The following is a 115,343-nucleotide window of genomic DNA, read 5'->3' as shown; positions in this document are numbered from 1 at the left end:
CTATACCCACTAAATAGGTTGGATTTATTTTTTTCTATTATATATGGAGGTGACCATACAGCATGTCCGCATATCATCCGCTTACCGAGGAAGAAGCCATCGATTTGGCGAGAACGATTCCCGGCCACTTTACGGAGCAAGCCCGATTGTCCTGCCGGGAGATCGGCGACGGCAATCTAAATCTCGTGTTTCAAGTAACCGACGAAAGCTCTGCTCAAAGTATTATCATCAAACAGGCTGTTCCTTATGCAAAAGTCGTCGGCGAGTCTTGGCCCCTGTCCTTGAACCGTGCCCGCATCGAACGCCAGGCTTTGGAAATTCAGCATCGACTGTGCCCTGATCTCGTTCCGAAGGTTTATGCTTATTCCGACGAGCTTGCCTATACGATCATGGAGGATCTCAGCGAGTACACCATCATGAGAAAAGGATTAATCGATGGAATGTCTTATCCGCGCTTTGCCGAGCACATTGGGCGGTTTCTCGCCAGAACGCTCTTCTATACTTCCGATCTCGGTATGAACCAGCAGGAAAAGAAAGAACTGGCCGGCCGCTTCGTAAACCCGGATCTGTGCAAAATTACGGAGGACCTGATCTTTGAAGATCCGTACCGTCATTCGGCAAACAACAATTTCCCGGATCGTATTGCGGACGAAGCCGAAGCGCTCCGGAACGATCTCCCCCTTCAATTCGAAGTAGCCCTTCTCCGGGAGAAGTTTCTCACGCACGGCCAGGCGCTGCTTCACGGTGACCTCCATACGGGAAGCGTCTTTGTTACGCCGGAATCCACCAAGGTCATCGACCCGGAATTCGCCTATTTCGGACCCATGGGATTTGATATCGGCGCGGTAATCGGCAATCTGCTGCTGAACTATGCGGCACAACCGGGCTGGAATGGGAACGGTGAGGAACTTTCAACAAGACAAGCCCGACTGCTGGACATGGCCGCCGAGGTTTGGAACCGCTTCGAGGCCGAGTTCCGCGAACTGTGGGACAAGGATCTGGTGGATGAAATGGCCAAAACCCCAGGTTACCAGGATTACTATCTGCGACAGGTTCTGCGTGACGCCGTCGGATATGCCGGCTGTAAAATGATCCGAAGGATCGTGGGCCTGGCCCATGTGGCCGATATCGACCAGATTCAAGACGAGCGCATTCGCGAGACGGCCCAACGCCAAGCGCTCGCGATCGGAAAACGTCTCGTCCGCCATCACCGCAATGTAAACAGCGCGGAGGATTTGCTGCAGCTTGTTTATCAGACTACCCCGGAGAAAGAGGTATCCCTATGAGTCATGACAATATCCACACGCTATCTTCCGTAAGCGAGCTCCGATCCCTTGCCTGGGGCGGCGATCATCTCCTGATGCTTGACCAGCGGCTGCTTCCCGAAGAAATCATTCATTTAAAGCTGTTTACACCGGAGGAAGTATGGGAAGGCATCCACAGCATGAAGGTACGCGGAGCGCCGGCCATCGGGATCGCTGCGGCGTACGGCGTTGTTCTCGGGACGCTCGGCTTCACCGGAACTTCTGTGGACGACTGGCTTGAAAACGTAAAGCAGACCAGCGCTTATCTCGCCACTTCCCGGCCGACAGCGGTCAACTTGTTCTGGGCGCTTGACCGAATGAAACGGGCGGCCGAGAGCCTGGCCCCTTCAAATGCCGGCATAACCGAATTAAACCGTAAGCTGCTTGCGGAAGCCGATGCGATCCGTGCCGAAGACGAAGAGGTATGCCGCCGGATCGGGGAGAACGCGCTCCCGTTGATTCAAGACGGGATGGGGATCCTTACCCACTGCAATGCAGGCGGATTGGCTACGGCGCGTTACGGAACGGCCCTAGCCCCGATGTACCTGGCTCATGAGAGGGGCATCTCCTTCAAGGTATTCGCGGATGAGACCCGCCCCGTGCTCCAGGGTGCCCGCCTTACCGCTTTCGAGCTTCAGCAGGCCGGCATCGACGTAACCCTTCTTGCCGACAATATGGCGGCGATGGTCATGTCCAAAGGCTGGGTACAAGCCGTCATTGTGGGGACGGACCGGATCGCCGCAAATGGCGACGTTGCCAACAAAATCGGCACCTACGGCGTGGCCGTGCTGGCCAAGGCCCACGGCATCCCGTTCTATGTAGCCTCCCCATTGTCCACAATCGATTTAAATACGCCGACCGGTGCGGACATCCCGATTGAGGAGCGGCCTGCGGAAGAAATTACGGAAGGCTTCGGCAAACGAACGGCGCCTCCCGGCGTAAAAGTATTCAACCCTGCGTTCGACATTACGCCGAATGAATATGTAACGGCGATCATTACCGAAAAAGGGGTCATAAAAGCGCCTTATGACAGGAATCTTAAAGCCTTGTTTTCCGGCAAAGAATAATGATAAACCAAAAGGACGGTCCGCCAGGATCGTCCTTTTTTTCTGTACGTCATAGCATCCGGAGAACCGCTTCCTTCCCCTTTAACCCCGGATGAATCCCCCATTTTTCTGCTTCTATAGTAACAGATTCCAACGGCGCCTCAAGGAGATCCTCCAAGGTTCGGACACCGACGGCTCTTCCGGCTATGATTTGCCGGTCGGCAAGTTTTTGGTTAAGAAGTCCTATATCCAGAGCACCACACATAATATACCCCCTATCCGTATAGACAGCCAGCAGAGTTGTCTTAGGGAGCTTGACTTCTACGCCCATCACGGTATGTCCTTCGATCTCGATCGGAAGCAAAGTGACCACGCAACCCACCTCCCCTCACATAGCTAAGATCATGTGTATTCAGTCTCATATCATATGGTGCGAACGACTCTGGATAAATAAAGATTTTTATGAATAACATCACGACATTAGGACTATGAAAATTTGAAAGGTGTGATATAGTATTTTTAGGAAACATTTTGAAAGCTGGTGAACCGTAAACGTATGAACAAAAACACTGACCGCGATGATAACGGTTTTTTATTTAACGTGGATATTCTCATAAAGAGCCCTTCCAACGCACTGGCTTTGCAAAAATTGTTCGAAATCTTGAATTCGAATGAGCAGGTGATCGATTTCCGGGTAAAATCCGGCATGGAACTCGGTGAAATTATCGACAACCTGATTCAAGCCAAGAAACAATCCGTTATTTCGAAAGCCTCTAAGCCTAAAGCAGCCGGCGACCCTTCTCCGGCCAAAAAAGAAACCGCCCCAAAGTCTTTGCCTGATGCTGTTCCGCAGCCGGAAGCCGCAAAAAAGCCCGAAGCCGACTGCGCCGCACCATCTTCCGAAAGCGACCCTTATGAATGGATTAAAGTTTATTCCAAAGATAACCGGTTAGTCCGCCTGACCACGAACCGCCAAGGCAAGAAAATAAGCTTGCCCTGCCGTATCTTAAACTATGACGACAGCAATCAACTGGTCAATGTCTACCATGTGGATGAAAAGCAAGTCTATACGTTTAATATCAATGAAATCGACGAATTCAGCGCTCGATGACGGGCGAAATACATTGAACGATGACAGACTGGGTCTTGCATATGGTTTTCTCGATTCAACGATCGTTCTGTTTCCCTGAAAACTTATGAGGCTGTAATCTAAACCAAGGGCTGACCTTCCTTTTAAGAAGATCAGCCCTTGTCGGTTCCCTCTATGCTCTTGTTCCCGATTTCCCGGACAAAGCCGCCGCCGCCAGCGCAAGCCAACCGGCTATAAACGAAACCCCGCCGATCGGAGTGATGGCTCCCAGCCACTTGATTCCGCTCAATGACAAAACATACAAACTGCCGGAAAAAATAAAAACCCCAAAAATAAATAAAAGCCCCGCCCAAAACAGCTTCCGGGATTCGCCGAGCAGCCCTGCCGCCAGTCCGGTCAAAAGAACCGCAAGCCCATGAATCATATGGTAGTGGACACCGGTTTCATAAACGGCCATTTCATGCGCGCTGATTTTGTCTTCCAGCATATGGGCGCCAAACGCGCCGAGGGCCACCGAAAGAGCCATGATTACGGCTCCCCATGCAATAAACGTCCTCTGCATTCCTTTAGATCAACTCCTTTTGGTATTTCGTTTCGCTATTCGCCGCGAAGCTTGCCTATTCCCCAGTTTAACGGATCGGGCTAACCTTTGCCACCGGACCCGGATGGACAAGACTTGATTTCAAGTCCGTTTTATGAAAAAGTAATACAGATGTCATCATTCCTTAAACGATCTATTAACGCGTGTTCGAAAAAGCCTTCACAAAGGAGAGATCATTGTTATGGAGCAACACCCCCCTTCACCATCCAAAGAGTCAAAAAAACGGGAGGCCCCATCTGAGGTTGCCTTTATTCCGCCAGAAGACAAAAAACATTCCCGGCTTGGCATAACTTCCTTCGTACTGGCTATCGTCACCTTGCTCGGCTATATCATCATGGCTTCCCTGGGCACGGCGATGATCGAACCGTACATGACGCCGAATGGCCCGGTCGAGCCGCCGAAGGAAGCCCTTGAAGCGATGACTTCCCTTGCGGCCGTATTCGTGATCATCGTGGCGGTTAATTTTATCGGTTTGCTGCTCGGCCTCGCAGGCAGCTTCAACCCTAAAAACAAACGTTCCTTCTCCGTCGTCGGCTCCATTCTGAACGGCGTGGTTCTGGTAACCATTCTCGCTTTGTTTATTTTCGTATTGAACGGATAGACCATTCGGGGCTGTCCATAAAGGTCCATTGACCAAGGACAGCCCCTTAATATGTTGTTAAGACGCTGGGAGTACGAATCATTCCTCCAATCGCTGATGCCCCCAAATTCCAATAATTGTTTTATAGCAAAAAAATTCGGGGACAAAGGCGACCGCTGCCGCTTTTCCGGAATCGCTTCGTCCTCTCCGCCCCATTAAACTTCTGGGACAGCCCCTGTTTTTGTCGTTCCCTCCTGTAAAATTCCTAAAAAACACGCAGGAAACCGCGCTTTGACCTGGCGAATACCGCTTTCGAATCCCAGGCCTTTTTTCATGCTCCATTCCCTTCCCAAAAATCCTGAATCTTTTATAGCAGAACCGCGTATATCCCGTATATAATAGCCAAGTGAGCCATAATCAGGGAGATATTCAAGGCGGGTGATAATCATGTATCTTCTGCTCAGGCGGTTATCCAACCGGCTATTCCGGCTACCGGCCGTTTTTCTTATGTTGTTTTCAGCGCTATTTATTCTCATTGCCGCCGGAATCATGTTTTTTCTTGAACCGGATACCTTCGAACATCCTTTCAATGCCCTCTGGTATGTCATGACGACATTGACAACGGTTGGTTACGGTGACTTTTATCCCGTCACGACCGGAGGCAAAACGTTCGCCATCTTTCTGTACCTTTTCGGTATCGGACTGCTCAGCTTGGTCATCGGCAAAATCATTGATTGGTTCGTAAACGCCAAAGAAAGGAGAATGAGCGGAAAAATGGACTATTACGGCTCGGACCATATGATCGTCATTCATTGGAACAAAAAAGCGCAGGCGGCGGTGGATGAGCTGTTGGCCGCTGAAAGCCTAATCCATGTCGTCATCATCGATGACTTGGGGCGAATGCCCATCGACCATCCAAGAGTCCATTTCATCAGCGGCGATCCCGCTTCGGAAGAGATCCTGACCAAGGCAGGAATCGAACGGGCGCGTTCGGCGATCATTTTCGGCGACGGCCGGATTGACGATCCATCGCTAACCGACGGCAAATCCCTGCTGATCGCATCCAGCATCGAGAGACTCGCTCCCGAGGTACATACCACCGTGGAAATCATGATGGAAAAGCATGTCCACAACTTCCGTCACGTCAAAATCAACGACTTTATTTTGTCCCATGACGCCGTTTCCAGACTGGCCGCCCGTTCGGCACTGCATGAAGGCAGTACGGAAATCTATACCCAGCTTCTCAGTAAACGGTTCGGCGACGATTTGTACCAGGTACCTCACGACCCGTCCTGGGTGACTTACCGCGATGCTTTTAACGCTCTGCTAGCGAAGGGCGCGACCCTGATCGCCGATCACGGCGATCTCGGGATCAACCGAAGACTGGACGATGCCATCGGTCCGGACCCGAAGCTGTATGTCATTTGCGACCCCGGCACTTACGGGAATATCATCAAAGAGAAAGGCAGGTAATTTCTATTTATTATTTACTAAAATACGTGCTCTGGCCGGAAGATCGTAAACATCAAAAGCCGGCCGACGAATGCTCCGTATCGCAGGATGAGCTTTTTGTCCGCAAGCTGGTGGATGCGACGCTGCTGTCGGGGCAATTATTCACGCATCTTTCCCATGAAAGCGATGACAGGGAGGGAGAATTTATTTATATCGCCCCTTTCCAAGAACAGGAGCCGGAGATCTACGGGGCTGCGATACAGGCTGCAGTCAACAGCAGCTCGGGTGTTTCGGCGCGTCTGGATTATCTCCTCTGGGATGGCGCCGCTTTTCAGCCCCCCTCCCGGCTCTTTCCCGCGCCAACCTTCAAAAGAGACCTCGCCGCTTGCTTGTTGAACCATTATTTGGTATTCGGCGGTCTAACCTATGAAATGCTGTTCAGCATTTATGATCCGGCAATGGACCGGGTCGTACTCTTCCTTAAGGAGGCGGATAGCGATGAACAATAGCAACCCGGAAATCCTGCCGTCTGAGAACAACAACCTTGCCGGACAGCAAACTTCCTCCGCTCCGGGATCCAAACTAAAGCTCGCCGCCTTTGCCATGCTTCTGGCGGTGCCGGCCACCTTAACCGGATGTGGACAAGACGAGTATGAAGATTGCGACCCATACGTCGAATACTGCGAGTATGATTCTTCCGGCGGCTATTACTACTATAACGGCGGATCCGGCGTTTATTACGGTTCGGGCAAACCGCTGTCCAAATCCCAAAGCGAAGCCATCCGATCCTCGGGAAGCCACAAAGGCTTCGGGAGCGGCGGGTCGAGCGGTGTCCGAGCGGGCGGGTGATCTTTCATGACAAAAACACAGCGGCAGATCGTTTCGCTTGGCTTGTCCCAAGAGGAGGTTTACGGGGGAAAAACCTCTTCCGTCGTGCCTTACCATCGCATGTACGGCAAAGCCTACTGCCTTCCTTCCGTGGCCATCTACAGTCCGGAGGAGCTGAAGGAGCTCGCTTCGGCCTCTGAAGCGATGGACCGCTTATTCCGGAAAACGCTCCGGTTTATACAGAGGTATTTGCCGGACAGTTACCTGATTCGGCAGCTGGATATCTCCCCTTCCCTTCTTCCGCTGGTCCGTAAGGAGATTCCGCTCGGCGGCATTACGCGGCAGGATTGGATTATGGGAGAAGAAGGCTTAAAAATCATTGAAAACAATGCCGACACGCCAACCGGCATTCCGGAGGCCGCCTACCTTGAAGATCAGGTGCTGAAGAACCATACCTCATGGAAAGGCCCCTCGGGAAAACTTGAAGGGCTTCTTGGGGAAGAGCTTGCGGCCTTTGCCGCCTATTACGCCGAAGCCGGCTTGGAGCCATCCGTTACGTTCAGCTGCTACGACTGGCATGCCGAGGACCGCTTCAACACGCTGTACCTGATGGAACAGCTGCGGCGGAAGAACATCTCCGTTCATTACGCCCCGCTGGAGGAGCTGGATATCGTACCCGGCCAAGGCCTGTTTCACAACGGACGGAAAATCGGGATATGGTACCGCCTTTACCCTTTGGAATACCTGATTGAGGACCGGGAGGAAGGCAGCGGCTTTCAAGTGGGAGAAGCGCTTCTGGACCTGGCGGCGGAGGGTAAGCTCGGGATCATCAATCCGCCTCAGAACTTCATCATGCAGAGCAAAGGATTTCTTGCCACCCTTTGGTCCCTGCATGAACGCAATCATCAGACCCCGGAATTTTGCGGATTTACGCTGTTTGACCGGAAAGAGCAGGAGCTTATCGAAAAATACTGCCTGCCCGCTTATTTCAGTTCCGAGCCCTTTGAAACCGAAAATATCCCGTTCGCGGCTAAAAGCTACTGGGGACGCGAAGGCAAGGGAACGGAAATCATCAAAGGTCCGGACGAGGACGGAACAGCGGATGCCGTACCGGCCCGTGAGGACGGAGAAGACGAAGATATTCTTGCCTATTACAACCAACAACCCAAAATATATCAAAAGTTTTGGCCGATGCCGGAGGTTCAGGTCGATACGGAGCAAGGCTTATACGCCGGCTGCCTGCTGACGGGAGCCTTTGTCGTGGGCGGACGGTTCGGAGGAATCCTGTCCCGGATCGGCGGCCGGATAACGGGGGACGGCGCTTATTACTGCCCTGCGGCCATTCTTTCGTCCATATGACGGGACAGAACCCATTTATAAAGGAGGAGCTTTTTTTTGCAAAATTTCGGTTGGGATTTGCTTAACGTTTTGATAGGTTTGGTCATTATTCTCGGCGTGCTGTCCGTGGGGTATTTCGTGTTCAGCAAGCTGACCCGTTTCGACGACCGCAAGGAGATTGCAAGCGGCAACCTGGCGGCGGGGATGTATATGGGAAGCAAACTGATGGGACTGAGCATTATCGTGGCCATGGTGTCGTACAGCTCTCACTCGTGGGTGCAGATGCTTATCTGGTCGCTCATCGGCATGGCTATATTGTGTTTGGTTTATCTGATCTTTGACTGGGTTACGCCGCGGATGAAAGTATGCGAGGAAATCGCCAAAGGCAATGTGGCGGTGGCCCAGGTGCTCCGCTCGATTATTATAGGGATCTCGATCGTAGTCGGCACCTTTTTGATGTAACGCTTTATACGGGCTTAAACACTGCCGGCCTTCCGTTCACGATCAAGTGGGCGCGGAGGCCGGTTTTTTAATGAATGAAAGCCTTGGGTGGCATGATTTGCCACGGAATTCAGGCCTCCCGCTGCCTCCCGGATCATAAGTAAAAATAGACCAAGCCAAGAGCTTGGCATGACGCCATGCCTATCACATAACGGACGAAGGCGGGAATATAATGGATTACTACAGACGTTAATGACCGTATTTTCGAGAAAAGGCCGACAGTAGGAGGTGCCTGCCCGTGCATAATCAAGATGCCCTGTCGTTTGTCGTATCCCGTGAAGATTGGTCGCTGCACCGCAAGGGTTACCAGGATCAGGTGCGGCATCAGCGCAGGATCAAGGAGGTCATCAGGCAGAATCTGCCTGATCTCATCACGGAGGAAAACATCATTCTTTCGGATGGGAAGCAAATTATCAAGGTACCGATCCGAAGCCTTGACGAGTACCGGTTTATTTACAACTACCAGAAGCAAAAGCATGTAGGCCAGGGGGACGGAGACAGTCAGGTTGGCGACGTTCTTGGACGCGACCCATCCCAGAAGCAGCCGGGGCAAGGGGAAAAAGCCGGGGATCAACCCGGTCAAGACGTTGTCGAAACCGAAGTTAATATCGAAGAGCTGGAAAACATGCTGTTCGAAGAACTGGAACTGCCTCTGCTCCAACCCAAGGAAAAGGAACAAATCGAAACGCAATCCATCGTGTTTAACGATATCCGCAAAAAAGGCATCATGTCCAATATCGACAAAAAAAGAACGATCCTTGAAAACTTAAGGCGAAACGCTACGACGGGAAATCCGGGAATCCACCATATCAGTCCGGACGACCTGCGTTACAAGACCTGGGATGATACCGTCATCCCCGATTCCAATGCCCTCATCATCGCCATGATGGACACGTCGGGATCGATGGGCTCCTTCGAAAAATACTGCGCCCGGAGCTTTTTCTTCTGGATGACGCGCTTCCTCCGGCGGCAGTATGAAAAAGTCGAAATCGTATTTATAGCCCACCATACGGAGGCGAAAGAAGTTACGGAGGAGGAATTTTTCACCCGCGGCGAAAGTGGAGGCACGATTTGTTCCTCGGCTTACATCAAAGCGTTGGAAATTATTAACCGGCGATACCCCCCTTCCAAATACAATATCTACCCTTTCCACTTCTCGGACGGCGACAACCTGACCTCGGATAATGAACGGTGCGTCAAGCTCATCGGGGATCTGCTAAAGGTCAGCAATATTTTCGGTTACGGGGAGGTAAATCAGTATAACCGCAGCAGTACCTTGATGTCGGCTTACAAGAACATCAAGCTGGAGCAGTTTTTATACCATGTGATCAAGGACAAAGGGGAAGTCTATGAAGCGCTGAAGACGTTCTTCCGGAAAAAAGAAGGTGCTGCCGGTTAACTGATCCGATTTCCGAAAACGAAGCTATAAAGTGGTAATATATGGGGAGGTTTCGGAACCTCCTCTTCTTTTATGAATCCCTTAAAGGTGTATAACAACGTTTTGACGCCATTCGTTAAGATTCTTTTTCATGCGACAGCGGATTCATTAAAATTCTGTCTTTTTATTGACATCAGGTTGTTTCCTTCACTTTACTATTTTGTCACCTACGACATCCCCGACGGTGTTAGTATTAACATACGACATCTTGTTTTTGGAAAGGGAAGGGTTTTAACATGTTCCAAATGACTTTCATGAACGACGGCATCCAGACGTTTGTGAATATGAACTTCACTGCGACGAACCGGTACGATTTCGACAAAAAAACACGGAAGCCTAGCAAGGCAGAGGTGGTCCCTCATGCCTGAACCGATAAAAAAAGGATCCCGCTATATGCCGGGATTGGACGGACTTCGAGCTTTGGCGCTGATCGGCGTCATGAGCTATCATTGGGGCCTTTCTTTTGCCCCCGGGGGATTTTTGGGAGTCAGCGTTTTTTTCGTTTTGTCAGGCTACTTGATCACCGACATCCTTGCTTCGCAATGGCGTGACCACGGCCGCCTGGATTTGAAAGATTTCTGGTACAGGAGATTCCGCCGCCTTCTGCCCGCGATGTTCGCCATGCTCCTCATTACGGTCGTATGGGTGACCCTATTTGACCGTTCCAGGCTTGCGGCGCTTCGCGAAGACGTTATCGCGGCAGTTACATACATAAGCAACTGGCAGTTTATTTTCCAACAGGTTTCCTATTTCGAATCGTTCGGCCCTCCCTCCCCGCTTGGCCATATGTGGTCATTGGCGGTGGAAGAGCAGTTCTATCTGTTATGGCCGCTCATCATGCTGATCGGGCTGCGTTTTTTCCCGCGGCGGGGTCAAATGTTTTATTTTATCGCCGCCATGGCCGGTTTTTCCGCCTTGCTGATGGCGTTAATGTATGAGCCTGGAAGCGATCCGAGCCGCGTCTATTTCGGTACGGATACCCGCGCTTTCGGACTTCTGATCGGGGCGGCGCTCGCCATTGTCTGGCCTAGTTACAAGCGGCCGCGGAAGGCATCCCCGCTTGTCCGGCTGGCTCTGGATTCGGCGGGAACGGCCGCCCTGCTGCTCGTTCTCTACATGATGTGGAGCACGGATCGTTATGAAGCTTCCCTCTACCAGGGAGGGATGGTTGCGTTATCGCTTGCCGCAGCCGTCGTTGTTGCCGTGCTGGCTCATCCGGCCTCCCTTCTGGGGAGACTGCTGGGGATCAAACCGCTTCGCTGGATCGGCGTTCGGTCCTATGGGATTTATTTGTGGCACTACCCTGTGCTGATCTTGACCAGTCCGGACGGCAATCCTTACGGAATCAGCGGATTTCACGCTGCCCTGCAGGTGGCTGCAAGCATTGTTCTGGCCGCCCTGTCCTGGAAGTATATCGAAGAGCCGATACGGCGGGGAGCGGTAAAGGAATGGTGGATTCGTTTACGTCATCCGCAGCGCCGGCATCGGCGTTTCACCGTTAAAAGCATGACCGTATGGTGCACGACGCTGCTGCTGATCGGCATATTTTGCGCCGGCATGACCACCAGCGTCTCGGGCGCGAGAACACCGGAAGCCGAAAGCGCCCTTGCAGAGGTCAGCCTCCCGCCAGCCGAACCGGAACCCGCGCCGGCACCTTCGGAAACCAGCCCTCCCGGCAAGCCCGCCGGGAACGAACAGGTACCGCCTCCTGAAACCGGCGCTTCGGACGATAAAAACGGCATCGCCGAAAATCATGCGAAAGCGCCGGATCGTCCGAAGAAAGAAACGCCTTCTGCTGAACCGGGGAAGAACGACAGCGTTAAGAACCCTTCCCGGGCATCGATGACTGGCAAAGCCAAGCCCGATGAGCCTGCCGAACAACAAACGGCTGGGAAACCGTCAAATCAAGCCCGCGGAACGGAAGGCGGCGTACCCGAGCCCTTTAAAGGCAAAGCGATGAAACCGACATCCGGATCATCGATTACCGCCATCGGCGATTCCGTCATGGTCGGGGTAGCCCCGTATCTGGAGAAGCAGTTTCCCGGCATTACGATCGATGCGGAAATCGGCCGTCAGATGCATCAAACGAAGGATCTCCTTCCTGGACTGAAAGCCAAGGGGCGCCTGAACGGAGTCGTAGTGATCGGTCTCGGCACAAACGGTGCTTTTGCCAAAAAAGACCTTGAATTCCTGCTTGACTCCCTCTCCTCCGCCAAACAGGTCGTTCTGGTCAACACCAAGGTACCCAGGGACTGGGAACGGAACGTGAACTCGACGTTATCTGAAATCGGCGCGAAATACCCGAACACGACGCTGGTCGATTGGCACGGTGCCAGCCAAGACCATCCCGAATACTTTCGGTCGGACCGCGTTCATCTTGAGCCGGCCGGGGCCGAAGCTTACACCAGGCTGTTGGCAGGAGTTCTGAAAAAATAATCCGTTTTTGCACTTATTCTTTTTATAACGACAAAAATCGGCTTATTTCTTCCGTTTTCCCGGGAGAAATAAGCTTTTCCATTGTCTATCCTTCAAGAATTTGGTCGAAAATTCCCTCTTATCCCTAGGGAATGGTGGTCAAACCGCGTTTTATCTTTTATGATATGATATAGATATTTAATTACTACCCGTACAACCTACAATCTGAGGAGTGAGTTTTTTGAACAAGATAGGTAGAAATGATGCCTGTCACTGCGGAAGCGGTAAGAAATATAAAAAATGCTGCATGGAAAAGGACCGCCTGGCAGAGAGACAACCTCATCATATCGAACCTTCCCTGGAAGAGAAGGAGGCCCTGCTGCAAGCTCCGTCGAACATGACGGAATTTATGGCAGTGCTGGGGGAAATGAAATGGGACAACGATTCTTACCGCGAGCTGGCGGAAGAGCTGTTCCCGCAGATTTACAACGATTACGAGCACAAGGAAGAAGAGAAATTATTCGTGCTTTATAATGCGCTCATCATCTGGAACGGCTTCTGTCTGAAGGAATCCCCGCGTTTCCGCAAACCGGGCGGCTTTAAAGCGGCTTTGGATCAGCTGTTCGCCAAAGCGCTTGAGATTCCCGTCACGCAAAATGAGCTTGCTGCCAAATATGAAGTGGCCGCAACCACGCTATCCAAATGCACCGGTCAATTGAACGAGTTCATGGAGCAGCTGGCCGTAACCAAATAAACATGTCGGGTCCTTTACATATACAAGCGAAGGCGGTGTCATTCTGAATGAATAACATAGTATCCATCAAGTGGCTGCTTGCAAGATTGTATGAACCGGATCTCGTGATCATCGACAGCCGTTTTGCCCTTGCGGAGCCGGAAGCCGGCAGGCTTGCCTATGAAGAAGGGCATATCCCCCGCGCGGTATATCTGGATCTGGACAAGGACCTCTCCTCCCCGGTTTCGGCCCATGGAGGACGGCACCCGCTGCCGGATTCCCAAAGGATGGCCGAAGTCTTCGGAAAAGCCGGAATCGGCAGAGACCGGCGCGTCGTTATTTATGACGACCAAGGGGGAATCTTTGCGAGCCGGGTCTGGTGGATGCTGAAATATACCGGCCATCCGCATGTTTATGTTATGGATGAAGGCTTTTCAGCCTGGACAAAGGCAGGTTATCCGGTGGCGGCCGAAAAGCCCGTTGTCGTCCCGACCACCTATGAACCGGAACTTCAACCGGACATGCTTGCCGATGTGGAGGCGGTCCGTGAAGCTTCCGTCACCGGCTCTTCCGTCATTATCGATTCCCGGGACGCCCGTCGTTATGCCGGCTTCGAAGAAACGATGGACCCCGTCGCGGGACATATTCCCGGGGCAGTCAATTACTTCTGGAAGGAGCTTATGGACGAACAGGGTCGATGGAGAAGCGCCGAAGAGATCGAAAAGCGCTTCGCTTCGCTCCCGAAGGATGCCGAGATTATCGTATACTGCGGTTCCGGCGTGTCCGCCTGTCCGAACGCCCTCGCGCTTCATGACGCGGGGTACGGCAAGGTGAAACTGTACGCCGGCAGCTGGAGCGATTGGATTAGTTATGAGGAGAATCCGGTGGCAACTGGAGAGGAGTAAGAGCCGAACGACCGCGTCCGACGCGGGGTGGAGGGCTGTGACAGGTTATGAGTAAGTGACCTGTTGCGGCCCTCTTTGGCGTTCTCGCTCAACAGCTTACAAAAAGAGAAGTCGCAAGCGGCCCTGAGCCAACCACAGTCTGGCAGGATAGCATGCCCAACTGGAAACTTTCTATGCGAGCAAGGAGGGTTCGTCTATGATATTTCGCAAAGAATTGAGCTGTCTTCTCAATTGTGAAACAAACACCCCCGGCCGATGGCAGGAATCAGCGCATAACATGCCGTTTTCTGCGTCATCGTCGCGCAACCTTACAAGAGTGTAAGGCAATTGTCATCTAGATCAATGGTATCAACCTAGTTGCCCCTGTAAGCTAATTCATGGATAGGATTATTTTTTAGGGGGAGTTGGCGTGAGACTTTTTGAAATGCTGCTATTCTTTTCAAGTACTTGTTTGTTGGCAATCCTGTTCATTTTCAATCAACGTATCCGAAGATCAGCTTTGCTCCTGACAAGCGGAGCCGGCTCCATTTTTTTAGTGATACATTTGCTTGTCGAAGGATACAGGGTTCAGCTTTTATTTTTATACGGATTTACGATCCTGATGCTTATGCTTTCGCTTATAAACGTTTTCATAACGCCGAAAGCCGTTCGGACTGCCTCGAGAATCCGTAGGGTGCTGGGCCGCCTTTTTATCGTGATTGGGCTAATTGTAACGGCGTGCTTCCTCTATGTGTTTCCCGTATTCGACCTTCCGGCGCCAGTCGGCGAGTTGAAGGTAGGCACGCAAGTCTTTCATTTCGTCGATCCGAGCCGGGAGGAGACATTTGGCAAAACCGCGACAGGCAAGAGGGAATTGATGGTTCAGGTATGGTATCCGGCTCAAGCTGGCACCGGCAAGTACGCTCCCTTTATCCCCGATACCCGGATTTTACGTCATATGGCGGCGAACTATGGCCTTCCCGGGTTTACTTTTCAACACCTGAAGTACGTATCCAGTCATGCTTATTCGGGGGCCGAAGTCTCTTCGGCACAGACTTCATACCCGCTGATCCTTGCGAATCCCGGCTTCGATTCCTCCAGGTTCCTCCTCACGTCGCAAGCCGAAAATCTCGCGAGTCACGGATATATCGTGGCAGTGATCGACCACACCTACAATACATTTGCAACCGAGTTTCCGGACGGTCGAATCGCGACCAGCACAACCAAGGACTTATTTTCGCCCGACCATGATTACCGGACGGAAAGCGGAAACCGCGACAAGTTGGGAAAAGTTTTAACCGGCGATGTGGCGTTTGCGCTGGACCAATTCGAGCTCATCCAATCGGGGCAGATTCCAAGTCATCTAAAAGGGAGGATTGATCTCGGCCATGTCGGGGTGTTCGGTCATTCCATCGGCGGAGCGACGGCCTATGACGCTTCTTACGATCCGCGAATCGCGGTTGGAATAGACTTAGATGGAGGGCTTTATCGACTGCGTGACAGAGAGGGTCTGCGAAAGCCGTTTTTGTTCATGAACTCGGAAAGCGAATTCGAAAGATTAAAAATGGTGATGGATAACCGGGTCTACACGGATGCAGAGCTTAATCGTATGGGCAACACAAGAGAGTGGATGGATCAAGTAACGGAAGACAAAAAGTTAGAGCTTGAACGGATGGGCGAAACGGTTGCCGCAGGGGGACAATTCCTCTATATCGACAATACGGAACATTTGAATTTTACCGACGTACAGTTCATTTCTCCGATTTTCAAAATGATGGGCATTACAGGAAAGATTGCGCCCGAAAGAGTGAACTCTGTTATCAATGCCTATATGCTGGATTTCTTCGATATGTATCTGAAAAATCAAGGCGGAATCTTAATGAAAGGACCGGATAGCCGCTTTCCGGAAGTGAAGTTCGTAACCTCGCTATTATAATTACGGAACAGGCTGCCGATTTTGCGGCAGCCTGTTCTCTATAAGCTATCGCCCGTTTCCTTAAGCGTGGCTGCCCAATATGCCGGCAACCTTCGTATGTTGAGCTCTCATACCCATTATCTTTAAATTACTTCTAAAGTATCTGAATAAGGTTGCCGCAAGTATGTAAACTTTTTGGAGTTGGAACTATTCAAGCATGGGGGTTCGTGGGTGAGTAAGAAGCTGGAGCGATTGGATCAGCTATCCGGTGAATCCGACGGCCACAAGCGCTGAAGCTTCATCCCCTTGCCGAAGAGAGTCAAGCTCCTTCCGCCTCTCGCCCTTGATTATCGGGAGGACTTGACAGCCAAGCAATAGTTAACGTTGTCGAATGCCGTTATTTTGTGATCGGGCTGACTGTCATTATAGGCCTGAAACAGCTGACGCGTTATCTCGGAAGGAGTTAGATGTTGGTAGATCAATAGATTGGCCTCTTCCAGCAATTGCTCCAGCTCCGCGTAGGAATAGCCTGCCTGCATGGGTTCGCCCGCGCGCATGGCCATCATGACCTTCTTTTGCGCCCGTTCGCCCGCCTCCGGGGTAAGCGTAAGCTCATCGGGATAATCAAAGACAAAGCTGCTGCCGCTTGGGACCCGCCGGGCAATGGACGACAACAGCTGCTTGAATGCCTGTTTTGGCAAATAATAACTGATTCCGAGCAAGCTGCTGAAGCTGATTCGTTCCGGGTCAAAAGCCGGGCAGGCTGCTAAACGGCTTGTCCAGTCCGCTTCTAAAAAATCGGCGGCAATGCAATGCAGATTCGCCGGCTTGGCCAATGGGAGAGCGGATACGCGCCTTTCTTTATCCGCTGCCGTAACGGGATGATCGATCTCGAAAATGCGCAGCCTCTCAGCCCACTCCGGCTGTCGGTAGGCGAAGGTGTCGTAGCCGGCGGCAAAGATCAGATACTGTTCGGCTCCCAAGCTGGCGGCAACGGCGAGCGATTGCTCGGCAAATGCTGCTCTCCCGAGTGGGGAAGGAGACAGCTGATCATCGACGACCTCGCGCAGCGCCTGTTCCTGCGAGCCGACAAACGACGGCCGGAAGAAAGATACGGCCTGGGACATGTTGAAGGCTATCTGCTCGTATTCCTGATCGGTTAACAGCTGGATGGCGACGGGATCGTCAAAAATTTTCACTTGATTATGCTTGGCGTGATACGCCCGCGAGAACGCGCTGACAAGAGCGGTCAGGCTTTTCTTTTCCATGATGGATCACCTCCTATCCGTTGTAGCATGGCAAGGCCCGGCAGGATAAGCCTTGATTTTTATGTAAATTTATAGTATAATAAATATGCTAAAAAAATAAAACTCACATTATCGCCATATTTTAAAGGGCGATTTTTTTGTTTACCGCCCAAAATATTGGATCTGCTATCTGGTAGAATGCCGGCGAGTGAAATGGAAAAAACGCCATCTTCCTCCACAAGGGACGACGGCGTTGCCAAAAGAATGGTTTTGCCCTAACGATGGGTATCCGCGAGCATATCCATAATTTCTCGGGAGCAAACACAAAGAACCCGCGTGAGGCGCGGGTTCTTTGTGTTGGAGCTGCCTTTTGATGGGCAGCCCTGCATATATATCGTTTAATCTTGAACACGATGACGCTCTTGATTAACTAGCGTTATAAGCTCCTCAATCACCTGATCCGGGGAACGGTCGATCATCCAGTTTTGGCCGAACAATTGGAAGATTTTGATCGTCGGGAAGTCTCCCCAGAAACCGACGAATTCCTCGTCAAGTCGAACCTTGTCCGTTACGTGCTCATTCATTTCCTCCAGGCATTTCTCCAATATGGCTTTTGCCGTCGGATCCTCAAGCCAGTCGCTCAGCAGGCTGAACTTATGGAAAGCAATCTCTTCTTCCCCAAAATCGCAATACAGCCGCTCCGAAATACGGATATCACGCGAAGAGCTGCCCACGGCAAGCTTGAAAAATCCGCTATCCGCCGTCCAACGGTTATACTTCGTATTATAATAAGCGAAGTCCCGCTCCTGAAGCTCGAAGACCACTTCCTTCTTCTCGCCCGGCTTCAATTCAATCTTCGCAAAGGCCTTTAGTTCTTTCTCCGGACGCGTCCACTTGCACTCCTCGTCATGAACATACAATTGGACAACCTCTTTGCCCGTGATTGTACCTGTGTTTTCAATATGAAGAGATACCTTGACGCCGCGGTCATGCTGACTTACCTTCATATCCGAATAGCTGAATGTCGTATAGGACAACCCGTGGCCAAACGGGAATTGGGGCGCAAGCTCTTTGCGGTCATAGTACCGATAGCCGACGAACAATCCCTCACGATAATACAGCTTGCCATTCTCGCCGCGGATGCGCATATGCGACGGATTGTCCGAAAGCTTCACAGGGAAGGTTTCCGACAACTTGCCGGAAGGATTGGTCAGGCCGAACAAGATCTCTGCTATGGCTCTGCCAGAGCCTTGCCCCGTCAACCAGGAATGAAGGACGCCCGGCACATGCTGTACCCAAGGACGCATCGCCATGGCTGATCCGCTGCTCGTAACGACGATACATTTCGGCTGGACCGCGATAACGGCCTGAATAAGCTTCACTTGGTGCTCCGGCAAGTCGATTCCTTTAAGATCATGCATCTCCGATTCGGCATATTCAGGCTGCCCGACGAACAGAACCGCCAGATCGGACTTTGCAGCCAAAGCGGCACTCTGTTCAATCAATGCTTCATCGATATGGTCCTCCAGCGGGTACCCTTCTGCATAGCTAAAGGCAATATGGTCGCCTGCTGCCTGCTTCATCTCTTCCCAAGGGATATCCATCCGCGTAGGCGTCACCTTCGCGCTGCCTGCGCCTTGAATTCTTGGCTGCTTGGCGAACCGTCCAATGACGGCGATCGAGCTCACCTGATTGGTGCGGATCGGCAGGATGCCGTTGTCATTTTTGAGCAGCACGATACTTTCCGCCGCGGCTTTTCTTGCCAGAGCATGGTAGTCAATGGCCGCGGTTTCCTGCTTGTCCTGTTTTGCCGTTACTTGTTCAACAAGCGTAAGAATACGACGCACGCTCTTATCAAGCTGCTCCTCGGAAAGAATTCCTTTCCGTACAGCTTCCACAATGGCTGTTGTGTTGTAATGCGCGGGGCCCGGCATTTCAAGATCCAGCCCTGCCTTAAGGCCGCGAATGCGGTCGTTGACGGCCGTCCAGTCCGACAGGACCACGCCTCATAACCCCACTCTTCCCGCAGGATATCATTTAGCAAATGCTCGTTTTCGCTCGTATAGGAACCGTTTAAGAGATTATAAGAGCACATGATCGTCCAAGGGTTTGCCTTTTTGATGATCCGTTCGAAAGCACTGAGGTAAATCTCCCGCAGCGTACGCTCATCCACCTCCGAGCTCGTTACCATCTTTTCGAACTCCTGATTATTGCAGGCAAAGTGCTTCAGGGACGCGCCGACCCCCTGGCTTTGCAGACCGTTGACGAAGGCCGCGCCCAGCTCTCCGGATAAGCACGGGTCTTCTGAATAGTACTCAAAGTTCCGGCCTCCAAGCGGGGTGCGCTTCATGTTAATGCCGGGGCCGAGCAGAAGCTCCACCCCCATTTCCCTACCCTCTACCCCGAGAGCGACTCCGATTTCATGAAGGAGCTCCGTATTCCAAGAAGAGCGATCGCCGATCCGGTCGGGTAACACGTCGCTGGCATATTTTCCGTCGTAATTCCCATTTCCTCGTCGCTGTTTGTTTTGCGGATGCCGTTTGTCCCGTCATACATATGGATCGGCGGAATATTCAAACGGTCGATGCCTTTGGTCATCCACATATTCAGACCGGCGCATAGCGACGCCTTCTCCTCCAAGGTCATGTCTTGCACGAGTTGATGAATTGGTTGTTTCATGAGTATCCCCGCTTTCTTTCTAGCTTTCTTGTAATTTTACTTCTCCCTGCTCCTTCTTCAGCTCTTGCGCATCGTACAGCTTGAAGAACGGAAACCATACCGCAAAAATAATGGCTAAAACGAGCGCCAACAAGATCAATCCGTTAAAACCGGACATAATGTACGTAGATATCCCGATGGGCGTGTACCACAATTGAAATACCTTGCTCGGAATCTGGGCAAACCCGAGATCGAGCGCAAAATACACGATAATCGGCGTAATGAGTCCGTTAATCCACATCGGAACCATCAGAATCGGGTTAAAAGCAATAGGCGCCCCATAAATGACAGGTTCATTGATGTTAAACAACGACGGAATAATCGTGGCTCGTCCAATCGATTTCAGCTTCTTCGACTTGGCCGTGAGGAACCAGATGATAAGCGGCAGCGTAGCTCCAAGACCGCCGACTCCCAACCAGCCGGAGAAAAAGGTTTCAAACGTATTGATATTAACGGGATCGAGCCCTTGCGCTACCAAAGAGGCATTTTGCTCAATCGCAGGAATCCAGATCGCATACCAGATGGGCATCATGACCCACGGACTAACTCCGAAGGAATAGAGCAGCACGCCGATAAAGTTGAACAGTACAAAGCCGAGCAGACTTTGGCCGACTGCGTTTATCGGCTCGAACACGCTGACGATGAATGCGAAAATATCGAAATGAAGCTGGTATACCAACACCCAGCCCACCGTTAAAATGATCGCGATCGGAACAAGGAAGTCGAACCAATCAATGATGAATTCAGGCAGAGTCGTATCTTTTTTGAATAAGGAAAAATTGTTGAAAACATTCATGATGACGGCGACCGCAACCCCTACGAGCAGAGCCGTAACCATGCCGGACGGACCGAAGCGTTCCAATACGAATTGAACCGTCCCATCCTCGTGAATCGTCGGATTAAGCAGCATCAGGAACAAGGATAGTCCCGTCATTCCGGCAATCAGCTTAATTTTATGGCGTTCCTTTTTTTCCATGACGGTGTAAGGAGTCAAGAATGCAATGAACATGCCCAGCAGACCGAAGCTAAACGTGGTTATTGGCGATAAATCCGGCATTCCCGGAATAAAATCCTGCAAGATTGCTATTAAAGTAATGATCGATCCGATGAAAATCATCGGCAAGGTAACCATAATCGCTTCTTGAATGGAAGAAACCCATACATTATTTGTAAATTTCTCCAATCGAGGCGCAAATGATTCCGTCATCCATTTCATGAGACGTTTCATATCTTCAATCCCCCCTGTGTATTACTCTCTCGGCCGTGAGTTTAGTATAAATCAAGTTTGATAACGCTTTCTTGTTGTTATTTGTTGCTCCTAGGGGCGTTTTTTGTTCTATTCATTTTCGCCGCTTTAGCATATGTATTGACGCGCAGGATTACACAACAAAAAACACCCTCTCGCTCAGGGAGGGGTGTTCCATTCATGAACATAGAACCTGCTAGTATTGTTTGTCGAAAGTAAGCATGACTACGCTATGCGGCGGTATGACGATCTCTTGATGCCAGCTTGACTGATCCCGGATGATCTCTGTTCTCATCGCCGGTCCGCTCCTGCTGCGAAGGTAATCCAGTTCCTCCTCGGTCAGACTCTCAGGCGCTCCCAGCCGGACCCATTCATCGAATACCGAGCCATGATCACGGTCAAGCAGGTAGCTTGTGCATTTATAACTGCCCGCAAGCCCTTTAATGGACAAATGATACACCACGCTCCCTTTTTCCTCAAACACGGCATATCGGTTCATATCCGACAACTCGGACCAATCCCCGCTCGCAAACAAATGATCGACGTGAACGTAATGATACAGCAGGAATTGAAGACTGCCGTCGCTTCGTCTTGTCCCTATATAGCCGTCCCCTTTGGTTACGACCTCATCCCCGAGTTTGTAAAGCAGCTGAAAAGCGTAATAGCTTGGCTTCTTAAGCCCGTCTCTATTGACCAATCCAAAGCCGCCGTAAAAAGGCGGAGGCGGGACCAGGCTCTCCTCGAATACGTCCGTAAAGGACCAAAAGGCTATGGAATTCAAAAAACCAATTGAATTTACCGCATGATAGATCACAAATGGGGCCATAAACATCGTATCATGCACCAAATTGCGATCGTAAAGCGAGAAATTCCATTCCGTCATATGCAGCTCGACATCATCGTACGACGCAGCCTTCATTTTCTCTTTCAATCGTTCGATGCTCTCTATATAAAAGGATGGCGGCATAAGGGTCGTCAACCGGTCCCCCTCTTCTTTGAGAAAAGGATACTCGGAATACACATGGAACGAGAAAAAATCGAGCGGTACCTGATGCTTGCCGCAATACGCCAAAAATTCCTCCGTCCATGTATCGTTCCATAGCGAACCGTAGCCAAGGGCCGGTCCTCCAACCCTCAACTCCGGTGAGATGGACTTTATCGCATGCGCCGTCGATTCATAAAATGCGAAGTATTCCTCCTTGCTGCCCGCCCAGCATACGCCGGACAGATCCGGCTCGTTCCACACCTCAAAGTACCAGTGCTTCACTTCTTCCCTTCCGTAGCGATTCAAGCAGTGGCGCACGAATTCACGGACAAGCTCATCCCACTTCGCCTGCTCCTTGGGCGGCGAGATGCCTCCTTTCCACCAGAATACGGTCTCATTTGTCCGCCGGAGGAGGCTTGGCATGAATCCAAGCTCTACGAAAGGCCTGATGCCTTGCTGAAGCAAATAATCATACAGCTTATCAACGTATGACCAATTGTAGACGGGCGTACCGTCGGCCGTTTCGTGATATACCATCATTTCATCATTAAAAATGCCATGGAATCGAATATATCCAAAAGGGAAGCGGCCTTGCATGTCTGAAAGCTGTTTACGCCAATCCTCCCTCAGCCCTTCAGCCGCTCTGCCGGCTGTTGCGATCCGGTTCCAGTGCTTCTCGTAAGGCATGCCTTCCGCATCCGCTTGCAGGGTTACTTCCACTCTGGCTGAAGCCGCTGTTACAGAACGATCAGACGCTTCGTTATCGCGATCCGTCTTGATGCGAAGATAGCGGTATAACGACGTCATCGCTTGAATCGTATCGGTCTCGTAATAATCGCCGCTGGAGGATTCTTCGTAAGTAAGCGGCTTGCGGTCAGGATTCGATGGGTCCGAAGCTTCCGCGGCTTCCCGGTATGCGCTCGGCGTGCAATCATATTTTTCTTTGAAATACTTATTGAACAGCTTTACATTGGCAAAGCCGCAATCGAGGGCAATCTCCGTAATGTTTTTCGTGCTATTGGCAAGCTGCACCTGGGCTTTCTCCAATCGAACCAGCGTTAAATATTTTTGAAAGGGAATACCGATCTTATCCGTGAAAAAATGAGAAAAATAATGCAAACTCAAATGTTCCTGATCCGCCATGGTTTGCAATGTGATCTTCTGGTTGTAATGCTCATCGACGTATTGGAGGACACGGTTCAGCCGTTTGTAATCATAGGTCTTGTTATCCTCTTCCGCCGCTTTGTTCGTCCCCAAAGAAAAGCGGCGAAGCAAATATCCGCACAGCGTTTGCAGGCATCCCATCGCGTAGCTTCGATAGCCGACCGCTTTTTTATTGATTTCCCATACCATCTTCGCAAGATCGCGTCGAATAGCATCATAGCTGCCGCGGTTTTCATCGGTTTGCGTACTTGAATTGCAGTGGATAAAAGCGTTGGCATCCAGCCATTCCGGACCGAACTGCAGGGTCAACAGCACATTATCCTGGCTTGTCCGTTCGATCTTATGTACCGACATACTATTCACCACGATGATATCGTCCTGATGAAGCGTATATTGATGCTGGTCAAGATACATAATCACCGAGCCTTGAAGGACGTATATGATCTCAATCTCTTTATGCCAATGGAATTGGATATGCTTCACGCTGTTAACAAACAGCTTGAACGGCAGATCATCCTGATGTTGAATAAATTCGTAAAGGTAGCGGATATTCAGCTCCTCCTTTCCGTCACTTATTATGTAACCAACAGCCTGAAAAATTCAATGCATCCTGTACTCCATCCCAAAATAAACAGCCGAAGCCTTCCCGTCAGCCAATTCGAAAAACGGGTGTCACAGTCAGGGGAATACAGTAAAGAGCCCGCGTCCGGCGCGGGCTCTCTGTCGTTTCTTTTAGCCGCCAAGTTTCCCGTTTCTGGGTGCTTCAGCAGATTATTTTCCTGGATAGATCTAAATTCCATGAGGTTCTATTTATCAGATCATAGAATCCGTCTTCTTTTTACAGGTGCTGGCTGGCAGCCCTATTTTAAGCCTACGGCTCCCCGGCACCTAATATTCGATAAATTTTATCCATATTCAAATGACGGCGGGCCTGATCCGCCAGTCGGTCAAAGGCAGCCTCCCGCCGGGCGGCAAAATTCAGTTCGCAAGGCAGAGGTGCAAGCCCCTTGGCTACGCGAAGCCCGTTCAACCAGCCTCTGCGGAAAGCATCGTTATGAAACAGGCCGTGCAAATAAGTCCCCATGATGCGCCCGTTCGGATGCAGCAGGCCGTCAAATCCGGCAGAATCCGTTTCATTCTCGTCCGACGCTTGCAGCTTCATCAGCGGTTCGGCCGCGATATCCGCCGCGGTCGGCAGCGAACGGCCCATATGAATCTCATACCCTTCCACGGAACAATCATATAACTCCGTGCCGCGCAGCCCGGATGCGATCACGGTCCCCCGTGCCCGTTCCGTCCGCTTGTCAGCCGCGAACACCGTCTCCATCGGAAGCAGGCCGAGACCGTCGATAACCGCTCCTTCCTCGGCTTCCGCTCCGTAGGGATCGCGCAGACGTTCGCCCAACATTTGATAGCCTCCGCAAATGCCTGCCACGGTCCCCTCCTTCGCATATGACACCAAAGCGTCGGATAGCCCCGTTTCCTTCAACCAGATCAAATCGGCCATCGTGCTCTTGGTCCCCGGAATAATGACCGCATCCGGCGTTCCAAGCTCTTGCGGCCGCCGTACATAGCGAATGCGGACATCACTCTCGGCAATCAGCGGATCTATGTCGGTAAAGTTCGAGATTCGGGGCAAAGCTACGACCGCAATATCTAGGTCGTTCTCCGGTAGCACCTTTCCCTTCCACTGCTCCAGCGTAACCGAATCCTCCGCTTCGATATCCAGGTCATCGGCATACGGCAGCACGCCGAGCACCGGAATGCCCGTACGCTCTTCAAGCCAATCCAATCCGGGCTGCAGCAGCGCGACGTCTCCGCGGAACTTGTTGATGATGAATCCCTGAACCCGTTCCCGTTCATGCGGCTCCAGCAGTTCCAGGGTACCGACGATCGAAGCGAACACCCCGCCGCGGTCGATGTCGGCCACCAACAGGACGGGAGCCTCCGCCCAGGCCGCCATGTTCATGTTAACGATATCGTTCTGCTTGAGATTGATTTCGGCAGGACTGCCCGCTCCCTCCATGACGACGATGTTGTAGGCGTTGCGCAGGCGGTTCACCGCTTCAACCACGATGCGCTTCGCTTCAGGCAGGAAGCCGGAACGGTAATCGCGGGCGCTCAGGTTCTTATAAGGCTTGCCATGCACAACGACCTGGGCGTTCATGTCCTGCATCGGCTTAAGCAGCACCGGATTCATATCCGTCGTCGCCGGAATGCCGCAAGCTTCGGCCTGAACGCCCTGTGCGCGCCCAATCTCCTTGCCGTCCGGCGTCACATACGAATTAAGCGCCATATTTTGCGACTTGAAAGGGGCTACCCGATATCCGTCTTGCTTAAAAATCCGGCACAGCGCCGTCGTTACGACGCTCTTGCCGACATCCGAGGCGGTTCCCTGAAGCATGATCGTCCGCCCTTGGGGAAACCCTCGCGTCTCCTTCACTTGTTCCGCGCCGGACCCGGCGCAGGATTTCTCGTTCATATTCTTCACCCTTTCCGGTTGCCGCCTGCCGAAGATGCAGCAAGCCGGCGGTCTTTGCCGTTCGTTAATGGCGCCATATGTCTTTTTCATCACTGCATCGAGCACCCGTCACGCTGGTTCGTTCCCTTCGGGATCCCGGTCCGGAATGACAAAGGACACCGTAGTCCCTTCGCCGGGCTCGCTTCGGATGGTCAGGCCTTTTCCGTACAGCTGTGTCAGCCTTCGGTTGGTATTAAACAATCCGATTCCTCCCTTGCTCTTTAGCGGCTGCTTCAGCAGCTGCCGGACCGTCTCCTGCTCGATTCCCCTGCCGGTATCCCTGATTTCAAATAGAGTGGCCCCGTTCTTGCGGCTGATCCGTATATAAACGATGCCGCCTTTGGCCTGCTTAAGCACGCCGTGCTTTACGGCATTCTCGACCAGCGGCTGAATCGTTAGCGGCGGGATCCGGAGTTCAAGACTCCGGTCGACCTCCCATACAATGGTCAATCGCTCCTCGAACCGTTCCTTTTCGATATACAGATAAGCTTCGACAAGTTCCAACTCATGAGAGAGCATGACCAGCTTTCCCGCATTCAGGAAATCAAAGCTGATTCTTAAATATGAGGTAAAGGCTTCAACCAATCCGCGCATTTTCTCCGCATCAATGTCGCTGAGCGCCCAAATCGAGTTTAACGTGTTGAACAGGAAATGAGGATGGATTTGGGCCTGCAAATAGGCGGCCTCCATGCGTAACCGTTCATTTACGGATTGCTTCAGCGCGGTTAACGACCAGATCCGGTACTGCAGCTCCAACGCGTCCACCGGCTTGGTGACATAGTCATTGGCACCGGACAGGAAACCGCTGTAAATATCCTCAAGCTGGCTGCGTGCGGTCAGCAGCAGGATCGGCAGCTCGAACATCGAGAAATTTTCCCGCACTCTCCGGGTCAGTTCGTAACCGGACATATGCGGCATCATGACATCCGCGATCAGCAGGTCCCATGAATCCGTACCGAGCAGGTCCAGCGCTTCAAGGGCGGATGAAGCCGTTCTGACGTTATAATGCTCCGCCGATAGAATGCCTTTTAGCACGCTAAGGTTAACGGGGTCGTCATCGACGGCGAGAATGTTTGTTTTTCTGTCCTCGAAAAAGGATGGCACAAGCTGCAGCTCGGACCAAGTTCCGCTCAGGGTTTCGCGGAACTCCAGTCCGGCGGCGTTTTCTTCCTTTCCGCTCCATTCGACGTCTTCGTTGGTTTGCCGGTACAGTCGGCTTTGTGCATCCGGGAGGTTGGAAACATCAGCCAACGGAAGGGCAAAGCTGAAGACGGAGCCCCGACCGGGCTCGGAATGGACGGTCAATTCTCCGCCATGCAGTTCCACCAACTGTTTGCATATGCTTAAACCAAGCCCGATCCCTCTGCCGTCTCTTATTCCCCCGGGTCCCTGCTCGTACGGCGAAAATATGCGCTTTCTTGTTTCCGCATCCATGCCCGACCCGGTATCGGATACATGGATATGGGCTTGACCGTTTTGAACAGTGACGGAAAGCGTAACCGATCCCTGGTCCGTGTACTTAAGGGCGTTATGCAGCAAATTATATAAAATTTGTACCAGCCTTTTCTCATCGGCCCATACCGGCGGAGTTGATTCCGGAATGTCCGTGATGAGACGTACGGGTTTGCCTTCAATCATGAAGTTGAACATGTCGATGACGCCCATGGCAATGGATTGAATATGCAGCGGCTCTCTTCGCAGCACAATGCTCTTTTCCTGGAGCCGTACGACATCGAGCAGATCGTCAAGCAAGTGCGACATCCGGCGGCTGATCGTGATAAGCAGCTCCATGTCTTTAAAGCTTTTGTTATCCATCCTCTCTTTCTCCCTGGCCGCAACGGTGCGGGCGATATTCATGATGCCGTGAAGCGGCGTTCTCAGCTCATGCGAGGTGTTGGCAAGGAACTGGTCCTTCATGCTGTCGGACTTTCTCAGCTGCTCGTTAAGCGCCAGGTTTTCTTCCGAATTGCGGAAGTACCGTTTAAACCAGTAAGCCGAAAAGCCGACGATGGGGGCGATGATATCGATCGGATAATATCCGCTTCCGGTATCGCCATGATACTTAATCCCGCCCCAGATCGCACCGGATATGATGCTTGTCGCCGCGAAAAGCAGAAACACGGCATCATTTCGATTATGGAAAACCATTCGGCCCGTCAGATAGAGAAACCAAACCAAAGGGAAAAAATACAGAATGCCGAACACATGGGCTTCCATCGTATAATAAACGAGCGTCGAGGGAGCAGCGAGCAGAAAAGCCGAATAACCAACAAGCATGGCTGCATATACCAGAAACAGCTTGGCCCCTTTCTTATAACCGGAGAAATTTCTTGCCAGTACCAGGATAAAGAACGAAAGCCACAGGTAAGAAAGTATCCTGATTTTAATGGCCCAGGTATAATTCAAAGGCACCCACAGCAAAAGCAGGCTGTCATTATCGGATACGACCGTAATCCCAGCGGTCAGCAGAAGCAGGAAAAACACGAAAAAAGATTTGTTCTTCGTATTGAACATATACAAGATGAAAGCGTACAACGCATGCAGAATTAAAACAATGAACGTAACGAGTTGAAAGCCGATGGAATACCACCGCTCCGTGTCTACCGCAGCCTGGGAGCCGAAGCGGACAGACTTGACGATCCCGCCGTCCGCAGGGTGGTCATAGTTGGATATACGGATAATCAGCTCGATTTCCTTTATATTGTCTGCCGTGTAAGAGGCGGTATAAGTGACCACCTTGGGTTTATAGTTTTCCGCCTGTTCAGACGGAATGCCGAAAGGCGGTTCTGTCTGACCGTTAATCTCAACGATCGAGGCGGCTTGTATTTTCTGAATCCAGAATGTGTACGGCTGGTTTAGCGGCCGGTCGACAAGAATCCGAAGCCTGTAGGTCCCGTAACCGAACGATGATCCGTTTTGCCCGGTCGACGGACTTCCCCAGTTACCCGGTACTTCGATATACTGCGGCTTTTCAGCTTCATTCCGCAACATATCCTTATGGGTAAGGAATTTGCCGGGGTAAAACTCCCACTCGCCATCCAGCGTAATCGTCCGGGAGTTCTCGAAGTCCCAGCCGCGCAGGTCGATCAAGCCTTGAACCGCACCCGGATGCTCGGGCGTGGGATAAAGCCCGTACCAAATCCATCGCAGCCCGATAAGTACGGAGAGAAACAACAGGATGATTGCGATATGCTTGAATATCGATTTGATATGTATATTTTTCATAATTGTCTAAATTCGACGCTTTGCCTTACTTTCCTTTTCTCATGACCGTCAGAATTCATTTCCAAATATCACATGAATTTTCTCCAACAAGGACTTTTACGACGTCAGCGTAAAGATCGACGCGATAACGGGAAACGTGTTGAAAGTGTACGGTCCGAGCCGCTGAAACGGCTTCGGTACCTCGTTAAGCCTCGCCGCCAGACCATAGCTTTAAAAAAACCTCTACTATCCCTCAAAAATTCGATTCACATATAAGACCGGATCAGCCATGAATTCCGAGTATTTCGCCAAGGGAGCATATTCCTGATGTTCTAGGTCGTAATAACCAATCTTCTTGGAGCCCGGATGCCATACGATCAGGATATGGCTGTAATTATCCACCTCCGCGGACAAACGCAGCATTTTTTTGCGGCTGACCTTCATTTCTACGGTATCGGTCAGGCTGAAGAAATCGATAAACTTCACGTCAACATCGTTTCCGGGAAGATTCACACGCAGATCATCCCCGCTTAAGAATGCGGTCAGTTCTGCGGGCAGATTATAGCTTTTAAGCTGGTACAGTTTATTGCTCCGATCGTGAAATTCCGGTGGTTCCAGGGATTTGAGATATTCGGCCAGTTCTTTATTTTTGCCGGCCACGGCGATGGTATAGGGACGCTCGCCGTCTTTTTCGGCAATCGTTACGTCGGCTCCCCGTTCGATCAAATATCGGACCATCTTCATGTCGTTGTTTCGGGCAGCTACCGTCAGCGGCGTTGCCTTGTACGGGTATACCATGTCGGGTTCGTTATAGTTGATATCTACTCCGTGTTCCAGCATATACTCAACGATTTTCAGGTTACGATCGGAAACGGCGGTGCGAAGCGTATCGCCGCCGTATTTCCGGATATCCAGCCCCAGCTCATGGATAAGCGGAATGTTGCTTCCGTTGCCGTAGTAAGCTTCCTGGTAAGCGCTGGACTTGACGTTGTTAAGCAGGTCCATCCGCGCTCCCTGCTCCTTTACGTACCGAACCGTTTTTTCGCTGCAGTACCGCACGGCGAGCAGGAATGCCGGGTTGTCCGGCTCGTTCAGTTCGGCGCCATGCTGCACAAGCAGCTTGACGATTTGCGTTTTATCCAGGACCAACGCGATATCAAGCAGAGACAGCTCGGTGTATTTTCCAAGCTTGATCTTATCGTGAATGTTCCATCCGCTCGCTAGCGCCGCTTGAATCGCGTTTATGTTTCCTTCATAAATATGGAGGGCGATTTCCGGCAGCGTCTCAAAATTGCCTATGTTCTTCAGCTTATACATCCTAATTCACTTCCTTAAAGGGATAGGGTTATTTGTTAAGTAGTTAATCGGGCCGCAAAATCCAGCAAAGCTGGCAGCCGCAAAAGAAACGCGCAGTCATTCCATAATTTTCAATTTCCAGTGTTAATCCAGACTTGCTGCCGTGAACACCAGTACCCGGCCGTCGGCATTTAACACCTGCGTACCGTTCTCAAGTTCAGCCAGGGACTGTTCCCAGTGAACATGACCGCAGCAGACCAGAAGCGGAGGCGCCGCTTCTAGCGCTTCACGGGTGCCTGCATGGCCGGGAAGCCCTGCTGCCGGAACGTCCGGTCCCTGATGCAGCATCAGCACATGAGGACCTTTTCGCAGCAGTTTTTGCAGGAAACCCAAATAATCCGCTTCCGCCATCCGGTTTGGCTTTCCCGCTCTTCCCGTCACACCCCCAAGTCCCGCAACGATCATGCCGCCATGCACGGCGATTTTGGGCTCGGAGTAAAAATCAATGCCTTGAGCGGCCTCGAGTTCGGCTATCCCTTCCCCGGTAAACAAATCGTGATTCCCCGCCACGCCGACAACGGTTCCGAAATGCCGATGGAACGCTTTCCACACCGGCAGCGGATCGCCGCTTGACCCCCTCTTGAACGGATCGGCATACAGGTCTCCGCAAAGGAGTACGATCACCCTGGCCGGATTAACATCCGGCAGGCTGCACCGCAACAGCAGATCCAGCGTTTCCGGCAGTTCTTCGCCAACAAGTTTGTTGTCACGGCCGCCATAAAACTCATGCCCGGCAATCCCTTGAAGGTCTGAGGTTACGATCAGGGCCTCCACCCCGTCCGGCAATCCAAGCATTTCTCCCCAGTAAATAGGCAGCCATTCATAAAAGATTCCCTTACTGCCGGGTGCAGCCGCAATATAAGGCACCTGCTCTATCGGTTCCTCGGCAATGCAGACTACCCTAAGGGCTGTCCCTTCCGGTTTGCCTGATTTCATGACCATCTCTCCGCGACCGATCGCCAAGCTTCCTCGACGGCTACAGGCGCTTTGCGGCTGGTTTCCCCGCCGCCTTCCTGCGACCATAGCGGCGGATAGTAAGCAAACACCTGTCCGGGCTGAAGCTTCCGTATCTCTTCCTGCCAGCCTTCCCAGCGAAAGGTTTGGTAGAACAGTTCCAAGTCCCCTTCGGCCAGCCATCCCAAAAAACCGGAATAAGCCAGCTCCGTAGACTCCCACTCGAGCGTATCCGGCGCAAAGTAGTAAACATGCCCATCGCGTCCAAACCTTCCCGTATTCAGCGCAAAAAAACCGCCTGCGGCATCATAGGCCACAACCAGCATCCCTTGAAGCGCCGGAACAGCCGTGTTCTCCCGAAGTCCGTTCCAGGAAGCCAAGCTGCCGTGAATGCTGGTTCCACCCGCTCCAAGCAGGGTAATCCAGCCATGATCGAACAGGATTCCCTCCGTTTCGTAGGCCACCGTCCCCAAATACGATTTCGTGCTCACTTGCAGACGGTACAGCGTATCGGCAGCCGCTTCCGGCTCCGCAGCCACGATGGCATACGAATTCTTGCCTTTGTTCAGTATATCCTTGACTTCCATCCAAGCATGATTTTTCGAATCCACGAGTTCCTTTACCGATAAAACATGCATCATCCATCTCTCTCCTATTTCTGCAGTCTGCGGCTTGAAGCCCAACCGTTGTTTCATCCTGTATGTCCCTTTTTTCAAATCCGATAACCGGTTTACCAAGAATAAATAGCGATCCGCCCGTCATGAAAGCACGGTGTTCCCTTGTTTAATGCATCGTCGGAAACGCGCGGATAAACCTTCCAGGGAAACAAAAAAATCAGGGGATTGGAGCCCCTATGGTTCGAATGGAAACCAAATGGGAAGGAGAGGATTCCATAGCCTGATTACCAAAACAGTATATAGCGATATCGGTTATATAATCAAACGTTGGCATGGGCATCCATGATAATCGTTTCTTAAGACCTACCGCCAATAGTCTGAAAAACCTACTCGATGTCTGCTATCCAAGGATTCGCTAAGACGAGTAGCGGCAAATTATACCTAAGAAACCTTGCAATCCAAAATCCTGCATCGGGCTTTCATCAAGATATAGATCCACGGATGAAAAGAGACTGCGCCGCGGCCACAGTCTCCTTGCTTTGCAGTTTTATGATATCAGCGGATGCCGCTTGGACATTCATTAAACTGTTTCAAGATACGAATTTAGCTATGCTGCATGTTATTCGGGACTTTTCGGTCACGGATTCATCATCTTAAGCCCGACCAGCGCCATGTCGGCGATATCGTTCTTGCCGTCCCCGTTCAAATCCATATGACGGTTTTGATCGGCAAGAGGAAGTCCCACCTCCTTGGAGATCAGCATCAAATCGAGCACGTCCACCTTGTTGTCGCCGTTGAAATCTTCCGGGATTTTCGGCAATCCGATCGAAATTTGTACGGGTTTGTCTTGTCCCAACACATCGATATGTCCCGTTTGATCGCCATCTTTCCGTATCGTTTCCGCGCCCTTTACCAGCGTCACGGCCGTCTGGCCTTCGGTACCGATGGCCTTCAGCGTCACTTCCGCGAGATCGGCATCCCCTTGAATGCTGCGTTCCTTCAGTTGGGTTCCTACCAGCGTAAGGATGCCGCCTTCATTAGCCCATGTCAGGTACCCCTGCTCTTTCCAGGCAGGCGATGCAATGACATCAACCGCTTCCCACTTCTTCGCGTCATATTGAACCTTCGCCTTGAATCCGTATAAGTCGGAAGCCTGCGAAATTTGCAGGGTCAAGGGAATCGTCTGTCCGGGCTTGACAGAGGCGGGCGCAGTCAGCTTCAACTGACCTGCCTGTTCATACTCGGTATCGGAAACCGGAATCATCATCAGATTTCCCATGCTTGACGCATCCGCGTAATAAATATTTTCGTTGCCGCTCGCGTCTATCGCGGTGCTCATGAATTTCACTTCCATGCTGTCGGGAACCAAACGAACATGATCCATCGTTCTGGGATCGATGATCGTAATCCGGTCGGCAAGGTCCATGTACAGCAGCCCGTCTTTGCTCCAGTAGGAATGATAAGGACGCCACATGCCGTAATTGCTAATGTCCGAATAAACGTTTTTATAATCGATCAACTCGTAGGTTTTCGGATCGAGCTTAAACAAAATCCCGTTCACGCCGCCCCAAATATTTCCGTCCGGGCCCACCGTCAGCCCGCTGATCATCGGAGGATTGCTTAACCCTGGAATATTCAGCGTAAATTCGGTCACCTTCTTCTTGTTCGCCACATCCCAAACGAACATTTTGGCGGATCTTTCCGTCGGCGAAATGCCCAAACCGCCGTGCACCGTCGTGGAACCGTAAATATATCCGTCCTTGTACGCAAGTCCGACAATGCTCTGGTTTTTGACGATATCCCGGAATACCTCATGCTGTCCTGCGGCAGGATCATAAATCGTAAGCGCTCCGCCAAGCTGTCCGTAGTCCGGAATGGTCCCGATCATGATTTTGTCTTCCATCGTCTTCATGATGTAAGGCCGGTCCTGATGGTCCCCAATGGTAAATACCTTTTCGGCTTTGGGCACAGGCTGCGTCGTATCCGCTTTATAAACATGCCCTCCCGGATATACGCCAAAATACATATCGTTGCCATGGGCAATCATGCCCTCGGCTTGTTCCAGGACAAAGGTTGTGTATTTTAGGGTGGCCGGATCGAATTGGGCTCCCATGCCTCCCGGATAACCGGACATATACAACTTTCCGTCAGGCCCCTGTTCGATATTATGAATCGGATTCGGCTGCCCCTGGAGAACGGACGGGTAGTTTTCGCTCGTCTCGTCCACGACATTAAAAATGCTGTAATCGCCGTTGGCCTTCATCGTCGCAAAGGACTGCTCTTTGCCGTTTGCGTCGAATCCCACCCATCCCGCGCCCCGGAACGACGTTCCATACTTGATGGCGGTCAGGCGCGTTTCGAACGTATCCAGATTGACTTTCGTCACATGACCGTTGGCGGGTATATACAACTTGTTGTCTTTTGCAACCAACTGGTTGAATGAAAAGACGCCTGCGCCCGTAATGCCCCCCGCATCCTTCCCGACTTTGTGAGGCAGCCACTCTTTTGCTTTCAAATCGTAGAACAGCAGCGTCATCGACGGATCGCCAAACTTGACGGCGAGTAATCCATTCACGATGGTCATGTCATAAGCAAAAGGAACAGCGGCAGCTTCTACGCCAAGCAAGGCGGCCACTCCATCCGAAATGACCTGCTTCTCGCCGGTCTCCACGTTCAGGCGAACAACATCGCCTTTTGTTCCTATCCCGGCATAGACAAAGCCTTCATGATAAGCAATAGACCGGACATATTCTTGTCCTTGAATCATGCTTCCATAATCATGGAACTTTTGGGTCGCCGGATCATATTTGAAAACTTTGCCGCTTTGGAACGTCCCCCCGTACACATTCCCGTGCTCATCCGTGATCAACGTCCAGATCGATTTCTCGCCTGGAATCGGTTGTCCCAGATTTTGTATGGTTTTCGTGGCGGGCGAGTAAGCCCATAAGTCGCCTTTGGTTTGCCCGGATGTCGTAATCCCGCCGATATATACGGTTCCGTCCGGGGCAATCGTCTGCCTCCAGCTTTGCTGGGTTCCGGTCAGCGGAAAGGAGCGAATTAACTTATGATTTTTAATGTCCACCACATTGAAAATGGCCGTATCCCCGTTCACCGTCGTGTAGAATACGTCTTTTCCATCCTCTTTGCCGACGACGGCATCGCTGATGGAAGCCCGCGATATGGGCACGCCGAGGTCCACCGGCTGTCCGAAGGTTTTGCCCTTGAACGAAACCGGGTCGCCTCCCGCCGCGCCGGCTGTCATTCCGCCCGATAACGCTGCGGTAAAAACCATCAAAGCAGCGATCGGCAGCATCATCCACTTCTTCAGCTTCTTATACATCGTATACCTCCTCGAAATTTGAGTAGCAGCTTGGTTGTTGTTAGCGGGACGCGCCTAGTTCTTCAACACCTTGAGGGCAACCAGTCCGACGTCCGTGACGTCAATGCTTCCATCGCCGTTCAGATCATAGTGCTTTATCGCTCCATCCGGCTTTTGATCCACGCTTTTCCCGATCAGCAGCAGATCCACCAGATTGACGGTTCCGTCACGATTCAGGTCTTCTCCGCTTTCCATGATCGTTAATCTGGCTTTAACGTCATCCGGCAGCGAATAGAGATCCTGATCCGTCTGCGCGCCGACCGGGGCAAGAAGCGATCCGCGCTGAATCGCAAGCGTCGTATTTCCGGATTGCTGCAGCACATCAAACGTGATATTCAGCATGTTCTTGTTGCCGCTTATCGAATGATTTTGGAGCTGGGAAGCGACAATTCGAAGCTTTCCGTCTTGATCCTTCCAGGTCAGGAAAGCCTCCCGGCCATCTTTAAACTCGGAATCCAGTTCAACCGAACTCACCTTGAGCGCATTCGGATCATAGGACAGATTCAGATCCGCGGCATAAAGGTCCTGTGCATCATAAACCGAAACTTTTACCGTGACCGGCTTGCCCTTTACCGCCGTTTCGGGCGCAAGCAGCGACAGATTCATGTCCTTCTGCTCATAGGTCAACTTAAAATCATCGTAATAGGCCACCGCGGTAAAAAAGTTGCTAAGCGAAGCGTAAACGTAAGCATGCTTGGCGTTTGCCGGCGCGACTCCCTTCACTTCCCCCTTAAACCACTCGTTCTTGGGCGAACGATAATGGAATAATGAATCCGTCCCTACCTGCTTGTTATTTTCGTCGAAAAAACGGAGGAGCAATGTGGCCGCTACCGTCGGGTCCTCCAAATACATCATGGCCGAAGCGGTGTATTCCGTTCCCGGCTTGACCGGCAGGGGAGGACTCTGCAGAATGGCTCCTTTGGTCGTTGTCGTATCTTTAAATCTCACGCTTTGCTTTCCCGAATAAGCGCGATCCGTCGTAACCTCATAGTAAGCATCGGGGTAAGGCGCCCATAAGGGCGTCCACCCGGGGATAACGGAATCGACGACCTCTTCCTCGAATCCCGCATTCGGAATTTCAATCTCTTTCGTTTGGAATCCGTCCGCTGCGCTGGCCGTTGAAACATCGGTGGCGGTAAGCACCGTCGCCATCACGAGGATTAAGGCCGTACATATCATCAAACCCTGCCGCAAAAGTTTCAATAGACTCCCTCCTTATCGTTGATCAAGCCAGCGGAGCAGAATGATTGCCGCTTCCGCGCGGGAAGTATAAGCTTTTGGAGAATAAAGCTGCTGTGCTTTCCCTTTGATTAACCCTTTTTCCCTCGCGGAATAAATGGCCTCCTTGGCCCAACCGCTCATCTGATCATCGTCCCGGAATTTCGAACCGTCTGCCGGGGCCGCACCTTTCACTTCGCTGCCGGTTGCGTTCATCAGCATCACGGCCATTTGCTCCCTCGTCAGCTTCTCATCGGGCCGGAAGCTCCGTCCATCGCCTTGAACGATTCCCGCTTTCCAGGCTGCTTGCACTTCCTTGGAATACCACGCGTCCGGTTTAACATCCGAAAATACGTTTGCCGCCCCTTCCGAAACCTCAAGATTCATCGCTCTGGCCAGCAAAGAGGTAAATTCGGCCCGGGTGATTTCCTGGTTAGGCGAAAATGTTCCCTGACCCGTCCCGAACATGATCTGCTTGGCCGCCAAGGCTTCAATTGCATGTTTTGCCTCACTGTATAATTTTTCGATATCCCGATAATCCGCAGCGTATTCCATGACGGCATACGTCCCCGGCTTACTGACAACCAGTTCATAGGTTCCATCCTTCTGCTTGGCATCCCGCATGTACTTCCAGGAGCCGGAGCTTTCGTCCCACCGATACACGCCCAATCGATGAAGCCCTTCTCCTTTTGCTTTAAACGGAAGCACAAGGTCCAGGTTGCCCGGCAGTTGAGTAACAGGAACGCTCCTGCCCCCTGTTACCTCCGACACGAACAGATTGTAGGAAGCGAGCGGTTTCAGCTTATCGCCGAGTTCCTTTATGGATGATGGCTCCAGGGAAGCAAGACTGATCCTTACCGCGTTCTTCTTCGGAAGGGAATCCGGATGAACCTTTACTGTCCCCTGTGCCCATTCCAGCACCAAAGACATCTCGCTTTTCTCCATTAGCGCCAATTGTTCTGCGGTCATATGAAGCGCAGCTGCCTGTTGGGCTTTGGAAGCAAGCGATAAGCGGATAAGCGCTCCAGTTTCCGTCTGCAAGCCATGTTTTTTGGACTGCGACAGCAAATCCGTTACCGACTTCACGGCAAACTGCAGCGAGCTTTCGTGAATGGTCGCGGCTCCGTCCGCTGAATCCGTTCCAAGGGTTACGCTCCCTTGCAGCTCTTCGATCAATTTTTTCAATAGGGCTTCCCACTGCTTCTTCTTCTCGCCCGTGAGAGAAGGGTCCTCTTTGGACAACAAGCCGCTTGCCGCGGATACCGCTTCTTTTAACCGGCCTTGGTGAAGCATTTGTTCAATATCCTTCAGTGATTTGGCTAAGTCGCCTTCGTTGCCCTTAGGTCCGCCCGGGTCTGCCGGGGTGCCTGGAGAAGAAGGAGTGCCGGGATTCGAAGGCACGTCCGGATTCGCGGAGTCCCTGATGGTTATGTTCAGCGGCCCTCCGTCTTTTACGGGAATGGCCTTCAAATCTTTCAAGCCTGCTTCATTGATGAAAGACTCCGTTGAAACCGCCTTGATCTCCAGGAATTCAACATCCGCCTTTCCGGCCTCGCGAGCGGTAAAGCTTAATTCGGCTACATCCAAAGCAGCCGCTTGCGACACGTTTGACGCTTGTTCGCGCAGCAGAGGCAATAGCACCGTTCCCTGATGGGCGTCTGTCTTTATGCCGCCGAAATCGTTATATCCTCCCGTCGGTGCAGCTTCCTTCAGCGTTAATTTCGCGGCGTCATATTTCACTCCAAACTGAATGCCGTATAAATCCGCAGCATGGCGAACGGATACCTTGATTTTTACTGCGTCCCCCTTGGAAACCGACGGCATTTCAGCCTTTAACGAGATAACGCTTTCATTATTAGGAACGGCTACCGCCGTCACCGGAGCGAAACCTGCCATGAAGAGGCACAGTATCGCAGCAGGTACAACGGTTCGCATCCATTTCATCATTTTCGACCCTCTCCTTATTCGTTATTTCAATGCTCCAGCATCGATAAGCCTATGATCCCGACATCGGCCACATCGATTACGCCGTCCCCATTCAGATCCAAGCGGGCGTTTGTATCCGAAACCGGGATACCCGTATGTTTAGCGACCAACATTAGATCGAGCAGGTTCACGCTTCCATCGCCGTTTACATCTGCAGAAGGCGCCGTGCCGGGATTGCCGGGTTCGCTGTCATTCACCGGAATCATTTTTAGCCGCGTTCCTTCTGCATAGTAGATATGTCCGTCGTCGCCAAGGGCCATATAGCCGGTTTCAGGTCCGGTATAAACAGCCTTCATCGTGCCAACGTCCAATACCGTTATCCTTCCGTATAAATCCGTATATAGCAGTCCGTCCTGTCCCCAACGCAGGTGAATGGGGTTCCACATGCCGTAATCCTTAACCCCGGGGTAAATGGCGGCTTCTTTCACGACTTCAAGCGTATCAGGGTCTACGGCAAAAATAATTCCGTCCGCCGCTGCCCAGAGCAAGCCGTCAGGACCGAAGGTTAAACCGCTGATCATCAACGGATTTTTTATGGCCGTGGACAAGGCCGGGGTGAACTCCGCCAACTTGCTGCCCCTTTCCGTATCCCAGACAAACATTTTAGCTTCGCTTGCCGTCGGCTGCGTTCCCAGACCTCCGTGAATGCTGGTGGAGCCGTAAAGCTTTCCGTCTTTATAGGCAAGACCGACGATGCTTTGATCCTGCACGACGTTTCTGTAAACCGAATATGTAACCGACGTAACGGAGGCCGGTTCGTAGGTCACCAGCGATCCGCCAAGCTTTCCGTACAGAGGAACCGTTCCGAAGAACACCTTGTCATCCCCTGCCGCAAACACATACGGCCGGTCCTGCTCTTCGCCGACGCTGAATTTGTAAAGCGGGTTTTCATTGAGCTTGAAAGGAAGATCAGGCGAGAGCTCATGGATCTGGGCGCCGGGGTATATGCCGATATACAGCTTGCCGCCGTAGGCCCCCATGCTTTCCGCCTGATTCATGGTAAACATCTCCCTGGACTTGGTAGCGGGATTATAACGGGCGGCGTTAGCGCTTGGGTAGGCGCTCATGTACAGGCTGCCGTCCGGGCCTTTTTCCAGAACGTGAAGCGGCGCGCTTTGCCCTTCCACGATCGGATGAAGCTCCTCGCGAACCCCTTTCTCAGGCTGCATTAGCGTGACGATTCCGTTGAATTGGATGCTGACCAGCTTTTCTTGAGCGTTCGTTCCTATCCAGCCGGAATTCTTCATGGACATCGTCTGCGCTATGCCCGTATCCCGAACTTCATGAGAGGCCAGATCAAAGGACACCAGTTTCTTGTTCTGCAAAAAGTAAACCTTTCCGTTCCGTTCGGGAGATACTTTCACCCCGTCGTACCCTTCGATTGCCGTGTCCAGCCATTGCTTGTTGACCAGATCATAGACGATTAACTGCTTTACGGAACCGCCTGACAAATGGGCAAACAAATAGTCTCCCGCCACATCGAGATTGTACACGAACGGATAGGCGTCAACCCCCGGGATCGGCTTTAGCGGTATTTCGTCTTTGGCGCCGGTTGCCGGATCGATTCGGATCAAATGTCCGGTAGAGCCTGTACCCGCATATACGTAGCCGCCGTGATAAGCCATGGACCGGACATACTGCTGCCCCTCCACCGCGCTGCCGAAATCGGTGAATTGTTTGCGGGCAGCGTCATATCTAAAAACCTTCCCTCCCGGAAACGTTCCTCCATAAACGTTCCCGTCATCATCAAGCGTCATCGACCAGATGCCGCCCTCGCCCGGGATCGGGACGCCCAACCGTTCGATCTTTCCGGAAGATGCGTCATAACGATACAATATGTTGGATGTCGAGCCGACGTAAACGCTTCCATTTTTATCCGCTTGATGCACCCAGGCCTGCTCGCTGCCTTCCAGAGGCACGGTATTGACGATTTTGTAGGTATTCAGGTTGATGACGTTTAATACCGCGGGTGTTCCGCTTACGGTCGTATACATGTAATCGCTGCCGTCAACTTGGTTATAAGCGCTGTCAAAAATGCTGATTTGCTGGATCGGAGACCCCAGGTCCACCGGCTGCCCGAACGTGGCAGCGGGGCTGTTCGCCTCCGCTCCATCGGCATTGGCCGCAAGCGGAGAGATTAACATAAGCACCGACAGACACAAAATCATCGATTTGCGAAAAAATGAATTTGACATTTATCTTCCCTCTCCCAGTCTTGAATTTATTTTATGCTTCATCCGCTTCTCCCGAATGTTCCTCCTTTCCTGATGTTAGACGATGTGGGTTCGCATTACGCTTATCATTGGTTCTTATCTGGATCTTATTCTTAATACTAGTAGAGTCAAATTACATCTGTCAACGGTTTCACATTTACAGACTTTTTAAGGACACGCAAGCCGCAGACAATTATGACCTTCCTCGCTCTGGTAGGCAGTGGGGCCGCCCTTGTCCGGCAGTTTACTCGAATTCAACTTAGATTCTTTAGGCAAGTGTTCAGGGATTCCGGATGGTTTCAACAAAAAAAGAGGCTGCGCCAGTGGCACAGCCCCTATCTTTTTGTAAAGACATCGACAAATTAATATAGCTGGATCGAACGCTCTATTTCAGCGGAAGCTGCTTGGACAACCGCTCGAACTGCTCAAGGTGCGGATTTATCCTTGGCTGAATGCTCTGCAAATATTTAAGGGCCGCCGCATTTTTGCGCTCTTCCGCTTTGGTGTCGCCCGGGAAAAAGGTATATGTTTTGCTGACGGAACCTTTTTGGTATTTGGCCATGAAGATTTTGCCGGTTTTCCAGGATGCCTTCATGTCCTTGTTATGGCCCATGATATACAGCGTTTCGTTTCCGTTTTTGTAGGTGAAGCTGTAGTCGGGATCCGCGACGGCATGAATGACGTCGTATCCGCTTTTGAACAGATGGTTTTTAAAGATGCCGGTTTGGATCTGATGGGATACCACTCTTCCTTCCTCATCGGTCACCTTGTGGGTCAAGGTGCCTTTGCCCTCCATCTTGTCGTTCTTCCAGGCACCGCTGTATACGACTTTAATCTTATGCCCCTCCGACACGTATTCGTTCATGTATTTACCCGTGCCGGTCCGTTTACCGTCGGAAAAATCGCCCGAATATTGCTTTCCGTCTCCCCATTTGATCGTACCGTGCCCGTGCGGCACACCGTTTTTAACCTCGCCGTAATACGTCGCATGTCCTGCGAGCTGAACCCGTTCCTTGGAAGCGGAAGCGTGCACGGCCGTCGATCCGGTCGCAAGCGAAGCGGCGGTCAATGATGCCGAGAGTGCAAGCGACAGAGCAATTGCTGTTATTTTTTTCATCGAAGACTCATTCCTTTCAAACACATTGTATGATGTAAAATAACCATTATTCCATGATAATCCATTTTCTTTCTGAAATACAAGGTAAGATCATCGTGAACCAACGGCTGCTTGCAAGGACTTAAGCATCAATTTCAGAATTTTTTTAAGATAAGGCACATTTTTGCGAGCTTGATTGTTATAAGAGTAAAAAGCTAAGGAGGTGCTGACATCGCGGCAAGATGAAATGGATCCACAAGAGTTGGAAGCATTAGTCGGCTCAATCCAAAAGGGAGATGCGAACCAATACACCCGGATTGTGAAGGCATTTCAGCAGCCCATTTTCCGTTACTGCTATCGATTGCTCGCCAACCGGCAGGATGCGGAAGATGCAGTGCAGGATATATTGGTCAAGGCCTATCAGTCCCTTTACCAATACAAGAGATCGGATCATTTTTCGGCATGGCTGTACCGGATTGCCTACAATCACTGCATGAATTTGCTGCGTAAACGGCGAATGCACAACCAGGTGATGCGCATCTTTCGCCCGGAGACCGTGTCGGCAAGCCCTGAGCATGAGCTCGACAGCCGGCTGTACAAGCCTTCATTGGCAACAGCCCTATCGCAGTTAACTTTGGAAGAGAGAAACCTGCTCATTCTTCGGGTATTTGAAGAGAAAACCTATGCCGAGATCGGCGAAATTTTAAAGACCAGCCCCAATGCACTAGTGAAGAGAATGATCCGAATTAAAAAGAAAGTACGGAAGTCCATGAAAACAAAGGAGGAATCTCTTTGGAACGAACCCAACATCACGATGAATACCAAGATATAATGCTCGCTGTGGAGAATGAAAGTTTACCGGAAGTCGACGTCTCGGAACAAGTGAGAAAACGCATAACCGAACTTGACCACCGCCGCCGTTCGTTTTTGAAGGTAACCATGAGAGGCGCCACGGCCCTAGGAAGCTTGTTGGCACTGGTTCTGCTCGTCACCGTGACTGCATATGCCGCTTCCGAATACATCCAGATTCGAAATAAATCCGGAGAAGTCAGAGTACAGCATGTAGCACCAAGCGAAACATTCGGCGAGCCAGCGGCTTACGACAAGTATGCTAAGCAGGCTAGCGATTTTGCCAAGCCGGGGGATTTGGTAGCTTATTATGTAAAAAAGGGAGACCGTACGGATTCCTCCGAGCCGGAGCTGCGGTTTGAATACAAAGAGCGGCGTATTCATTCCTATGAAGACTTCCTGAAGGAGGCAAAGCGCACACAGGCACCCGTTCTTCCGAAGGCCGCATTGGACTATGCGTTTGATTACGGCAATGTGAGCCCCCGATTTCCGAACTCCAAGGCAGATAAGGAAGAGGCTTTATACCTGAAAACATTGGGCGAGCTTGTTGATCAGGCGTCGAAGGCAGCCTCGGGAGACCATGTGTTTATGAAGTCCCTTCCCTGGTCCCAGCCGTCCGGCATCAGCGGGATATATTCAAAAGGCAAGGCACATATCGGCATTTATGCTACTCTCATGCGCGGGGGAGACATGTACGTGACGCAGGAAAAAGAGCATGCCGCCGAAATAGTCACGGTTGCAGGTACCGAAGTTGTGTATAACCTCGTAAAAAAGGGCGACATCAGCTATGACTACATAAACTGGTACAACGAAGAGCAGGATGCCTATTATACGCTAACCAGCTTTGGGGATAAAACCTTGACCAAAAAGCAATTTTTGCAATTGGCCGAGGAACTGTTGAAGTAGAAGCTAAATCCCTGTAAACCTATTATTGAGAATATTACAAGCAAATCTCCATTGGGCCGACTTCAGGACCTGGTTCGAACATGGCCCACGGACGGGGCAAGGCGCCTCATACCATAAGAAAAACGTCTATCGACGTACTTTCTTAGAAGACAGACCGCTTTTAGCGGAAGTTTTTCTTGCGATATAGAATTCCATCAGCTCCGCTTATAACTTTATAAATTCTATATCTAAAGAAAAACGTCTATCGACGTACTTTCTCAGAAGACAGACCGCATTTAGCGGAAGTTTTTCTTGCGATATAAGGATGGCAAACCTCTGATGTTTATACTTTCTTATCTCTTAAAAAGCCGGTAAACACGCCTAAACTCAGGCTGTTTACCGGCTTTCCTTCTGCCACGGATTTCGCGCTTCCTTAATTCTGCTCAGCTACCGCTTGATAAGCCTTCAAATCCGTATACACTTCCACCTTGAACGGATTGCGTTTATGCTTGAAGATTTTGTAGAAGTGGTAAATGAATACCGCGATATTGGCGGCCAGCGACAAGGCGCTTACGACCCACAATGCCGTTTCGCTGTGGGAGGACTGTACCGCGAATTTGGACTCTCCGACAAATGCCGGGAACGACATCGTGAACATCATCCAGATCGCCAGCGTTTGGGCACGGTGCTGCAGCCACGCTCCTTTTTTAAAGAAGAAAGCAGGAATCGTACAGGAAATCAGCAGTGCAGCGCCTGCATAAAACGAGTGGTCGGACACGCAGTTGTAAACATAAGCGAAATTCCAGATATCGTAAGCAATGATCCAGAACCAGAGCTGATCCGGCCAGACCATATCCCTTGACCGGCTTTTGCTGACCACGATGCCCATCCAGCCGGAAATGGTAATGATGTTCAGCAAACCGGCGATTCCGTTCATGATATTCCACGGACCGCCGATCATCATCACGCCGTCGACGATTCCGTTGAGGCTGTATACCTGAAAATCCCGGATCACCGCTTCGAGAATATTCAGAGCCAGAATGAAAGCCGGGAACATCAAAACATATTTGTTCTTGTCCCACCCTTTGATGTACCTCAAAGCCATAAAACCAAGGCAGCCCGCCAGTGCGGAATAAACTTTGACCCAGTGGAACCAGGTTCCGACGCTTGAGCCTTCCCCCGCCGTTTTCGGCCATACCGCGACCGTCAGTATGATCGGCAGCACCAGGAAGAGGAACAGGGATACCCATTTGCTCATCCGCGCCAATTCGTTCACGAGCATCAGGCCTCCGAGCACCACAAACCACATCAATACAGAGTACCAAGGCATCGCTTCGAATAAAAACATATATAGCCCTCCCTTTACCAATGATGCAATCCTTTTATGCATTGAATATAGCGCTTCGCCGATCAGGCATCAAATCCCGAAAAGCCTTGCGGGACAAGGATTCGCAGACTTTGCTTTAGGGATGGGTTTACACATTTTCCGCCTTCTGCCCTTCAAGTCCATTCGCTTGCCTGATATGGACTTCCGTTCCTGCCGAGTGTAAACAAAACTCCAAAGTAAAAAATTGCGGGACAACCGGGCAATCGGGTCAGAAAAACCGTTGAACCAAAGCCCTGGCATAGATAATGCAGTTCTCCAGCGTAGGAAAATTCATGATCTCCCCGGCAAAGTAGATTCCGTATTTCCCCTGCAAACGTTCAAGCCGCGCATAAAAGCCGCTTTGGAGAGCGGCCGTATCCACATGGGGAAAATGGCTCCAGCGCTTCATCATGTACAGCCGGATATTCTCTCCTCCCAAGCCGGCAAGGGTAGCCTCAATGCTCTCCCGCATCTCTTGATCGCTCATGCTATCGCTTTCGGCGACATAAACGGTGATCAGATCCGTCTCCGCCAGATCCGCCCACCTGTAATACCAAGCCATCATCCGGCCCTTGCGCCCCGGTCCCATATTGCCGGGAATATACCCCGACAGTTTCGGCATGTTGTCAACCCTGTAGGCGTAAACCCGGAACCGCTCATCGATGATGCTCTCGAACAGCTTGCGGTCTGCGGGAGCCAGATCGGTCTTTTCCGGCAAATCCCGCAGCGAGGCCGTATAAATGACTTTGTCGAAGTATAGCGTTCCTTGATCGGTTTCCACCCTGACTCTTCCCGTCTCTTCCCTGGCAATGCGATTCACCCCGCACGTCAGCCGAAGATCCGAAGCCTGATCGCCCATCCGCTTGACAAGCTCCGTCACCCCTTTGGGCCAGGAAATCATATGGGTGATTTCGATGAATGACATGAGATTGTCGTAATTAAGCAGCTTCATGACATAGGCCGCGGGGACTTCGTCAATGCTGCCAAAGCCGAATGCGCTGAAATAATGCATAAACACCTGTTTAAGCACCAACAATCCGTTCTCGTCGCACCAAGCGGCAAAAGGCTTGTACAGCTCCGAAGGGATATGGGCAAGCCCCGGGTCTTTGATGGCTTCAAACCGGCCCAGCAGTTCCGGGAGGCGTTTGAATTCCCTGGCAAAGTCCGACAGCTGCTCTACGGGAATTTGGGAGATTTTATGGCCGTCACGGTCAAAAAATCCGCGTTCCAGCAAAGGCCCCTTATCCCGCAGACCAAACTCCTCCATCAATTCCATCGTCATTTTGTACGACGGCAGGCCGATCAAAGCGCCCATTTCGTATGTTTTCCCCTTATATTCGATCGAATGGCATTTGCCGCCCACCCGGTCCCCTTTTTCCAAAATCGTCACGTTGCGGTAGCCTTTCTTCCCCAATTCATATGCCAGGGTTACGCCGGAGATCCCTGCGCCGACGATCCCGATTTTTTCGCCGTCCTTGATCATGTCCCTTACCTCCTCGTAAACAGCCAGAGCGGCAGCGGCTCCTGAACCCCTCTGAAATTAAGAACAATGTCGGAGGGGATCTTGCCCGCGTTTTTCCCCTTTTCCAGCGGACGAATGTAGTTATAGTAATTCATGTATTCGTTCAACCGCTGCTCCAGCGTCTCAAGACAATCGATCCTTCCCTCGTGCCAGGCGGGTTTATAAAATTCTTTCGCCAAAATCGCATTGAATTCGTGCAAGGGCTGAAATACTTCGGGATGACCGGCATTGAACGTAACGGAATGGATATTGTGCTTCAGCAGATATTCCGTATAAGCATGCTTTCCCCGTTCCCAAGCTGTCGTGAACTCCTGGCTCTTGTTCGTGACCAGGTGTTCGATCTCCAGATGAAAGGTTCGCAGCAGCGGCATGATTTTAAAACGCATAAAATCGATAAGCTGTTTCGTCGACTTCTGGTTGCACAGCTTCACCAGCGCCAGCCGCGAGTAAGAGTCCAAAACGATGTACTGGTATACTTTCCCTGCCTTAGGCAAATTCCCGATGTATTGAATCGTCAAAAAACAAATATAGCCGGGCCGCGCATGCTCCGGATCCCTCATGCGGTAGTCCAATGGCGCTTGCGGTGCCGCCTGGTTACCCTCGGAATTCGATTTCCTGCGTTCCGCCTTCTTCTTGGCTTTGATCTCTCCGGCGTATCGCTCCCGGTCCTCCCTCCGGCTCAGTCCATTCCTGCGCAGCACGTTATAAATGCCGGATTCCCCGATCTGCACGCCTTCGTCCTGCAATTCATAATAAATTCGTTTGGGGCCATCCTGGGGAAAACGCGCCGCATATTCCAAAATGATTCGTTCCGTTTTTCTGTCCACCTGATTGGGCATAACCGGCCTGCGGGCCTTTTTGCCAAGTCCAGCCATTCCGAACTTCATGTAATCGTTATACCAACGGTAATACAGCGTTCTGGAAATGCCGAATTCTTTGCAGGTCTTGGCCACGTTGTTACCGGTCATTCCGTGGAGGATCACCTGGTACTTCTGATTCTCGTTCAATCGCTTCGCCCCTTTTCCCGAACAACCGTACTTCTTCCATTTTAATGATGAAAGGTATTTTAAGCCATGAAATGAATTACAAATCGGCCATTCCCTGCAGCTTTTCAGAGCATGGGCCAAAGCCTAACAAACCGGATGGGGACAGCCGATAAAATAACTAGAATTGTTTGTGAAAAGTGTTGCAATATCGGGCGAAGACGATGATGCATATATGAAAAATGGCGATCACTGCCTGAATGAAGGCGTATTCGTGTTCCTGCCCGTTATATGAAGAGAGGATGTGACTGCATGCAATTGCAGGGCCGGTTCAGCTTTCATCAAGTCACAAAAATCAATTATTTTATTCTGCTTGCCTGCTCATTTACATTCGCGGTGGAAGCGCCGTTTATGCACGGCAGAGAAATAGGATTGCGCATCTCAGGCGTTATGATGCTTACCTGTCTTATCGGAACCTCGGTTTATCTCGCTCACCTGAAGCGGCTGCTTCCAACGATGGTTATCGGGTCTCTCATCCCTCTTGCCCCTACGGTAATCGCCCTCACCCTGTTGTTTTACGAACATGGCGCCTTCCGTTTCTTTCTCGTCTTTCCCGTCACGATCGTGTCATCTGCCATGTATTTCCGCAAAGATATCCTGATTGCTTATTCCGCGATTCTGAACCTGCTTCTGATTTCTTTTTTCCTGGCTGACCCGGCTGCACTCATGGGCCCAGGGTGGAACATATCGGATTTTATCCTTCGTCTTGCGTTTCTTGACAGTACTGTCGTTTATTTGTTTTTCCTCACGAAATGGGGAAAGGATCTCATCGAAGAAAGCGTGGAAAAAGAGCGGGAAGCTTCCCGCCTCAACTCAGCCCTGGAAAAAACGGTGGGGGACATCGGCGATTATGCCCGCCGGCTGAACGAAAGTGTCGCCAGCAGCAATTCACATATCGCCGGCACCCGCGAAATTAGCGGCAACGTCGTTCTCTCGGTGCAGGATATTGCCCGCGGCATCGATCAGGAAGCAGCCAACCTGAGCGACATCAACGCTTCGATCGCCGAAGTTGATCAACTCGTCCGGCACCTTCATCAGAACTCCGACAGGATTCTGGGCGATTCCGGCGATGTGGGCAACCTCATCGGCAAAGGCTCGGAAAGTGTCGGGGAATTGGTCAAGCAAATCGATATCGTGCAGGGGGCCATTCAATCGGCGCTGGATGCGGTGATTCAAATGAATGATCGGATGGAGCAAATCAGCGATATACTGTTGTCCATTACGCAGATTTCAACCCAGACGCACCTGCTTTCCCTCAATGCGGCCATCGAGTCGGCACGCGCCGGTGAAGCCGGACGAGGCTTCGCCGTCGTGGCATCGGAAATCCGCAAGCTTGCTTCCATAACCGGAGAAATGACCGGCCGGATTCAAACCATCGTTCAGGGAATGACTCAGATCAGCCGAGAGGCTCTTACGAATGTGCGGGACGGTTCCATCGCTTCTGAGCAAGGAACGCACATAGCGGCCACCTTTCTGCAGGGATTCAAAACGATCGAAAGCCGTTTTAACGGTATCAATCACAGCATTAGGGAAGAAGCGGCCCATATGGACTCCATGATGCGGCAGTTTACCGTAATTCGCGACAGGGTCGGAGAAACCGCCGCCATCACGCAAGCGCATTCGGCAACGACCGAGGAGATGCTTTCCTCCATTGAGGAACAGAACAGCCGCATCATTACCGTTCATCATGAAATGGAAGAAGTCCGCTCGGTCGCCGAACAGCTTGGGGTGATGACGACCTATGCCGCCAAGGATAAACCGGGATGCCCAAAAACCGGATAGACCGCTCTAAACGAAACAGAAAACGGCTGCCTTAAGGTCGCTTGACCTCCGGCAGCGTTTTGGCATGTCATTCCATGCCATGCACGAGCTCAGCGAGCGAACGAAGCACATCTTCGTCTAATCGTCCAAGGCCGGAACGGCCTTCGCGGACGGAGGAACCGAAATGAACCTCCCGCACCCCCGTCGCTTCGATAAAAGACTTGATTCCCTCCGGCGTCAAGCCATACCCTGCCAGAATGGCAGGCCCTCCCGCTTGCGAGCGTTCCACCAGACTCCGGATTCCGGATACCGATTCCGGTGCCGGCCGCGGTCCTCCCGAAGTCAGGATCCGGGATATTTGCGGATACCGGCTGAGATCCCATACGCTGCCGGCTGATCCGTTATCTCGTCGAATGCCCGGTGGTACGTAATATCAAGCGAACCTGCGGCCGACAGCAGGCGGCGCAGCGCCTCTTCATCCACGGTACCGTTTGAGGATAGCGGACCAAGGACGACTCCTGCGGCTCCCGTGCTCCTGCGTATGGCTTCGATATCGGCCAGCATCGTCTCCATGTCTTCTCCGTCGGCGACAAAAGAACGGCTGTGCGGCCGAATCATGACATTCACGGGTATGCCCACTCTGCTTGTCACCCGGTCGACCAAACCGATGCTGGGGGTGAGCCCTCCCTCGGTTATGGCTGTAATGAGCTCAATGCGGTCGGCCCCGCACGCTTCTGCCGTCAAGGCATCCTGCAGGGTCGTAGCGATCACTTCAAGTATCAAGATTGTCCCTCCTCCTTAGAATCGGCCTTATCTCTTCCGAGCTGCCGGTATTCCACATAATCGGCCAACAGGCGTGCTCCGTAGCCGGTTGCCCCGGATGCCGAAAAGGCGGTCTCGCCTTTATACTGCACCGTACCCGCCATATCGATATGGACCCATTTCATCGGTTTCGTGACGAAGCGCCGGATAAAAAGCGCTGCGGTGATCGCTCCGGCCAGCGACGAGGAGCCGATGTTGCTGAGATCGGCATAATCGCTGTGCAGTTCGGCCTCGTATTCATCCATCAGCGGCATCGGCCACAAGCGTTCGCCGTTCCGTTCCCCGATATCGACAAGCTCCCTTGTCATCTCCGGGTCACCCCAGATGCCCGCAATGCCCAGTCCGAGGGCTTGGCCGACATTGCCCGTCAAGGTGGCGATATCCACAGCCTCCGCTGCTCCGAGCCTTGCCGCATGAAGCAAAGCATCCGCCAAAACAAGCCGCCCCTCGGCATCCGTATTCGCAGCCTGAACCGTGAGCCCGTTAGGGAACGAAACCACGGAGGACGGAAGCATCGCGTGAGCGTCAGGGACGTTCTCGGCAACGGCTATAAGCGCCGCCACATTCGCTTTGGACTGCCGCGCAGCCAAAATATCCATAGCGCCGGCAACCGCCGCCGCGCCGCCCATATCCATCCGGGCGTCGCTGATATCCTTGCCGCTTTTCACGTTCATGCCGCCCATATCAAAAGTTATCCCTTTTCCGACAAGGCTGATCAACGGCTGGGATGGATCCCCCTCGTAACGCAGCTCAATGAGCGCCGGCGGGTATACGCTTCCGGCCCCCACTTTGAGAAGACCGTTCATTTGGTAATCCGTCAAGTCTTTTCCTTGGTATACGGTCACTTTAACCGGCGTTCCGCGAAAATGCTCCTCGATCCACTCCACCATCCGGTCCGGATGAAGCTGATCCGGCGGCTCGTTGACCATGTCCCTGGCCAAATACGTGCCTCTTGCCCGGATTTCGGCCGTCCGGATCACGTTTTCGATCTCTGCTTCCGTCATTTCCGTCCAGTCGTCCGGATGAATGGACAGGCTTACCTTCCCCGGCTTCCGGACGGATGTGCGGTACTTATGGAATCCATACAAACCAAGCAGCCATCCTTCGAGCCAAGCCTGCAGCCAGTCGGCAGCGGCTGTATTGCCGGAATGACCGGCAACGATTGGAGCTTTACGGACAAGGCATGCGCTGAGGAAACCCTCCTTCTGCATGTTCCTTGCCGCCAAGCCTCCCCCTCGTCGAACCGCTTCGAGTCCGGTTGAGGTCCGTTCTCCGAGCAAGACGGCCAAAACCTCCCGTTCCTCATCGCCGCGGCGGCGAAACCAGACGGACTTGGCTGCATTCCGTTTGTTCTCGCTGATCGGATACATGAATTCTTCTTCCCGGTACAACGGATATACATGAACTTCGGCATCTCTGCCCGCTTTCAATGATATATGCATTCATATTCCTTCTTTTCTGTCAGGATGGATAGATCTAATGTCCGTTATGGTTTGGTCCCGCCATCTAACCATATAGATGGCATGCTACCTGATGCCCTGGCCCGATTTCCTTGAACTCTGGAGCGACCTGCCGACAAACCTCCATGCAGGCCGGACAACGCGTATGGAACCTGCAGCCGGATGGCGGGTCCACCGGACTCGGCAGATCCCCTTTCAAAATAATTCGTTCGGATTTTTGCTTCGGATCGGGAACCGGCACCGAGGACAGCAGCGCCTGCGTATATGGATGCAGCGGACTTTCATATAGCTCATCCTTGTCTGCGGTTTCCACCAGCGAACCGAGATACATGACCCCGATGCGGTCGCTGATATGCTCGACGACACTCAGGTCATGGGAAATGAACAGATAGGTGAGGCCGTACTGCTCCTGCAAATCCTGAAGCAGATTGAGCACCTGCGATTGAATCGACACATCCAGCGCCGAAACCGGCTCATCCGCCACGATCAGGCTCGGTCGAACGGAGAGCGCCCTGGCAATGCCGATGCGCTGCCGCTGCCCGCCGCTGAATTCATGCGGAAACCGTTCGGCATGGTAGCTGTTCAAGCCCACGACCTCCAGCAGCTCCTGCGCCAGTTTGTCTCTTTCCTTCCGGCTCAGTTTCGTGTGGATCAGCAGCGGCTCGGCCACCAGATCCTTCACCTTCATTCTGGGGTTCAACGATGCGTAAGGATCCTGAAACACCATCTGCATCTCTTTGCGGACCGGACGCATTTCATTTTCGCTGTAGTGGCTGATATCCCTTCCGTTAAACCATACTTCGCCGCGATTCGGCGCCAGCAGCTTGGTCACGAGACGGCCGGTCGTCGATTTTCCGCAGCCGCTCTCCCCCACGAGACTGAAGGTTTCTCCCTTCATGATCGAGAACGATACCTGATCCACGGCGTGCAGCAGCTTCCGTTTCCCCAGAAAGCCCTTTTTGACGGGAAACGCCTTTTGGAGCCGTTTTACTTCAACCAACGGAGTATTCATCTGCACCGCCCCCTTTCCCCGCTTCTCCCTGCGCAAGCCAGCATCGGTTCTTCCGGTGTCCCATTTGATCTACGGGCAAAAGCTCGGGCTCCTGCTCCCGGCAAATATCCGTCACATGAGGACATCTCGGGGCAAATTTACACCCCTGCGGCATGCGGGACAGGTCAGGAACATTTCCCGGTATGGACGCAAGGCGCCGGACCTTCTGCCTCAGCTTGGGAACCGATTGGATCAACCCTTTCGTATACGGGTGCTGCGGGTCATCAAACAGTTCTTCTACCGAAGCCTCTTCCACGACCCTTCCGGCATACATCACGACTACCCGGTCGCACATCTCCGCGACGACCCCCAAGTCATGCGTGATCAGCAGCATGCCCATCCCCTGTTCGGACTTCAGTTTTTTCATCAAATCGAGGATCTGAGCTTGAATCGTGACGTCCAGGGCGGTCGTCGGTTCATCGGCGATGAGCAGCTTCGGATGGCACGACATGGCCATGGCGATCATTACCCGCTGCCTCATTCCCCCGGAAAGCTGGTGCGGGTAATCGTTCACAACCTCCTCCGCCCGCGGTATGCCGACCAGGCGCAGACTTTGCACCGCATGCTCTTTCGCCTTTTTCTTACCGTATTTAAGATGAAGCGTAATGGCTTCTTCCAGCTGCCTGCCGATCCTCAGCACCGGATTCAGGGATGTCATCGGTTCCTGGAAGATCATGGCCAGATCCTTGCCCCGAATTTGCCGCATCTGCTTTTCTTCGATTTTCGTCAAGTCTTTCCCTTCAAAAGCAACCGAGCCTCCGACGATTTTCCCCGGCGTATCTTTCAGAAGACGCATAATGGATAAGGATGTGACGCTTTTGCCGCAACCGGACTCTCCGACCAGTCCCAGTACCTCTCCTTTTCGGATTTGAAAATCCACCCCGAAACCGCCATGACGTTTCCGCCGTCCCGTTTGAACTCCGTTTTCAGCCCTTTCACTTCCAGGAGCATTTCCGGCATCATGTTCTTCCCCCCTCTATTTCGTCTTCGGATCCAGCGCGTCTCGCAGGCCGTCGCCAACCAGATTAAAAGCAAGCACCGTCAAAAAAATGGCCGCTCCCGGAAAATAGACGACATGCGGCGCTATGCTCAAATAATCGCGTCCCATGCTGAGCATCGCCCCCCAGTCCGGCGTCGTCGGCTTGGCCCCCATCCCCAGAAAGCTGAGCGAGGAAGCTGCCAGAATGGCCGTACCGATCTTCATCGTAAAATTGACGATCACGCTAGGCAGCGTCTCCGGAAAAATATGCCTCCATATGATCCGCCTGTGCTTGGCGCCCATCGACCTTGCCGCTTCCACAAACAAGGTTTCCTTGGCCGACAAAGTCACGCTCCGGATAATTCGGGCGAATGACGGAATGCCGAAGACGGCTACCGCAATTACCACATTCATGAGTCCGGGCCCGAGAATCGCTACGATGCCGATGGCAAGCAGCAGGTCCGGAAAAGAAAACAGCACGTCGCTGCCCCGCATGATCAGCCGGTCCAGCCATCCTCCGTAATAACCGCTGACCAGACCGAGGAACGTGCCAAACACCGCGGCGATCAGCACCGCGCTGATACTGACCGATAGCGACAGCTTCGTACCGGCAATAATCCGGCTCATAATGTCGCGACCATACTCGTCCGTTCCCGCCCAATGTTTGGCCGAAGGCGGTGCCAGGATTGCATCGTAGTCCGGCGTATCGGCATCATACGGAGTAAGGAAAGGACCGAACAACGCGACAACGATAAGCAACAGAATAAACATGCCGCAAACCAGGGACAGTCTCTGCTTGGCGAATTTTCGGAAAAAGCCCGAAGCGATTCCTTTGGAGGCGGCGGCCTCCGCCACTGCTTCATTCCCGGCAACAACCTGACTTTGACTCATGGGGTATCCACTCCTTTCGTTTATGCTCCTGCATATCGGATTTTCGGATTCAGCACGCCGTATAAGAGGTCGACCGCAAGGTTAATTAAAATGAACTCCACGGCAAACAGGAGAAGCTCTGCCTGTATGACCGTATAATCGCGGAAGCCTATCGAATCGACCAGCAGGCGTCCTAGCCCCGGGATGCTGAACACGGTTTCCACCATGACGGAGCCGCCGAGCAAAAATCCGAACTGCAGGCCGGCTACCGTAACGACCTGTATGAGGGAATTGCGCAGCGCGTGCCTGCCGACCACCCAAAATTCGGCCAAGCCTTTCGCGCGTCCCGTGCGTATATAATCCTCGCGCATCGTCTCCAGCATCGAGGAACGGGAAAACCTCGCAAGCATGGACATAATCCCCGCGCCCAGCGTTATGGAAGGAAGGACGTACCCCTTCCAGGAATCCACGCCTCCCGTCGGAAACCAGCCCAGCTCTACGGAAAAGATCTGGATGAGCACAAGACCGAGCCAAAATCCCGGAATGGATATTCCGGAAATGGCGGTCAGCATTCCTGCATAATCGGGCCATCTGTTCCGGTTGACCGCCGAAATGATGCCGATCAGCACACCGGCGACAAGGGCCCACCCCATGCTGAAGATCGTCAGCCAAACGGTCGGCATAAAGCGGCTCGCCAGCATTTCCGATACCGGCAGTCCCGTTTTGAGCGACACACCGAGGTCCCCTTGAAGCAGATTTTTCATATACGTGACGTACTGCTGCCACAGCGGCTGGTCCAAGCCGAGTTCCACGCGGATCGCCTGGATTTCCTCCAGGGTCGCTTCCTTTCCGGCGGCAAGCCGGGCAGGGTCTCCGGGAATGAGATGGATGAACATAAAGACGAGCACCGAGACGACGAACAGCAGAGGGATGATACCTAGAAGTCTTTGCAGCGCGTACTTTCCCACCTTGCTATACCTCCTTTTGATTACGAAAAAAGAATGGTTCAGCCCTGCTGAAAACGAAGACATCCTTTAATCTAAAGAAAGGGGCCGCTCCTGAAGCTTGCCTTCATGGAGCGGCCTGATGATTAATGCTTGACCTCGGCCTCTCTCACCGAAATGGAGCCGTCCGGGAGTACTTTTATGCCTTCGATGTAAGTTTTTTTGCCGGACAGTACCTGATCCACGCCCAGGAACGCCCAAGGCGCTTCATCCCACACCGTCTTCTGGATGTCGGCGTAGATCGCCTTTTGCCGCTCCGGATCGGTCACGGCATTGACTTCCGCTATCCACCGGTCTACGTTTTCGTTTTTGTAATAAGCCGTATTCGCGCCTGCCGGAGGGAACATCTCGCTGCTGAACAGTCCCCGCGTCGCACCGTCGGCGTCCCCGGAGGACGGGGACCAGCTGACGTACCACATTTGAACCTTGGCATCCTCGGGCTTCTCGGCACTGTTGATTTCGTTTGAAAGCGTCCCTTCCTCCATCGGTTTCACGTCAAGCTTAATCCCGGCCAGCTGAAGCTGCTGTTGGATAAACTGCATGCCCTTCATCGTTTCCGTATCGTTGCTGCCCCAGATTTCGGCCTCAAAGCCCTCGGGATAGCCCGCTTCGCCCAGAAGCTGTTTCGCTTTTTCAAGATCGTAATCATAACCGCTCTGCTGCGCATAATATTGGGTTTTGGGCGACATGGAGGAATCAAGCTTTTCCCCATAGCCGGATTTGACGACCTTGATATAAGCCTCCTTGTTGATGGCATAATTGATCGCCTGGCGGACCTTTACGTCGTCAAACGGTTTTTTCATCGTATTCAGGGTGATGTAGCGCACGATCGTTGAAGCGTTTTTCTCCACCGTAAGCCCGTCCTTGCCGTCCACTTCGGCCACCTGCTCGGTCGGCATCGGATACACGAAGTCCGCTTCCCCGGTCTTCAGCATCGCGATCCGCGATCCGTTTTCGGGCACGGCCTTGAACGTAATGCTGTCCGCTTTCGGCAGTCCTTGTTCCCAATAGTCGGCGTTCTTCTCGACCGTGAGATGGTCTCCCTGCACCCATTCCTTGAATTTATAAGGCCCGGTGCCGACCGGATGCTGGAATATCTGATCCCCAAACTCTTGAAGCGCTTTCGGACTGATCATCAGGGCCATGGCCATTTTGTTCAAAAAAGCGCTGTAAGGCTCGCTCAGCGTGATTTTGACCGTTTTGGCGTCAACGGCCTCGACTTCCTTCACCTTGGCAAAGCTCTTCCGCAGGCGGAGGTTGTTTTTCTCGTCGCGGACGCGGTCCAGGTTGACCTTCACCGCCTCGGCATCCAGCAGCGTGCCGTCATGGAATTTAATGTTTTCATTCAAGGTAAATGTATAGACGAGACCGTCTTCGCTGACTTTATGCTCCTTCGCCAAAACCGGAACGACCTGCATATTGTCATCGAAGCCCATAAGTCCCTGGTACATGGTTCGGGAACCGGAAATGGACAGCGTGTCCCCAGCGTTGTATGGATCGAGCGTAATGAAATTGGCATTGACCGCGATGACGATGTCGTTTCCTTCCTTGACGGCTGGCTTTCCTGCGGCGGGCGGATTGTCCTGGCTTTCCTTGGCTCCGCCTCCGCCACCGCATCCCGCAGCGGCCAGCGCCGTTACCAGCAGCATGATCAGCAGCAGGCTGATCTTTTCCTGAACTTCATCAAACATCTCCCCTTTTAATGAATGTTTTATATCTTACCTCTCACGCGTCCTCTCTCATCGAACCGCCGCGTTGAAGATAAAACCTAAAAACGACGGTATCCCATATTGTTGTGTGATTTATGCCTGCAGCGTGAATACCGTCCTGCGCTCCCCGACAACCTTTCCGTTGTCGTTGACGATTTCATTCGGCACGAGCCTGTACAAGCTATCGATCGTCTGCAGGTTGCCGTATCCGATAAAGGTTAAAATCGAAGCGATAATGCTTGGCCATACCTGCTCCGAACCGTCGGACACCTTCAACGAGATGCCTAGGCGTTCTTTTCGGAGACCGATCCCGTAAACGCCCTTGGCGCCCCCCTTGGCGGTCAGGTTCGGGTCTCGAAGCAGCGTGGAGCAGACAAACCGCGTATCGGCGATCATGTCCGGATGCTCGTTCATCAGCCTGGCGATTCGCGCCGCGGCCAGCCGCGTGGTTGCATCCCCGATCAAATCCGGACACGCCAGCTTCAAATACGAAAGGCCGATGGATTTAAGGGGGATCGCGAAAATCGGAAGACCGCAGCCGTCCACGCCCATGCCGATCTTGTCCTGGGGAATTTCGGCAAAGGAAGCGATCGTCTCCAAAATTTCCTGCTGAACGGGGTGCTCCGAACGGAAATAATTTTCGCTGCTCCAACCCTCCTGCTTGCAGAGCGCAATCAGGCCGGCGTGCTTGCCCGAGCAGTTATGGAAAATCCGGCGCTTGCTCTCCCTCCCGCGATGACGTTCGGCTTTGGCATCCTCATTCAACGGGTAGGTCGGACAGCAGTGCAGTTCTTCCTCGCGGATGCCCGTTTTTCTCATAATCGATTCCAAGGCATCGATATGAAACGCTTCCCCCCTGTGGGAGGCTGCAAACAACGCGGCTTCTTCCCCGGTCAAGCCGTAAATCTCGTCAATGCGCCGCTTCAAGACCGGAATGGCCTGGAACGGTTTCGCCGCGGAGCGGAGAAAGGTCATGTGCTCCGGGTCACCGGCATGGTATAACACTTTCCCATTCTCGTCGACGATGCTGATGCTCCGTAATGCACATTTTCCAAGACTCCGCCGCGGTATTCCTCTACCAATAGTGTGAAACCCGTCATCAAAAACGCCTCTTTTCCCCGAATAATGGTTGCTTCCCTATATTTTGAAAAAACGCCTTTGCGCCAGTAGTCCAGAGCCGATCACGACGCCTTCTCCTCCAAGCGCCGTATATTTCAGGCTGAGCGTATCCCGCAGCGGCTCCCACACAAACCGGCTGTAACACAGTTCCTCGATCTCCGGCGCGATTTCCGGAAAATTCTCGACGAGCTCCCCGCTCAATATCACGACATCCGGGTTATATACGCAAAGCACGTTATTGATCGTAATGGCTATGTAAATAAGCGCCCGTTCGATCAAACGCGCAGCCCACATCTCCCCCGACCGCCGGGCTTCGAAAATCTCCTCCAGCGTGTCGATCTTGCGGATTTTGTTGGCTTCCAGAAGCAAAGAACTGGTAATGATGTAGGTTTGCAGACAGCCGGCTTTGCCGCATTCGCACATCGCGCCGTTCGGATCAATCGTCGTGTGGCCGATTTCCCCGGCGCTGTTGGATTCCCCCCGATAGATTTCGCCCTCGATAATGAGTGCCGAACCGACGCCGGTGCCAAAACCGAGCAGCGCCGTTCGCCGGGAACCGGATGCCGCTCCCCGGATATGCTCGGCCAGAGCTTTCACCTTCAGCTCGTTATCCACCGCAACTTCATATCCGGTTAGCGCTTTCAAACGAGAAGCCAGCTCGACGTTTCTCCATCCCAGCTGAACGGAAAAGGCAACGACTCCTTGTTCGTTGTCGACGATTCCCGGAAGCCCCACGCCGATACCGGCAATCCTTGAAGGATCAATGCCTTCAGCCGCCATGATTCCCCGAATTTCGGCTGCTATGGAAGACAGGGTTTCTTCGACGTTCTCTTCCGGAGAGCGGCCGATCACTCTGCTCGACAGCAGCTTGCCGTTCACGTCTATCACGCCGATGCCGACCCGGTGCCTGTCCAGCTCCACGCCTACGGTCAAGACGGAGGTGTCGACCAGCCTGAGCATAGCCGCTTTACGCCCGAGTCCTCCCGAAAGCTGCTCGAACTCCTCGACATATCCCTTCTCCGTCAACTCCCCGACTATCCGGCTGACGGTGGTCGGACTCATTCCGGTCCGTTTCGCAATCGCCGCACGGGATAACGGGCTGTTGTTTTTGATCAGCTCATACACCGTGATTTTATTTTGTTGCCTCATAAAGTCCTGATCATGCTTTTTCATTTATACGCCCCTATTATTTTCTTCACTGGATTAATGGAGCAGGAATTAGATAAGAACATCCGATATAATAGACATTAAACTTCTTTCCATGCTTAAAGTTGTTATATTCTCCCTTTATATACTCCAGTGGTGATAATAATACATCGACAGTTTCAGATCGTCAACCATATTTCTCAGAAGACAGACCGCGTTTAGCGGAAGTTTTTCTTGCGAGATAAAGATGGCTAACCTCTAATGTTTATCCTTTCTTATCTCTTCAAAAAAAAGCGGAAGGTTCCCGGGAAAACCGGATACCTTCCGCTAGCTGCCTCAATTATATCAATAGGCTACTGATTGAAATTTATCGTGCTGACGGTATTTCCACCTCGGGACTTACGTCCGCTTCATAATCAACGCCTTCGGTTTCAAAGCCGAAGAGCTGGAAAAACTCGCGCCGGTAGCCTTCCAGGTCCGTAATCTCGTAAATGTTCTCGCTGTTTACCTGACCCCAGATCTTGGCAACCTCCTCCTGCACGTCCGGACGAAGCTCCCAGTCATCGATGCGGATGCGGCCTTTTTCGTCCACCGGCGTTTCCTTGCCGGAATACAGGCGGTCTGCGAACAAACGATAGGTTTGCTCGATGGTGTTTTCGTGAAGGCCTTTTTCCTTCATCACTTTATAGAGTGCCGATACATAAAGAGGCACAATCGGAATAGCCGAGCTGGATTGGGTGACGAGCGCTTTGCTGACCGATACATAAGCCCGGCCGCCGCCCGGCGAAAGCTCGTCGTTCAATTTCAGGGCCGTCGCCTCCAGGTGATCCTTGGCCTGTCCGATGGAACCGTCACGGTAAACGGCCTTCGTTATATCCGAACCGATATAGGAATAGGCGATGGTTGTCGCATCGTCTGCCAGAACGCCGCCCTGGCGGAGCGCATGAATCCACATTTCCCAGTCCTCGCCCCCCATGACCGTAACCGTATCCTGTACTTCCTGCTCGGATGCCGGTTCAAGCGTCACTTCCGTGACTTCGCCGGAATGGAAGTTTACCGTTTTGTTCGTAAACGGCCGGCCGATCGGCTTCAATACGGAATTCGCGACTTCGCCTGTCTTCGGATCGGTGCGGCGGGCGGAAGCTACGCTGTAAACGACAAGATCCACCTTTCCGAGCTCTTCGCGGATCGCCTCTACGGTTTTTTGCTTCGTCTCATCCGTGTAGGCGTCTCCGGTCACGCTGACGGATTTCAATCCCGCTTCCTTGGCCAGTTTCTCAAACGCCGCGGAATTGTACCAGCCCGCCGACGCGGTTCTCTTCTCCGACCCCTGACTCGGACGGTATACGCCGATGGTGTTGGCATGCGCTCCGAATGCGGCAGCAATCCGTGCCGACAGGCCGTACCCGGTCGATGCGCCGATGACAAGCACGTTCCGGGGACCTTCGATTTTCGGCCGGGCTTTTATGTATTCAACTTGCTGTTCAACCTGCCGCTCGCAGCCGGCCGGATGGGCGGTCGTACAAATAAAGCCACGTGTTCTAGGTTTAATAATCATGTTAAAAAATCCTCTCTTCGAACCGATTAGTATGTTCCATTTATTATATCCAACACTCTTATTCTAACAATTTTTTTGCATTCGGAAACCTTTCGTGATGAAAATGTTGCTGGTACAATAGAGCAGCACCCCCGTGCAAAAGCAAGGCAAGCCATGCTTGTCAGGAAAGGTTATGTTTTTATGAATCCTACCGGCTTATTGAGATCGTTTAATTTTTTGTATTTTGCGCTCCTGGCCATGTTTATTCCATTCCTTCCGGTCTATCTGGACAAACAGGGGTTAAACCCGGCCCAAATCGGCTTTATCGTTGGAAGCGGCGGAATCATTACGCTCATTGCCCAGCCTCTCTGGGGCATGATCAGCGACCGGACGAAAACCGTCCGCAAAGTGCTGCTGTTTCTCTTGTTATGCTCATCGGCGGTCGGTTATTTGCTATATGCGTCCAGCAGCTATGCCGTGCTTGTCATGTTCGCCATGCTGCTTTATTTTTTCCTCATGCCGATCGATCCTCTAACCGAGAGCCTGAACTTTCGAATATCGGAAGTTTCGGGCGTCAGCTACGGCTCCATCCGCACGTACGGAGCCTTGGGCTACGGCGTCATGGCGCTGTGCTCCGGCTACTTCATGTCTTATCTTGGAGCCCACAGCCTGTCATATCTCTTTGCGGGCCTCGGATTGATCAGCTTTTTGATCATATGGAAGATGCCGGATGCTCCGGTTACCGGGAAGCCGGTGACGTTGGCTAGCCTAAAGAATTTTCTGGGCAACCGGGAGACGCTTCTGTTTCTCGTCCTCGTGTTCATCAGTTCCGTTCCCGCCCGCATGAACGATACGTTCCTCGGCGTTTACATCACCGAACTGGGCGGCAGCTCGGAACTGGTCGGCCAGGCCTGGTTTATCGCCGCCGGCAGCGAAATTGCCGTTTTTGCGCTCAGCTTCTGGTGGTTGAAAAAAGGCAAGGAGCTGATCATTATCACGGCTGCCGGAGCTTTTTATTTCATCCGGTTCTTTCTTTCGGCCTGGGTGAGTGATCCTCATGCTTTGGCGTATTTGCAAATCCTCCAGCTGCTGACCTTTCCGATCTTTTACTCCGCGGCTATCCAATACCTGTACAGCATCGTGCCCGAGGAGTGGCGCGCAACGGGCCAGACGGTGCTGGCCCTGCTGTTCTTCGGGGTTTCGGGGATCATTGCTTCCTATGCGGGAGGCGCAGTCTATGAAGCTTTCGGAGGAAAAACGCTATATCTGTCCGTATCGGCAATGTCCTTGATCGGCATGCTGTTCGGGCTTGTGCTTGCCCGAAGGTACGGCGGAAAGGTCCGAAGCGCCGATTCATAAAGGGATTAATCAAAGAAAAGAAGTTTCCAAAATGCGCCGCCCCATCCCTGCTTACTTCTCCTTGACCTCAACGACCTGATCATAAAAAGCGTCCACGGCAGCCGGGTCATTGACCCGGCCTTGAACGTCCTCTTTCCACCGCTGCCCGTCCCGAAGCGCAGACAGCCTTTCGGCTTCGCCGTACCATTCTTCCGCCTTCTTCCGTTCGATCGTATACTCGGCATCGCTAAAGGTCATCCGCAGCTTCTGAAGATTATCGATGAACACGAAATTGGCCGTCGAATTGTACATCAGCATGGTCTTGAGCTTCGCCGGCTCCCATTCCTTGGCCGAGGTTTTGAATTTAAGCTCGGCCGTCAGCTCATCGGGGTACAACTGAAATGTCAAACCATGGCCGCCATAAGGCAGAGTATGGTTCAGATTAGACAGATTCCCGGCATTCCCCATGTATTCGTTCCGATATTCTGCCGTAACAGAAATATCATGCGTGCGAGGATCTTTCTGTTCGGCTTCGTATCTGGCTTCCTGTTCCCTCGCTTTGGGCTTGGCATAACCTTCGAAATAAGCAAACCCGCAGACTCCGACAATCAATAGCATGACAATCCACATATTTTTCTTATTCATTGCTCGTTCACCTCATATTTCGTGATCCGCTTGTCCGCATGATGAAATATAAGCGGAATAATGACCGTCAAGAGCGGCAGCAGAAGCTGGAGCGCAAACGCGTAAAACCCGTAAGGTCCGGTTACCTGCATGGTCCGCCCAAACCAAATATCGCTTCCGAAACGGGTTAAGAGGGTAAAGAGCGTCACCACGACCGCAAAGGTACCCCATAAAATCCAAACGATCCGGCTCAAGCGCTTCAATTTTCCCGTATCGATGCTTTCTTTATGGCCGTCTCCATCTCTCCGTTTCCGTGACAGGACGGTATACGCGATTCCCGAGGTCGCGACAAGCAGCATAAGCAGGGTGTTTACCGCTGACCCCAAAGCCAGCAAGCGTGCAGGAATCGTCAGAATCCACGCAATGGCGAAATAGAGCAGAGCGGTCTGTGCGATATCCAGTCTGTAGGCGGTCATATCGACGGTCTGATGGTCATCGATGAGATGATCGACTGCCTCAATGTCCCGAATGGCCAAATGGACTGCCTGCGCATACTCCATTCCCTGCTCCAGATAATCGCTTACCTTAGCCTCCAAATTGCTTAAGACCTCATCCCTGAGCTCGATGACAGCCTTCGTTTTCCGGTGATTCGCAAACAAACGGTCAACAAAAATCTCCAAATCGTTCTTTTTTGTTGTCATTCATTCTGCTCCTTTCCGTAACCGATCAGAGTGTCTATGACTTCCCTTGCGGCCTTCCACTCTTCCCGATTCCGGTTATACTGGCTGCTGCCTTCAGCGGTAACGGTGTAATATTTGCGGCGTCCTCCCTGCGTTTCTTCCCCCCAATAAGACGTGATAAGCCCCTGTTTCTCCAATCTTCTCAGGCTGGAGTACAAGGTTGGTTCCTTCAATTCGAAGCGGTTGCCGCTTCGCTGCGAGATTTCTTTAATGATCTGGTAACCATAGTTGTCTCCGTCAAGAAGCACACGCAAAATAAACGTATCGATATTGCCGCGGACCAAATCGCTGTTATGCAGCATTTCGTTCACCTGACACGCCCTCCCTTATGGTAGGATGCGTGTAGCGTAACACAAATAACTATGTCAGTCAAAGTAATATTCGTGACATGTATATTTTGCATCCTTAATCCTTTATACTAGGACTAGAGCAGCATTTATTTACTAGGTTTACTTGGGTGTAAACGGTGCGCGCTGCCATTCTGCAGCACTTTGGGGGAACAAGGATTGCTTCAACGATTGGGTAGAACGTTCAAATACTATTTCCTGACGCTGCTGCGCATGCAAAACAGCGACCATCGGATCGCCTTGGGTTTTGCTGCCGGCTTCTTTCCCTGTTGGTTTCCTACAATGGGTATCGATATTATCATAGCCATTGCGCTCAGCCGGCTGGTCTGCGGCAATCTGGCCGCTGCCGTTATCGCGGCTTCCGCCGGTTCCGTCCTCTGGCCGCTTTTGTTTTACATGAATTACAAAATCGGACTATTCATCAGTAAACTATTTGCTTCCGCGGCCCCGGTAAGCTTCCGGGATGTCATCCATTCCCCCGTCCCCGGGCGGAACTATTCCGTCCTTGCCGATTATTTAAATAAACTCGGGGATCTGGGCGTGAACTTCCTTATCGGCTCCCTCGTGAACAGCGTGGTTTCCATTTTTGTCGTTTATGCCACGTTTCGCTTCCTGTTGTCCCGCTACCGCAAACCCATGCTTCACAAAATCAAACTCGGGGTCAAACATCGGCGCAAACAATGCGAGCGGTCCAAGTCGGCTTAAGAGAAAAACCAATCGCCCCGCATGGCAACAACCATGCGAGGGCGATTTTTCATGTCAATTAAAAAATACCCCTTCATTCGGCCTTTTCCCTAACACCGTTACCTGCTTGAGAAGTGGAATAAAGTAAACGAGCAGCCTTAAGTCCTATTCTTCTCCCTCCACGGAACCAAACTGTGGCAAAAAGTTGAAAAACAGGTTGAACCCACCCATATACTGGATTATGATATTACAGAATTAGGTGTGATCTGCATTCCTTTAACCAACGATCATCAAAGGAGTGGATTGGTATCAAACAGGTTTCTGTCAAAACGATTATGGGTTTTATCATACTCATTCTTCTGCTCGGAGGCTGCCAAACGATGGATAAAACAAATCCCGAACACGCTAGCAATAAGGAAGAAGTGAATAACAGCAGCAATGAAGATATCATGAACCAAGCTGAAGACACGGCTGTTCAATACTTTAAAGACGAGTACAAGCTCGATGTGGAAATCACAAATAAAGAAATGATGCCGTCCATCGTCGCCGACAAGGTTAACCTGGAAGGCTTTGTCGTAGGCCATCCGGAACAAACCTTCAAAATTTCGGTGAATTACAACACCCAAGAAACTTCAAACTTCGTGATGAATGCCGAATTGAGAAAAGCGATTAAAAGCAATTAATCCTTCGCATTTTTATAAATCCATACTTAGCTATAGCTTCAACATTTTTACCGGGAGGCGAATGGTTTGAGTTCATCCAAAGTTGATGATGAAACATATAGAAAAATGTCGGAGGCCGCTTACCTGGACCTCGAAAAAGGGGACACCATCGAAGATTTGCCAGGCTGGGAGGTCCTTGAAGATTTCGAAAGCAAAGCCATATCCGGATTTGATGCCGTTACTTTCGTTAACCCCGATACCAAACAGGCGGTCATCGCCTTCCGCGGAACCGAGGGAGATCGGGAGCTGCCTCATATGGGACCTGATATCCTAAACGATATCGATATCGGTCTCGGGGAAATAGGACGGAAGATGGAAATCAAGCGTCCGTTTGATGAGCAGTTGACCCAATTCGAGGATGCCGTCGGCATTACCGCATTTAAAGACTGGGCTGGAGAAACTTCCAAAGAAATCGACAAATTCGTTCAGTTCCCCGGTACGAACCAACTGTATCAGGCAGAAGACTACACCAATGAAATGACGAATAAATATAAAGACTATGACTTTACCCTCACAGGCCATTCTCTTGGAGGCGGCAACGCTCAGTACGCCGCTGCGTATACCGGCCTTGATGCGGTTACGTTCAGCGCTCCTTCGGTAGTCGGCAGTCTGACCCCGGAAGCGAGAAGAAGAGCCGAAAACGGGGAGTTCGACTCCCAGATCATTAACTTCGCGCATCCCGGCGACATTATAGCCAGCGGTGCATTGGGCGGTTACGACGGCCACGTCGGATCAACCTATTATATTGATTCCAATTACGAGGATGCGAACGAGGGAGTCGGCATTAAGGAAAAGATCGATAACACGCTGGGCGGGCCCAATTATCACCAACTGGATCGCTATAAATTCGAGAATGGATACATTTCCAACCCGCTGTATGACGGAGCCAGTGGAGAAAGGGTCGATTCTCCGAGGGTTCCCTCCGACTACAGCTTTTTTGACGGCCTGATGGATACGATGCAGGGATTCGCCGACACGCTGTCCGGTTTGCCCGGGCTCGCCACAACCGGATTAGCCGGCCTTGCCTCTTTGGCGGGAGGATCCGCGGCATCTGCGGGCACGATTCAGGTAACGCCGGCCGAGCTCCGAAGCGTAGCGGAACGATGGAAGCTGCATGCCCGGCAGAGTCACGCCGAGCTGGAGGGAATCCGGCAGCGGCTCTCCCGGTACATGTACTCCAGCCACAGCCGCCGGCTTCAGCCGATCGTCCAGCAGTTGGATGCCTCCATCGTCTCCATGAGCCAGTGGCATATGCAGCATACAAACGACATCGTTTATTTCATTCAGCATAAAGCAGATCAGTTTGAACAGGCGGATAACACCGGATAACCGCATGATTACGCTACCGGAGGAGGAGTCGGATGAACGGGGAAATTCTTGTAGAGCTTGATGACCTGCTTCAGGCGGAAAGGGAGCTCTCTGCCCTCCTTGGCGGGTTAAGGGCAGATGAGCAGGAGGCCAGGGTATTATACTCCCGCCTGCAGGATTGGAAAGGCCACTCAGCCAATGTGCTGCGCGACCAGATTGAGATCTTTTTCGTGGAGATGTCCAGGAGAATCCATGAAATCGAATTGCAGAAGATGGAGCTAGTAAGATACGTGCAATATATGAAACAAGTCGACATGTCCTCGTAGTTGCGAATGATCGGTAAAAAGCGAATCGCCCCCGGCGGTTCGCTTTTTTGTTGTCCGCTTCAAGGACCGTTTTCCAATTTCAATCGAAATATGGATATTCAAGGAATAACTTGCGAGTCTTCCCGGCATCCTATAATCCAAGGAGATAAGCAGAGGAATCAGGAGGGGACATCCATGAATAAATCCGGTGACTTGCTTGCGGGAATTAAGGAGATCCTGAGCAACAATGATGACGTTACATACATGCCTCTCCAGGTTCAAGGAATACGGTGCACGCTAATCTATATTCAATCGATCATCAATCTGCAAACCTTGCAGGAGCAAATCGCATCTCCCCTATTGGCATTAAGCCTCTCGAATGCAAAGGACATCAAACAAGCTTTTGGGGAGGGCTCCCTCTTTACCTGTCCTTACCAACAGGCTGCGGAACCGTCAAGCATTGCCTTCGCCATCGTGCAGGGCAGTGTCGCCCTATGCTTGGAAGGCTCCCCCACCGCGAATGTATTTGAAATACCCAGCTATGAGAAACGAGCGGTGGAAGAATCAAAGAATGAACAGGTTGTCATTGGACCACGCGAGGCCTTCATCGAGGATATCGAAGTCAATGTGTCTCTGCTCAGAAATAAAATCAAGCATCCGGATCTGAAAATCGTACGTTACACCTTGGGCGAGTATACCAAAACGCGGGCGTATATCGTTTACATCGAAGGTCTGTGCGAGAATAGCATTCTTGAGGAATTAAACCGGCAGTTTCAGCATATCGACATTGACGGCGTCCTGGGCGTCAACTACTTATCGGAAGAAATGAAAACGACCCGGAGAACGCCATTCCCGCAGTTCCAGTACACGGAGCGGCCGGATACCGTCGCTGCCTCCTTGTTGGAAGGACGAATCGCCATTTTGCTGGATGGAACTCCTTCGTCTCTGCTGGTTCCCGTATCGATCTTCTCCCTCCTTCAGTCTTCCGAGGATTACTATCAAAGCTTTTATTCCGCCAGTTGGATCCGCATGATCCGTTTCGTCTTTGCCCTTGTCTCCTTGATGTTGCCCTCCCTTTACGTGGCGATTACGACTTTTCAACCGGACATCATTCCGACAGATCTGCTTGTCACGATTGCTGCAGCGCGGGAGAACATCCCGTTTTCCGCTTTAACCGAGGCGTTCATCATGGAACTGACCTTTGAAGCACTCAGGGAGGCTGGAACCCGCATTCCGAAACCGGTCGGACAAACCATTTCCATTATCGGCGCTATCGTCATCGGGCAAGCCGCAGTGGATGCCGGGATCGTATCCACCCCTATGGTCATCGTTGTTTCGATTACCGGCATAGCGGCCTATATCGTTCCCCACTATGAGCTTGGCCTAACTTTTCGGCTGCTCCGGTTTCCATTGCTTTTTCTGGGCGGGACTACCGGGCTCCTGGGCGTATTGGCAGCAACCTATGTCGTTTACGGCCACCTGTGCTCGATCAACACCTTCGGCACGCCCTATATGCAGCCCCTGGCACCGCTGCTGCTGTCGGATTGGAAGGACATGCTCTTTCGCGCTCCTTCCTATTTCATGAAAAAGCGGCCAAAAACCTACGGATCCCAAAATCGGAGGAGACAAACCCATAAATGAAGCTGCTGAACCTGTGGAAAACCCTCTTGCCTTTACTGCTGCTTACGGGATGCTGGTCCAAAGTCGAAATCAATGAGCAGGCTTTCATATTCGCCCTGTATTTTGACAAGGGGGAGCAGGAAGGAACCGTTGAAGTGACCATCAGCAGTCCGCTGCCGAACCGGTTAATTTCCGGCCAGCAGGTGGGCAGCGGGGGCAATGAGGGTCCCCCGTATGGCACGGTCAGCAAAACCGGCCATTCGATCGCGGAGGCGCTGAACGCCATTCAGCGGGATTTATCCCGGAGACTGGATTTCAGCCATAACCGGGTAATAGTCATCGGAAAAGAATTTGCCGAGGAAGGCATTGGAGATTTGCTGGATTGGATTTTGCGGGAGCGCTCCATCGATTTAAGCACGTTCATGATGCAGGCTCCCGGGGAAGCCAAGGAGATTGCCGGACTGGCCCCCGTATACGAATCCTTTCCGTCCTACGTGCTTAAAAGGCTGGCCATTCAAAACAATATGCTGGCAACCACGGTAAAGGATTGCCTGATCGGACAGCTTGGAAATACGGGTTACGCCCTGACGCACCTTTCTTCCGAAGAAATGCCCTTAACTGGCGATAAGATGAGTATGGGAAAATGGACGGGGTTGCAGGGGATCGCCCTGTTTCAAAAAGACAAGTACAAGGGTGCGCTGGATTTGGAATCCTCGCGCGTACTCGCTTGGGCTTCGGGACAGATTCACAAACCGGTCTATAACGTGGCCTGGGATGGCGGAAAGAGCAAGGCAAGCGTGCTGTTTTTTAATACAAAAGGCTACAAGGAAGCCGTCATGACGGCTTCCGGGCCGGTGTTTACCGTGAAACTGGACGGAACGGCGGACATCGTGTCCATGAAGGACGAGAAAAAGCGAAGTCTGGCCGAAGTGAACCGGATCATCGTCAGCGAATTGAACGATCAAATCGGTACCTATTTAAAAGAAGCCTTAAAAACTACGCAGGAAAAAGGCGCCGATGTCATGCAACTCGGGAATATGCTGGAGGCCGAATATCCGCGTGCCTGGTCGGAGCTTAGCTATGACTGGGAAGAAAAATACCGGACAGAGGCGGATTTTAACATAAAACTAAACCTCCATATCCGTAATCCGGAAGCAGCTTCCTCTGCCCCCTAAGAAGAAAACTTGAATTTCAGAAAGGAGTTCTCCCCTTGTATGCCCTGTTTTTCGCATCTCTGGCTCTTCTGGACTGGTTTATTGCCAGGCGTAAGGTTTCCCGAAAAAAGGATAGACGGATCGTATTGCTAATCCTGATCCTGACGGCAGCGTGGAACCTCACCGCCAATCTGGTGGCTTGGTGGCCTGATCCGTTCCGTATCATTCGGTTCGCATTGGGTTGGGCATAGAAGTTTCGAATGGAGGATTTCCCATGAAAACATCATCGTGGCAGACGTTCCGGTTTGCCTTTATTTATATCAATTCCCAACCTACGGCTTATCTGATCGCTCCGATTATCGGAACCTCGGCTTATTTAGGCTGGGCCGCTATTCTCGTCGGGGGCGGCCTGAGCCTAATTCCATTATGGTGCAGCGTCCGTTTGGGAATGTATCGGCCGGATCAAGCCTGGCTTGATTTCGGAGAGGAAATCGTCGGGAAATGGCCCCATCGGCTTGTTCTCGCCCTCCTTGTTTTTTGGGCAGTGCTCTATGTCAGTACGGATATCGAAAGCTTTACCCTGTTTTACGGCTCTAACTATATGAGGGAAACTCCGCAGTGGTTTATTCACGTTATGACCACGCTGGTTATTATTTTTACGGCTCGCAGAGGTTTCGCAACGCTCGTTTATATGTCCGACGGATTATTCTTCTTAACTTTGATCATGCTGGTCCTTGTCCTGACCGCCTTCTTCAAGGATGCCGACATCCATCAGTTAACCGGACTGATCACCCATCGTAATTTTGGTTCTGCAGCGAAAGACAGTATCTTTGTATTTAGCTTTTTGGGAGAGTGGCTGGTATTTCTTTTTATTGCCCCCTATTTGCAAATCGGCTGGAGAACCCTTCGCAATCTGGCGAGCGCTTGCATTTTGGTCACGATCGCGGTGACCCTTCAATGGCTCCTTACTTTTCTCAGTTTCGGGCCACATCTCGGAAAACTTATGCAGTATCCTCTCGTTGAGTTAATTCGAAGCTCCGTCACAGGCCTTTTGGGAAATACAGATCCTCTCCTGATCGGCTTATGGTCGACCTCAATGTTTATACACAGCGCCTTCTTGCTTCAGGTCGGTGCCCGATGTCTGGCAAAAATACTCCGTGTTCAGCAGATGCATGCCCCCCTCATCACGGTACTGGGAGGAACCGCCGCCGCATTTGCCTATCAGTTTTCGAGGAATCCGACCTTGTACCAGATCAACTTCAACTCACCCCCCATCGTCCTGTTCTGGGTCCTGGTATTGTTCACCCCTGTGTATTACTGGATCGTACTGATATTTCGGAGGCATTCCAGGAAGCGGAAAAAGCCAAAGAACCAACCAAATTCCGCCTCGCGAACCGCTAACTGAACCCCCTTGGCACAAGAAAAAAGCTGTCCCTCCAGGATCAACCTGAAGGACAGCTTTTCATATTGCCGTACCAAACGCAGCGTTACGGGTTCACTTTTGAACATATTCCTTGTATTCGTCAAAAGGAACAAACCGGACCTCTTCGGCTTCGAAACGTCCATTCTTGTAACCGTAAACGATTTCCAAATCGCCGACAAACTCGCTGAATGAAATATTTCCGCCAAGCCGGGCAACCAGCCGGTTGTTCTCTACGGCATGGTATACCACCGCTCCAAAACCAACCGATGTCTGGTCCGTTCGATCCTGATCCGGATCGGGAATATTCAGCGTCACCTTTGATTCCTTCGTATCGACCGACACCTTCAATACGCCGCCGGCCCGCTGGATTTCGCCGAATACCCGGTTTTTGATCGTCTCTTCGACCGGTTCCACCGGAATTTCGGTAAAATCAGCCGGGTTCACGACATGGACGTCCTGGGCATGTACGCCGGTACCCGAGCCCTGGTTCAACAGAATAACGACCTCCGGTTTGCCGTCGCCGTTCAGATCCTTGACGATCAGCTCAGGACTTTCCTTCCAGCTTACCGGCGTTTTCCACGGATAGCGCTGTCGTTGACCCGAGACTTCAAGCACAAGACCCTGATATATCCCCTGGTTTTCGTTCAAGCCGTACAGTTTAACATCCTGCCGGTTATCGGCAACAGCCAAGGCCCGTTTCCCTTTGGTATTCACCATGACGGCTTCATCATCCCGCTGAATGGAGGCTCCCGTCATGGCCTTGAACAGCAATGAGGGAATCATCATCCTGCCATCTTTAATAAACACCGGGGAGGATAAGGCAGTATCCGACTTCGTTGAACTTACCTTTCGGCTGCCGTTCTTCATATCGTATCGTTCGCCTTTCGACCACACGGTTAAACTCTTGTCTTTCTGGTTCCAGTGCAGCCGGATTCCCGTCCATCCCTTAGCGATATAAACGGGAAGGTAAAGCTCTCCGTCTTTCATGACCGGATGGACATCCGTTTTCACCATCTGATGGTCCAATTGAAGGGACAACTCCGGAGCGGAAGCTGCGTAAGTACTGTGCGACATATGAATAACCGACGATAGGAGCCCGGCTGCCAAAAAGGAGCCCAGAATTTTTTTCATTGAAATATGTTCCCTTTCCCTAACCTAGTAATGGTTCTATCATAGCCGAATTACCAGGAAAAAGGGTAAAAAATTGGACATTAATTCAAATGAATTTGCAAGGTTCGTATCTCGAACGGACGAAGTTTCAATGCGACAGCACCCTCCGCAATGTCAAGCTCGCCGATCTTTTCCTCCACCAGGTTCACCTCATCCACGGAAGAAACGGGAAGATGAATGCGCAGTGTGCCGTTTGCTCTGCCGCCTGCGGTTTCATACAATCGCACAATGACGGAATCGCTGTCCTCCGCCTGCTTCACCGCCTCAATCATGATAAACGGATGATCCACTTCAAAAGCGGAAAATGCAGGCTGCAGCGGCTGCTCCGTCCGGTTAACTCCCCCTGCGACGGCGCGTAGCGGAACGTTCAACTCGTAGCCGGCCTTATACACTTGGGCTTGTGCCGCATCCCCTTGGTGCGGATACAAGGAATACACGAATTGATGCTCGGCCCGGTCAGCCGTCGGATCGGGGTATCCCGGACTGCGGAGCAGATTGATATCCAGCCCCTGATCATCCGCGCGGAAGCCGTATTTGCTGTCATTCAGCAAAGAAACGCCATACCCGCTTTCCGACAGGTCGATCCATTGATGCGCGCAAATTTCATCCCTCGCAAAATCCCAGGAAGTATTGCGGTGAGTCGGGCGCTTCAAATGGCCGAACTGGATTTCGCTGGTTACTTCGCCGGCACGGACGTCGAGCTGGAAGCCGGCACGAAGCATTTTGTCCGTTTCCTGCCAGTCCGTACGGGTCACAAAATCCAGACGGCCGCTACCCTCGGTTAAAATAACGCGCTGCACCAGTACCGAGTCCCCGAACCGGTAGGTATGCTCCACGATGGCCTGCGGCCCGTCGACAAAGGCTTGAACGGCCGAAGCGGACAAATTCGCGGAAGGACGGCTGCGGTAGTCGCCGCGGAAATCCCAGGCGTCGCCCCCCCTATCGTCAAACAGCGTCAGCACGTTGGCTCCCGCTCCTGCCGATATCAGCTCCCGTTCCGCTTGTTTGTCATAAATGGACGAAATCGAGCCATCCTGCCGGAAGGTGACCTGCAGCTTATCGTTTTCGAGCTTCTGCGGTTCGGCGACCAAAATTCCTTGCGGCTTCGCTTCCTCCGAAGGGCCTTCTATTCTTGCATAGCCCATGGACGGAACCGTCACTCGCTTCCAAGCACCGCCCAGCCGGATCCACTCGCTGCGTTCCCAAGGCAGCGAATTGAAGACGACATAGGATTCGGCATCAGGAAGAGGCTCGGCCTGTCCCGCAATAGCTTCATAGCGTTCGGCAATAAGCCGTTCCGTTCGCGACAGCAGGATTTCATACCGTGCTAGCGACTCATCGTACACGCGCTTGATGGATGAGCCCGGCAGAATGTCATGGAACTGATACAGCAGCGTTTCCTTCCATATTTCTTCAAGCTCGGCTTGAGGGTATGGGATGCCGTTAAGCTGCTGGGCAAGAACGGCCGCAAATTCAAGCTCGCGCAGGCTTTTTTCCATGAGCCGGTTGTAACGCTTGTTCCTGCCCTGGGTCGTCAGCGTGCCCTGATGCTTCTCCAAGTAAAGCTCCCCGCTCCAAGTTTGATATCTTTCGGACCGTTCATTCAGCTTTTCCAGAAACTCGGCCGACGTCTCCTGAACGACCGGCGGCACTCCAAGCAGGTTGCGCTCCCTGCTTAATCTCTCCAGATGCTCTTCGCCCGGCCCCCCGCCGCCGTCGCCGATTCCGAACAGCATCAGCGCGCGATCCGAGACGTTCTTGTCGAGGTACTCCTTCTCGATCTTCATGAGCGAGCGCGGAGCGGCCGGCGAATTGTAGGTATCCTCCGGCGGCAGGTGGGTCAAGACCTTGCTTCCGTCAATGCCTTCCCAGAAAAACGTGTGGTGGGGATAGTCATTGTACGTGTTCCATGACAGTTTCTGGGTGACCATGTAATCGATCCCGGATTTTTTCAGCAGTTGGGGCAGGCTCGCCGTATACCCGAAAATGTCGGGCACCCACAAGGAACGGACGGTCAGGCCAAATTCCTGTTCATAAAAACGCTTGCCGTATAGAATTTGGCGTACCAGCGCCTCTCCCCCGGAGACGTTGGAGTCCGGTTCGACCCACATCGCTCCCTGCACTTCCCAACGGCCTTCCGTTATGCGGGCCTTGATCTGGTCGTAGAGTTTCGGATAGCGTTCCTTCATCCACTGATACAGCTGGGGCTGGCTTGCTCCGAACACATAATCGGGATAACGTTCCATCATGCGGAGAACGGTCGAGAACGTGCGGGCGCCCTTGCGGATCGTCTCCCGGATCGGCCACAGCCAGGCCAAATCCATATGCGCGTGACCTACGGCGCTAACCGTCAGCGTCGGATCCCCTCCGCGCTTGGCCAGCTCGGGCGCAAGCAGGTTTCGGGCCCGTGCTATCTCGTCATCGTCCAGAGTGTTCAGAAACAGCGATACATCGTACAAGGCTTGCATGATTTGCGCCCGGCGCGACGAATTCTCCGGAAGCTGTTCGGCGAGCTCCAACAGCACTTCAACGTCATAATACAATGCCCGCACCTGCTCGCGGCATTCGGCAATGCGTGCTTCTTTTAGCGTTCCGCTCCGGTATCGGCCGAACAGATCGTTACAGCCCGCGTCTCCCCATAAATCGATGATTTCCCCGCCGTTTGCGGCTTCGGCGATATGTACCACTCTTTTGCCCGGCTTGCCCAGCGCCGTTTCAAACTCGGAATTGACGTTTGTCAGCCCCTGATAAGGAGTCCCCTCTTGATCCACCAGACACAGCTCTCCGTTGACATCGATCAGCAGCACGATTTTTTTGCCCGCGGCTTCGCCGGGAACCCTTCCTTCAAAATGAAACCATGCGCAATCCCATAGTTCTCCCCATTTGCTGCCGGGAACGAGCTCAAGCGGCTGGCCGCTGGTACGCTCCTCATAAGGGACCGGTTCTTTGGTTGCCCAGGCCTTCACCCTTAAAGGAGCAAGCTCTGCGTAAATATGGTCTTCGATCATGTTTTTCATATCTCTCAAACGTTCCGGCCGATGCAGTTCATAAGGCATGATGAATCCTCCTAATTCATGAAATATGGTCATTTCTGATATTTATTTCGTATACAGATATTAATATATCAGATTAGATATCAAATTCACATTTAAATATCAACAAAAAAGCAAAAACAGCCCTTCATCCCGTTTTCTGCGGACAAAAGGCCGTTATATCGATTAAACCTGCAGATTTACCGGCGGCGTCGTCGAATCTCTAAGTATTCCTATGGTTTCCAACCTCTTGGTGGATGGCCTCGCATCCGGATTCATGAGACGATTCAAGAGCAGCCGGACAGCCCATTCGCCAAATTGCTCCATCGGCTGGGCAACCGTGGTCATGCTGACGGGCGCGTATTCCAATACGCTATGGTTGGAAAAACCCGCTATCGACAGCTCTTCCGGCACGCGCAGCCCTAATTTAAGCGCTGTCCCCATAACCGACATGGCCAGATAGTCGTCCGAGCAAAATACCGCCGTGAGCTTGCGGTTTGATGCCAAATACGATTGAAGGAGACTTTTGCCTGCCGGATTATCGTCTGTGCCCTCCCCGGTTTTCCCGTCCTCCTCCAGAAATAGAATCCTGTCGGTTTGTATGTCCACCTTGCCGGCCATAAGCGCATCCAGGTAACCCTGATACCGTTCCTCCCTGCTCTTTACCCTATGCACATGGTTCGTCACAAATCCAATTTCGCGATGGCCCAGGCCCAATAGATAGGAGGTCATTTCATAAGCGCCCTTATAATGATCATGGCTCACGCTGTCAAAATCGATTTCATTGAACTGCCGGTCCAGGATCACGATGGGATATTTCTGCAGCTTCAGCCTCAGGAGATGGTCTCCGCAAATTTTACGGTCCACGGGAAACAACAATATGCCGGATATCTCATTCTGGTTTGAAAGACTGCGCACAACTTCCGCTTCCGCAGACTCATCCTTCGCTATCTTGACGATCATATGAATTCCTTCCCGCTTGGCGGCCTGCTCGATTGAAGTCATCATCTTGCCGATGTAATCATCAATCCCCGGAACGATCAGGGCGATATAATTGCCGGAGCGTCCGTAAAGGGAGTCCTCGCCGGCCTGCCTGGCACCGGTCAGCTGTCTCAACTCGTCCGGCTCCACATCCGCCAAAAAGGTACCCCGTCTCGGCAGCCGATATACGATCCCATCCTCCTGCAGCGCCTGCAGCGCAAGCTTCCCGGTCATTCGGCTGACCCCGAAACGGCTCGCAAGCTCCCCTTCGGAAGGTATGGGATCATGCGGTTTTAATCCCCGCTCCAGGATAATCCCGATCACCTGCTCTTTCATCTGTTCAAACAGCTTTCCCGACCTCTTGTTCATCTGTTAGTCATGCCTGCCTTCCTTCCAAATATCACTGATATTTACTATATCACAATCGAACAAAAAAGAAGCCTGTCCCGGTCCGGCACAAGCTTCTTGAATGAAAAACAATAAATCCTCCGGAGATTGCCAAAAAAACGTCTATTGACATGCTTTCAACGAGGTCATTCGTTTAAATGTTGAACATATTGTGAAAGCGTTTCCTGAAAATAGTTCTTTTTTTGTAAGCATTTGGCATATTATATATTACAATAGACCAGCTGGTCAGGGAGCGGCAGAACAGGAGGTGAGAACCATGGGCGTGAATGAAGCGCTGACCCTGATGATTTCGTTCGCCACCTTGGTTGTATCGATGCTTGCTTTTCATAATAAGAAATAGAGATTATTCGTCCCGAATCAATCTATTTCTTATCCTTGACTGGAAGCAATTAATCATCCGCCCATAGACCAACAGGCTATTGCCATTTCGGAAGCCGGCTGCCACCGGCTTCTGAATGCTGCCCTCATCCCCTGCTCCTTGGTACACAAAAATATCCTATTCGGGCGAAAATGCAAATATGACCTTGGGCTAGCTCTTTTTTGGCTGGAGCAGGGGCTTCGCTTCGGTTAGCAACTGGTTGAGCCTGTTTTCCGTTCCCCCGTACTGCTGCTTTGCCTGCTCCGTTGCAGCGCAAGGCCGAGCATCTCCAAGTCAGCCTCGCTTTTTTTATAATTCGCATGCAGAGCGGCCTTTTGAAAACCTCCCTTTAAAATCTCCGAACGATCCTTTCGCGATTTCCAGCGCCACAAATCACCCATTATTTCCCACGTCAAAAAAGTGCATGCCGTGCCTAATGATGACCTTTCGCTAAATCGCGTTTTTTATCATTGAGTTCTTTCCTGCAGAAAGGTAAAGTGAAAATAAAGAGCAAGAATGTGTGAGGAGGCACCTGTATGTCCATAGATCATAGCCGTTCATTTGATGTTATTACTTTCGGGGAATCCATGGGACTCTTCTATCCGGAAGGCCCTAAGGGGATCGGCCAGGGCGGAAGCATGGCCCAATCGTTCGGAGGGGCGGAAAGCAATCTGGCCATTGGGCTGGCCAGGTTAGGATGCACAGCCGGATGGTTCGGGCAGCTCGGCCGTGACCCGATTGCGCAGGGCATCGTGAAAGCGCTTCGGGGTGAAGGGGTTGATGTGTCGCGGGTCCGTTATACCGACGCGGCACCAACCGGACTGATGCTGCGGCAATCGGTCAGAGGCAAATCTTCCGTGTATTACTATCGTGCGGGCTCTGCCGCAAGCCAAATGACTCCCGACCTTGTCGATGCGAGTTATATTGCCGATGCAAGAATCGTGCATTTTACGGGAATTACAGCTGCATTGAGTGCCGGTTGCCTGGATACGATTCGCCGCGTTATCGCGCTATGTAAAGAAAACGGTGTCAAAATCAGCTTCGATCCGAATCTCCGCCTGAAGCTGTGGACGATCGAGGAGGCCCGCCCCGTCCTGCTCGAGCTGGCGCAGTCCTGCGACTATTTCCTTCCGGGATATGACGAATGCCGACTGTTATATCAGAGTGACGACGATCAAGATATATTCGACCGCCTTCGCCGGCTTGACGCATTGACGATTGTAAAAAGTTACAACGGCAGCAATGTCATCGTCAAACAGAATGAATTGTACTCGGTTCCCTTCGACCTGGTCGACAACGTCGTGGATACCGTCGGGGCCGGGGATGGTTTTTGCGCCGGGTTTCTTGCGGGACTGTCCAAAGGATATTCGCCGGAGGACGCGCTCCGGCTTGCCGGTCTGACAGGTTCCATGGTGATTGAGGCGCCCGGGGATTGGGAAGCGCTGCCCACTTGGGATGAAGTGGAGCTTCGCCGGGGCAATGCCGGACATATCGAGCGTTAAAGAGGATATTCGGAAGCATGCCGAAGCCCGATCTTTTTAACATGCAACCATGAGACAAATACGCTAAAAAACCAGGGAACGGGGAGAGAAAAAATCATGAGAAAACTGAAACTGATCCAGCAAATCCATGACGCCGGCGTTGTTGCCGTTCTGCGGGGGGACTCGCCGGAAGAAGTCGTCCGCATGGCCGAAAAAGCTATTGAAGGCGGCATCAAAGTCATTGAAATCACGATGACCGTCCCATTCGCAACCGAAGCGATTACAGCTTTGTCCAAAGCCTATTCGTCCTCGGAGCCGGGAGCGGACGATTATGCAATCATCGGAGCCGGGACGGTCCTTGATGCCGAGACCGCAAGACTCACGATTCTTGCGGGCGCCGAATTTGTTGTGGCACCAAGTTTCAACCGCGAAACGATTCAACTGTGCAACCGGTACCGGGTTCCGGTTATGCCCGGGGCCGTTACGGTTCACGACATTGTGGCATCCCTCGAGCTCGGCGTGGATGTGGTCAAGCTCTTTCCGGGGAACCTTTATTCGCCTTCCGTCATTCCTTCCATGCGGGGGCCCCTGCCGCAGGCGAATATTATGCCTACCGGCGGCGTGAACCTGGACAACCTCGGCGAATGGATCGCGGCGGGCGCCTTTGCGGTCGGCATCGGTTCAGACCTGACCAAAGAAGCGGTCAAGACCGGGAACTACGATTCCATAGCGGAAAAAGCCAGGGCATACGTCCAGGCTTTCAAGGCCGCAAAGCGATCATAAGAAATCAAACAACAGCGGCAGTCCGAGTTCCCATGCTTGGGCTGCCGTTTTATTAATTGGACTGAACTTCCCTTTTTTATCGCTTCTGCTACGAATTATTTTTTTCGGACCCATGCTTGAGGGTGCAAAGCCCCGTCGCCAGCCCGCCGGCCGCAATGGTGAACAGCGATTGGACAAAGGTCTCCCATGTAAGAAGAAAGCCGCCAACGCCGATAATCACCGCATCCATCAGCAAAATAATAAAACCAACATTGAGCGGCACGGACTTGGATATGAAATGCGCCAGTAAATCGGTTCCGCCCGTGCTTGTCTCAAAACGAAGCATAAGGCCGAGCCCCATCCCGATCAGGAATCCTCCGGCGGCTGCGCTCGGAATAGCCCCGAGCCAGTCAAATTCGCGGAAGGAAGATTGCAGCGGAGACAGCAAATCGATCATAAACGAGGAAATGAGCATCCCTGTGAGGCTGTTATAAAAAATTTCCCTGTTCAGAAGCCAGGCCGCCAGGAAGATCGGAACGCTGCATAAAATGATGACAAAACCGATGTGCATGTCCAGTACATAATTCGCGATCAGCGCGATGCCGATAATTCCTCCATCCAGCACCTTGTGCGGGACGAGGAATGCGTTGGTCCCGATCCCGATTAGCACGCTGCCGAATACCATAATGAAATACTTTAAAAAAATTCGCATGATGAACACTCCCAAAAATAGGAATGTCTATTCATATGCTTGTCTCTTATAAAAACTGAACCTCATGTCAGCTATTTGGCTAAAAAAAAATCACAAAATTATACTGCTGGCCGTGTGTCGTTAATTCGATTGTATCCGAATGCAGTTAGGCTTTATACTGGTAACTAGGAAACTCTCACAGTTATAGAAGAGGTGACTTGCTCATGGATCAGATGAAAGAAGCGTATGAGAAGCTCGGCCTTCCTGAAACGGCCACCCGGGAAGAGCTTGAGGACCGCTACACCCTGCTCATGCGTCAGGCCCGTTCCGAACAGCGGCGCAGCCCGGATAAGTCCGAGGAGATTGAAAAGCGCTTTGCCGAAGCTACCCAGGCCTACAATTATATTTTGGATGAGGAAAAGCGGAGATCGCTTGAAGAAATAAGCCGTAAAAAGTACGGCAAATTCAAGGGACTGGCCGGAACCGCCGAAAAGACGGAGCATTTCTTCCGTTATTATAGATACCATTTGCTTGGGGCCCTTGCCCTCATCGGCGTTATCGTTTATATCATCATCAGCATATTCAATCACCGGGCCGAACAAGAAAGACTCGCCAAGCTTCCGCCGGTCGATTTGTCGGTGATGTTTCTGGGTGCTTTTATGACCCCTGACGGCAGCCAGGACATGAAGCCGCTGGAAGATGCCATTCTGGCACAGTTTCCGGAATGGAAACGGGTAAGCATTAACGTGACCTATGTACCTCCGCTGGATTCGAACAATCCGAACGATGCGGCTCTTCTTCAAAAAGCGCTGCTCATCCTAACCACCGAGCGTCCGGATCTGTACATCATGGACGAGACGGCATTTAACTGGACGGGCAATCAGGGCATCGTGCGGAGTCTGGAACCCGAGCTGGAAGGCGAATTGAAATCACTGGTGTCACCCGATATGCTCAGGAAGACCAAGCTGGGAGGGGACACGGTTGAAAAGACATACGCCGTGGACATTATGAAAAGCCCTCTTAGCGAAGAACTGCCGATCGCGAAAAAGGAAATGATGGCCGGGATCCGCGGAGAAGCGGAGAACGAAGCCAACGCCCTCGCTTTCATCAAGCGGTATCTGGAAGAGGCAAAAAAACCTTGATCTGCCCCCCTTCGCGAAAAAAGCCCACGGTTGAAGAATTTGTTTCAATCCAGGGCTTTTTTCTTTTCTTTGAAAACATATCCAACCTTGATATAATAAAAGGAATTTGAAAGAACTAAGGGGAATGTACATGTCTGGAAAAATAAAAATATTTGCTGACAGCACCTGCGACTTGCCATCCTCGTGGATTGAAGAACATGACATCGGCATCATACCGTTGTATGTCGTATTCGGGGAAGACTCTTTACGCGACGGGGTCGATATTACTCCCGTAGAGCTATACGCAAAAGTTGAAGAAACAGGGAGCCTTCCGAAGACTGCGGCACCGTCGCCTTCCGATTTTATCGCCGCTTTTTCACCGTATGTGGACCGGGGAGAGGATATTTTATACATCAGCCTTTCGTCCGAGCTTTCCTCCACCTATCAAAACGCGCTGATAGCCGCAGGAGAAATGCCCCCCGGCAAAGTAACGGTCGTTGATTCGCTCAATTTGTCCTGCGGCATCGGCCTGCTTGTGATGAAAGCGGTGAATGCGGCCAATGAAGGGGCTTCGATACCGCAAATCGTGGATTTACTCAACAGCTATGTCGATCAGGTGGAATGCGAATTTGTTATTGATACGCTGGATTACTTGTATAAAGGCGGGCGCTGCTCCGGAATGCAAAATTTAATCGGAAGCTTGCTCAAGATCAGACCGGTGATCAAAGTGGTGAACGGCAGCATGACCCCGGCCTACAAGGTTCGCGGCAAGAAAGAGAAAGCCCTGGACCAGATGCTGGCCAATGCGCTGGAACACGTCCAGGATATGGATAATGACCTCATTATTGTTGTACATACGATGGCTGAATCGGAAGCACTCATGCTTCAAAAGGCTCTTCAGGAGAAGACGGGCGCCCGTAAGGTCAGCATTTCAACCGCCGGCTGCGTCATATGCAGCCACTGCGGCCCGCAAACGGTAGGCCTTATGTATACCAAGAAACCCCATTGACCAAAACTTAAACGATCCCGAAAGAAATTATAAGCCGGACCTGCCAATATCGGCCAGGATATGGTCGCACTGCTGCCGTGTTTTTGATAAATCCGGAACGCAAACGCATCAGGAGCATGCAAAACAGATATCGGATATCCACGGATCGTACCTGGGCCGGTCCCTTAAATCACTTTATTTTTGGCGATATGCGCTGGATTTGATTCTCCTTAATATGGATCAACTGGCAAGTCGAAAACCCGAACATATATTCATTCTGATTGGCAGCAATGATATCAAAATATCGGACAAGAAAGAATTCATGGCCAAATATGCGCAATTAATTGCCGGTATAAAGGAAAAGCTGCCGAATTCAAAAATAAACATCTTGTCAATTACGCCTGTTTCTGTTGATGCCTTGAACAAAGAGCCTAGCTATAAACGTATCCCGGAATATAACCTGTCTCTTCAAGAACTGGCTAGAACTGAAAACGTAAATTATATTGATTTAATGCCCATCTTCAAAAATAATGCGATCCCATATGCTTCGGATGGCATACGATTTAAAACGGACTTTTATCCTTTATTCCTAAACCATGTAAGAAAAACGTCTATCGACGTATTTTCTCAGAAGACAGACCGCATTTAGCGGAAATTTTTCTTGCGATATAAGGAAGCCCTTACCCAAGGAAAGTCAGCGCAAAAACAGGCCAAAGACCCGAAAGAGATTACTTTTTTCAAAGTATACGTCTTTCGGGTCTCACTTATCTGCACCGGTCCTTCATATTGCGCGCTTACCGGCCATGACAGGCAGCAGGAATGTAAACACCGATTCTGAATTCTTCATATCCGCAGGCGGGCCTTATATTCGAATTTTTCTCTCGCCTCTGAAATAATCGGTCCGGTACAGCATGGAATGAAAGAAATATTCAAACATGCCAAGCACCAGCGTAATCACGAGTATATCCCCGAGACTATGGTTCCACAGCGCAGTTCCGGAAATTCCCCACAGCAGAATAAACGCGAGAACGCCATCCACCGCGGTTGCAATCCAATTATTCGTTAGTGGCAGAACCACCAAATCTCCAAACATGTAGGCAATAACCGTTAGGGCCAGAGCCGTGCCTAGTGCGCCGATCCATGTCGCATCGCCCAGCAGCATCAGCAAGCCGACTACGATCACGCCGTTCCCGATCATTTTTATCAAAAACATCTTCACTTCCGGTCACCATCCCTTGCCTTCTGTTGTGAAAATATTAAACGACTGCCCTCTTTCGTTAAACAGACGGATCAAGGTCTGCTATCGTACGGACTTTCCTATTATGTCCTGCTTGGGATTTATTCAATGCATGAACGTTTTTGCTCTTCCTGTTTTTCGAGCAGCCGCTCCAGCATCTCCAAATCCTAGCCCATTCCTTTCCCAAAAACCGCAAAAAACCCCCGGCTTGATTCCGGGGGTTTTCTTAACTTATGAAGATGCAGCGGCCGGAAGGGAATGCTCATCCGGTCTCAAATGATGCACGCTGCGGATATACCGGATCGTACGCGTACCGGAGTACATCATGACCGAATGGGTTTCCGCGCGCGAGCCGGGCAAATATCTGACGCCCCTGAGAAAATCCCCGGGCGTAACCCCAGTAGCCACGAACAGGACGCCCTCTCTCCCGACCATATCGTCCATATCGAGCAGCCGATGGGGATCATTCAACCCCATCCTTTGACAGCGCGCATAGTCCTCAGCCGTTTCCGGTATCAGCCTGCCCTGGATTTCTCCGCCAAGGCATTTCAGGGCGGCAGCGGCCAGCACCCCTTCCGGCGCCCCTCCGGAGCGACGTAAAGATCGACTTCGCTGTCCGTGCATGTCTCAATCGCACCCATTACGTCGCCGTGGCTGAGGAGTTTGATCCGTACCCCCGACTTCCTGAGCACGGAAATCATTTCACTGTGCCGCTCCCGGTCCAGAATGGACACCGTCATGTCGGACAGCGCTTTTCCCAGATGCTCCGATGCTTTCCGGAGGGTGACTTCGATCGGGTCGTTCAAACTAAGCTTGCCTGTCAGCGCAGGGCCGACGGCCAGCTTGTGCATATAGATGTCGGGGGCATGGAGAAGACTGCCTCGGGGAGCCGCTGCAATAACCGACAAGGCATTATTCAAACCGTTCGCCACGGTTTCGGTTCCCTCCAGCGGATCCACAGCCACGTCCATTTTCGGCCCCCTGCGGTTTCCGATCTGCTCGCCAATGTAAAGCATGGGAGCTTCATCCATCTCCCCTTCCCCGATCACGACCACGCCATCCATCGCCACAGTATCGAAATGCAACCTCATCGCTGAAGTCGCCGCCCCGTCGGCACTGTGTTTGTCTCCTCTTCCCGTCCAGCGGGCGGATTCCAGTGCCGCTTCTTCCGTTATTCGAACAAGCTCCAATGCCAGTTGGCCCTCCATTCGCATATCCTCCTTTTTAAGCTCTTTAGAATGCCTCTTTCAGTTGAAGAGAATTTATGATAAGTCCGGCCGTTTCTTCAATGGCTTTATCGGTCACGTCAATGACGGGACAGCCCAGTTCCGCATACAGGCGGTGGGCATAATCCAGTTCTTCCCGGATCCGCTCCATGGCCGTATACTGTACTTCGTAAGGAAGTCCCATGACCTTCAGGCGCTCCGTCCGGATCTTCAGCAGATGCTCAGCGTCCATCGTCAGTCCGAACACTCTCCCGCCGGCAACTTCCCGCAGCTGTGAAGGCGGCGTCAATTCCGGAACGACCGGGTAGTTGACCGTCTTGTAACCCTTGTGCGCCAAGAACATCGACAGCGGAGTCTTGGAAATGCGGGACACGCCCAGCAGTACCACGTCGGCCTTTAAAATCGCGCTGACATCCTTGCCGTCATCATATTGAACGGCAAATTCCATCGCTTCCACCCTGCGGAAGTAACTTTCATCAAGCCGGTGAAGCAGCCCCGGAAGCCGTTTGGGATAGCCGTTAAACGTGTCCGCGAAAGCCTGCATCATCGGCCCCATAATATCGACGGCACGGACATTCAACCGGACGGCCTCCTCGCGTATGGCTTCCCGAAGCTCCGGCTGAACCAGCGTATAAGCGACAACGCCTCCTCTTCCCGCAACCTCTTCCATCAACTGCGTGACTTCATCTTCCTCGCGGACATTCATAAACCGCTTGATTTCCGCATCCGATAATTCGAACTGGCGCAGAGCAGCCTGCACGACCGCTTCGGCGGTTTCGCCAATCGAATCCGAACATATCGCTATGAATTGAGCCGGTGCCTGATTCATCCCATTCCTCCCACTATTCCTCTGCTGCCCACCCGAGCAACATTTTAATGATATTTGTCTTGGTAATGCGCCCCACCACTTTCCAATCGCCGGGGTTGCCTGTATCCGATTCCACGACCACCGGCAGGCTGTCGATCTGATGGGCAATAATTTTTCTCGCCGCATCCAGCACGGTGTCCTCCGGCTGCACGGTCGTCACATTGGCCCGACGGGTCATTATGAGACTTACCGGCATCGTGGAGGCGGTCGGATTGCCGAGGGTCACCTTCAGCAGGTCCTTCCGCGAAACGATACCGGCCAAGTGTCCGTCCGCATCGGTAACGATCAGATTTCCGACGTTCTCCAAAAAAAGCGAAACCACCGCTTCATGGATCGTCGTCGTCTCTCTAACGATAACCGGAACGCTGTGCAAATCCCCGACCTTCATCTTCAGCAGGTGAAGTTTCTCTTCCTTTTCGGCGGTTCCCCGGTTTCCAAGAAAGTACCCGACCTTCGGCTTGGCGTCAATGTAATCCAGAATGACAAGCTTGGATAAATCCGTCCGAAGCGTTGCCCTGCTTACGTTCAGCATCTCCGCGATTTGGTCCCCCGTGATGGGTGCGTGTTTTTTACGATGTTTACGATTTCTTTTTGTCTCGCTGTCAGTTCGATAGCTTATCCCTCCTGCTTCCGGCATTCTGGTCGGCACCGCTTATCCGGAAAATGGCCACCCGCCCCGATTACCTGGAATCGGGGGTATTGCCGCCGCATTCTTCCTTTCCGCAAAAACCATGGATAATCTTTACCCCGTTCGTGGGAAGCGTATCGATTACCTCATTGCAGCCGGAGCAAACGATAAGCCCCATATCCGTCCCTTGGTCACCTTGGTTTGTTGCCATGTTCATGAATGTTCTCATTTGTTGTTCCTCCTTCGTGGATTTCGTGAGATCGATGTGCCCGCATTCATGCTAACCGTTTTTTCTTTTGTCGATATAATACGTCATATATATTTTTTATGCAACATATATTTAACCCGAATTGTCCTATTTGACATAAATATATTCTTTTAATCTGATTAAAAACGGTTATTCACTTTATATAAAACCTTTATTCCTCATGATTAATACATCATAAATACAATATAAATTCCACTTATTTTCAGCGTGTTTTCTGCCTTTGGCCGCAATAAGGGACGGCCGCAGGAAAATCCTCCTGCCGGCCGTCCCTATCGTCATGCATATGCTAATTCAGAATATCCAGGCGCCTTCTTATCCCGCGTTCCCGCTCACAAATTCTCGGAGTCCGTGTTCTTGCACGTTTCCCTGCCGCATAAGCCGTGAAAGATTTTCACCCCGTCCGTAGGCAGGGTATCAATCAGTTCCTCACAGTTTCTGCAGATGACAAGACCCATATCCTTGCTGTGGTCGCCATGGCTTGCCTTCAATTCACCGTTTGCGAGCGTTTTCATCTTATTCCTCCCCAATTTTTCATTTTCGGCTTTCGAAAGCGCTGATTTCATGCCTGGCGACTTTCGAATCACGGAACCTCGCATCATGATAACGCCTAGCTAACACTAATGTATTGCCGCCGAAAACAACTTATGAACAAATCAGGTCCCCAAAGTGGTTTAACTTGAAAAAGCGACGGCAGGCCGAGATTATCCCTCGTGCCTGCCGTTTTGATTTTAAAAGAATAAATGACTTCTTATTTGCAGCGGTTCAAAAATTCAACCATCCGTGAATAAGCGATCTTTTCATTCGCTTTTTTGGTAATGCCGTGCCCTTCGTCCTCAAATACGATATACTCGACATCGCGCCCCTTGGAACGCAAGGCTTCCACGATTTGGTCGGATTCCTCCTTGACGACCCGAGGGTCGTTGGCCCCCTGGATGATAAGCATCGGATTCACCATGCCGTCGAGGTAGGTGATCGGGGAATCCTTGATGAACCGCTCCCGGTCGCGTTCCGGATCGCCGATCCAGCGTTCCATGATCGGTTTCCAATGCTCCGGCACGGAATTGTAGAACGTAAACAGATTGCTGACCCCGACGATATCGATGGCGGCACGGAAATACTCCGGATTGCGCCCCGCCAGCAGCAGCGTCATATATCCGCCATAGCTGCCGCCCATGACGAACAGCTTCTCGCGGCTGGAAATGCCCTGTTCGAACAACCAATCCATGCCGGCCAGGCAGTCCTTGCGCGGGCCTTCGCCCCAGTCCTGCTCCACCAGCTTGACGAACGTGCTGCCGTAGCCGGTGCTTCCCCGAAAATTCGGGCAGAAGATGTTATAGCCCTGCGCGAGGATATATTGGAACATGGCGCGGAACTGCTTCCGTTCTGCCGCCTGCGGTCCGCCGTGCGGCCAGAAGACGGTATAGCCGTTTGCCGTTTCATCCTTGGCACGGTACAGCAGCGCTTCGATGTCCATGCCGTCGAATGATTTGTACGTCACCGTGTCGGGATAAACCAAATCTTCCTCGGAAAGTCCGGTCATCACGTTTCGGGTGAGCATGGTCCACGTCCCGTTTTCATAACGGTAGATGTTGAACGGCTTCACCGCCCCCCGGGCCAACACATACAGATTTCCCGATTTCGCTACCGTCAGCTGCTCCACGATATCGGACGGAAGCGGAATCGGTGTCAACTCCTTGCTGTCAAGATTGTAAGCGTACAGCCCGTCTTCCACGCCTTTGTCCGTCACGATGTATAGCGTCCGGGAATCTTTATGATAGCGCAAGGAATCGACGCTTTCGCGTTCCAGATGAAGCAAGGGCTTGAATGTACGGCTCGGAATGTCGTATTCCGCGACATATGTGTGCTCCGAGTCATAATTCGTCGCAAACAGCACATGATCATTGCCCGTAAACACCGCTCCCCCGGCAATATGAACCTGCTCCGGAGAAGGCGTCAGGCACGCGTCTTCCTCCCCTTCACGGCTCAAAAAACTCACATAATATGTATTCGCATACATTTTGGAATAAATGAAACTCTTCTCGTCGGGACTGACTGCCGCCAATTCGGTTGTCGTTTCCTTCCCTTCGATCAGCAATTTGTCTGCCTTCGATTCCAGGTCATACACCCGCGAATTCAAAAATGACGGATTATCCTTGGACGTGCAGTAATACATCCGTTTTCCGTCCTCAGACAAATGGACGAAATAATGCTTGTCGTCCGGCGTAGTTCCGTCAAACAGCGGCAACGGCTCCCCGCCGTTCCAGCGAAGGGCGTGAAACTGGTAATTTTCGTTGCCGTCCCGGTCAAACGCCGTTAGGATATGACGGCCCTCGGGGTCCATTTTAATGAAACTGCAGATCTGATCGTTGTACGTAAGCGGAAAAGGATAAGCCGTTTCCCCCTTTAAATCCATGGCCCACAGATTGTATTTGCCGTTCAGGCTGCTGCTGAATGCCAATCGCGATTCATCGGCGCTCACGCCGAAAGTTCGGATAACATACGTTTGAAAAAACTGCTCCACATCCGGCTTCGGAAATTGGATCATTGACGCTCCTCCCCTGTTTCACCTGATATTATCCACAGGTTAATAAAACTAAGACTATAGTACCTATAGATGAATCAATTATATAGTAAGGAGCTGGGAAAAAAAACTATTCAACGAACATGATCTTGACTGGCTCTCGGAATGTCGGCTTCCAGTCAGGTCATATAACTTGAATCCCATTGAAAAGGCTTACAACCGATGATAAGCTTAAAGGACTTCTATACTAATTTATGTCGATGCTGGGAAGTGTGGGCCATTGTTCTCTGACAACAACAAGATAAAGAAAAAGATTGCGGCAAGGTTAAAAAAACGAAACAGCGTCTATGCGATTTTCCTCCTGTCCTACGTGTCCATCCTGATCGTTACGCTTTCGAGCGCATTTGTTTATTACGCAAAAATCAACAAGCAGATTACGATGCAAACCGAGCTGTCCACGGTAACCCTGCTGGGGCAGCTTAAAACGGACATCGAGGATGAGATCCAATACATCAAGGAACTGAGCAACGATTTGGTGTTCAACTCCAAGCTTGAGCAGATCGCCAAGGGCGTTCCTGCCTACACCTACGCGGAGCTGATGAAGGATATGTCAAGCAAGCACAAGCCGCGCGAGATGCTGTTCGATTATTTAGTATACATCAACGCCACGGATGAAATCGTAACCCCGAATATTAAAATGAAGGCGCGCAAATTTTTCAACCTGATGTACGAGTTTGTCGATCTGGATTATGACGCCTTCGATCGGGAATATTTGCACGGGTATCATTTTCAGGAGCTCATGCCCATCCAGAAAATGAATCAATACGACAGCCAAAAGGTGGATGTGCTTCCCTACATCCAATCCTTCCCCATGAGCTCCAAATCGGAGCCGCTGGGACAGGTCATCTTTTTTATCGATGCGGGCAACATGTTCTCGATGATCCATCAGGTGCACCAGGTCACAAACTCGAACATTTACGTGCTGGACGAACAGGACCGCGTGATTCTCAGCTCGCAGGACGCACCGCCGATCAATGCGGAGAAGCTGGAAAGCTTCGGAAAGCTGACCAACACCCGGCATGAGATCACGAACAAAATCGTTTCGGAAAATAACGGGTGGAAGTATATCGCATCCACGCCGAAAAGCCTGTATTTCAAAGAAAACTTCAACTATCTGATGAATTTCATAGCGATTTTTCTCATTTATCTCGTGGCAGGCCTGATCTTCGTACGCTACCTGGCTAAACGAAGCTACAAGCCGCTGAAGGAGATCAATGACCTGATCCGGGTGCATACGCAGGCATCCCCAGGGGGAAAAAACGAATATGAAAATATCAAGAAAACGATCGTGGACCAGATTCAGAACGACAAAGAGCTGAATGAAGTCATCGAAAAACAGCTGCCCATCGTCCGCAGGGACTATTTGCTGCACCTGATCCGCGGCATGGTAACCCAATATGACGAGGTTCCGCAGCAGCTCCGTTCCATCGGGATTCATTTCACCTCCGATACGTTCCTGATCGGGGCGCTGGAAATCGATATGGACAGCCCGTTCTTCATGAATAACAGCAACATGTCGGAGAAGAATCTGTCCCTTGCCAGGGTCGTAGCCGAAAACGTTAGCTGCGAGCTGATGAAGGAGCACTTCACCTGCTACTTTCTCGACCTGGGCCGCAACCAGTCCATGTTCCTGCTCAACTTGAAAGAAGGTTCGCCGTCCGAAGCGGTCAGCATCGCCAAGAAACAGGGAGACGAATTCATCAGGTTTGTCTATCAATTTTACCAATTGAACCTCAATGTCGGCCTGAGCTCGCCGTATACGGAACTGAAAAACATGCCTACTTGTTTTGACGAGGCCAAAAAAGCGCTGGAGCACAGCAAGCTGAGGGATGTGAATGAAGCTGTCGGTTTTGGGGATTTGGGCAATCTGACCTTCGATTACTACTATTCCATGGAAAGCGAGCATCAGCTTGTCAACTTGCTCAAAAGCGGACAATATGAACAGGCCAAGCAGTTTCTAGGCAATATAATGGAAGTCAACGTCTCCAAAAATATTAGCGCAAATGCCGCCAAACTTCTTTTGTACGAGATGGCGTCGACCTTGATGAAGGTCAAGAATTTCTTCCTGGTCGCCAAAGGGGAAGAGCCTGCAAGCAACGAGTTTGTGATCGAGGCGATGCTTCGGCAATCTCCTTCCATGGAAGCGGCCAAACGCCGATTCTTGGAAACGATCGATCATATGTCGGCCCTTACCGAAAACCAGAACGTAAGCAAAACCGAAAAACTCGTGAACCGGATTGCCGAATACATTAACGAGCACGCCGGGGATAACTGGCTGGACCTGAATATGCTGTCACAGGAATTCGAGGTCACGCCGCAGTATATCTCCAACGTGTTCAAGAAATACAAGCATGAAAACGTCAAGGATTACATTGCCAAGCTGAAGCTCCGCGCAGCCAAAGAGCTGTTGGTCACGACGGAACTTCCGGTTCGCGAAATCGCCGCCCGTCTCGGTTATGCGACGGAAGCGGGAATCATCCGCCTGTTCAAAAAATATGAAGGCGTAACCCCGGGCGATTTCCGGATCAATGCAAGACGGAACGAATAAGCTCCGATTTCATTGAGATTATCACACAAAACGGCTCCGCTGTCCCATCAAGGGAAAGCGGAGCCTTCTTTTATGGATATGAAATTGCGGCAGGAACGGGCCGGCAATAACGCGCTCCCGGTACCATAAGCGAAAAGCGGTACGGCGGTACGCCGGCTGCTTGCGGTTTACCGGTTTAACAACCGTCCTGCAAAGGGGAGTAAAGCGGCAGCGGAAACCAGGCCGGGAGTTTGTATTCCGAGCTCTCCCCATAACCTGTCTTGGACTTCATGTACCCGCTGAGCGGAGAAAACAACAATGCCGTCGCATCCCTGGCTGTCAATACGGCATCAGGCTTGATCCGGGGATCATCGGACTCATGGCGGTTCACGGTGATCTGGCCGTTATGGACAACCATTTCCACGGTTTCCCGATCCTCGATCCGAAGCGTAAACGCGCCGTCCGGCAGCTTTGTCCCCACGGCTTTGCATTTCATGAACGCCTCGATGACGGAAGCATAATTCACGATATTGTAGCTGAGGTTAAATCCCATGCCGTACATATCGCATACGCCGCCAAGAAGCGCGATTTTATCACGGTCAAATGCAGGCAGCGAAAACCGCAGTTCGTTCGGCTTTTTAAACTCCATCAGCGATTTGCAGACCAGCGGCAGCAGAGCCTTATCCGTCAACTCGATTTCAAAGACCATGCCTCCGCCCCGCGACACGCTCAAGTAGCCGACAAACTTCCCGTTCTGAAGAACGGCATAAGGCACGGCATTCCAGGTCCTGAGGATGTCGGCAAACGATTCCTTGTCCCTGGCTCTGCTTATCATGCCCTTCTGATAAAGGGCAAACGATTCATCCAGCAGCAAAGACGGACCGGACAGCTCTTCAAACGAAATGCCGGTTGCATCCAGGTGTCTGTATTTATGGCGGACATTATCTGCCGTCAGCGTAAAATCAAGCTTGATCCCTGCCGGCTCGTAGCCAAAATATTCATACCGCTGTCGCTGTCCGCCGAGAACGCTGTAATCATACCCTCCCGTCTTCATATCCTCCAGCGCGTAGGCCATAAGCTTCTGCATGTATCCCTTGCCCCTTGCCCGGGGATGAACCGCTACCGTGCCGACGCAGCCGGCTTTGAGCTCTACGCCGGCGACGGAAAAGCGGACCGGCAGCACGCAGAGCATGGCGCGGATTTTGCCTTCCTCCTCAACCAGATAGTGATACTGCTGCGTCTTTCGTCCCTCGCCGTACAGCTTCGGAACCAGCCTCGCAAAGTCATGCGGCTCGCTTGACTGGCTGAATACGTAATCCGCAAAATCAACGATGTCCTGAGCATCCTCAAGCGTTCCCTTACGGTACTTCTCCATAGTTTCAACCTCCCGGTATGTATGTAAGTCGTAGCGGCAGTAATGCTCCCCTCGTCTTTCCTTAAGGGCGATGGCACTGCCTGGTGAAAAATATAATGGGCGGCTGTTGTGCCGCCCCGGCTTCCATATAACGCATTAGTGAGTAGACATCTTGCCGGCGTAGGCCTGATCGATCTCGCAGCGGAGCGGCTCGCCCTTCAGAAAACGGCGGATATCATCAATGAGCGCCTGAACGACGACAAGGCGCCGGTCGATCGTCGGTCCCCCCATATGAGGCATCAGAATCGCGTTATCAAGCCCCATCAGCGGATGGCCTTGCGGCAAAGGCTCAACCTCGTAGACATCCAGTACCGCGTTGATCTTTCCTTCCGCAAGGACACGGCACAGCGCCGGTTCGTCGATCACGGCGCCGCGGGCCGTGTTGATCAGGAGCGAGCCTTCCGGCATCATCCGGAGCAGCTCCTCGGTAATGAGGTGGTAATTTTCCTTTGTCATGCCGCTATGAATGGATACGATATCGCAGGTCGAAAAAATTTCGGGAAGATCGGCTTTCTGCATGCCGTGTTTGTCCAGCTCCTCCTGAGCGATGTGGCGCGAGAACACTTTGATTTTCACATTGAACGGCTTAAGCATTTGCACCACCATTTTGGAGATCATGCCGTAGCCGACGATTCCGACGGTACGATCGAGCAGCCCTTTATTGTAAAAGCTTGTCGGCCAGATTCCGTTCTTCAAATCGGAAGAATAACGAGGGATGTCGCGCAGGGAAGCGAGAGCATAGGCAATGACGCTTTCCGCCACGGATTGGGCAAATACCTCGTTGCCGCTGACGACCGTTACGCCCTTTTCATACACCGCGTCCGAGACATACGGTCTGACCGAGCCCCCGGTATGCGCTACCATCTTCAGCTTTCCGGCATGGCTCATCACCTCTTCGTCCAGTACCGGGGTTCCCCAGCCGGTCACCAGAATATCGACATCCTTGATCTTTTCGCAAATTTCTTCTTTCGTAAAGTGCGCGGTCGTGCTTTCGTTCCAGATTACTTCCCCGATTTCTTTCAGCTGCCGAATCAGATTTTCGTTAAAAAAAGTATGGAAGATTTCCGTTTTCGGCATGGTAACGAGAATTTTGAAAGATTCCACTGCATGTCCACCTTTCTAGGATTCGTCCCGGATATGTATTCCCGCCGTCACGGCCGCATCCCCTTCGCGCACGATCTCCACGCCGTACCTAAAATGGCAGTCACTCACGACATTGGGCCGTTCGGAGCGGCTGCTCCGCTGCGTAAACACGAGCTTATCGGCCGTGCAGCCGCGAATCTGGACGCCGTCCGCATTGACGAGCATCGTGCCGCACTCGGGGTATTTTTCCGTCTTGACGATGTACACATCCTCCAACGTTAAGTCGGTAACCTTGGCAAAAGAAATAAACCAGCAGGCGGAGTGCCGCTTGACCGTAATCCGTTTGGCGCTGTCCCCCCATGTAAAGCCGCTGTTCGCAAAAGAGATGAGGCCGGAGTTGCCCACATAGGTCAAATCATGTTCAAATTGGCCATGAGTCACGAAGGCACCGTGAAAATCGCCGTCCGCGTGGCAGTTCTCGACCAGACAGTAAGCGCTTCCCGTAAAATCGTTAAGATGTCTGGCGTTGCTTGCCGTACAGTCCCGCACCTTGCCGTATAAACAATGAATTTGCTGCGTCAGGTACCCCGTGCCGCCGACAATGACCTCGACGGGGTTCACCAGCGAGCATTTTTCCGTTACGTAATAAGTATTGTGCCTCCGTAAAAGCACGGGCCAATAGGTATGATAGGCGTGAAGGCCGTATGCGTTGCAATCAACGGCATACTCCAGGGCGAGCGGCTGCGCTCCCCGATCCTCGCCGCCCTCGTTCCCTTCAAAAACCATGTTGCGAACGTTTACATTCCGGACCGGCTCTACGCGGAGATAGGTCAGCGTTCGTCCCCTGCCAAGGTCCCATCCCATTTTATAGTTCATTCTTACGTGTGTTTCATCAATGATTTCAGTCACCATCAGCATTTTGTCGATCTCTTTTTCTTCCCTGCCAGCCAGACGGTTGACGGTTACGATCCACCAATCATGCACATGAAATGCCCTGCTGTCTTCTACCTCAAATATATCATACATCTCTTGCAGGGGTTCTGTCAGCCTAAGTTCCTGTTTCTCTCCCGTCAACCGGCCGCTAAAATGCATCACCGCTCCGAAAGGATCATTGCTCTTCGCAGCCTCGATCCCTTGAACCGTCACCCGGCAGCCGTGAAAATCCAGTTCCAGGCCGCTGCGGTTGAATTTGTGCCGCTTGACAAACCGTAAATCCGTAAAGGCTTCGATCTTACGGATGGAGGGATCGCGAACCATCGCTTCCAAGGCTTCATCCGCAGGCGTCTCGGGTCCCATAATGCCAAAAAACCTGAAATCGCCTATTCCCCGGTGCAAAAGCCGCCACCTTCCGTCCCCCTGGTGATCCAATGGAACGAGAACGGTACCCCCATTGTGCGGTTCGGCACAGCCGTTCTCCCATATATACTGCATGGAAACGTCTCCCGGCCGATGATAGCCCATTACGACGGCAATGTCGCCGTTACTCGGGTTGAGCGGCGGCAGTTCGAGAAGCTCCCTGACAGAACTTGACTGAACAATCACAATCCAATCCCTCCTTATAAAGCTTTATGCTCTTCTGTTCATTTGAAAGGAAAGAGCCTCTGACGGCGCAGAAGCTCTCTCCTTTCATGGTTTTCATCATATCCCTGCTTATTTTTTCAAAGCCTCGTTCCATCTGTTCAGCGCGTCAGTTTTGATTTTGATCAGATCCTGCAGCCCCATTTTATCCAAGGTGGCGATATAGCTGTCGAATTTGTCCAGCGGCTCCTCGCCGATAATGAATTTGGTGGTCATCAGGGTGACGTAGGTGTACAGGTCATTCTCAATAACGTTGCCCTTTTCGGATTCCTCGGCGGTAAAGCGGGCATTGACCGGATAAGCGTCTTTATAATAAGGAACCTGCTTTTCCTGTACCTGGGTCACTTTCATTTCCATCAATGGATTGTTTGCCGGCATGGCCATGAAGTTCAGGTAGCCCGGAAGCTCCATGTTGACGGAGACCGATTTGTTGATATCGCCGAAGCCCGTGACCGGAGCGATCCATTCATACTGCGACTTGCTGTCGTCGGTATATTTCCAGTGCTCGCCTTCATAACCCAGGAATACGGTGTTGCCGGAGAACCCGTCAACGGCGTTCTCTTCCGTTGCGTAGAACATGTCCAACAGACGCATGGCCGCTTCCGGGTGCTTGCATTTGTCGGTAATGATCGCTTTGCTCGTATACAGGTTGAACGGCAATCTTACGACCTTTTTATCGTTGACCGGAGACGTCAACGGCGCAAGGCTGAGCTGCTCCGTCTTGGTCGTTTCGGCATCCAGCAGCGTAGGCGAAGCATTGTAAATGCCGACCAGGTTTCCTTTGACTTTGGCCTGCCACTGCTGCGAAGTCTGCGTCGTAAACTCGGGGTCGATCAAGCCTTCTTTATACAGCTTATTGGTATACACGAGGAAATCCTTGTATTCCTTCATGGCCGGAACGTATACGACCTCTCCCGCCTCGTTGACGTCAAAGCCGATTCCGCCCGTCAGTCCGGTAAAAGCCGGCATGAGCAGCTGCTGGAAGGCATTCAGGCCGACCGCAGAGAACGGAATCTCGTCCCCCGGATCGCCGTTGCCGTTCGCGTCTTTTTCCTTAAACGCTTTCAGCATCTCGTACAGCTCATCCGTCGTGGCCGGCTCCTTCCCGATCCCGGCGTTTTTCATCCACTGCGAGTCAAAGAAGCCAAGATGGCCCTGGGTCGTGGAGGTGTTGAAAATGTAAGGCAGCCCGTAAATTTTGCCGTCCATGGAGGTAATCGACGCTTTGATGGACGGGTCCTTGGCCATAAGGGCCTTCAGGTTCGGAGCATATTGATCGATCAGGTCCGTCAGGTCCAGGAAAACGCCCTGTGGACCATAGGTTTCCTCGTCGGTCTTGTCCGCGCCTCTCAAAATGATGTCCGCATATTCCCCGCCCACAAGCGCGATGTTCTTTTGCTCGTTGAACGTATCGCCTTCGGACAGCTCGAATTCCAGCTCGATGTTCGTTTTTTCAGCCAAGCGTTTGAAGATTTCAAGGTCGCCCCATTCCGGGCCCCCTGGATCCTTCTTGCCCATCACGCGAATTTTGATCTTTTCCTTGACGATCGGATACTCGCCCACCGGGTTCATGTAATCGGGAACGCCGGCTTTCGCGGCCGGGGCGTCTTCCGGTTTGTCGCCTTCCGCTTCTTTCGACGGTGACGCGCAGCCGGATAACAGACTTCCAAATAATGCGGTACTAAGCAGTAATGCCAGAATGCCTTTCCTTTTCATCGTTTTTCCTCCTCTTGAGCTCTATATATGAATAGTGTACTGCCTAATAGTAGCGGCCGGGCGTAGAAGCTCCGAGCCCTTAACCTTTAACCGACCCGAGGGTCACGCCTTTCACGAAGTATCTCTGCACAAACGGATACATGGCCATTACCGGAAGGGAAGCAATCACGATCAGCGCGTATTTGATCTGCTCCGCAGCCCGCAGCTCCTCCTGCAGAAGCCCCGCCGTATCCCCGCCCTGCTGCAGCAGCTCGGCGTTAAATTGACTCTTCAGCAGCGTTTCGCGAAGGATGATCTGCAGCGGCTGCCATTCGGCATCGCGTATGTAAATCAAAGCCGTGAAGTAGCTGTTCCAGTGGTTGACCGCGCTGAACAGCGCCATGACCGCAATGATCGCGGTCGACAGCGGCAGCACCACCTGCATGAACAGGCGGAAGTTCGAGCAGCCGTCGATCTGGGCCGCTTCCTGCACTTCGACCGGAATGGTCGTCTGGAAAAAGGTACGGCTGATGATGATGTTGGTCATGGAGGTCGCCCCCAGAATGACCATCACCCACGGCGAGTTGTAAAGCCCCACGCTTTTGACCGTCATAAAGGTCGGAATCAGGCCGCCGGAGAAAAACATCGTGATCAGAAACATGATGGCGAAAAACTTGTTGCCCACGAAATCTTTCCGGGACAGCGAATAGGCCGCAAGCAGCGTGACGATGACGTTAATGACGGTTCCCACGACCGTGTATACAATCGTGTTGAGGTAACCTCTGAGAATGCTGGAATCGTTAAAAATGTTCGCATACCCGCTGAAGGAAATGTCCTTCGGCCACAGCAGCATTTTGCCGGAGTTGACCAGATCGGGATTGCTGACGGAGGCGCTTACGATAAACCACAGCGGATACAGCGTCAGCAGCAGAATGATGATGAGAACCCCCAGGTTGACTGCATTGAACACTTTGTCGGACTTGGTTTCTTTTACGAGCATGCCATCTCCCTCCTTACCATAATGAATTCTCTCCCACTTTCCGCGAAAAGCGGTTTACCAATATGAGAAGCGTCAGGTTTATGATATTGTTAAAAAGACCCACGGCCGAGGACAGGCTGTACTGCGCCTTCTGGATTCCGAGCTTGTAGACATACGTCGGAATGACCTCGGAAACCTCCATGTTGATATCTTTTTGCATTAACAGGACCTTCTCGAAGCTGAGGTTCATGATGCCGCCGACGCTGATGATGAGCATGACCACGATCGTCGGCATGATCGCCGGAAGATTCACGTGGATGATTCTTTGAAACCGGCTTGCCCCGTCGATCGTTGCCGCTTCGTGAAGCTCGGGCGATACGCCGGCCAAGGCCGCAAAATAAATGACCGAACCGTAGCCCGTCGTCTGCCATACCCCCGACCAGACGTACATATCATTGAATAAGCTGTCCTTCTGCAGGAACTGGACCGGCTCGAGGCCGATCAGCGCCGTCAGTTGGTTCACGAGACCGGTATTGGAGAAGAACAGGTCGATCATGCCGACGAGCACGACCATCGAAATGAAGTAAGGCATGTAGGTCACGTTCTGCACCAGCTTTTTAAACTTGTTGTTCTTCACCTCGTTGATCATCAGGGCCAGAATGATCGGTGCCGGAAAGCTGACGAGCAAGTAATAGAACGAAATGGAGATGGTGTTCCAGAATATTTCCGCAAAACGCGTCGAGCTGAAAAAAGTAATGAAATGTTTGAAGATCGGATCCGCCCATGGGCTGCCGCCAAAGCCTTTCGTCGCGATGAAGTCCTTGAATGCAATCTGCACGCCGTACATCGGTATGTAGGAAAAAATAAAGAAGTACAAAAATGCCGGCAGTATGAACAGATACAGCACCCAGTTCCGTTTGATGAGCAGCAGCTTCATGTTTTTGCCGGTGGCCGTTCTGAGCGGAACGCGTTCGGGTTTGGGCTTCATGGCTAATCTCAAGTATATCCCCCTCCTGCTTACGTGAACTAGGCTGTCTCTTTCGCCTGCCCTTATTATAGGAGGATGGCTTCGCGCCCCGTAAATGCCCTGAATTTAAGGTAACCGTCCATTTTTTAAAGTCGGGGGCCGGCCAAAATAAAAGGCGAACCGCCAAAATTAAAGGCAGCGCTTTCTTAAAACTGCCGGTTGAAAGTCCATTGGCCGCATGCATTCTTGCGGATGGAATCTTTAATTTTGAAGGCCCCGGTTTAAAAATTGATCATATCGCGTCCGCATTCCCCTGACTATACTTAGTACGGATACAATGCATCATCATAAAGAATCATCATTATCGTTTCAAGCAACTGGAGGAATGACGTTGAACACCTTGCTCATTGCATTGACGATTGTGCTGTTCTCGGCGCAAACCCTATCCATGAAACTGATCAAAGAGGGTCCCTTCCGGAAGCAGCTGCTTATTTATGCCGGCTTTACGCTGCTCGCCTCGGCGGGAATGCTGCTGTACAGCATAGTTCAGCCGGAAGTCCGGCAGATGAGTCCGACAACCGTTTTATTCGGCATTCTGTTCGGGCTCGGCTTTATGCTGACCATCATTTTTTACAATTTGGCCATCATGAGCGGCCCTTTATCCTATACGGCGTTTTATTTTTCCGCCAGCATGCTGATTCCTGCGGTAACCGGGATCCTTGCTTTCGGCGAACCTCTCACCGTGACGACCATAGCTGCCATCGTGCTGTTTCTTATGGCCTTTTATTTTATCAATGCCAATCCGGGATCGAAAAAAGGGGAATCCAGGGCAAACAGCCGATGGCTGTTCTATTGTCTCATGACGTTCCTGTTCAACGGGCTGCTGGCGGTGATCCAGAAGTTCCATCAGTCCCGGATGGAAGGCACCGAGTCTGCCGGATTGATGTTTGCCGGATTCTGCTCCGCATTCGTGTTTTACGCTTTGGCGTATGCCGTGCAGCATGCGAAAGGCAAGAAACGCGAACGCCTCACCTTTGCCGGGGACGGCGCTGCGCTGCGGGACAACTGGCTGCCCATCATCCTTCTTGCGGCCACATCGCTCACCGGCAACATTATCATGACGTTTCTGTCCGGCGTCGTACCGAGCTCCTATCTGTTTCCGCTTGTGCAGGGCAGCATCATCGTGTCGATCACCTTATGCTCCGTGCTGCTGTTCAAGGAACGGATCAGCGCCTACGGCAAAATCGGCATCTTCCTGGGCGTCACGGCCATTGTGATTATCAATCTTTAAAGGCAAAAAAACCTTGAATGGCTGCAGCCATTCAAGGTTTTATCATCATTTAGGACGTTAATTGCAGCGCTTAAGCCGTCGAAAAAATGTTCGAATGTGATCCGCGACGAGCCGCGGATCTTCCGCCGCAATAAAATGACCGCCCTTGTTTAATTCTTCCCAGCTCACGATATTCGGAAAAAGCCTTTCTACATATTCCCTCGGAGGACGCTCGTGCGCTTGGGTGGCCGTCAAGGAAACGCCGTGGGGAACCCGGGAAATATCGGAGGAATCCGGCCATTTCGTATGCTTGCCTTCGAAATAGAAGCGGTTCGATGGGTTCATCGTTTGCGTATACCAGTAAATGGAAACATTGGCCATCAGATCTTCTCTGCTCACATACCGCACTAAATCTCCGCCGGGCGGGCTTGTCCACAGGTACCATTTTTCAAGTATGAAAGCGGCCATCCCTGCCGGGGAATCATGAAGCGAGTATGCGAGCGTCTGCGGCTTGGTGCCGAGGATGTGCGCATACCCTCCCTCTTGCCTGTACCACTGACTGCAAACGGAGAGGAACTCCTGCTCGGCTTCGGACAAGCTCATATCCTGGGCTATATAGGGACTCGGGTTCCCGGGAGACGTGGTATGGTAGCCAATGATATTTTGGGGATGATCCAAGCACATCAACCCTAGTATGCTCGCCCCCAAATCGTATCCGTGAGCGCCGAAACGGGAATACCCCAGCTCTTTCATTAATTTGGCCAGAATCCCGGCAGCCTGCCGGTCCTCAAAACCGGCCGCGGGCGGTATGGAAGAGAACCCATGACCCGGAATCGAGGGGATGACCACGTCAAACGAATCTTCGGCGCTGCCGCCGAAACGTTCAGGATTCGTGAGGTACGGGATCAAATCAAGCATCTCATAAAAGGTGCTGGGCCACCCGTGGGGTATGAGGATCGGCACGGGATTCGGGCCGTGACCGCGCTCGTAAACAAAATGAATATCCATTCCGTCCAAGTTGACCATGTAATTCGAAAACGAGTTGATTTTGTCCTCCACGCGTCTCCAGTCGAAATCGTTTCTCCAGTAGTCGACCATATCTTTAACAAAATCCAGAGGAATGCCGTACTCCCAATGCGAATCGCGTATTTCATCCGGCCACCGCGTCAATTCCAAACGTTTGCGTAAATCTTCGATCTCTTTTTCATCGATATGTACAGTAAACGGCTTGATATTCATCTCAACTCTCCTTAAGAAACGCTTCGTTTTTCCGGCAGATATATCATAATCATGAGTGCTCTGATAAACTGGTAGGCAAAGGACGATGACCCGTTTATTTGTCCATATCCATTCAATCGGAGAAGGTTGACTTCGAATGACCAATAAACAACATTTATTGGTTATGTGACCTTTAAATGAATTTTAATGGTTAGATAAATATTAGTCAATAGGAGTGTAATGATGGGGACTGGATATGACGATCTGCAGATCATGGCCGACTTCTTTAATACTCATGATAAACGCATGCGTTTTGATGGGGACCCCGGGGTGGAGCATTTAAACCATCCCAAGGATCTTTACCTTTGGTTATTGCGGCATCACCTTATTTCAAAACAGGAAGAAGTCACGAAAGAGGAACTGGAGCTTGCCGTCAGATTAAGAACGGAAGCGAGAAAAATCATCGCCAATAATGTTTTTGAGCATGACGAGAACGGATTGGATGCGTTTAACGAACTCATGAAAGGTTTCAGCTTTACCCTTCATTTTTCGGACAACGGGGAAGAACTTAAGCCCATCCGCTCCAATGGAATGAACGGGCTGGCAAGGCTGGCCATTCTGATTTTCGAACTCAAACGTAAAAAGGTTTGGCACCGGATCAGGGTATGCTCCGCTCCCGACTGCCAGTGGGTGTTCGTGGATCATTCCCGTCCCGGAACGGGTAAATGGTGCACGATGAAAGCATGCGGGAACCGAGCCAAGAACAAAACCTACAGGCACAGAAAAAAAGTTTGAATCGTACCCCGGCCGAAGAGCTCCCGAAGTATACCGGAAAATGTTAGGCCAGGACGTATCCGAAAGGGCAGGATACGTTCTTTTTTTTGCTCCAATCTGGCCGTATTCTTTCTTGCGGGAGCCATTTTGCCTGGCTTGAAGTTTCCATTTCGATTCCGTACGGCCTATATGTTTCGTGCCAAGCCATGCGATGAACTGCATCCATGATGGGGCCGTGCCGGAAAAGCGTCCGACCGTTCATACTTCGGCATTTAAAGAATATGTATAAATAAATCCCCGCGCACATTCCTCCGCATACAGGAAGGAGCAGTTCACCCATGGTTAACAGTGACGAAATAAAGCAGCTCGAGCATGCCATCCGGGAAATCACGGAGATCGCCTCGGGCTTTGGACTTGATTTTTATCCGATGCGCTACGAGATTTGTCCCGCGGATATCATCTACACCTTCGGCGCCTACGGCATGCTACCCGCTTCAGCCATTGGAGCTTCGGCAAAACGTTCCATAAAATGAAAATGCAATACGATTTCGGACTGAGCAAAATATATGAGCTGGTCATCAACTCCAATCCGTGCTACGCGTTTCTGCTGGACGGCAATTCCCTGATCCAGAACAAGCTGATCGTCGCCCACGTGCTGGCCCATTGCGATTTTTTCAAGAACAACGCCCGTTTTTCCGTCTCCAACCGCAATATGGTAGAGAGCATGTCGGCCACTGCCGAGCGCATCTCCCGCTATGAGCTGGAGCATGGGAGCGAAGCCGTGGAACAGTTCATTGACGCCGTGCTGGCCATTCAGGAGCATGTCGATCCGCAAATCGTCCGGCCCGACAAACTCGATAAACAAAGATATACGGAACGGATGATCCAGGAGCAAAAGGAAGAAGCCAACCGCCACAAGCCGGCCGGACCTTACGATGATCTTTGGGGAGCCGATTCGGACTCTGAAAGCGGCGGCAAGGGGACAACGGAAGAATCGCCGAATCTACGGAGATTTCCGCCGGAACCGGAGAAGGACATCATGTGGTTCATTCAGGAATATTCCGAAATATTGGAGGATTGGCAGCGGGACATCATGAGCATGCTGCGCGAGGAAATGCTCTATTTCTGGCCGCAAATGGAAACCAAAATCATGAACGAAGGCTGGGCCTCCTACTGGCATCAGCGCATTTTGCGCGAAATGGACCTGACCAGCGAAGAGACGGTGGAATTCGCGAAGCTCAACGCGTCCGTCGTTCAGCCGTCCAGGCACAGCCTGAATCCATATTATTTGGGACTTAAAATTTTCGAGGATATCGAGCGGCGCTGGGACCGCGATAAAATATTCGAGGTACGCGAATATGACTCCGACATCTCCTTTCTCCGGAATTACCTGACCAAGGAGCTCGTGAGCGACCTGGACCTGTACGTCTTTGAGAAAAAGGGGCCGGAGTGGAAAATTACCGATAAATCGTGGGAGAACATCCGGGACCAGCTGGTCACCTCGCGGGTGAACGGGGGTTCCCCCTATCTTGTCGTGCAGGACGGGGATTTTCACCGCTCCGGCGAGCTGTTGATCAAACATCAATATGAGGGCGTGGAGCTGGACCTGAAATATATGGAGCGCACGCTCCCTTACGTCTGCCGCCTGTGGGGCAAACAGGTGCATTTGCACACGATCATCGAAGGCAAGCCGATCATGTTCTCGTATGACGGCAAAAAAATGCATCGCCGCTTTATCTGACAGAACCCCCGCTCCTGCGAGCGGGGGTTCTAAGCTCATTCCCTCGGGTCAACCAGGGACGATAACCAGCTGTTTCTTTTATCGGTCATCGGTACGGATATCGGCTCCAAAGGCAATACCGGTTTCAGTGACCCAAGCAAGGTTATTATCAAGGGCAACATGGAGAGCTAGGCATGTCCCCGTGGCTATACGGCTGGGCTCCGCTGTGTCGATGCCGGGTTATTTATCTCCCCGCCGCAGCCGCCTCTTGCTTGGCGGAAGCGCCATGCTGTAGGGCATCCAAATCGCCGGCCAACTTTTCCATCATTTTGACGAAAGCCGCCAGTTCCTGCGAACTTGCCGCTTGATTGCGGGCATTGATCGAAGTTTGCTCCGACTCGTGCTCCACCTGCTCCAGCTTCCGGATGATTCCGGACACCTTGCCCTGGATTTGCTCCATCGCCTGACGGGAATGGTTGGCCAGTTTCCGGACTTCGCCCGCCACGACTTCAAACCCCCGGCCAAACTCTCCGGCATGCGCCGCTTCGATCGCTGCATTCAAACCGAGCAGATGGCTCTGATCCGAAATTTCGCGGATAAGCGTTCCCATTTGTTCGATATGCAGAATCTCCTGATTCAACTCCTCGGTTAACGCATGGGCCTTCTCCTGGGCCTCTGCCGTTTTCATTGCGTTCTCCGACATGACCGCAGCGCTCTGGTCCAATTCCACGATCATGGCCGTCAGCTCCTGAACCGCAGCTGTAATCGCTTCCAACATTTTCTCCTGTTCGCCCGCAAGGGCCTGTATTTTCTCCTTTTCCTTCAAATTATAAGCTTCCAGCACCAGCTGGGAATCGAGATTGAACATTTTGCTAAGCGCGTGAACCGCATGAATCCAACCGTCCGGGACGGCTTGCTTAAGAAGATCGGCGGCTATGTCCAAATAAACCATGTAGCTTCCCAAATAGTAGTCTGTCGTCAGACCGACCCTGGAGTGGATCTGCCCGATTTTGATCCGGTTTTCGATATATGCGTTATCTACGATTCCGTCCGCGAGTGACATCCAGTATACCCGCTGGGTTTCCTTTAGTCGTTCCACCGTCGTGGTCCTGCCGATAATCTGCATCAGGTTCGGCTGGGTTTCGATTTGATTGTAAAAGCGGTTCACAACCTCTTCTACCACTTTACTAAACACGCCGCGATGATTAGCCAACAATAAAAGGTCCTTGTCATGCAGCCCGAGATACTCCAGCTGCTGTCGTCTTTCGGGGGATACGTCGATCATTGCCGAATTCTTCACTCCTAATTTGGTGATAAACATCACAAAATTTGCACTACTGTGGACCATTATAGACTATTTTTACCATGTATTCATAATTCTTAAGACCTAATTACATGTGTATTTACACCGGATGACGAAACATTTCTCCGACAAATTAATACAAAAGACGTATTTCGCATTTCTTCAAACCGGACGAAACCATCGGCTCAAAGCAAAAAAAACGGCCTCTATCCAAGGCCGTTTTGAATCCTCTGTTACCGATTGAGCAGGCTTCCGACATACCGCAGCAGCTCATTGGCGCATACGGGGCAGTATCCGTGCTCGTCAATCAAGCGCGAGCTTACTTCGTTGATCCTTTTCAATTGAACCGCATCCGGCGTTTTGGTTGAGGTGGTGATTTTGACGATATCCTTGAGGTCGGCGAACAGCTTCTTCTCAATCGCTTCCCGAAGTCGCTCGTGGTTATGATACTCGAACTTCTTGCCTTTGCGGGAATACGCGGAAATCCGGATCATAATTTCCTCGCGGAACGCCTTTTTGGCGTTTTCCGACACGCCGATCTGCTCCTCGATCGAGCGCATCAGCCTCTCGTCCGGGTCCATCTCCTCATCCGTCAGCGGGTCGCGGATTTTGGTCCAGTTGCAAAATGCCTCGATATTATCGAGGTAATTCTCGAACAGCGTTTTCGCGGACTCCTCGAAGGAATAAACGAAGGCCTTCTGCACTTCTTTTTTGGCGAGCTCGTCGTATTCCTTACGCGCGGCGGAAATGAAGTTCAAATACTTCTCCCGCTCATCCTTCGTAATGGAAGGGTGCTGATCCAATCCGTCCTTAATCGCCCGCAGCATATCCAGTGCGTTAATGCACTGAAGATCCTGTTTGATCAAGGCGCTCGAAATCCGGTTGATGACATACCGCGGATCGACGCCCGACATGCCTTCTTCCAAAAACTCGCTCTGCATTTCCTTCAAATCGGCTTCCTTGTAGCCCTCGACTTCCTCGCCGTCGTACATGCGCATTTTTTTGATCAGATCCATCCCCTGCTTTTTCGTTTCCTTCAGTCGTGTCAGGATGGAGAATATCGCCGCCGACCTCAGCGCATGCGGAGCGATATGGATATGCTTCATGTCGCTTTGGCCGATCAGCTTGTCGTATATTTTTTCCTCGTCGCTCACCCTCAGATTGTACGGAATCGGCATGACGATCATCCGGGACTGAAGCGCCTCGTTTTTCTTATTGGCAATAAAGGCTTTATACTCCGATTCGTTCGTATGGGCGACAATCAGCTCATCCGCGCTGATCAGCGCGAAGCGCCCGGCCTTGAAGTTTCCTTCCTGGGTCAGGGACAGCAAATTCCACAGGAATTTCTCGTCGCATTTCAGCATCTCCTGAAACTCCATCAACCCCCGGTTGGCCTTATTCAATTCTCCGTCAAAACGGTAGGCCCGCGGGTCGGACTCCGAGCCGTATTCGGTGATCGTAGAGAAATCGATGCTGCCCGTCAGATCGGCGATATCCTGGGACTTCGGATCGGAAGGGCTGAAGGTTCCGATACCGGTGCGTCCCTCCTCCGAGATCAACACCCGTTCGACCATAACGGATTCGATGTCGCCGCCGTACTCGGTCTTGAGCCTCATCTGGCAGGATGGGCACAGATTTCCCTCGATCCGAACGCCAAGCTCCTTCTCCACTTCCGGCCGCAGCTCCAGCGGAATCAGATGAAGGGGTTCCTCGTGCATCGGGCACCCCGCTATGGCGTATACCGCGCCGCGGTCGGTTCGGGAATGCTTCTCCAGCCCGCGCTTCAGCAGGGTGACCAGCGTGGATTTGCCGCCGCTGACCGGTCCCATAAGCAGCAGGATCCGTTTGCGGACATCCAGCCGGCGTGCGGCGGAGTGAAAATATTCTTCCACCAGCTTTTCAATGGCCCGGTCGAGCCCGAATATTTCCTGCTCAAAAAATTTGTATTTCTTCCGGCCTCCGGTTTCCTCGATCCCGTAGGATTCGATCATGTCATATACGCGCGCATGCGCGGTCATGGCAGGCAAAGGATCCATCTTAAGTATCTCGATATATTCCCTGAATGTGCCGCTCCACGCCAGACGGTCGCTCTCTGCCCGGTAAGATGCTATGCGTTCGAAAATATCCATGCCGCTACCTCCTATGACTTCTTTCTAGATTAAACGCGGTCTGTCTTCATTGAATATACATCGACCGATGTTTTTCTAATGAGGATTGGCTTCCATTCCACCCGTGTCGAAGCCAGGGATAAATGATCTTTTGCTTTCTTATCTTTCAAAAAAGTGTACTACATACCTATGCGGCTTAAACGGAATAGTTGACCTTATTTTCGAAGTGCGGCCATTCCTTTTTACGCGGCAGTACAGGCTTCGGTCCGGCAATGCGCACATCCGTTCCCGGCATGTTATACTGATGGAACAGAGTGTTTCGGCACGATCTGTTATGCTGGCAACGAAGGAGAAAGAGCAATGGCGATAAAACACGAAGCCGAGCTGTATGCTCCCTTGAAAGCTTTTTTTGAGCTGCACGGATACATCGTAAAAGGCGAGGTCCGCAATTGCGATCTGGTCGGAATGAAGGAAGGCGAAAACGAGCCGCTCATCGTGGAAATGAAAAAAACGTTCAATCTAGCCCTGCTGCTGCAAGGTTTGGAACGTCTCAAAATGAGTTCTAACGTCTATTTGGCGGTGGAGAAAAGCAGGGCCAAAAAAGGGGCGGTCAACCAGCGGTGGACGGAGCTGCGGGGGCTTTGCCTCAAGCTGGGCCTAGGCCTCATAACCGTTACCTTCTACAAAACCAAGTCCCCGTTCGTCGAGGTGCTGTGCGAGCCCGGAGAAGAATCCGGCTTTGGACGCAACGCCCCGCGGAGGAGGGAGCGGCTGCTTATGGAGTTCCGCGAACGCAGCGGCGATTACAACACGGGCGGCGTGACCCGCGCGAAGCTGGTGACGGCCTACCGTGAAAAAGCGCTCCGGGTCGCGGCCGCCGTCAGCCGGGCATGCGAAGCGCAGGAGGCCGAAGCTTTTTCCGCCGGTTACAAAAAAGCTTCTAAAAATGCAAAAAAAAACGCTGGCCCCAAACCTGGGGTATCGCCTGCTTCGGTACGTGACGTCAGCGGTGTCGGAAGTGCCGCAGCCATCCTCCAGCGCAATTATTACGGGTGGTTTGCCCGGGTCGAACGGGGGCGTTATGTGCTTACGGAGGCAGGGCGCCTGGCTCTAAACGATTATGCAGCCGTTCTTGAGACCCATGCCGGAACGGAACGGCTCCCTCTTCCCTTGCCCATTAATAGGTAACTGACGAAGCATGCAAATCGGGGCTGCCGCTCTATCCTCCTCTTCAGGAACAGAACGGCAGCCCCGCGTTATAATCGCGTTAATCAACTGCGAGCGGTAAATTCCATGATCGCCTCGCTGATCAGGTTCATCCCCAGCAGAAGCTCATCGCGGCCGGGATGGGTAAAATTCAGCCGGATGCATTCATCCGCCGTCTCTCCCGGGGAGCACATCGAGCCCGGCAAAAAGGCCACGCCCTTCCTTACGGAAGCCTTCAGCAGGGCATCGCCGTTCAGGCCTTCCGGAAGCCGTACCCACAGAAACATGCCTCCCTCCGGCACCGCGTAAGCCGTATCCTTCCAAGCACTGCGTTTGAGCAGCTCAACCATCAGCTTCAATCGCGTTCCGTATTCCCGGTTCAGCATGAGGATATGCTCATCAAGACGGAAATGCCTGGAATCAAGCAGATGATGCAGCAGCCGCTGGTTCAGCATGCTGGACTGCCAATCCGCCATTTGCTTTACGGCCGTCATCATTTCGATCAACGTCCGGTTCCCTGCAGCCCAACCGGTCCGGAGAGCCGGAGCAATGGTTTTGCTGAACGAACCGATATACAGCACATTCGTTCCTTGAAACTCCTCCAGCGACATGAGCGACGGCAGCGGCGAAGGGATACTGCTCCCCTGAGGGAAATGCAAATCGCCGACGGAATCGTCTTCCACGATCAACAGCTCATGGCTTGCGCATAGCTGCAGCACCTCGCGCCGCCGCTCCAGGCTCCACTTTACCCCCGTCGGATTCGTGAAGTTCGGGGCCGCGAAGAGCAGCTTGGGACGGTGAGCTTTAATAAGTGCGGCCAAATTATCCGGAAGCATGCCGTTCTCGTCGCCTTCCACCGCAATGATCCGGGCTCCCTGCAATCTCAGCACCTGAAGAAGTCCGGGAGAGGTCGGATTTTCGACCAGGACGCAGTCGCCGGGATCCACATAGATCCGTACGAGCAAATCGATGGCCTGCTGGGTCCCCGTCGTCAGCAGGATTTGATCCGGCGGCATGCTCAGTTTTTTACGGCGCCTCCAATCGTGACTCAGCCATTCCCTCAAAGGGCCGTAGCCCTCGGCCTCCCCGTACTGAAGAGACCTCCGGTCGGCGGCCAGCACGTCGTTCGCGGCTTCCGCCAGCGACGTCAGGGGGAACAGCTCCTCCGCAGGAAGCTCTTCCGCCAAAGAAATAAAAGAATCCCGCTTCGCAAGTTCCCGAATACTGCGCAGCGGGGATGACAACAGGGTTTCTGCACGGGAAGCAAAGGAATACTGCATCGATGTTCCTCCCTCTAACCGTTCGTGATCAAAAGTTGACTTTTTGAACCACTTCTAAAAGGTATTCCCGGTTTCTCATCATTATAACTTATGGGGTGGCCTAAGCGTACAATTGACGCCCCTGGCGGGTGTAAAGGGCATATTTCTCGATCGCCTGGGCTCTCGTGTTGACTCCAAGCTTTACATATATTTTGCGTAGGTAATTATCTATGGAACGCCGGCTGACTTCAATCTCCATCGCAATTTTGTCATAGGTAATCCCTTGGACGATACGCTCCATAATGAAGGTTTCCGTTTCGGAAAGCGGAAGTCCGCCTTCAGACATGGCTGATGCCGCCAGCGGCCAGATGGCCTGCTTGACCCAATCCAGCGGCAGCGAGGTCACTCCCTCACGGAGTCCGGCGATGATATGAATCAATTGGAAGGGTGAGGCCTGTTTGGACAAGATCCCGCTCGCCCCGCGACTGATCAGCGATTGCACCAGAGAGAGCCCGTCATTGTCCGTCATGACCACAATATGGGAATCCGGCGCTACCGCCTTCATCTGTTCCAATACGGTCTCGGCCGTGCTGTCCGACAATCGGTAATCAAGAAGCACGACATCAGGCTTGGTTTCCTCTACCAGCTTGATCGCTTCCTGACCTGTCTGAGCCATCCCCGGCACATTCAAATCTTTCTCTTCCTCCAAAATCAATTTGGTTCCCAGCATACTCGTAGGATGGCTTCCTACAATAACTACTCGCCAAACCTGATTCATGTACTTCAAACCCCCTGTTTCTAACAGCTTAATTCTCATAGAGTCGTGCAAGCATTCGAACTAATGGCAAAATTCGCCGCCATCCAAGCAAACGCGAAACACCGTTGTTTGCCGCTTTGCTGTCCCGATTCGGCGTTGTCAAAATGGAAAATGGGTTAAGTAATCCTTGAGCCTCAGACCCGGACAGAATGGCATGGCGAACGGCTTATATGTATCTCTTTGAATAAACAAATCTATACAGATTGTATCCCACATTCCTTCATATAAGCAATCTATTTTTCCGTAGCGCGGCATGTTTTTTCGTCTTTGCGAAATTTTTTTTACCATGTTAGAATGATTACTGGTAAAAATGATAGGAATTGCAAGGAGTGAAAAGATGCCCATACTGGAAACAGGGACCCAATCTTCTTATCCATCCCGGGAAACCTCGCCCCGCAAGGGGCCGAAGGCACGATGGTTTTGGATATTTTGGATTGTTTTCATCGGAGCCGGAGCAGCGGCTGCCTATTCGTACAGCAATCATTTAAAAGAAGAGATGATCGCGCAGCTGCAGCAGGACACACAGAAAGAGATGACGGCCTTGAAGGCCCAATACGACAGCCGGTTCGCAGAGCTGTCGCAGCAAATCAACGAGATCGACAGCAAGGTTCAGACCTTCAATGAGCTGCTTACGTTTACCAAGGACCAGGCCAGCGGAAAAACGGATAACAGCAACAAACTCTACAGCCAGCTGAACGAAGTGAAACAGCAGCTCGGCAAGCTGGAGAAGAAGCTGGAGCTGTTGAAGTGAGATCATTCCTGCGCATGACACCGAAGCAAGTCAATCGGATGTTCATGCTGGCACTTGCGCCGTTTATCGGGACATGGCTCTTCATTTGGCTTTTCTCGTCCTCCCCGCGGCTTGAGCTCGACATTTCGGCATACGTTCCCGATACGAGTCTGAAAGAGCGGTCAGCCAAGATCAGCCGGGGACTCGATCAGGCATCCGTTACCGTGGACAAGACGGTGAACTCGATCGAGAAAACAGGACGGCTGTACCGGCAGACAACCGCGACCATGAGCACGCTTCTGAATAAGGCCGAAGCTCAGGCCGTCATTCCGGAGCGGATTTACGACCGCAGGGTTACATCGAAACTGGGCGCGCCCATCGATGGCGTCAACAGCGACCGGATCCGGATCCAGCTGTTCCGGATAAATCCCGGATCGTACAGCGGCTACGCCATGAAGATCAAGCTGAAGGATCCCGATGCCATGAAGATGGCCTTGGGGAACGGACAAGCCGGCAAGGCTGTCACAACCATGCAGGCCGTCAATCAGCACGGCGCGGTCGCCGGGATCAATGCCGGGGGGTATGCCGACGGCAACGGAGGCCGTTATCCCTTAAGCACAACATTTATCGACGGCCATTACGTGTCCGGCTTTCAGCCCAGCTTTAAGGAGCTGGCCTTTGTGGGCCTGAACCAATCCGGCCAGTTGATCGGGGGCAAATTCCGGAACAAAGAAGAGCTGGACCGGCTTAAACCCAAGTTCGGGGCTACGTTTGTTCCTGTTTTGATGAAGAACGGCAAGAAGAAGCCCATTCCCGAGAAGTGGAGAACCACGCCGGCACGCGCTCCCAGAACGGTCATTGCCAACTATAAAGACGATCAGCTGCTGATTCTTGTAACCGAAGGCTATGACGAGAAGGGAGGTTCCGGCGCAACCCTGAAGGAGCTTCAAGACAAGCTTCAGCATCTGGGCGTGAAGGATGCGTATAACCTGGACGGAGGCGGCTCCTCCTCCCTGATCCTGAACGGACGCGTCGTGAACAAGCCTTCGGACGGCCAGCTTCGTCCGGTGCCGACCCACTTTTTATTTTTCAAATAATCCGTCGTTTCCGAATAAATCTATGATCGATCTCATATTCTCATTTATTTTTTGGCCAATGCTGGGTATAATAAGGATTAGCTTAGCAGGAGGTGGCCTTAATGTCTTTCTCATTAACTTTTTGGATCGTCATATTGGTTTTCGCCATGTATTTGGCCGGTATTCTGACCGCTTCGTACAATGATGACAAAACCAAAGGCCTGTAAGGCGCGGCTTCCTCACATCGGGGAAGCTTTTTTTTGCCCGAAGATCATGGAATCCACAAAAAAGGCACCGCTTGTTTGCGGTGCCCATTCACACAATTTAAGCATGCTTCGGCAGTTGGTGCATCTCGGACATGCATTGTGCGCATATATGGCGTTCTTTAAACTCGCTTACTCCGTCCATGGATCCGCAAAAGACGCATTTCGGGCGGTAGCGTTCCAAAATAATATGGTCACCCTGTACCAGAATCTCGACGGGGTCTCCCTCGTTCATTTGGTATCTCTTGCGCAGTGATTTGGGCAGGACAATTCTCCCCAGCTGATCGACTTTACGAACAACACCAGCAGGTTTCATACGATAGTACACCTCTCCGTTCAACAAGTAATTTCCAGTTCCATGATAAAATGGGCCTAGTATAATAGTTCGATAAGATGTTGTCGAATCCTGCTAGATTTTAAGAAATTATTTGTTTTTAACAATTTCCCGCCCCAATTAACTAGGCAACGTGTCTGAGAAGGGTTCAAGAACTGGACGATATGACCCGGAGATTTGATGATTTCGTTCAGTCTAATGGCTGGATAAATAGATCAAAGCGGCTGCTTCCTGGCGCGTCATGACCTGCTTGGATTTGTAATCGGCCTTACCGTCCTTTGTTACCAGAACTTCAGGACCATACAACTTATGGGCCACGATGTTCTTCACGGATTCCTCGGCCCACGGATCCGTTCCTTCTGCCAATTTCGCGTTTTTGGACGGGTGGCCGAGTTTGGAAAAGAACCTCCAGACGATGACGGCCGCTTCCTGCCGGGTGATCGGGCGGTTCGGCTCAAACCGGTTGGCCGCATTGCCTTGAACCAATCCGTAGTGGGGCAAAGCTGCGGTTTCGATCATGTCGGCTCCCGGTACGCCCTCAAGGTCGGTGAAGCGGGCTGTCGTCTTTTCGGCAGAGATGCCGAGCCAAGACAGAAACATCATCAAAAACTCGGCGCGGGTCATCGGTTGATCCGGTCCGAACGTATCGCCTGCGTCGCCTTTCACGATGTTAAGCTGCTGCAGCCCATTGATATACTCGGCATACGGATGATGGTCCGGCACATCCGCAAAGGGCTCTTTTTCAGGCATTTTGGCGGTATAAGCGGTCGGTAAAGACTGCGAATAATAGTAAGCTATCTTTCCATCCGGATTTTCTTTGAAAGCGACCAAACCTCCCGATTCATCCTCGAAAAGAAGCGAATCCAGCTGACGCAGCTTTTTCTTGTACAGCACACTTTTCATCTCCAAAGTTCCGTCTTCGGCGGCTTCGATCCGGGTAACCAGATAACGGATGCGCAAATCGCTGTATAAGCCTTCGAAACGGCGCAGCTCCTGCTTGCTTGGAGTTAGATAAGCCCTTGGCTTGGACTCTTTTTTCGGATAAAAGTGGTCCATGAACGCTTTAAAGACCAAACCGCGAAGATCGATATTTTTGTTCGTTACGATAAAGCCACCCACCTTGTGTTCAGGCATCAGCCATATCAAAGAAGAGAAATCAGGCGTAGTGCCTCCCTTGACGATGACGTATTGGCCGTTCTGCTGCTGGGCGAACTCGTATCCGTACGTCATGATCGGCAGCTCCGGATGTATCGCCAGCTGCGTGCTCTGCATCGTTTTGAGCGTTTTATCCTCCAAAATCCGGGAATTTCCCAGCTTTCCGCCGTTCAATTGGGCTATCAGAAATTTGGACATGTCGCTCCCCGTTGTCACCATGCCTCCCTGCGGCATATCGACCGGCATCATCTGATACGGAGGAAACGGCTGATTCGCTTGATCACCGTTGTCCACGTAACCCGTCGCCAGCCTGGATTGGAGCTCCTTCGTCGGAACAAAGCTGCTGTCGTTCATGCCGAGCGGTTTGAAAATATGTTCGCTGACATACTGATGAAACGGCTGCTTCGTGAGCTTTTGCACAATTAAGCCCTGGAACATGGAAGCCACGTTGTCATATTTGTACACCTCTCCCGGCGGTTGGACAATGTTCGGCATATTTTTCCTGGTGAAATCCTCCAACGGGGTTTTTTGGTTCACGTCGAATGTAAATCCTTGAGGATCGACCTGGTCGAACCCGGACGTATGCGTCAGCAAATGCTTCATGGTGAGCGGAGAGGACGTTTTGTTTTTTAAAGGGATGTCTCCGAGAT

95 protein-coding genes and 4 pseudogenes (1 of these 99 cut by a window edge) are annotated in these 115,343 nt (G+C 51.9%); 39 read left to right on the top strand and 60 right to left on the bottom strand.

What is annotated here, in order from left to right:
• The first annotated feature begins 62 nt into the window (after positions 1-62).
• Together mtnK and mtnA are read left to right on the top strand one after the other, a co-directional pair.
• A complete protein-coding gene (gene mtnK, locus XI25_RS12020) occupies positions 63-1,286 on the top strand; it encodes an S-methyl-5-thioribose kinase (RefSeq protein ID WP_046678781.1) in 1,224 nt (407 codons plus the stop codon).
• Positions 1,283-2,371 (top strand): S-methyl-5-thioribose-1-phosphate isomerase, encoded by a 1,089-nt coding sequence (gene mtnA, locus XI25_RS12015; protein WP_046678780.1) that lies wholly within the window; start codon positions 1,283-1,285, stop codon positions 2,369-2,371. The genes mtnK and mtnA overlap by 4 nt, the downstream gene beginning before the upstream one ends.
• Positions 2,372-2,420: 49 nt before the next feature.
• Here the strand turns inward: mtnA and XI25_RS12010 are convergent, their stop codons facing one another.
• On the bottom strand, positions 2,421-2,723 hold the full coding sequence (locus tag XI25_RS12010; RefSeq protein WP_046678779.1) for a YunC family protein: 303 nt from the start codon (positions 2,721-2,723) through the stop codon (positions 2,421-2,423).
• 183 nt (positions 2,724-2,906) lie between these two features.
• On the opposite strand from XI25_RS12010, the gene XI25_RS12005 reads away from it, so the two are divergent.
• Positions 2,907-3,461, top strand: coding sequence for a hypothetical protein (locus XI25_RS12005; RefSeq protein WP_046678778.1), 555 nt, complete (start codon positions 2,907-2,909; stop codon positions 3,459-3,461).
• 151 nt (positions 3,462-3,612) lie between these two features.
• Here the strand turns inward: XI25_RS12005 and XI25_RS12000 are convergent, their stop codons facing one another.
• Complete coding sequence (locus tag XI25_RS12000; RefSeq protein WP_046678777.1) at positions 3,613-4,002, bottom strand: DUF423 domain-containing protein; 390 nt, start codon at positions 4,000-4,002, stop codon at positions 3,613-3,615.
• A 220-nt stretch (positions 4,003-4,222) separates the two neighbouring features.
• On the opposite strand from XI25_RS12000, the gene XI25_RS11995 reads away from it, so the two are divergent.
• A complete protein-coding gene (locus tag XI25_RS11995) occupies positions 4,223-4,642 on the top strand; it encodes a hypothetical protein (RefSeq protein ID WP_046678776.1) in 420 nt (139 codons plus the stop codon).
• Between the two features lie 194 nt (positions 4,643-4,836).
• Here the strand turns inward: XI25_RS11995 and XI25_RS11990 are convergent, their stop codons facing one another.
• Entirely contained in the window at positions 4,837-5,070 is a 234-nt protein-coding gene (locus XI25_RS11990; protein WP_046678775.1) for a hypothetical protein, read from the bottom strand.
• Between XI25_RS11990 and XI25_RS11985 the strand changes: the two genes are divergently transcribed.
• From XI25_RS11985 to XI25_RS11940, 11 genes are all read left to right on the top strand, one after another.
• Complete coding sequence (locus tag XI25_RS11985) at positions 5,069-6,094, top strand: potassium channel protein (RefSeq protein WP_046678774.1); 1,026 nt, start codon at positions 5,069-5,071, stop codon at positions 6,092-6,094. The two genes, XI25_RS11990 and XI25_RS11985, sit on opposite strands and share 2 nt — an antisense overlap.
• Before the next feature lie 26 nt (positions 6,095-6,120).
• Positions 6,121-6,582: a hypothetical protein gene (locus tag XI25_RS11980; protein WP_052759569.1), complete on the top strand. Its 462-nt coding sequence runs from the start codon at positions 6,121-6,123 to the stop codon at positions 6,580-6,582.
• On the top strand, positions 6,572-6,922 hold the full coding sequence (locus XI25_RS11975; RefSeq protein ID WP_235439834.1) for a hypothetical protein: 351 nt from the start codon (positions 6,572-6,574) through the stop codon (positions 6,920-6,922). Before XI25_RS11980 ends, XI25_RS11975 begins: the two co-directional genes overlap by 11 nt.
• Positions 6,923-6,928: 6 nt before the next feature.
• Positions 6,929-8,260, top strand: coding sequence for a glutathionylspermidine synthase family protein (locus tag XI25_RS11970; RefSeq protein WP_046678773.1), 1,332 nt, complete (start codon positions 6,929-6,931; stop codon positions 8,258-8,260).
• Positions 8,261-8,296: 36 nt separating this feature from the next.
• Positions 8,297-8,701 carry a DUF350 domain-containing protein gene (locus XI25_RS11965; RefSeq protein WP_046678772.1) on the top strand — a complete coding sequence of 135 codons (405 nt, stop codon included), beginning with the start codon at positions 8,297-8,299 and terminating at the stop codon, positions 8,699-8,701.
• A 277-nt stretch (positions 8,702-8,978) separates the two neighbouring features.
• Entirely contained in the window at positions 8,979-10,139 is a 1,161-nt protein-coding gene (yhbH, locus tag XI25_RS11960; RefSeq protein ID WP_046678771.1) for a sporulation protein YhbH, read from the top strand.
• Positions 10,140-10,414: 275 nt separating this feature from the next.
• Positions 10,415-10,546: a hypothetical protein gene (locus XI25_RS35785; RefSeq protein ID WP_268794498.1), complete on the top strand. Its 132-nt coding sequence runs from the start codon at positions 10,415-10,417 to the stop codon at positions 10,544-10,546.
• A complete protein-coding gene (locus tag XI25_RS11955) occupies positions 10,539-12,614 on the top strand; it encodes an acyltransferase family protein (RefSeq protein ID WP_046678770.1) in 2,076 nt (691 codons plus the stop codon). Before XI25_RS35785 ends, XI25_RS11955 begins: the two co-directional genes overlap by 8 nt.
• A gap of 220 nt (positions 12,615-12,834) precedes the next feature.
• Complete coding sequence (locus tag XI25_RS33695) at positions 12,835-13,347, top strand: SEC-C metal-binding domain-containing protein (RefSeq protein WP_052759568.1); 513 nt, start codon at positions 12,835-12,837, stop codon at positions 13,345-13,347.
• 47 nt (positions 13,348-13,394) lie between these two features.
• Positions 13,395-14,231 carry a sulfurtransferase gene (locus tag XI25_RS11945; protein WP_046678769.1) on the top strand — a complete coding sequence of 279 codons (837 nt, stop codon included), beginning with the start codon at positions 13,395-13,397 and terminating at the stop codon, positions 14,229-14,231.
• 409 nt (positions 14,232-14,640) lie between these two features.
• On the top strand, positions 14,641-16,146 hold the full coding sequence (locus tag XI25_RS11940; RefSeq protein ID WP_046678768.1) for an alpha/beta hydrolase family protein: 1,506 nt from the start codon (positions 14,641-14,643) through the stop codon (positions 16,144-16,146).
• Positions 16,147-16,472: 326 nt separating this feature from the next.
• Here XI25_RS11940 and XI25_RS11935 read toward each other — a convergent pair whose 3' ends face one another.
• The 16 genes from XI25_RS11935 to XI25_RS11870 all read right to left on the bottom strand — a co-directional run bounded on the left by XI25_RS11935 (position 16,473) and on the right by XI25_RS11870 (position 42,050).
• Positions 16,473-17,393, bottom strand: coding sequence for a class I SAM-dependent methyltransferase (locus tag XI25_RS11935; RefSeq protein WP_046678767.1), 921 nt, complete (start codon positions 17,391-17,393; stop codon positions 16,473-16,475).
• A gap of 377 nt (positions 17,394-17,770) precedes the next feature.
• Entirely contained in the window at positions 17,771-19,219 is a 1,449-nt protein-coding gene (locus XI25_RS34540; protein ID WP_235439833.1) for a glycoside hydrolase family 3 C-terminal domain-containing protein, read from the bottom strand.
• The gene (locus XI25_RS36240; RefSeq protein ID WP_327204771.1) at positions 19,186-19,848 is read right to left on the bottom strand and encodes a glycoside hydrolase family 3 protein; all 663 of its coding nucleotides are present in this window, start codon (positions 19,846-19,848) and stop codon (positions 19,186-19,188) included. Before XI25_RS36240 ends, XI25_RS34540 begins: the two co-directional genes overlap by 34 nt.
• Positions 19,770-20,051 (bottom strand): hypothetical protein, encoded by a 282-nt coding sequence (locus XI25_RS34530; RefSeq protein ID WP_235439831.1) that lies wholly within the window; start codon positions 20,049-20,051, stop codon positions 19,770-19,772. The genes XI25_RS36240 and XI25_RS34530 overlap by 79 nt, the downstream gene beginning before the upstream one ends.
• 19 nt (positions 20,052-20,070) lie before the next feature.
• On the bottom strand, positions 20,071-21,318 hold the full coding sequence (locus XI25_RS11925; protein WP_046678766.1) for a PTS sugar transporter subunit IIC: 1,248 nt from the start codon (positions 21,316-21,318) through the stop codon (positions 20,071-20,073).
• A gap of 214 nt (positions 21,319-21,532) precedes the next feature.
• Entirely contained in the window at positions 21,533-23,968 is a 2,436-nt protein-coding gene (locus XI25_RS11920; protein WP_327204770.1) for a GH39 family glycosyl hydrolase, read from the bottom strand.
• 388 nt (positions 23,969-24,356) lie between these two features.
• Positions 24,357-25,967, bottom strand: a complete 1,611-nt coding sequence (locus tag XI25_RS11915; RefSeq protein WP_046678916.1) for a cobyric acid synthase — start codon at positions 25,965-25,967, stop codon at positions 24,357-24,359.
• Between the two features lie 108 nt (positions 25,968-26,075).
• The gene (locus XI25_RS11910) at positions 26,076-29,231 is read right to left on the bottom strand and encodes a hybrid sensor histidine kinase/response regulator (RefSeq protein WP_046678764.1); all 3,156 of its coding nucleotides are present in this window, start codon (positions 29,229-29,231) and stop codon (positions 26,076-26,078) included.
• A 225-nt stretch (positions 29,232-29,456) separates the two neighbouring features.
• The gene (locus XI25_RS11905; protein WP_046678763.1) at positions 29,457-30,527 is read right to left on the bottom strand and encodes an ankyrin repeat domain-containing protein; all 1,071 of its coding nucleotides are present in this window, start codon (positions 30,525-30,527) and stop codon (positions 29,457-29,459) included.
• 123 nt (positions 30,528-30,650) lie between these two features.
• Positions 30,651-31,502, bottom strand: coding sequence for a metallophosphoesterase family protein (locus XI25_RS11900; RefSeq protein WP_052759567.1), 852 nt, complete (start codon positions 31,500-31,502; stop codon positions 30,651-30,653).
• Positions 31,499-32,158, bottom strand: coding sequence for a DUF2625 domain-containing protein (locus XI25_RS11895; RefSeq protein WP_046678915.1), 660 nt, complete (start codon positions 32,156-32,158; stop codon positions 31,499-31,501). Before XI25_RS11895 ends, XI25_RS11900 begins: the two co-directional genes overlap by 4 nt.
• A gap of 616 nt (positions 32,159-32,774) precedes the next feature.
• Positions 32,775-35,477 (bottom strand): cohesin domain-containing protein, encoded by a 2,703-nt coding sequence (locus XI25_RS11890; protein WP_052759566.1) that lies wholly within the window; start codon positions 35,475-35,477, stop codon positions 32,775-32,777.
• Positions 35,478-35,531: 54 nt separating this feature from the next.
• Positions 35,532-36,719, bottom strand: coding sequence for a cohesin domain-containing protein (locus tag XI25_RS11885; RefSeq protein WP_046678761.1), 1,188 nt, complete (start codon positions 36,717-36,719; stop codon positions 35,532-35,534).
• A gap of 12 nt (positions 36,720-36,731) precedes the next feature.
• On the bottom strand, positions 36,732-38,681 hold the full coding sequence (locus XI25_RS11880; RefSeq protein WP_046678760.1) for an S-layer homology domain-containing protein: 1,950 nt from the start codon (positions 38,679-38,681) through the stop codon (positions 36,732-36,734).
• A 26-nt stretch (positions 38,682-38,707) separates the two neighbouring features.
• On the bottom strand, positions 38,708-40,915 hold the full coding sequence (locus XI25_RS11875; protein WP_052759565.1) for a dockerin type I domain-containing protein: 2,208 nt from the start codon (positions 40,913-40,915) through the stop codon (positions 38,708-38,710).
• 403 nt (positions 40,916-41,318) lie between these two features.
• A complete protein-coding gene (locus tag XI25_RS11870; RefSeq protein ID WP_046678759.1) occupies positions 41,319-42,050 on the bottom strand; it encodes a hypothetical protein in 732 nt (243 codons plus the stop codon).
• 226 nt (positions 42,051-42,276) lie between these two features.
• Between XI25_RS11870 and XI25_RS11865 the strand changes: the two genes are divergently transcribed.
• Both XI25_RS11865 and XI25_RS11860 read left to right on the top strand, forming a co-directional pair.
• Positions 42,277-42,861, top strand: coding sequence for an RNA polymerase sigma factor (locus XI25_RS11865; RefSeq protein ID WP_046678758.1), 585 nt, complete (start codon positions 42,277-42,279; stop codon positions 42,859-42,861).
• Complete coding sequence (locus tag XI25_RS11860) at positions 42,822-43,784, top strand: hypothetical protein (RefSeq protein WP_046678757.1); 963 nt, start codon at positions 42,822-42,824, stop codon at positions 43,782-43,784. The genes XI25_RS11865 and XI25_RS11860 overlap by 40 nt, the downstream gene beginning before the upstream one ends.
• A gap of 412 nt (positions 43,785-44,196) precedes the next feature.
• Here XI25_RS11860 and XI25_RS11855 read toward each other — a convergent pair whose 3' ends face one another.
• From XI25_RS11855 to XI25_RS11845, 3 genes are all read right to left on the bottom strand, one after another.
• Positions 44,197-45,111, bottom strand: coding sequence for a DUF5692 family protein (locus XI25_RS11855; RefSeq protein ID WP_046678756.1), 915 nt, complete (start codon positions 45,109-45,111; stop codon positions 44,197-44,199).
• A gap of 247 nt (positions 45,112-45,358) precedes the next feature.
• A complete protein-coding gene (locus tag XI25_RS11850; RefSeq protein WP_046678755.1) occupies positions 45,359-46,612 on the bottom strand; it encodes a protoporphyrinogen/coproporphyrinogen oxidase in 1,254 nt (417 codons plus the stop codon).
• A gap of 5 nt (positions 46,613-46,617) precedes the next feature.
• A complete protein-coding gene (locus tag XI25_RS11845) occupies positions 46,618-47,658 on the bottom strand; it encodes a helix-turn-helix domain-containing protein (protein WP_046678754.1) in 1,041 nt (346 codons plus the stop codon).
• A 288-nt stretch (positions 47,659-47,946) separates the two neighbouring features.
• Between XI25_RS11845 and XI25_RS11840 the strand changes: the two genes are divergently transcribed.
• The gene (locus XI25_RS11840; RefSeq protein ID WP_046678753.1) at positions 47,947-49,476 is read left to right on the top strand and encodes a methyl-accepting chemotaxis protein; all 1,530 of its coding nucleotides are present in this window, start codon (positions 47,947-47,949) and stop codon (positions 49,474-49,476) included.
• Positions 49,477-49,543: 67 nt separating this feature from the next.
• Here the strand turns inward: XI25_RS11840 and XI25_RS36235 are convergent, their stop codons facing one another.
• From XI25_RS36235 to fabV, 11 genes and pseudogenes are all read right to left on the bottom strand, one after another.
• Entirely contained in the window at positions 49,544-49,756 is a 213-nt protein-coding gene (locus XI25_RS36235; RefSeq protein ID WP_327204775.1) for a hypothetical protein, read from the bottom strand.
• Between the two features lie 41 nt (positions 49,757-49,797).
• Positions 49,798-50,238 (bottom strand): copper homeostasis protein CutC, encoded by a 441-nt coding sequence (locus XI25_RS36230; protein ID WP_327204769.1) that lies wholly within the window; start codon positions 50,236-50,238, stop codon positions 49,798-49,800.
• Positions 50,235-51,719 (bottom strand): M17 family metallopeptidase, encoded by a 1,485-nt coding sequence (locus tag XI25_RS11830; RefSeq protein ID WP_046678752.1) that lies wholly within the window; start codon positions 51,717-51,719, stop codon positions 50,235-50,237. Before XI25_RS11830 ends, XI25_RS36230 begins: the two co-directional genes overlap by 4 nt.
• 64 nt (positions 51,720-51,783) lie before the next feature.
• Complete coding sequence (locus XI25_RS11825) at positions 51,784-52,749, bottom strand: ABC transporter ATP-binding protein (RefSeq protein WP_046678751.1); 966 nt, start codon at positions 52,747-52,749, stop codon at positions 51,784-51,786.
• Positions 52,730-53,748, bottom strand: a pseudogene (locus tag XI25_RS11820) (ABC transporter ATP-binding protein). Before XI25_RS11820 ends, XI25_RS11825 begins: the two are co-directional and overlap by 20 nt.
• 16 nt (positions 53,749-53,764) lie before the next feature.
• Positions 53,765-54,658, bottom strand: a complete 894-nt coding sequence (locus XI25_RS11815) for an ABC transporter permease (protein ID WP_046678750.1) — start codon at positions 54,656-54,658, stop codon at positions 53,765-53,767.
• Positions 54,659-54,678: 20 nt separating this feature from the next.
• Positions 54,679-55,605: an ABC transporter permease subunit gene (locus XI25_RS11810; RefSeq protein ID WP_046678749.1), complete on the bottom strand. Its 927-nt coding sequence runs from the start codon at positions 55,603-55,605 to the stop codon at positions 54,679-54,681.
• 122 nt (positions 55,606-55,727) lie between these two features.
• Positions 55,728-57,332: a glutathione ABC transporter substrate-binding protein gene (locus XI25_RS11805; RefSeq protein WP_046678748.1), complete on the bottom strand. Its 1,605-nt coding sequence runs from the start codon at positions 57,330-57,332 to the stop codon at positions 55,728-55,730.
• A gap of 111 nt (positions 57,333-57,443) precedes the next feature.
• Positions 57,444-58,450 (bottom strand): annotated as a pseudogene (locus tag XI25_RS11800) (asparaginase).
• A 37-nt stretch (positions 58,451-58,487) separates the two neighbouring features.
• Positions 58,488-59,642 (bottom strand): ROK family transcriptional regulator, encoded by a 1,155-nt coding sequence (locus XI25_RS11795; protein WP_046678747.1) that lies wholly within the window; start codon positions 59,640-59,642, stop codon positions 58,488-58,490.
• 340 nt (positions 59,643-59,982) lie between these two features.
• On the bottom strand, positions 59,983-61,173 hold the full coding sequence (gene fabV, locus XI25_RS11790; protein WP_046678746.1) for an enoyl-ACP reductase FabV: 1,191 nt from the start codon (positions 61,171-61,173) through the stop codon (positions 59,983-59,985).
• Positions 61,174-61,353: 180 nt separating this feature from the next.
• Here fabV and XI25_RS11785 point away from each other — a divergent pair, with 180 nt between their 5' ends.
• The gene (locus XI25_RS11785; protein WP_046678912.1) at positions 61,354-62,511 is read left to right on the top strand and encodes an MFS transporter; all 1,158 of its coding nucleotides are present in this window, start codon (positions 61,354-61,356) and stop codon (positions 62,509-62,511) included.
• A gap of 51 nt (positions 62,512-62,562) precedes the next feature.
• On the opposite strand, the gene XI25_RS11780 is transcribed toward XI25_RS11785, so the two are convergent.
• Genes XI25_RS11780 through XI25_RS11770 form a run of 3 tightly spaced genes read right to left on the bottom strand, consistent with a single transcriptional unit; the run spans position 62,563 to position 64,156 of the window.
• Positions 62,563-63,135, bottom strand: a complete 573-nt coding sequence (locus XI25_RS11780) for a DUF4825 domain-containing protein (RefSeq protein ID WP_046678745.1) — start codon at positions 63,133-63,135, stop codon at positions 62,563-62,565.
• Positions 63,132-63,815, bottom strand: coding sequence for a permease prefix domain 1-containing protein (locus XI25_RS11775; protein WP_046678744.1), 684 nt, complete (start codon positions 63,813-63,815; stop codon positions 63,132-63,134). The genes XI25_RS11780 and XI25_RS11775 overlap by 4 nt, the downstream gene beginning before the upstream one ends.
• Positions 63,812-64,156, bottom strand: coding sequence for a PadR family transcriptional regulator (locus XI25_RS11770; RefSeq protein ID WP_442950382.1), 345 nt, complete (start codon positions 64,154-64,156; stop codon positions 63,812-63,814). The genes XI25_RS11775 and XI25_RS11770 overlap by 4 nt, the downstream gene beginning before the upstream one ends.
• Positions 64,157-64,360: 204 nt before the next feature.
• On the opposite strand from XI25_RS11770, the gene XI25_RS11765 reads away from it, so the two are divergent.
• From XI25_RS11765 to XI25_RS11730, 7 genes are all read left to right on the top strand, one after another.
• Positions 64,361-64,906 carry a DUF2062 domain-containing protein gene (locus XI25_RS11765; RefSeq protein ID WP_046678742.1) on the top strand — a complete coding sequence of 182 codons (546 nt, stop codon included), beginning with the start codon at positions 64,361-64,363 and terminating at the stop codon, positions 64,904-64,906.
• 359 nt (positions 64,907-65,265) lie between these two features.
• On the top strand, positions 65,266-65,568 hold the full coding sequence (locus XI25_RS11760) for a hypothetical protein (RefSeq protein WP_046678741.1): 303 nt from the start codon (positions 65,266-65,268) through the stop codon (positions 65,566-65,568).
• Positions 65,569-65,673: 105 nt separating this feature from the next.
• Positions 65,674-66,936, top strand: a complete 1,263-nt coding sequence (locus XI25_RS11755; protein ID WP_200901415.1) for a lipase family protein — start codon at positions 65,674-65,676, stop codon at positions 66,934-66,936.
• Between the two features lie 32 nt (positions 66,937-66,968).
• Positions 66,969-67,241, top strand: a complete 273-nt coding sequence (locus tag XI25_RS11750; RefSeq protein WP_046678739.1) for a hypothetical protein — start codon at positions 66,969-66,971, stop codon at positions 67,239-67,241.
• A gap of 174 nt (positions 67,242-67,415) precedes the next feature.
• Positions 67,416-68,861 carry a spore germination protein gene (locus XI25_RS11745; protein WP_046678738.1) on the top strand — a complete coding sequence of 482 codons (1,446 nt, stop codon included), beginning with the start codon at positions 67,416-67,418 and terminating at the stop codon, positions 68,859-68,861.
• Complete coding sequence (locus XI25_RS11740) at positions 68,858-70,015, top strand: Ger(x)C family spore germination protein (RefSeq protein ID WP_046678737.1); 1,158 nt, start codon at positions 68,858-68,860, stop codon at positions 70,013-70,015. The genes XI25_RS11745 and XI25_RS11740 overlap by 4 nt, the downstream gene beginning before the upstream one ends.
• A 253-nt stretch (positions 70,016-70,268) precedes the next feature.
• Positions 70,269-71,399 carry a GerAB/ArcD/ProY family transporter gene (locus XI25_RS11730; protein WP_046678736.1) on the top strand — a complete coding sequence of 377 codons (1,131 nt, stop codon included), beginning with the start codon at positions 70,269-70,271 and terminating at the stop codon, positions 71,397-71,399.
• Between the two features lie 90 nt (positions 71,400-71,489).
• Here the strand turns inward: XI25_RS11730 and XI25_RS11725 are convergent, their stop codons facing one another.
• The 3 genes from XI25_RS11725 to XI25_RS11715 form a co-directional block, all read right to left on the bottom strand.
• Positions 71,490-72,548, bottom strand: a complete 1,059-nt coding sequence (locus tag XI25_RS11725; protein WP_046678735.1) for a stalk domain-containing protein — start codon at positions 72,546-72,548, stop codon at positions 71,490-71,492.
• Between the two features lie 80 nt (positions 72,549-72,628).
• The gene (locus XI25_RS11720) at positions 72,629-75,643 is read right to left on the bottom strand and encodes an alpha-mannosidase (protein ID WP_046678734.1); all 3,015 of its coding nucleotides are present in this window, start codon (positions 75,641-75,643) and stop codon (positions 72,629-72,631) included.
• Between the two features lie 162 nt (positions 75,644-75,805).
• Entirely contained in the window at positions 75,806-76,969 is a 1,164-nt protein-coding gene (locus tag XI25_RS11715; RefSeq protein WP_046678733.1) for a GntR family transcriptional regulator, read from the bottom strand.
• Positions 76,970-77,264: 295 nt separating this feature from the next.
• Here XI25_RS11715 and XI25_RS36825 point away from each other — a divergent pair, with 295 nt between their 5' ends.
• The 3 genes from XI25_RS36825 (at position 77,265) to XI25_RS11700 (ending at position 79,630) form a co-directional block, all read left to right on the top strand.
• The gene (locus tag XI25_RS36825) at positions 77,265-77,348 is read left to right on the top strand and encodes a putative holin-like toxin (protein WP_379249454.1); all 84 of its coding nucleotides are present in this window, start codon (positions 77,265-77,267) and stop codon (positions 77,346-77,348) included.
• A 554-nt stretch (positions 77,349-77,902) separates the two neighbouring features.
• A complete protein-coding gene (locus tag XI25_RS11705; RefSeq protein ID WP_046678731.1) occupies positions 77,903-78,868 on the top strand; it encodes a sugar kinase in 966 nt (321 codons plus the stop codon).
• A gap of 96 nt (positions 78,869-78,964) precedes the next feature.
• Positions 78,965-79,630: a bifunctional 2-keto-4-hydroxyglutarate aldolase/2-keto-3-deoxy-6-phosphogluconate aldolase gene (locus tag XI25_RS11700; RefSeq protein ID WP_046678730.1), complete on the top strand. Its 666-nt coding sequence runs from the start codon at positions 78,965-78,967 to the stop codon at positions 79,628-79,630.
• Positions 79,631-79,718: 88 nt separating this feature from the next.
• Here XI25_RS11700 and XI25_RS11695 read toward each other — a convergent pair whose 3' ends face one another.
• Positions 79,719-80,321 (bottom strand): YitT family protein, encoded by a 603-nt coding sequence (locus XI25_RS11695; RefSeq protein WP_046678729.1) that lies wholly within the window; start codon positions 80,319-80,321, stop codon positions 79,719-79,721.
• 203 nt (positions 80,322-80,524) lie between these two features.
• On the opposite strand from XI25_RS11695, the gene XI25_RS11690 reads away from it, so the two are divergent.
• The 3 genes from XI25_RS11690 (at position 80,525) to XI25_RS11680 (ending at position 83,058) form a co-directional block, all read left to right on the top strand.
• On the top strand, positions 80,525-81,442 hold the full coding sequence (locus XI25_RS11690) for a molecular chaperone DnaJ (protein ID WP_046678728.1): 918 nt from the start codon (positions 80,525-80,527) through the stop codon (positions 81,440-81,442).
• Positions 81,443-81,572: 130 nt separating this feature from the next.
• Complete coding sequence (locus tag XI25_RS11685; RefSeq protein ID WP_046678727.1) at positions 81,573-82,430, top strand: DegV family protein; 858 nt, start codon at positions 81,573-81,575, stop codon at positions 82,428-82,430.
• 199 nt (positions 82,431-82,629) lie between these two features.
• Entirely contained in the window at positions 82,630-83,058 is a 429-nt protein-coding gene (locus XI25_RS11680; protein WP_052759563.1) for a GDSL-type esterase/lipase family protein, read from the top strand.
• 213 nt (positions 83,059-83,271) lie between these two features.
• On the opposite strand, the gene XI25_RS11675 is transcribed toward XI25_RS11680, so the two are convergent.
• From XI25_RS11675 to XI25_RS11650, 7 genes and pseudogenes are all read right to left on the bottom strand, one after another.
• Positions 83,272-83,622, bottom strand: a complete 351-nt coding sequence (locus XI25_RS11675; RefSeq protein ID WP_046678726.1) for a DUF2512 family protein — start codon at positions 83,620-83,622, stop codon at positions 83,272-83,274.
• Positions 83,623-83,877: 255 nt separating this feature from the next.
• Positions 83,878-84,854 (bottom strand): annotated as a pseudogene (glpX, locus tag XI25_RS11670) (class II fructose-bisphosphatase).
• Positions 84,855-84,879: 25 nt separating this feature from the next.
• The gene (locus XI25_RS11665; protein WP_046678725.1) at positions 84,880-85,701 is read right to left on the bottom strand and encodes a pyruvate, water dikinase regulatory protein; all 822 of its coding nucleotides are present in this window, start codon (positions 85,699-85,701) and stop codon (positions 84,880-84,882) included.
• A 13-nt stretch (positions 85,702-85,714) separates the two neighbouring features.
• Positions 85,715-86,272, bottom strand: a complete 558-nt coding sequence (locus XI25_RS11660; protein WP_046678909.1) for a CBS domain-containing protein — start codon at positions 86,270-86,272, stop codon at positions 85,715-85,717.
• Between the two features lie 148 nt (positions 86,273-86,420).
• A complete protein-coding gene (locus tag XI25_RS32090; RefSeq protein WP_082112329.1) occupies positions 86,421-86,597 on the bottom strand; it encodes a GapA-binding peptide SR1P in 177 nt (58 codons plus the stop codon).
• Positions 86,598-86,965: 368 nt separating this feature from the next.
• Positions 86,966-87,148, bottom strand: coding sequence for a GapA-binding peptide SR1P (locus XI25_RS11655; RefSeq protein ID WP_046678908.1), 183 nt, complete (start codon positions 87,146-87,148; stop codon positions 86,966-86,968).
• Positions 87,149-87,384: 236 nt separating this feature from the next.
• A complete protein-coding gene (locus XI25_RS11650) occupies positions 87,385-89,181 on the bottom strand; it encodes a S9 family peptidase (protein ID WP_046678724.1) in 1,797 nt (598 codons plus the stop codon).
• 256 nt (positions 89,182-89,437) lie between these two features.
• Between XI25_RS11650 and XI25_RS11645 the strand changes: the two genes are divergently transcribed.
• Positions 89,438-91,765: a helix-turn-helix transcriptional regulator gene (locus XI25_RS11645; RefSeq protein ID WP_046678723.1), complete on the top strand. Its 2,328-nt coding sequence runs from the start codon at positions 89,438-89,440 to the stop codon at positions 91,763-91,765.
• Positions 91,766-91,940: 175 nt separating this feature from the next.
• Here the strand turns inward: XI25_RS11645 and XI25_RS31275 are convergent, their stop codons facing one another.
• The 6 genes from XI25_RS31275 to XI25_RS11615 form a co-directional block, all read right to left on the bottom strand.
• The gene (locus XI25_RS31275) at positions 91,941-93,119 is read right to left on the bottom strand and encodes a GNAT family N-acetyltransferase (RefSeq protein WP_052759561.1); all 1,179 of its coding nucleotides are present in this window, start codon (positions 93,117-93,119) and stop codon (positions 91,941-91,943) included.
• A 135-nt stretch (positions 93,120-93,254) separates the two neighbouring features.
• On the bottom strand, positions 93,255-94,262 hold the full coding sequence (locus XI25_RS11635) for a hydroxyacid dehydrogenase (RefSeq protein ID WP_200901411.1): 1,008 nt from the start codon (positions 94,260-94,262) through the stop codon (positions 93,255-93,257).
• Between the two features lie 15 nt (positions 94,263-94,277).
• Entirely contained in the window at positions 94,278-95,783 is a 1,506-nt protein-coding gene (locus tag XI25_RS11630; RefSeq protein WP_052759560.1) for a hypothetical protein, read from the bottom strand.
• A 108-nt stretch (positions 95,784-95,891) separates the two neighbouring features.
• Complete coding sequence (locus XI25_RS11625) at positions 95,892-97,535, bottom strand: extracellular solute-binding protein (RefSeq protein WP_046678722.1); 1,644 nt, start codon at positions 97,533-97,535, stop codon at positions 95,892-95,894.
• 79 nt (positions 97,536-97,614) lie between these two features.
• A complete protein-coding gene (locus XI25_RS11620; RefSeq protein ID WP_046678721.1) occupies positions 97,615-98,514 on the bottom strand; it encodes a carbohydrate ABC transporter permease in 900 nt (299 codons plus the stop codon).
• A gap of 13 nt (positions 98,515-98,527) precedes the next feature.
• Positions 98,528-99,493, bottom strand: coding sequence for an ABC transporter permease (locus tag XI25_RS11615; RefSeq protein WP_235439830.1), 966 nt, complete (start codon positions 99,491-99,493; stop codon positions 98,528-98,530).
• Between the two features lie 358 nt (positions 99,494-99,851).
• Here XI25_RS11615 and XI25_RS11610 point away from each other — a divergent pair, with 358 nt between their 5' ends.
• Positions 99,852-100,751 (top strand): hypothetical protein, encoded by a 900-nt coding sequence (locus XI25_RS11610; RefSeq protein WP_046678720.1) that lies wholly within the window; start codon positions 99,852-99,854, stop codon positions 100,749-100,751.
• A gap of 57 nt (positions 100,752-100,808) precedes the next feature.
• Here the strand turns inward: XI25_RS11610 and XI25_RS11605 are convergent, their stop codons facing one another.
• On the bottom strand, positions 100,809-101,969 hold the full coding sequence (locus XI25_RS11605) for an epoxide hydrolase family protein (RefSeq protein WP_046678719.1): 1,161 nt from the start codon (positions 101,967-101,969) through the stop codon (positions 100,809-100,811).
• Between the two features lie 219 nt (positions 101,970-102,188).
• Here XI25_RS11605 and XI25_RS11600 point away from each other — a divergent pair, with 219 nt between their 5' ends.
• Positions 102,189-102,743: a CGNR zinc finger domain-containing protein gene (locus XI25_RS11600; RefSeq protein ID WP_235439829.1), complete on the top strand. Its 555-nt coding sequence runs from the start codon at positions 102,189-102,191 to the stop codon at positions 102,741-102,743.
• A gap of 317 nt (positions 102,744-103,060) precedes the next feature.
• A pseudogene (locus XI25_RS11590) lies at positions 103,061-104,463 on the top strand (SpoVR family protein).
• Positions 104,464-104,686: 223 nt separating this feature from the next.
• On the opposite strand, the gene XI25_RS11585 reads toward XI25_RS11590, so the two are convergent.
• Together XI25_RS11585 and XI25_RS11580 are read right to left on the bottom strand one after the other, a co-directional pair.
• Positions 104,687-105,727 (bottom strand): globin-coupled sensor protein, encoded by a 1,041-nt coding sequence (locus tag XI25_RS11585; RefSeq protein ID WP_046678716.1) that lies wholly within the window; start codon positions 105,725-105,727, stop codon positions 104,687-104,689.
• Positions 105,728-105,978: 251 nt separating this feature from the next.
• Entirely contained in the window at positions 105,979-107,874 is a 1,896-nt protein-coding gene (locus XI25_RS11580) for a PrkA family serine protein kinase (RefSeq protein WP_046678715.1), read from the bottom strand.
• A 339-nt stretch (positions 107,875-108,213) separates the two neighbouring features.
• On the opposite strand from XI25_RS11580, the gene XI25_RS11575 reads away from it, so the two are divergent.
• Positions 108,214-109,041, top strand: a complete 828-nt coding sequence (locus XI25_RS11575; protein WP_046678714.1) for a DUF2161 family putative PD-(D/E)XK-type phosphodiesterase — start codon at positions 108,214-108,216, stop codon at positions 109,039-109,041.
• A gap of 83 nt (positions 109,042-109,124) precedes the next feature.
• Here the strand turns inward: XI25_RS11575 and XI25_RS11570 are convergent, their stop codons facing one another.
• Together XI25_RS11570 and XI25_RS11565 are read right to left on the bottom strand one after the other, a co-directional pair.
• On the bottom strand, positions 109,125-110,339 hold the full coding sequence (locus XI25_RS11570; protein ID WP_046678713.1) for an aminotransferase-like domain-containing protein: 1,215 nt from the start codon (positions 110,337-110,339) through the stop codon (positions 109,125-109,127).
• 100 nt (positions 110,340-110,439) lie between these two features.
• Entirely contained in the window at positions 110,440-111,096 is a 657-nt protein-coding gene (locus XI25_RS11565) for a response regulator transcription factor (RefSeq protein WP_046678712.1), read from the bottom strand.
• Positions 111,097-111,472: 376 nt separating this feature from the next.
• Between XI25_RS11565 and XI25_RS11560 the strand changes: the two genes are divergently transcribed.
• Both XI25_RS11560 and XI25_RS11555 read left to right on the top strand, forming a co-directional pair.
• Positions 111,473-111,886: a hypothetical protein gene (locus tag XI25_RS11560; RefSeq protein ID WP_152669119.1), complete on the top strand. Its 414-nt coding sequence runs from the start codon at positions 111,473-111,475 to the stop codon at positions 111,884-111,886.
• A gap of 8 nt (positions 111,887-111,894) precedes the next feature.
• On the top strand, positions 111,895-112,962 hold the full coding sequence (locus XI25_RS11555) for a phosphodiester glycosidase family protein (RefSeq protein ID WP_442950381.1): 1,068 nt from the start codon (positions 111,895-111,897) through the stop codon (positions 112,960-112,962).
• A 303-nt stretch (positions 112,963-113,265) separates the two neighbouring features.
• Here the strand turns inward: XI25_RS11555 and XI25_RS11550 are convergent, their stop codons facing one another.
• Together XI25_RS11550 and XI25_RS11545 are read right to left on the bottom strand one after the other, a co-directional pair.
• The gene (locus tag XI25_RS11550; protein WP_046678711.1) at positions 113,266-113,520 is read right to left on the bottom strand and encodes an AbrB/MazE/SpoVT family DNA-binding domain-containing protein; all 255 of its coding nucleotides are present in this window, start codon (positions 113,518-113,520) and stop codon (positions 113,266-113,268) included.
• Positions 113,521-113,733: 213 nt separating this feature from the next.
• Positions 113,734-115,343, bottom strand: the 3' portion of a protein-coding gene (locus XI25_RS11545; protein WP_046678710.1) for a serine hydrolase. The gene runs 394 nt beyond the window's last position; 1,610 of the gene's 2,004 nt are visible here — the last part of the coding sequence; its start codon lies beyond the right edge, outside the window; its stop codon occupies positions 113,734-113,736.

The organism is Paenibacillus sp. DMB20 (assembly GCF_000987955.1).
Classification (GTDB): Bacteria; Bacillota; Bacilli; order Paenibacillales; family Paenibacillaceae; genus Paenibacillus_AQ.
This window is presented reverse-complemented; position numbering and strand designations above follow the sequence as displayed.

Excerpts from the sequence above, each read along its gene's own strand:
- mtnK (WP_046678781.1), top strand. The coding sequence starts at position 63 with ATGTCCGCATATCATCCGCTTACCGAGGAAGAAGCCATCGATTTGGCG.
- mtnA (WP_046678780.1), top strand. The coding sequence starts at position 1,283 with ATGAGTCATGACAATATCCACACGCTATCTTCCGTAAGCGAGCTCCGA.
- XI25_RS12005 (WP_046678778.1), top strand. The coding sequence starts at position 2,907 with ATGAACAAAAACACTGACCGCGATGATAACGGTTTTTTATTTAACGTG.
- XI25_RS12000 (WP_046678777.1), bottom strand. The coding sequence starts at position 4,002 with ATGCAGAGGACGTTTATTGCATGGGGAGCCGTAATCATGGCTCTTTCG.
- XI25_RS11995 (WP_046678776.1), top strand. The coding sequence starts at position 4,223 with ATGGAGCAACACCCCCCTTCACCATCCAAAGAGTCAAAAAAACGGGAG.
- XI25_RS11985 (WP_046678774.1), top strand. The coding sequence starts at position 5,069 with ATGTATCTTCTGCTCAGGCGGTTATCCAACCGGCTATTCCGGCTACCG.
- XI25_RS11990 (WP_046678775.1), bottom strand. The coding sequence starts at position 5,070 with ATGATTATCACCCGCCTTGAATATCTCCCTGATTATGGCTCACTTGGC.
- XI25_RS11975 (WP_235439834.1), top strand. The coding sequence starts at position 6,572 with ATGAACAATAGCAACCCGGAAATCCTGCCGTCTGAGAACAACAACCTT.
- XI25_RS11970 (WP_046678773.1), top strand. The coding sequence starts at position 6,929 with ATGACAAAAACACAGCGGCAGATCGTTTCGCTTGGCTTGTCCCAAGAG.
- XI25_RS35785 (WP_268794498.1), top strand. The coding sequence starts at position 10,415 with ATGTTCCAAATGACTTTCATGAACGACGGCATCCAGACGTTTGTGAAT.
- XI25_RS11955 (WP_046678770.1), top strand. The coding sequence starts at position 10,539 with ATGCCTGAACCGATAAAAAAAGGATCCCGCTATATGCCGGGATTGGAC.
- XI25_RS11945 (WP_046678769.1), top strand. The coding sequence starts at position 13,395 with ATGAATAACATAGTATCCATCAAGTGGCTGCTTGCAAGATTGTATGAA.
- XI25_RS11935 (WP_046678767.1), bottom strand. The coding sequence starts at position 17,393 with ATGGAAAAGAAAAGCCTGACCGCTCTTGTCAGCGCGTTCTCGCGGGCG.
- XI25_RS34530 (WP_235439831.1), bottom strand. The coding sequence starts at position 20,051 with ATGAAACAACCAATTCATCAACTCGTGCAAGACATGACCTTGGAGGAG.
- XI25_RS11925 (WP_046678766.1), bottom strand. The coding sequence starts at position 21,318 with ATGAAACGTCTCATGAAATGGATGACGGAATCATTTGCGCCTCGATTG.
- XI25_RS11915 (WP_046678916.1), bottom strand. The coding sequence starts at position 25,967 with ATGAACGAGAAATCCTGCGCCGGGTCCGGCGCGGAACAAGTGAAGGAG.
- XI25_RS11910 (WP_046678764.1), bottom strand. The coding sequence starts at position 29,231 with ATGAAAAATATACATATCAAATCGATATTCAAGCATATCGCAATCATC.
- XI25_RS11905 (WP_046678763.1), bottom strand. The coding sequence starts at position 30,527 with ATGTATAAGCTGAAGAACATAGGCAATTTTGAGACGCTGCCGGAAATC.
- XI25_RS11900 (WP_052759567.1), bottom strand. The coding sequence starts at position 31,502 with ATGAAATCAGGCAAACCGGAAGGGACAGCCCTTAGGGTAGTCTGCATT.
- XI25_RS11895 (WP_046678915.1), bottom strand. The coding sequence starts at position 32,158 with ATGCATGTTTTATCGGTAAAGGAACTCGTGGATTCGAAAAATCATGCT.
- XI25_RS11890 (WP_052759566.1), bottom strand. The coding sequence starts at position 35,477 with ATGTATAAGAAGCTGAAGAAGTGGATGATGCTGCCGATCGCTGCTTTG.
- XI25_RS11880 (WP_046678760.1), bottom strand. The coding sequence starts at position 38,681 with ATGATGAAATGGATGCGAACCGTTGTACCTGCTGCGATACTGTGCCTC.
- XI25_RS11875 (WP_052759565.1), bottom strand. The coding sequence starts at position 40,915 with ATGTCAAATTCATTTTTTCGCAAATCGATGATTTTGTGTCTGTCGGTG.
- XI25_RS11870 (WP_046678759.1), bottom strand. The coding sequence starts at position 42,050 with ATGAAAAAAATAACAGCAATTGCTCTGTCGCTTGCACTCTCGGCATCA.
- XI25_RS11865 (WP_046678758.1), top strand. The coding sequence starts at position 42,277 with ATGGATCCACAAGAGTTGGAAGCATTAGTCGGCTCAATCCAAAAGGGA.
- XI25_RS11855 (WP_046678756.1), bottom strand. The coding sequence starts at position 45,111 with ATGTTTTTATTCGAAGCGATGCCTTGGTACTCTGTATTGATGTGGTTT.
- XI25_RS11850 (WP_046678755.1), bottom strand. The coding sequence starts at position 46,612 with ATGATCAAGGACGGCGAAAAAATCGGGATCGTCGGCGCAGGGATCTCC.
- XI25_RS11840 (WP_046678753.1), top strand. The coding sequence starts at position 47,947 with ATGCAATTGCAGGGCCGGTTCAGCTTTCATCAAGTCACAAAAATCAAT.
- XI25_RS11830 (WP_046678752.1), bottom strand. The coding sequence starts at position 51,719 with ATGCATATATCATTGAAAGCGGGCAGAGATGCCGAAGTTCATGTATAT.
- XI25_RS11825 (WP_046678751.1), bottom strand. The coding sequence starts at position 52,749 with ATGAATACTCCGTTGGTTGAAGTAAAACGGCTCCAAAAGGCGTTTCCC.
- XI25_RS11815 (WP_046678750.1), bottom strand. The coding sequence starts at position 54,658 with ATGAGTCAAAGTCAGGTTGTTGCCGGGAATGAAGCAGTGGCGGAGGCC.
- XI25_RS11805 (WP_046678748.1), bottom strand. The coding sequence starts at position 57,332 with ATGTTTGATGAAGTTCAGGAAAAGATCAGCCTGCTGCTGATCATGCTG.
- XI25_RS11795 (WP_046678747.1), bottom strand. The coding sequence starts at position 59,642 with ATGAAAAAGCATGATCAGGACTTTATGAGGCAACAAAATAAAATCACG.
- fabV (WP_046678746.1), bottom strand. The coding sequence starts at position 61,173 with ATGATTATTAAACCTAGAACACGTGGCTTTATTTGTACGACCGCCCAT.
- XI25_RS11785 (WP_046678912.1), top strand. The coding sequence starts at position 61,354 with ATGAATCCTACCGGCTTATTGAGATCGTTTAATTTTTTGTATTTTGCG.
- XI25_RS11780 (WP_046678745.1), bottom strand. The coding sequence starts at position 63,135 with ATGAATAAGAAAAATATGTGGATTGTCATGCTATTGATTGTCGGAGTC.
- XI25_RS11775 (WP_046678744.1), bottom strand. The coding sequence starts at position 63,815 with ATGACAACAAAAAAGAACGATTTGGAGATTTTTGTTGACCGTTTGTTT.
- XI25_RS11770 (WP_442950382.1), bottom strand. The coding sequence starts at position 64,156 with ATGCTGCATAACAGCGATTTGGTCCGCGGCAATATCGATACGTTTATT.
- XI25_RS11760 (WP_046678741.1), top strand. The coding sequence starts at position 65,266 with ATGGATAAAACAAATCCCGAACACGCTAGCAATAAGGAAGAAGTGAAT.
- XI25_RS11755 (WP_200901415.1), top strand. The coding sequence starts at position 65,674 with ATGTCGGAGGCCGCTTACCTGGACCTCGAAAAAGGGGACACCATCGAA.
- XI25_RS11750 (WP_046678739.1), top strand. The coding sequence starts at position 66,969 with ATGAACGGGGAAATTCTTGTAGAGCTTGATGACCTGCTTCAGGCGGAA.
- XI25_RS11745 (WP_046678738.1), top strand. The coding sequence starts at position 67,416 with ATGAATAAATCCGGTGACTTGCTTGCGGGAATTAAGGAGATCCTGAGC.
- XI25_RS11740 (WP_046678737.1), top strand. The coding sequence starts at position 68,858 with ATGAAGCTGCTGAACCTGTGGAAAACCCTCTTGCCTTTACTGCTGCTT.
- XI25_RS11730 (WP_046678736.1), top strand. The coding sequence starts at position 70,269 with ATGAAAACATCATCGTGGCAGACGTTCCGGTTTGCCTTTATTTATATC.
- XI25_RS11725 (WP_046678735.1), bottom strand. The coding sequence starts at position 72,548 with ATGAAAAAAATTCTGGGCTCCTTTTTGGCAGCCGGGCTCCTATCGTCG.
- XI25_RS11720 (WP_046678734.1), bottom strand. The coding sequence starts at position 75,643 with ATGCCTTATGAACTGCATCGGCCGGAACGTTTGAGAGATATGAAAAAC.
- XI25_RS11715 (WP_046678733.1), bottom strand. The coding sequence starts at position 76,969 with ATGAACAAGAGGTCGGGAAAGCTGTTTGAACAGATGAAAGAGCAGGTG.
- XI25_RS36825 (WP_379249454.1), top strand. The coding sequence starts at position 77,265 with ATGGGCGTGAATGAAGCGCTGACCCTGATGATTTCGTTCGCCACCTTG.
- XI25_RS11705 (WP_046678731.1), top strand. The coding sequence starts at position 77,903 with ATGTCCATAGATCATAGCCGTTCATTTGATGTTATTACTTTCGGGGAA.
- XI25_RS11700 (WP_046678730.1), top strand. The coding sequence starts at position 78,965 with ATGAGAAAACTGAAACTGATCCAGCAAATCCATGACGCCGGCGTTGTT.
- XI25_RS11695 (WP_046678729.1), bottom strand. The coding sequence starts at position 80,321 with ATGCGAATTTTTTTAAAGTATTTCATTATGGTATTCGGCAGCGTGCTA.
- XI25_RS11690 (WP_046678728.1), top strand. The coding sequence starts at position 80,525 with ATGGATCAGATGAAAGAAGCGTATGAGAAGCTCGGCCTTCCTGAAACG.
- XI25_RS11685 (WP_046678727.1), top strand. The coding sequence starts at position 81,573 with ATGTCTGGAAAAATAAAAATATTTGCTGACAGCACCTGCGACTTGCCA.
- XI25_RS11675 (WP_046678726.1), bottom strand. The coding sequence starts at position 83,622 with ATGTTTTTGATAAAAATGATCGGGAACGGCGTGATCGTAGTCGGCTTG.
- XI25_RS11665 (WP_046678725.1), bottom strand. The coding sequence starts at position 85,701 with ATGAATCAGGCACCGGCTCAATTCATAGCGATATGTTCGGATTCGATT.
- XI25_RS11660 (WP_046678909.1), bottom strand. The coding sequence starts at position 86,272 with ATGCTGAACGTAAGCAGGGCAACGCTTCGGACGGATTTATCCAAGCTT.
- XI25_RS32090 (WP_082112329.1), bottom strand. The coding sequence starts at position 86,597 with ATGAGAACATTCATGAACATGGCAACAAACCAAGGTGACCAAGGGACG.
- XI25_RS11655 (WP_046678908.1), bottom strand. The coding sequence starts at position 87,148 with ATGAAAACGCTCGCAAACGGTGAATTGAAGGCAAGCCATGGCGACCAC.
- XI25_RS11650 (WP_046678724.1), bottom strand. The coding sequence starts at position 89,181 with ATGATCCAATTTCCGAAGCCGGATGTGGAGCAGTTTTTTCAAACGTAT.
- XI25_RS31275 (WP_052759561.1), bottom strand. The coding sequence starts at position 93,119 with ATGGAGAAGTACCGTAAGGGAACGCTTGAGGATGCTCAGGACATCGTT.
- XI25_RS11625 (WP_046678722.1), bottom strand. The coding sequence starts at position 97,535 with ATGAAAAGGAAAGGCATTCTGGCATTACTGCTTAGTACCGCATTATTT.
- XI25_RS11620 (WP_046678721.1), bottom strand. The coding sequence starts at position 98,514 with ATGCTCGTAAAAGAAACCAAGTCCGACAAAGTGTTCAATGCAGTCAAC.
- XI25_RS11605 (WP_046678719.1), bottom strand. The coding sequence starts at position 101,969 with ATGAATATCAAGCCGTTTACTGTACATATCGATGAAAAAGAGATCGAA.
- XI25_RS11600 (WP_235439829.1), top strand. The coding sequence starts at position 102,189 with ATGATGGGGACTGGATATGACGATCTGCAGATCATGGCCGACTTCTTT.
- XI25_RS11585 (WP_046678716.1), bottom strand. The coding sequence starts at position 105,727 with ATGATCGACGTATCCCCCGAAAGACGACAGCAGCTGGAGTATCTCGGG.
- XI25_RS11580 (WP_046678715.1), bottom strand. The coding sequence starts at position 107,874 with ATGGATATTTTCGAACGCATAGCATCTTACCGGGCAGAGAGCGACCGT.
- XI25_RS11575 (WP_046678714.1), top strand. The coding sequence starts at position 108,214 with ATGGCGATAAAACACGAAGCCGAGCTGTATGCTCCCTTGAAAGCTTTT.
- XI25_RS11570 (WP_046678713.1), bottom strand. The coding sequence starts at position 110,339 with ATGCAGTATTCCTTTGCTTCCCGTGCAGAAACCCTGTTGTCATCCCCG.
- XI25_RS11565 (WP_046678712.1), bottom strand. The coding sequence starts at position 111,096 with ATGAATCAGGTTTGGCGAGTAGTTATTGTAGGAAGCCATCCTACGAGT.
- XI25_RS11560 (WP_152669119.1), top strand. The coding sequence starts at position 111,473 with ATGCCCATACTGGAAACAGGGACCCAATCTTCTTATCCATCCCGGGAA.
- XI25_RS11550 (WP_046678711.1), bottom strand. The coding sequence starts at position 113,520 with ATGAAACCTGCTGGTGTTGTTCGTAAAGTCGATCAGCTGGGGAGAATT.